Genomic DNA, 114,579 nt, shown 5'->3' with positions numbered 1-114,579 from the left:
CAGGCCGCCGCCGGTGGGCACGTACCGCGCGGCCACCGACATCCCCGGCAGGTCGGGTGCGAGGCGCGGCATCATCGCCCGCTGGAGGCCCTGCGACAGCGCGCGCTCCGTCTCGGCCACCTCGGTGCGGGCCAGCGCCTGCGCCAGCATCCGCGCCACCGTCGTCAGCACCGAGCGCTCGTCGGGCGAGAACACCACCGGGTGCTTGAACGCCGCCATCCACGCGCCGATCGTGCGCCCCGCGACGACGAGCGGCAGATACGCCCAGGATGTGCGGTCCATCGGCCGCACGAACGGCCAGATCTCCGGGTAGCGCCGCGCGTACTCCTCGGGCGAGGAGAGGTAGATGGCGCGGCCCGTGCGCATCACCTCGGCCGGGGCGTAGTTCCCGCCGAGGCCGAGGAACCTGTCGAACTCCTGCGGAGCCCGCATGTCCCCGTGGATCCCGATGATCTTGACCCGGTCGCCGACCGCGCTGAAGACGGCGAGCGCGTCGGGCGAGAAGCCCGGCATCGACAGCGAGGCGGTCACCCGCAGCACGTCCTCCGTGGAGTGCGCCTCCGCCAGCGCGCGCCCCGCGTCCAGCAGGAACGCCTCGCGCGAGCGCCGCCAGTCGCCGGTGACGTACGTGCCGTCCACGGCGGTGCCCGGACGCGGCTCCACGACCTCCTGCACCGTGCCGACCAGGCGGTGCATCCGGCCGAGCCCGCCCAGGTCGGCCCGCGCGCCGTCCCCCGTGGTGTACGCGTACGGCTTCGAGCGCGACCTGAGGGTCCGCAGCACCCGGCCGTGCTCGTCCACGACGCGCAGCCGGATCTCGGCGAGGCTCTCCTCCGCGACGGCGAGGCCGACGATCCCGCCCATCTCGTTCCAGTCGACGGGGTGCACCCGGGCGCGCACGTCGGAGACCGCGACGACGGCCGGCGTGGCCTCGAAGCCGAGCATCCGGGCCGCGTCGGCGTCGAGCGACACCGTGTGCGAGGCGGTGTCCCAGCGCCACAGCCCCGTCGCGATCGCCGACAGAACGTCCTCGGTGCGCATTTTTCCACTGTATGGACACGTTCCGCATCCCTGCCACCGAGCGTCCGCCGGGTGCCCGCCCGCACCCGGGGCTCCCCTGGCGGCCGGCGGGGGCGGGCCCGCGGCCCGGTCCTGCCGCGGAATCGGCCGTATGGGGGCCGTGCGCCGGAGGATAGAGTTGCGGATGGCCGTCCGAACCGTGCCGGCCCGATGCCGTACGGTTCACCACCCGACCCACCCCCGCTTCTCCCACCCGACCCACCCCCGCTTCTCCCACCCGACCCACCCCCGCTTCTCCCACCCGACCCACCCCCGCTTCTCCCACCCGACCCACCCCCGCTTCTCCCACCCGACCCACCCCAGGACTGGATGAACGACGATGCATCGGTACAGGTCCCACACCTGCGGCGAGCTCCGCGCCTCTGACGTCGGCACCGACGTCCGGCTGAGCGGCTGGCTGCACAATCGCCGAGACCTGGGCGGCATCCTCTTCATCGATCTGCGCGACCACCACGGTCTCGTGCAGCTGGTGGCGCGGCCGGGCACCCCGGCCGTGGAGGCGCTGTCGCACCTCACCAAGGAGACCGTCGTACGCGTCGACGGCACGGTCTCGGCGCGCGGCGCGGAGAACGTCAACCCGGAGCTGCCGACAGGCGAGATCGAGATCGAGGTCACCGAGGTCGAGGTGCTGGGCGCCGCGGCCCCGCTGCCCTTCACGATCAACACCGACGACGGCGTGGGCGAGGAGCGCCGCCTCGAGTACCGCTTCCTCGACCTGCGCCGCGAGCGCATGCACCGCAACATCATGCTGCGCACGGCCGTGATCTCCGCGATCCGGCACAAGATGACGGCGCTCGGCTTCAACGAGATGGCCACCCCGATCCTCACCGCGACGTCCCCCGAGGGCGCCCGCGACTTCGTGGTGCCGTCCCGGCTCAACCCCGGCAAGTTCTATGCGCTGCCGCAGGCGCCGCAGCAGTTCAAGCAGCTGCTGATGGTCTCCGGCTTCGACCGGTACTTCCAGATCGCGCCCTGCTTCCGCGACGAGGACGCCCGCGCCGACCGCTCGCCCGGCGAGTTCTACCAGCTCGACCTGGAGATGAGCTTCGTCGAGCAGGAGGACGTGTTCCAGCCGGTCGAGAAGCTGATGACCGAGCTGTTCACGGAGTTCGGGCAGGGCCGCGAGGTCACCTCGCCCTTCCCGCGCATCCCGTTCCGCGAGTCGATGCGCAAGTACGGCAACGACAAGCCCGACCTGCGCGCCAAGCTGGAGCTGCACGACATCTCGGACGTCTTCGCGTCGTCCGAGTTCAAGGCGTTCGCGGGCAAGCACGTGCGCGCGCTGCCGGTGCCGGACACGGCGGGCCGGCCGCGCAAGTTCTTCGACCAGCTCGGCGAGTACGCCGTCGAGCAGGGCGCGAAGGGCCTCGCCTGGGTGCGGGTGGGCGACGAGGGCGCGCTGAGCGGCCCGATCGCGAAGTTCCTCACCGAGGAGGACGTCAAGGTCCTCACCGAGCGCCTCGCGCTCGCCCCCGGCCACGCGGTCTTCTTCGGCGCCGGCGAGTACGACGAGGTCTCGAAGATCATGGGCGCGGTGCGCGTCGAGGCCGCGAAGCGCGCGGGGCACTTCGAGGAGGGCGTCTTCCGCTTCTGCTGGATCGTCGACTTCCCGATGTACGAGAAGGACGAGGAGACCGGCCGGGTCGACTTCTCGCACAACCCCTTCTCGATGCCCCAGGGCGGCCTTGAGGCGCTGGAGACGAAGGACCCGCTGGACATCCTTGCCTGGCAGTACGACATCGTCTGCAACGGCATCGAGCTGTCGTCCGGCGCGATCAGGAACCACGAGCCCGAGATCATGATCAAGGCGTTCGAGATCGCCGGGTACGAGCGCGACGACGTCGAGCGCGACTTCGCGGGCATGCTGCGCGCGCTCCGCTTCGGCGCCCCGCCGCACGGCGGCATCGCGCCGGGCATCGACCGCATGGTGATGCTGCTCGCCGATGAGCCCAACATCCGCGAGACGATCGCCTTCCCGCTCAGCCAGAACGCGCAGGACCTGCTGATGGGCGCGCCGAGCGAGCTGACAGAAGCCCGGCTGCGCGAGCTGCACATCGCGCTGCGCAAGCCGCAGGGGAAGTAGCCCGCACGCACGGCTCCGCCCCGTGACGGTTGCCGTCGCGGGGCGGAGCCGTATGCGGTCCCGGGTGCGGGTGTCTCCCGGTGCGGGTGCCTCCCGCAGCCTGGTCAGGCGTGCGGGACCGGCGCGGTGCCGAGGCGGCCCGCCTGGAAGTCCTCGAAAGCCTGCCGGAGTTCGGCCTGCGTGTTCATCACGAACGGCCCGTAGTGCGCCATCGGCTCGCGGATCGGCTGCCCGCCGAGCAGGACGACCTCCAGGTCGGGCGTGTGCGCGTCCTGCGTCTCGTCGGCGCGCACGGTCAGCGAGGCCCCGGCCCCGAAGACCGCGGTCTGGCCCGTGTGCACGGGGCGCCGGTCGGTGCCCGCGGTGCCGCGCCCGGCCAGCACGTACGCGAGGCCGTTGAAGTCCTCGCGCCAGGGCAGTGTGATCTCGGCACCGGGCCGCAGCGAGGCGTGGATCATGGTGATCGGGGTGTGGGTGATGCCGGGGCCCTGGTGGCCGTCGAGCCCGCCCGCGATCACCCGCAGCAGCGCGCCGCCGTCGGGCGAGGTGAGGAGCTGGACCTGCCCGCTGCGGATGTCCTGGTAGCGGGGGTTCATCATCTTGTCCTTGGCCGGCAGGTTCACCCACAGCTGGAGGCCGTGGAAGAGGCCGCCGGACACCACGAGCGACTCCGGCGGCGCCTCGATGTGCAGCAGCCCGGAGCCTGCCGTCATCCACTGGGTGTCGCCGTTGGTGATGGTGCCGCCGCCCCCGTTGGAGTCCTGGTGGTCGAAGACGCCGTCGATGATGTAGGTGACGGTCTCGAAGCCGCGGTGCGGGTGCCAGGGGGTGCCCTTGGGCTCGCCCGGCGCGTACTCCACCTCGCCCATCTGGTCCATCATGATGAACGGGTCGAGGTACTGGTAGTTGATCCCGGCGAAGGCGCGGCGCACCGGGAAGCCCTCGCCCTCGAAGCCGCCGGGCGCCGTGGTGACGGCGAGGACGGGCCGGGCGACGGCGTCGGCGGGCGCGGCCACGCGCGGCAGGGTCAGCGGGTTTTCCACGGTCACAGCAGGCATGGGAGCCCTCCTCGGTTCGTCGCGCCTCAATTTAGTTGAAGCGTGAACATCCCGCAAGGGTGCCGGTATTCCGGGGGTGCGGGGCGCAGGCGAAAGGGGCGGCGCACCCCCGCGGGTGCGCCGCCCCTTTCGCGGGGTGTGCGCAGGTCAGCCGTACATCCGGCGCATCGCGTAGTCGACCATCTGCTCGACGGCCTTCGCGTCGAAGACCATCCGGTGCTCGCCCTCCATGTCGAGGACGAAGCCGTAGCCCGTGGGCAGCAGGTCGATCACCTCGGCGCCGGTGATCACGAAGTACTTGGAGTCCTTGCCCGCGTACCTGCGCAGCTCCTTGAGCGTGGTGAACATGGGGATCACCGGCTGCTGCGTGTTGTGCAGGGCGAGGAACCCGGGGCCCTCGCCGCGGGGGCAGTACACCTTGGACGTGGCGAAGACCTGCTGGAAGTCCTCGGCCGACAGCACGCCCGTGGTGAACGCCTTGACCGCGTCCGCGAGGGACGGCGGGGACGGCTCCGGGTACAGCGGCTGCTCGCCGTAGCCGCCGCCCATCGGCTGCTGCTGGTGGGGCGGCTGGGCGTACTGCTGCTGGGCGCCAGGCGTCTGCTCGTAGCCGTACATGGCCGCAAGAATACTGAGGGCGGCGCCCCCGTGGGCCCGTGGGGCGGGCCCGTTCCCGGGGGTGCGGGGGAGCCGTGTCACACCTCGCCGCCCGGGGTTGCCCTTATTACTCGCGGGTAGCATCATCGGAGGTGCTGGACCCGACGCTGGAAGCCGGAGCACGCAGAACCGGCATACATGTCTGAGGAGCCCTCCCCACTCCGGGCCTCCTCGTGAGTCTTTACGGAGCCATGGCCATGGGGCACTACAAGTCCAACCTCCGCGACATCGAGTTCAACCTCTTCGAGGTGCTCGGCCGGGAGAAGCTGTACGGCAGCGGTCCCTTCGCCGAGATGGACGTGGAGACCGCGCGGAGCATCCTCTCCGAGGTCACCCGCCTCTCCGAGCACGAGATCGCCGCGTCCTACGCCGACGCCGACCGCACGCCGCCGGTCTACGACCCCGAGAAGGGCACGGCGCCGCTGCCCGCCGCCTTCAAGAAGTCCTACGACGCCTTCATGCGGTCCGAGTACTGGCGGCTCGGCCTGCCCGAGGAGATCGGCGGCACCACCGCGCCGCGCTCTCTGATCTGGGCCTACGCGGAGCTGGTGCTCGGCGCCAACCCGGCCGTGTGGATGTACTCCTCGGGCCCCGCCTTCGCCGGGGTCCTCTTCGAGGAGGGCACCGAGGAGCAGAAGAAGATCGCCGCGCTCGCCGTCGAGAAGCAGTGGGGCTCCACGATGGTGCTGACCGAGCCCGACGCGGGCTCCGACGTCGGCGCCGGCCGCACGAAGGCCGTCGAGCAGGAGGACGGCTCCTGGCACATCGAGGGCGTGAAGCGGTTCATCACGTCCGGTGAGCACGACCTCTCCGACAACATCCTCCACTACGTGCTCGCCCGCCCCGAGGGTGCGGGACCCGGCACCAAGGGCCTCTCCCTCTTCCTCGTGCCGAAGCACCACTTCGACCCGGAGACCGGCGAGCTGGGCGAGCCCAACGGCGTCCGCGCCACCAACGTCGAGCACAAGATGGGCCTCAAGGTCTCCAACACCTGCGAGATGACCTTCGGCGGCGACGTGCCCGCCAAGGGCTGGCTGGTCGGCGGGAAGCACGACGGCATCCGGCAGATGTTCCGCGTCATCGAGTTCGCCCGGATGATGGTCGGCACGAAGGCCATCGCCACCCTCTCCACCGGCTACCTGAACGCGCTGGAGTACGCCAAGGAGCGCGTGCAGGGCCCCGACCTCGCGCAGTTCACCAACAAGGCGGCGCCGAAGGTCACCATCACCCACCACCCCGATGTGCGCCGCTCGCTGATGACGCAGAAGGCGTACGCGGAGGGCATGCGCGCCCTCGTCCTCTACACGGCCGCCGTGCAGGACGAGATCGCGCAGAAGGAGGCCGAGGAGGAGGACGCCACCGCGCTGCACGGCATCAACGACCTGCTGCTCCCCGTCGTCAAGGGCTACGGCTCCGAGAAGTCGTACGAGCAGCTCGCGCAGTCGCTCCAGACCTTCGGCGGCTCCGGCTACCTCCAGGAGTACCCGGTCGAGCAGTACATCAGGGACGCGAAGATCGACACCCTCTACGAGGGCACCACGGCCATCCAGGGCCAGGACTTCTTCTTCCGCAAGATCGTCCGGGACCAGGGCACGGCGCTGAACACGCTGGCCGAGGAGATCAAGCAGTTCCTCGCGGTCTCCACCGGCGGCACCGACCTCGCCACGGCCCGCGAGTCGCTCGCCCGGGCGGCGTCCGACCTGGAGGCCATCGTCGGCACGATGCTCACCGACCTCACCGCGACCGGCGAGGACGTGAAGAACATCTACAAGGTCGGCCTCAACACCACCCGGCTGCTGATGGCCGCGGGCGACGTGATCGTCGGCTACCTGCTGCTGCGCGGCGCCGCGGTCGCCACCGAGAAGCTGGAGACGGCGTCCGCCAAGGACGTGCCCTTCTATCAGGGCAAGATCGCCGCGGCGAAGTTCTTCGCGGCGAACGTCCTGCCGGGCGTCGGCGTGGAGCGGCGCCTCGCGGAGAGCGTCGACCTCGGGCTGATGGAGCTGGACGAGGCGGCGTTCTGACGGTCGCGCCACCGCACCCGCCGCCAGGGGTGCCTCTCCCGCGCAGGGAGGGGCACCCCTGGCGTGCGACCGTTCGGCCCCGCGGTACTCGGGAATATGCAACCTTCCTCTGTATCGCCGTGTTTTGACGGATTCGTCACCCCCTCCGGAAGCTGCACCGCCGCCACATGAAACCGCGAGGGCGGCGGTACGGCCGTCACGCGTCGTTATGGTGAACCACATGAGCACTCCCGCCCACCGCCCGCAGCCCCGGTTCGACCGCGGCCACACCGACGATCTGATGGCCTACCTCGGTGCCTCGCCGTCCCCGTACCACGCGGTGGCGAACGCCGCGGCACGGCTGGAGAAGGCCGGCTTCCGCCAGGTGGCGGAGACCGACGCCTGGGACGCGGCCGCGGGCGGCAGGTACGTGGTGCGCGGCGGCGCGCTCATCGCCTGGTACGTGCCGGAGGGCGCGGGGGCGCACACCCCGTTCCGGATCGTGGGCGCCCACACCGACTCCCCGAACCTGCGGGTCAAACCCCTCCCGGACACCGGCGCGCACGGCTGGCGGCAGGTGGCCGTGGAGATCTACGGCGGCGCGCTGCTCAACACCTGGCTCGACCGCGACCTCGGCCTCTCCGGGCGGATCACCCTGCGCGACGGCAGCACCCGCCTCGTCACCGTCGACCGGCCGCTGCTCCGGGTCCCCCAACTCGCCGTCCACCTCGACAGATCCGTCAACACCGACGGGCTGAAGCTGGACCGCCAGCGCCATATGCAGCCCGTCTGGGGCCTCGGCGAAGCGCACGAGGGCGACCTGATCAGCTTCGTCGCCGACGAACTGGACGTCGACGCCGCCGACATCGTCGGCTGGGACCTGATGCCGCACCCCGTCGAGCCGCCCGCCTACCTGGGCCGCGACCGCGAACTCGTCGCCGGGCCCCGGATGGACAACCTGCTCTCCGTGCACGCGGCGACCGCCGCCCTCGCCTCCGCCGTGACGACGACCGGCAAGGACCTGCCGTACATCCCCGTGCTCGCCGCCTTCGACCACGAGGAGAACGGCTCGCAGTCCGACACCGGCGCGGACGGGCCGCTGCTCGGCACCGTGCTCGAACGCTCCGTGCTGGCCCGCGGCGGCACCTTCGAGGACCGCTCGCGCGCCTTCGCCGGCACGGTCTGCCTCTCCTCCGACACCGGCCACGCCGTCCACCCCAACTACGCCGAGCGGCACGACCCGACGCACCAGCCGCGCGCCAACGGCGGCCCCATCCTCAAGGTCAACGTCAACATGCGCTACGCGACGGACGGTTCGGGCCGCGCCGTCTTCGCCGAGGTGTGCGAGCGCGCCGGCGTGCCCTGGCAGGCCTTCGTCTCCCACAACGCGATGCCCTGCGGCACGACCATCGGCCCGATCACCGCGGCCCGGCACGGCATCACCACCGTCGACATCGGCGTGGCGATCCTCTCGATGCACAGCGCCCGCGAACTGTGCGGCGCCGACGACCCGTTCCACCTGGCCAACGCCCTGACGGCGTTCCTCGAAGGCTGAGTCCGCAGGCCCGCCCGCCGGTGGCGGACGGGGCTGACGCGACGGCAGAGCCCCCCGCCCGCATGCCTGTTCGCCCCCTGGGTACCCGACGTCAAGGCCCTGAAAGGCCACCACTCGGCATCAGGAGGCGGTACTCATGGGCATCGGCGGATGCATCGCACTGATCGCGATCGGCGCGATCCTGACCTTCGCGACCGACTGGCACATGAAGGGTGTCAACCTCGACCTGGTCGGGGTGATCCTCATGGCCGTGGGCGTCATCGGCATCGCCACCTTCACCAGCATCGCGCGCCGCAGGCGCGGGGCCATCGTGGAGGAGACCGTGGTGGACCGCGACCACCACCACGGCCCGATCCTCTGACCCGCGGGCCGCGCGGCGGCTTTTCTCATGCGTCAGGTTTTCTCATGCGTCAGGGCCGCCGCCGGCGGCCCGATCGGCAGGTCCGCCGTCCGCGGTCCCGTCGGGCGCGCTGTCCATCCCGGCGAGCACCAGGCCCAGGCGGCCGGTGCCGCCGGGCACGACGCGGACGGGGACGCCCCAGTCCTGCTGGTGGACGTGGCACGCCGGGTACTCGATGTCCGGCGCGTCGTCGCAGGACGCGGCCATCGCGGACACGTGCAGCACGCCCTCGGTGATCCCCTCGGCGAGCACCAGGTCGCGGGTGAGGTCCGTGCCCGCGCCCTCGCCCTTCGCCAGCAGCTCAGGCGGGGTCGACGAGACCAGCAGCCGGGTCGAGGGGCCGTAGCGGGTGTCCAGCTTCTGGCCCGTCGGCGCGGTGAAGACCACGTCGAGCCGGACCGTGCCGGGCGCCACGTCGGTGGCGGCCCGCCGGGTGCGGTGCGCGACGGACTCGACCCGCACCGCCTCCTCGGGCAGGCGCAGCCGGGTCAGCCGGTGCCTGCCCGACTCGACCACCACGATGTCCGCACCGGCGAGCACCGCGCCCGAGGGCTCCCGCAGGTCCGTGGCGAGCGTGCTGACCTCGCCGGTCGCCGGGTCGTAGCGGCGCACCGCGTGGTTGTACGTGTCGCTGAGCGCGAGCGAGCCGTCCGGCAGCGCGGTGACGCCCAGCGGGTGCTGGAGCAGCGCCTGCACGGCCGGTCCGTCGCGGTGCCCGAAGTCGAACAGGCCGAGCCCGACCGCCGTGCCGACGCGGTACGAGCCGTCCTCGGCGCGCTCCACGTACCGCAGGGCGCTGTTCTCGGAGTCCGCGACCCACAGCCGGTCCCCGGCCACCGCGAGCCCGGACGGCTGGGCGAACAGCGCCTCGTCCGCCGGGCCGTCCACCAGGCCCTCGCCGGTCGTACCCGCCACCGCCTCGACGGTGGCCGTCGCCGGGTCGTACGTCCACAGCTGGTGCACCCCGGCCATCGCGATCCACAGCCGGTCCTGCCACCAGGCGACGTCCCACGGCGACGACAGCGGGACCTCGGTCGCCGGGCCCGAGGTCGGGGACTCGTGCCACCACCACTGCTTGCCGGTGCCCGCGATCGTCGCGACCTCCCCGGTCGCCGGGTCGTACGAGCGCAGCGCGTGGTTCACGGTGTCGGCGACGGCGACCGTGCCGTCCGGCAGCAGCGCGAGACCCTGCGGCTCGCAGAAGGAGCCGGGCCCGAAGCCGCGCTCGCCGCTGCCGACGCGCCGCAGCACGGTCTCGCCGTCCGCCGCCAGCTCGACCAGCTGGTGGCGGGTGGTGTCGGAGACGAGGAAGGTGCCGCTGCCCGGCAGGACCAGGGCCTTGCCGGGGAAGCGCAGATCGGTCGCGACCGGCTCGGGCTCGACATACGGGCCGTCGCCGCGCCGCAGCGTGCCCTTCGCCTCGTGCTCCGCCTCCAGCTCCGCCACCAGCCGCTCGATGGCGTGGGTGTGTCCCTCGCCCGCGTGCTGGGCCACGATGTAGCCCTCGGGGTCGATCACCACGAGCGTGGGCCACGCGTGCACCGCGTACTGCTTCCACGTGACGAGCTCCGGGTCGTCCAGCACGGGGTGGCGCACCTCGTAGCGCTCGACGGCGTCCACCACGGCCGCGTGGTCCGCCTCGTGCACGAACTTCGGCGAGTGCACCCCGACGACCACGACGGTGTCCCTGTGCTTCTCCTCCAGCTCCCGCAGGGCGTCCATGGCGTGCAGGCAGTTCACACAGCAGAACGTCCAGAAGTCGAGGACGACGATGCGCCCCCGCAGGTCGGCGAGGGTGTACGAGACGCCGCCCGTGTTCAGCCAGCCGCCCTTGCCGGTCAGCTCGGGCGCACGCAGACGGGCCCGCCGGGGGGCGGGTGCGGAGGTCGGGTTGTCCATGACGTCAAGGGTGCCATGTCGGCCGGTGCGGCCGGGATCGCGTGCCCTGATGCCCCCAAGGGGCGGGCGGGGCCGGACGTTTCACGTGAAACCGAACCCGGCAGGGTAGCGATGGAGCTATGAAATATCAGGTGAGGGACCGGATCTTCGGGATCGGCGACGACTACTGGATCACGGACGAGCACGGCCGCAAGGCGTTCCTGGTGGACGGCAAGGCGCTGCGGCTGCGCGACACCCTGGAGATCAAGGACGCGTCGGGGCAGGTGCTGATCACGCTCCGGGAGAAGATGTTCAGCCTCCGGGACGCGATGACGATCGAGCGCGACGGAGAGGCGCTGGCGACGATCCGCAGGAAGCGGCTGTCCCTGCTGCGCAACCACTACCGCGTGAGCCTCGTCGAGGGCACGGAGCTGGACGTCAGCGGGAAGATCCTCGACCGCGAGTTCGCCGTCGAGTACGACGGCGAGCTGCTGGTGGAGGTCTCCCGCCGCTGGCTGTCGGTGCGGGAGACGTACGGCGTGAACGTGGTCCGCGAGGACGCGGACCACGCGCTGCTGCTCGCGGTCGCGGTGTGCGTGATCCGCATGGCGGAGAAGGAGCGCGAGGACCACTGAGGAGCGCTGCGGAGGCGCCCCGGCCCTGGCCCGCCGGTCCGATCGGTTCGGTCCCGGCGGCGCCGCGTGCGGTGCCCCGGCCCCGGGGCGCGCCCCGGGGCCGGGGCCGGGCTCAGGGCGCCGTCGAGCCCTCCTGGGCGGGCGCGGGCGCCGCGGCCGCCTCGCCCCCGGCGTGGGCGCGGTCCGGCACGGACGAGGCGACCACCTCGGAGCGGCGCGAGGTGCGGTCCATCAGGCCGCCGGTGAACGCGAGGCCGAGACCGGCCAGCGCGAGGGCGGCGCCGACCAGGGTGGGCGAGGCCCAGCCCCAGCCCGCCGAGATGACGAGGCCGCCGAGCCAGGCGCCGCCCGCGTTGGCGAGGTTGAACGCGGAGTGGTTGGACGCGGCCGCCATGGTCGGGGCCTTGTCCGCCTTGGCCATGAGCAGCATCTGCACGGGCGTGGTGATCAGGGCGCTCAGGGCGCCGACGACGGTGATGGTCACCAGCGCGGGCACCGTGCTGTGGACGGCGAAGTAGAAGGCGATGAGCGCCGCGGCGAGCAGGACGAGCCCCGCGTACAGCGTGGGCCGCAGCGCCCGGTCGGTGAGCGGGCCCGCGACGAGGGTGCCGAGCGTCATGCCGACGCCGAACAGCGCGAGGACCAGTGTGGTGGACGAGTCGGAGATGCCCGTGAGGTGGGTGAGCATCGGCACCAGGTAGCTGTAGACGGCGAAGAAGCCGCCGAAGCCGACGACCGCCGTGAGCAGGCCGATCGCGACCTGCTTGTTGCCCATGGCGCGCAGCTCGTGCCGGATGCCCGAGTGCTGCCCGCGCGGCTGGTGCGGGACGAGGAACGCCAGCGCGGCGAACGCGAGGAGCCCGATGACGGCGACCGCGACATAGGCGTAGCGCCAGCCGAACTGCTGGCCGAGCGCGGTGCCCGCGGGCACGCCGACGATATTGGCGACCGCCAGGCCGAGGAACATGGTGGAGACCGCGCGGGCCGCGCGCTCGGGCGCGACGAGCCGGGAGGCGACGACCGCGCCGACGCCGAACAGCGCGCCGTGCGGCAGCCCCGCGAGGACCCGCGCGGCGAACAGCAGGCCGAAGTTGGGCGCGAGCGCGGAGGCCGTGTTGCCGACGATGAACAGGGCGGACAGGAGCAGCAGCAGCCGCTTGTGGGGGATGCGCGCACCGATGCCGGTCAGCAGCGGTGCGCCGACGACGACGCCGAGCGCGTAGGCGGAGACGAGGTTGCCCGCGTGCGGCACGGAGACGCCGACCCCGTCAGCGATCTGGGGCAGCAGCCCCATCGTGACGAACTCGGTCGTGCCGATGCCGAACGCGACGACAGCCAGGGCCAGCAGAGCCAGTGGCATGGCGCAGGGGAGCCTTCCGGGAGGAGGTGCGGTGGTCGGGTCGGTCCGCGCGCCACGCAGTCGGTGCGCGGGCGGCGGCGCGGGGCGGCGCCGTGGCGCCGCGGTTGTCGTTGTGCGGGGCGGGCGGGGCCTCGTCGCCCGCGCACACCAGAAGGAGGGCCGGCCTGCGGCCCCTGGTGAGTGCAGCGCCTGCGGGCGGCCCGGCATTCCTGCCGTCCGCGGCCGGTCCGAGTGACCTGTGTCGCAGTGCGCCGGGGCGGCCGGGGCGTCAGGCGGAGGCGTTCAGCTCGTGTTCGAGCAGGCCCATGGCCTTGACGAAGGTGGCGCGCTCGTCGGGGCTGAGTTGCTGGAGCGCCCGCATGATGGGTGCCGTGGCCCCCTCGAGCCAGGCCGCCACCAGCGATTCGCTGCCCGGCACGATCCGCAGCAGGGTGCGGCGGCGGTCCGCGGGGTCGGGGGAGCGCTCGGCGAAGCCGACGCGTTCGAGGTCGGCGACGAGGCCGCTGACCGTGGCCGCGCTCAGGTCGAGCGCGGTGGCGAGCGCGCCGGCGGTGACGCCCTTGTTCTCCTGGATCAGCGCGAGCGCGGAGCCGTGGGTGGGGCCGAGGGGCACGCCGTCCAGGACGATCGGCCCCGAGGGCCTGCGGCGCAGACCGCGGGTGATGCGGGGCAGCAGCTGGATGATCTTGCGCATGCCCTCGTGCGCCGAGCAGCCGGTCTGCGCGGGGGCCGGGTCCGCGTCCGGTGCCGTCGCCGCGGGGTGCGTGCCCTGCGCGCGGTTCGCCTTCACCTGGCCGATTGTAGTGAACCTTTTAGTTCGGAGCATCAAACAGTTATGCTGACCGAACTAACCAGCCGGGTTCCGCCCGAAGGAGAAGCCGCCATGCCCCAGTCCCCCCAGACACCTCCCGCGGCGGTGCAGCGCCTCCTCGCGGACGGCGCGGCCGCCGGCGCGTGGCAGCTCGACCCCGCGGCCACCACCGTGCGGATCACCAGCAAGTCCATGTGGGGCCTCGTCACCGCGCACGGGACGTTCGGCGAGGTGGCGGGCGAGGGCACGCTGGGCGCGGACGGCGCGGTCGAGGGCCGGCTGACCCTCGGCGCCGGGTCGCTCGACACCGCGAACGCCAAGCGCGACAAGCACCTGCGGTCGGCCGACTTCTTCGACGTGGACAACCACCCCGAGATCGTGGTGCGGGTGGGCGGCAGCGTGGACGGCGCCACGGCGGACGGGCTGCCGCTGAGCGCGGAGGCCACCGTGAAGGGCGCGACGCGGGTGCTGCCGGTGACGGCCACGGTCACCCCCGAGGGGAGCGGGACCGACGCGGTGCGCCTGACCGTGCGCACGGTCGTGGACCACCGGGAGTTCGGGATCGTGTGGAGTCCGATGGGCATGATGAGGCCGCACACGGACGTGGCGATCGAGGCGCTCTTCCGCCGCGCCTGACGCCCGCCCCGCGCCGGCGCCCCGACCGCCGTGGCGCGGGGGTGCAACCGCGCCGCCGGTGGTGCGGACCGGACGCGCCCGCCACGGCCCGGCGGTCCGGTCCGGACCGGCCCGACTCAGGCCCCCTGCTGCGGGGGCGTGAGGCCGAGACGGCGGTCCTTGAGCGCGGGGAAGCGCTCCCTGGTCCGTGCGACCTCCGTGAGGTCGAGGTCGACCGTGAGGACTTCCTCGTCGGCGCCCGCCTCGGCGAGCACCTCGCCCCAGGGGTCCACGGCGATGCTGTGCCCCGCCTGCGGGACGCCCGCGTGGGTGCCCGCCGTGCCGCAGGCCAGCACGTACGACTGGTTCTCGACGGCACGCGCCCGCGCGAGCAGCGTCCAGTGCGCGCGCCGCCGCTCCGGCCAGCCCGCGGGGACGACCAGCACGTCGGCGCCCGCGTCGACCAGGCCGCGGAACAGCTCGGGGAAGCGGAGGTCGTAGCAGGTCGCGAGGCCGAGCACGGCGCCCGCTGCGGCGACCGTGGTGACCTCGGAGCCCGCGGCCATCAGCGTCGCCTCGCCCTTGTCGAAGCCGAAGCGGTGGATCTTGCGGTACGTGCGCACCAGCCTGCCCTCGGGCGAGATCACCAGCGAGGTGTTGTAGAGCGCTTCGCCCTCAGGGCCCCCGGGCACCCGCTCGACGACGGATCCGCCGTGCAGGAAGACGCCCGCGTCGCGCGCCGCGGGGGCGAGGGCCGCGAGGGTCGGGCCGTCCACCGGCTCGGCCTCGTCGGCAAAAGATTCGTATGCGAATGCGCCCGTGGGCCACAGCTCGGGCAGGACCACGAGGTCGGCGCCGCGCTGCTCCCGTACCAGCGAAGCCACCCTGGCGCGGCGGGAATCGACCGGTTCGTCCGGGTCTGCTGCGATCTGGATGAGGGAGGCGCGCACACTACCACCGTCCTGGCATTCGATCCGTCAACACGGGCCTACGATCGTCACACGAAAGCACTGCCGGGGTGCCTGCGGGCAGCGTAACTTAGGCGCCGAACCTCCCACGCAGCCCGCGCAGCCCGGTGCCAGCCACGTCCGCCACCCGCAAGCAAGACAGCCCGCGAACCGCAGAACCGCCGAGGGGTCCCGTGACCGTCCATCCCAGCCTTCAGAACTACGCAGATGCCTGGACCCACTCCATCGAAGCGATAGCCGCCCTGGTCGGGCCGCTCGCCGAGGGCGACTGGAACAGGCGAACGCCCTGCCCAGGCTGGTCCGTCCGCGACGTGGTCTCGCATGTGATCGGCATGGAGTGCGAGATGCTCGGCGACCCCCGGCCGATCCACACCCTCCCGCGCGACCTGTACCACGTGAAGGACGAGTTCTCCCGCTACATGGAGATGCAGGTGGACGTGCGCCGCCACCACACGTCGCCCGAGATGACGGCCGAGCTCGAGTACACGATCATCCGCCGCAACCGGCAGCTGCGCAACGAGAACCGCGCCCCCGACGCGGTCGTCCGCGCCCCTCTGGGCAAGGAGCAGACCCTCGAAGTGGCGATGCGGATGCGGGCGTTCGACGTCTGGGCGCACGAGCAGGACCTGCGCACGGCGCTCGGCGAGCCAGGCGACCTCGACTCCCTGGGCGCCCAGGTCGCCAGGGACACGCTGCTCGCCGCGCTGCCCAAGGTCGTCGCGAAGAAGGCGGGCGCCCCGCGCAACTCGGCCGTCGTCTTCGACGTGCACGGCCCGGTGGAGTTCATGCGGACGGTGCGGGTCGACGCGGAGGGCCGCGGCACCGTCGACGGCGCGCCCTCGCTCGGGCCCGCCGTCACGCTGGCGCTCGACTGGGAGACCTATGTGCGCCTGGCCTGCGGCAGGGTGCGCGCCGCCGCGGTCGCCGACCGCGTCAAGGTCGACGGGGACCAGGAGCTGGCGGACGCGATCCTGCGCGAGTTCGCGGTCACGCCGTAGCGGCCCCGGGCCTGCCCGCGCCACCGGGCGCGGCGGGCGCGGCGCCAGGGTCCGCGGCGGTGCGGGCGCGTCAGACGGGGACGTGCACCGCCTCCACCTTGCTCGCGACCACGTGGTCGCGCTCGCGCTGCGCCGTACGGGCCCGCAGCCGGAGGATCTGCGTGACGCCCAGGGCTTCGAGGACGAAGACCGAGGCGAACGCGATGCGGTAGTTGTCGCCTGTCGCGTCCAGCAGGACGCCCACGGCGAGCAGCGTCGCCATCGAGGCGGTGAAGCCGCCGATGTTGACGATGCCGGACGCGGTGCCCTGGCGGGCCGGCGGGTTGGCGGGGCGGGCGAAGTCGAAGCCGACCATCGAGGCGGGCCCGCACGCGCCGAGCACCGCGCAGAGCGTGACGAGCAGCCAGGTCGGGTCGTGGGCCCCGGGCCAGGCGATCGCCGCTGCCCACAGCAGCGCCGTGGCGCCCGCGGTGCCGAGCGCGAGCGGCAGCCTCGCCGCGTGGTGGCGAGCGATGACCTGCCCGAAGACCAGGCCGACCACCATGTTCGAGAGCACGACCAGGGTGAGCAGTTCGCCGGCCTCCGCGCGCGAGCGGCCCTGCGCCTCGACCAGGAACGGCAGCCCCCACAGCAGCAGGAAGACCATGCCGGGGAACTGGGTGGTGAAGTGGACCCACATGCCGAGCCGGGTGCCCGGCTCGCGCCAGGTCGCGGCGATCTGCCGCCGCACGTGCCGGATGCCGAGCCCGCCGCGCTCGGTGCGCGGCGGCGGCTCGTGGCCCTCCGGGTGGTCCTTGAGGAACAGCAGCAGCAGGACCAGCACGGCGACCCCGGCGAGCGCGCTGCCCGCGAACGTCGCCGACCAGCCGAGGCCGTGCAGGGTGCGGGCGATCACGACCGTCGAGACGAGGTTGCCCGCCATGCCGAACAGCGCCGCGATCTGCGCGATCATCGGCGCGCGCCGCGCGGGGAACCAGCGGGTGCCGAGCCGCAGCACGCTGATGAACGTCATCGCGTCGCCGCAGCCCAGCAGGGCGCGGGAGGCGAGCGCCGCGGCGTACGAGGGGGAGAAGGCGAAGCCGGCCTGGCCGAGGGTGAACAGCACGGTCCCCAGCACCAGGACCTTCTTCGTGCCGAGGTGGTCGACGAGCAGGCCGACGGGTATCTGCATGCCGGCGTAGACGAGGAGCTGGAGGATCGAGAACGTGGAGAGCGCGGACGCGTCCACGTGGAAGCGCTCCTGCGCGTCGAGCCCGGCGACGCCGAGGCTGGTGCGGAAGATCACCGCGACGAAGTAGACGGCGACGCCGATGCCCCACACCCAGGCGGCGCGGCGGCCGCCCGGCGGGTCGCCCGGCAGGCTGAGCGCGGCGGCCCCGCGGCGCGGCCCCGGCTGCGGAGGCACGGGGGAGGTCGCGGGCGGCTCGCTCACCGGCCCTCCCCGCGCACCAGCGTGGACACCCGGTCGAGATGGCCGCGCACCCGGCTCGCCGCGAGCTCGGCGTCGCCGGATCTGACGGCGTCGAGCAGCTCGGCGTGCTCGGCGATGTTCGCGGCGATCCGGTCGGGGTGCGCCTCAAGCACGGCGACGCCCATCCGCAACTGGCGGTCCCGCAGCCGGTCGTAGAGCTGGGAGAGGATCTCGTTGCCCGCCGTGCGGACGATCTCGGCGTGGAAGGAGCGGTCGGCGGCCGCGGCGGCGGCGAGGTCGCCGGTGACCGCGCACGCGCGCTGCGCGGCGAGGAGCCCTTCGAGCCGGGACACCAGCGCGGCGGGTGCGGGCGCCGCGCCGAGCACCTTGCGCACGGCGAACTCCTCGACCAGCAGCCGGGTCTCCACCACGTCGGAGATCTCCTGTGCCGACACGGCGAGCACGAGGGCGCCCTTCTTCGGGTAGAGCTTGATCAGCCCCTCGACCTCCAGCTTCAGCAGCGCCTCGCGCACGGGCGTGCGGGAGACCCCGACCGCCTCGGCGAGCTCGCCCTCCGTCAGGAGCGTCCCGCCCTCGTAACGGCGCCCGAGCACCCCTTCCTTGACATGGCTGTAGACGCGGTCGGCCGCGGGCGGCCTGCGGACGGACGTGGATGTCATGCGCACACCTTAGATACAACATGGACGCATGCGGTACGGGCGTCCGGGATACGGACGCGTACGCCCCCCGACACACGGCACCGCCGCCCGGGGCAGCCCGGACGGCGGTTGCGGGTGGTGCGGCGGCGCCGCGGCGCGCGGGGGCCTGTGCGGCCCGCGCCGTCAGCTCAGGCCGGCCTTGCCGAGCCACTCCTTGGCGACGGCCAGCGGGTCCGCGTTCTGCGACTGGACCTTGGTGTCCATCTCCAGCAGCGACTGCGTGTCCAGCTTCGCGGAGACCGCGTTGAGCGCGTCGACGCCCTTCTGCGAGAGCTTCGACTTGTAGACGAGCGGCACGACGTTCTCGAAGCCGAACAGGTTCTTCGGGTCCTGGAGGACGACGAACTTGTCCTTCGGGATGCTCGGGTCCGTGGTGAACACGTCGCCCGCCTGGATGTTGTCCGCCTTCAGCGCGGCGATCGTCAGCGGGCCGCCCGCGTCGAGCGCCTTGAAGGACTTGTACGTCTGGCCGTACTCCTGCTTGAGGCCGCTGAGGCCCTGGTGGCGGGTCTGGAACTCGGGCGAGCCGCCGATGACGAGATTCGGCGCCGCCTTGGTGAGGTCGGCGATCGTCGACTTCTTAGTCAGGCCGTACTTCTTCGCGGTCTGCGCATTCAGGACGACGGCGTCCTTGTTCTGCGCGGGCGCCGGCTTCAGCACGGCGAGCTTGGGATCCAGCTTGGCGGTGACGGCCGCCTGCGTGGTCTCGATGGTCTTCGGCGCCGCCTTGGAGTCGAGATAGGCGAGCAGGGCGCCGTTGTACTCCGGGAGGACGGTCAGCGTGCCGTTCTTCATCAGGCCGTACGTGGTCTCGCGGCTGCCGATGTTCGGCTTGTAACTGACCTTGAAGCCCTTGGCCTTGAGCGCCTCGCCGTAGAGGTCGCCGAGGAGGATCGACTCGGCGAAGTTGTTGGAACCGACGACCACGGTGTCGCCGCCTCCCGCGGGCTTCTGGAGCGGGTCGCCTGAGCCCTTGTCGGACGAGGAGGACGAACAGCCCGCCAGCGCTGTGGTGGCGGCGGCCAGGACGGCCGCGGCTGTGAGGGCGCGTCTGCGGCTGTTTCCGATTACGGTCACGTTTGCCAACCTGAGCTTCGGATCGGAGGTGCGGGGAGTGGTGCGTCGGGTGCGGCAGCGGAGCGGGGGAGCACGCCACCCGCACGGGTGCTTGACAACCTCTGCACGCACATGGTGTCGATCCAAGCCAGCGGGCGCCCCGTGCGTCAAGCTTTTCATGTCACTGATTGACATCGGCGGGGGGCGTCAGGCGTCGCCCCGGGAACGGTCGCGGCGCGGGCGCGGGAATGCCTCAGGGGAAGCGATTCCGGGTCCTGTGCGGAACCCGGAGGGAAACCGTCCGGTCGGTCTCGACCGGCTCCGGGGATTCGCGCTCCCATTGACAGGCGCGCAGAGGGAAATTGTTGTCACGCGCAGCCAACTCGGTCTGGTCAATTCTTCCCTGGGGTCGTAGACGCCACCGTGACCCGACTAGATAATCTTCATTCCTCGGACCGGGTCCGCCCTGCGTGGTCCGACTGCGTTAGTTTCCGCCCGCCGATCCGGCCGGAATTTCCGGTCGACGCGCCCTGACCAGTCAGAACGGGCGTACAGCCGAGGAGGCTTGGTGCCCACGCACAGGAGGGCCAAGAAGGACGCCAGGGAGCCCGGGAACCGTTTCGGCGGCCCGGGTGCCCGCGCCGACGAGGCCGCCCGTACGGACACCGCGGAGGGCGCCGCCGGCACCGGGGGCAGGGGCGGGCCCGCCCGCCCGGGCGCCACCGCCGGCAGGGACGGTTCTGCGGGCGCAGGCGCGGCCGGTTTTGCGGGTGGCGCACGGCGCGCGCGGCTGGTGCCGCGGGTGCGGCGCCGCGCCGCGGGCACCCTGGAGCGCTGGCCCTTCCGCCGCAAGTTGAACGCCATGGTCGTCGTGCCCGTCGCCGCGATCGCCGCGATGCTCGCTTACGTCACCTACCAGCAGGTCGACCAGGCGCAGTCGGCCGCCGCGACCTCGCGGCTCGTCCGCAGCAGCCAGGCCGTCGCCGAACTCATCGACGGCCTCCAGAACGAGCACCGCGAGGCGCTCCTGCTCTCCCTGCACTACGAGGCGCGGGTCAGCGGCGACCAGACGCCCGCGACCGCCGGCTACCGGGAGGCGCAGGAGGCCGTGGACGCGCAGGCGCGCGCCGTCTCCTCCGCGTTCGGCGACGACCTGCCGTCCGACGAGGCGGAGGCGCTCAAGGAGATCGGCGGCCTGTCCGCGCTGCGCGAGACCGTCGAGAGCGGGCCGCTGCCCGCCGACAACATCGACCCCGCGTACAGCGCCGCGGTCGACGACCTCATCGACGGACTCGGGCTCGGCGCCTCGGCCAACCAGTCGGCGACGTCGTCGGCGAACGTGCTGGACGCGCTGCTGCGCGCCGACACCGCGCACGCGTCCTTCGAGACCAGCGTGTTCGCGGCCCGCACCGGCGATCCGAACGCCCTCATCGAGTTCACCGGCGCGGTCGGCGAGTACGCCTCATACAGCTATCAGGCCGACCGGTTCACCCGGTATGCGACGACCCGCCAGGGCACGGAGCTCGCCGGCATCGAGCGCAGCGAGCCGCAGAACATCATCGGCCAGCACTACGCGGCGCTCCAGGTCGACCCCGGGTCGCTGGTGGCCGACAAGCCCGCCGACGTCCAGGCCGCCCTGAGCACCGCGCTCGCCTCCGAGCCCGTCTACCTGCGCCAGGCCGACCACCGGCTCCAGATCACCCGCTCGCTGATCGACCAGATCGCGCGCGAGGCGAGCGCCGCTTCCGACGCCGCCTGGTGGCGCGCGGTGGTCCTGGTGGCCGCCGCGCTCGTCGGATTCCTGATCTGGCTCGCGTTCTCCGTGCTGGCGCGGCGCTCCGTGATCCGGCCGGTGCAGGCGCTGACGGCCGCGGCCAAGCGCGTGGCGGGGCTCGCCGAGCGCGAGCTCTCGCGAGTCGCGGACGACGACTCGGTGGACACCGCGCCGCCCCGGCTCGAAGCGGTGCCGGTGCCCGTGCAGGACGAGATCGGCGACCTCGCCTCCGCGTTCAACCAGGTGCAGGCCACGGCGACCGCGCTGCTCGAACGGCAGGTGCTCGGCCGCCGCAACATCGCCGAGATGTTCGGCAACATCGGCCGCCGCGTCTCCAACCTGACGGTGCGACAGCTCACCCTGATCGACGCGATCGAGCGCGGCGAGACCAGCCCCGACGTGCTGGAACGCCTCTACCGCATCGACCACATCGCGGTGCGCCTGCAGCGCAACGCGGAGAGCCTGCTGCTGCTCGCCGGCGTGCGCGACGACAGCCCGGAGACCGGTCCGACCGCGCTCACCGACGTCGTACGGGCCGCGCTCGGCCAGATCGAGGGGTACCAGCGGGTCGCGCCGCGCGCCGAGAACGACGTCAGCGTCATCCCCGACATCGTCGGCGACCTGACGCTGATGCTGGCCGAACTCCTGGAGAACGCGGTGGCGTTCTCGCCGTCCGGCAGCCGCGTCGAGGTCGTGGTGCGCTCGCGCGCCGAGGGCGACGACGAGGACGGCGCGCTGGTCGAGATCGTCGACCACGGCCTGGGGATGAGCCCCGCGCGCCTGGAGGAGGAGAACGCGCGCCTGGTGCGCCGCGAGCGCCTCGACCTGGTGCCGACCAAGGTGCTCGGCCTCTTCGTGGTCGGCGGCCTCTCGCGCCGCTGGGGCGTCCGCGTCACGCTCTCCCGCACGCCGGGCGGCGGCACCACCGCGTCCGTGCTCGTCCCGCCGTCGCTGCTGCTCGCGGGCCCGGTGCCCAAGGTCGGGCCGCGCGCGCTCGCCGCCGTGCCGGACCGCCGCGCCGTGGGCGGCGCCCCGCCGATCGCCATGACGGCCCCGCGCCCGCCCCGGCGCGACGGCGCCGCCGCGCCCGGGGCCACGGCGGCGAACCTCGCCGCGCGCCTCGGCCGGCGCGCGGGCGCACCGGCCCCCGGCGCGTACGCCCCCGGATCCGCGCGCCCGGACGCGGAACGACCCGAGCACGCCGGCGCGCAGCCCCCCGGCGTCCTCCCGCGGCACCCCGACACCCCGCACCCGCACGGGCCCGCCGCGGGCGCACGCCCGGAGCAGCCGCACGGGCCCGGCCCCCGCCAGGACCGGCCGCACGGGCCCGGCCCCGGCGAGCGCCAGGACCGCGCCTACGGCCCCGGCGGCGCCGCCCCCGGTACCGTCCCGGCTGCACGCGGCGGCGCGCCGTACGGCCCCGGTGCGCACCCCGAGCAGCCGTACGGCCCCGGTGGCGGCGCGCGGCCCGGTGAGCCGTACGGACGGGGTACCGGTGGCGGCCCGCGGCCGAGTGAGCCGTACGGGCGCGGGCCCGGCGGCGCGCCTCGTACCGGCGGTGCGCCCCGCGCGCGTGACGGGGCGGCGGGCTCGCCGTTCTCCGCCTTCGGCCGATCGCCGCTGCCGCGCGCAGCACAGGGCCCCGGCGGGCCTGCGGCGCCCGGTGCCGGCGGGCCCGCGGCGCGTGGTCCCGGCGGGCCTGCGGCGCCCGGTGCCGGCGGGTCCGGAGCGTCCGGCGCCGAGCGGTCGGGGGCCGGGGGCGGTGTGCCGCCGCTGCCGCGCCGGGTGCCCCGGCGGGCCGAACCCGATTCCCGACGACCCGCCCCGGACGGCCGTGTGAACCAGCCACCCCACCAGCCACCCTCGGGGCCGCCGCTGCCCCCCGTACGCGCCCAGCTGCCCCAGCAGCCCCAGCCGCCCCGGCGGTACGCCCAGCCCGCGCCCCCGCAGGCGCAGTCGCCCCAGCAGTACGCCCAGCCCCCGCAGGCGCAGCCGCCTCAGGGGTATGGCCCGCAGGCGCAGCCGCCGCAGCGGCCGTATCAGGGGCCGCCCCTTGCGCCCGGGCCCCAGCGCTCCGGGGCCGGGGCGCAAGGGGCGGCCGACGCGCCGCGGCCGCTGCGGCGGCGGGTGCGCGGGGCCACGCTCCAGGGCCGCGGCCCCTACGCCGAGGACCTGCCGCGCCCCGTGCCCAGGGCCTGGCGGCCCGCGGACGCGCAGGCGGCGCGCGACGCCATCGACGAGTTCGAGGCCGGAGTGGAGCGTGCCCACCGCGACAGCGGTCCCGGCGACACCCCCGGCAGACCCGTAGGACCGACAGGTACGACAAGAAAGGCCAGTGACGATGTGGACAGGTGACGCGGGGCAGAATCCGCCGGAGACCAGCGACGTACGTGCCGCAGCGGCGGACTTCACCTGGCTGCTCAACCGGTTCGCGACCGAGACCGCGGGCGTCGTCGACGCGATCGCGGTCTCGTCGGACGGCCTGCTGATCGCGGTGTCGCGCCGCGACGCCCCGGCCGACTCCGAGCGGCTCGCCGCGATCGTCTCCGGCATCACCAGCCTCGCCATGGGCGCGTCGGGCAACTACGGCCTCGGCGGCCTCAACAAGGTGATCATCGACCTGGAGAGCGGGCACGTCCTGGTGTCCTCCATAGGCAACGGCGCCGTGCTCGGCGTGGTCGCGTCGAAGGAGGCCAAGCTCGGCAACATCGCCTACGAGATGACCCTCTTCGCCAACCGGGTCGGCGCGGCACTCAGCCCCCAGCTGGTGCTGGAACTGAAGAACAATGTGGGCGTTTCACCGTCGAGGTGACCGGCCCCCGCCGGTGCCCGCGGGGCCGGGCGGAGCCGGCGGGCCGTACGCACCGGGAAGGATCGCGAAGGTGGCTGGTGACGCAGCGGTCGGAGGGGACGACGAGCTGCCGGAGGCGGCGGACGGCCGCCCGTCCCCCGTGCGGCCCTTCCTGCTGACGGCGGGCCGGGTGGCGGGGACCGCGGGTCCCGGCGCCGGTCCGCCCATTCCGATCGAGACGCAGGTCGTGGCGACGTCCGGCGGCCTCGCCGTCCTGGACAGCTTCGCCTCGGAGCACCGCGACATCATCGCGGCGTGCCGCCGCCCGCAGTCCCTCGCGGAGCTGGCGGCGAAGCTGCGCCTGCATCTGAACGTGGTCCGTGTACTCGCCGACGACCTGCGGGCCCAAGGGCGGCTCCGGGTCTACGTGCCCCGGGCGAACACCGCCCAGGACGCCTCTGTTCTCCGAAGGGTGATCGATGGTCTGCGCACCGTCCCCGACTCCAGGGGGTTCCTCCGTGAAGGCTGACCCGCCGGGCACGGTGGCCGAAGGGGACGACGAGTTCCAGCCGCCGCTGCCCGTGAAGATGGTGATCGCGGGCGGCTTCGGCGTGGGCAAGACCACGACCGTCGCGTCCATCTCCGAGATCGAGCCGCTCACCACGGAGGCCTCCATCACGACGGTCGCCGCGGGGGTGGACGACCTCAGCCACACACCGGAGAAGACGACCACGACCGTCGCCATGGACTTCGGCTGCATCACCATCGACCCGACGCTGAAGCTGTACCTGTTCGGCACGCCGGGGCAGGAGCGGTTCGGCTTCATGTGGGACGACATCGTGGAGGGCGCGCTCGGCGGCCTGGTGATCGTGGACACCCGGCGCCTCGACGACTGCTACGCGGCCGTCGACTACTTCGAGCACCGGGACATCCCCTTCGCCGTCGCGCTCAACGCCTTCGACGGGAAGGTCGAGTACGAACTCGACGAGGTGCGCTGGGCGCTGGACGTCTCCGACCATGTGCCGGTCACGGTCTTCGACGCGCGCGAGCGCGGCTCCGTGCGGGACACGCTGCTCGTGGTGCTCGAACTCGCCCTGGCCCGCGTCGAGGAGGCGGAGGCGCGCGCGGCGACCGAGCCGTGACGCCGCAGGGGCGGGCCTGACCTGGCGGACAGTCCCCGACCGGGCAGACAGCGCAGAGGGCCGGGCCCCGCAAGGGACCCGGCCCTCTCTGGCGCGCGCTCAGGACTGCCGCACGCCCCGCACGCCCCGGGAGACGGCGAACCGCGACACCAGCCAGAACAGGCCGAGCGTGGCGAGCGCGAGCGCGGCGACGAGGGCGGCGCCGCCCACCACCTTCTCGTAGTTGCGCTGGTAGAGGCCGTCCACGATGTAGCGGCCGACCCCGCCGAAGCTCACGTACGCGGCGATGGTCGCCGTGGACACCACCTGGATCGCGGCCGAGCGCAGGCCGCTGAGGATCAGCGGGAGCGCCACCGGCAGCTCCACCTGGAACAGCACCTTCGCGCGGTGCATGCCCATGCCCTTGGCCGCGTCCACCGGCGCAGGGTCGACCGTGCGCACCGCCTCGTACGTGGTGACGAGGATCGGCGGGATCGCCAGCACCACCAGCGGGATCAGCACCGGCAGTTTGCTCAGCCCCATCAGCACGAACAGCAGCACCAGCAGGCCGAAGCTGGGCAGGGCGCGCGCCGCGGTCGCCAGCAGGGCGAGGGCGTTGCCGCCGCGCCCGAAGTGGCCGGTGACGAGGCCGACGGGCAGGCCGACGGCCGCGGCGACGGCGAGGGCGATGAGCGAGTACTCGACGTGCTCGACCAGGCGGGTCGGGATGCCGTCGTAGCCGTGCCAGTGCGCGCTGTCGGAGAAGAACGCGCTCATGAAGTGGAAGATCGTCACAGCGTGCTCCCCGCGGTGGTCCTTGCGTCGGCCGCGCCGCCGGCGACCGGTCCCGCGGCCGAGGCGTCCGCCGCCTCGTCGGCCACCGGTGTCGTCGGCCCGCCGCGGCGCGCCCTGCGGGCGCTCTTGGGCAGCCACGGCGTCAGCAGCATGCGGATGAGGACGAGCGCGGCGTCCGCGAGGATCGCGAGGACGGCGGTCGTGACGACGGAGCTGACCGCGAGGATCGGCCGGTGGTAGAACATCGCGTCGGCGAGGAGGTTGCCGAGGGCGCCCTGGTTGCCGATGAGCGCGCCGACGCTGACCAGGCTGATGCTGGAGACGGTGGCGACCCGCAGGCCCGCGAAGATGGCGGGCACGGCGATCGGCAGCTCGACCGTGAGGTAGCGGCGCACGGGGCCGATGCCCATCGCGACGGCCGCCGCGTTGGTCTCGGGGGACACGGACCGCACGCCGTCCACGATCGCGGGGACGAGCACCACGAGGCTGTAGAGGGCGAGCGGGACGACGACCGTCGTCTCGCTCTGGCCCGTGTAGTCGATGAGGACCACGAAGAACGCGAGCGAGGGGACCGCGTAGAGAATGGTCGTGGCCCACAGCACCGGCGGGTAGAGCCAGGTGAAGCGGACGCAGAGCTGCGCGACGGGCAGGGCGAGCACCAGGCCGATCGCGACCGGCAGCAGCGCCTCCTGGAGGTGGACGCCGATCAACCCCAGATAGCTGTGCTGGAGGTCGCTCGGCATGTCGAAGAAACCGTTCACCGCGCGGCTCCCACGTCGACGGGGGCCGTGCCGCGGCGGGCGTGCGCCTCGCGGACCGCGGCGGCGACCGTCTCCTGGGAGGCGACGCCGACGGCCCGGCCCTCGCCGTCCACGGCGACGGCCCAGCCGGTGGGCGAGAGGACCGCGCAGTCGAGCGCGACGCGCAGCGAGTCCGTGCCCGCGCGGAACGTCTGGCCGTGCGGGAGCAGGCCGGGGGTGTCGCCGCGGCCGCCTGAGGCGCGCAGGGCCCCGGCGTCCGCCCAGCCGAGCGGCCGGCCGTCGACGCCGACGACGAGCAGGTACGGCAGGTGCTCGGGGGCGCGCGCCGCGATCTGCTGGGGCGTCGCGTCGACGGCGACGACGGCGCCGCGCTCCAGGGGCAGGGCGTCCGTGCCGAAGAAGGACAGGCCCCTGATGCCGCGGTCCGCGCCGAGGAAGTCCTCGACGGCCGCGTCCGCGGGTGCCGAGAGCAGTTCGTCAGGCGGCGCGTACTGGGCGAGCTTCCCGCCCGTGCGCAGCACCGCGATCATGTCGCCGACGCGTATCGCCTCGTCGATGTCGTGGGTGACGAACACGATGGTCTTGCCCAGCTCCGCCTGGATGCGCAGCAGCTCCTCCTGGAGGCCGCGCCGCACGACCGGGTCGACGGCAGAGAAGGGCTCGTCCATCAGCAGCACGGGCGGGTCGGCGGCGAGCGCGCGGGCGACGCCGACGCGCTGCTGCTGGCCGCCGGAGAGCTGGTAGGGGTAGCGCTTGGCCATGGCCGGGTCGAGCCCGACGCGCTCCATCAACTCCATGGAGCGCGCGCGGGCCTTCGCCTTCGACCAGCCCAGCATGCGCGGCACGGTGCCGATGTTGTCGACGATGGTGCGGTGCTGGAAGAGGCCCGCGTTCTGGATCACGTACCCCATGGACCTGCGCAGGGCGTTGACCGGCTTCTGCCGGATGTCCTCGCCGTCGATGGCGATGCGCCCGCCGCTCAGTTCGATCATGCGGTTGATCATGCGGAGGGTCGTGGTCTTGCCGCAGCCGGACGGGCCGACGAGCACGGTGATGGATCGGTCGGGTATCTCCAGGGAGAGCCCGTCGACGGCGACGGTGCCGTCGGGATACCTCTTGCTGACAGCTTCGATGGATATCAAGGCACCGATTACCCTTCGGTCCGGAATTCCGGCGGTGTGATGGCGATCATCGGGCGGTCGCTGGGCGATCGCAGGGGGGCAAGTGTAGACACCGCGGTTTTTCGGCCGGAGGCCACGGCCGTACGGCTCCGCGTGCCCCGCGCGGTCGCGCGGGCGGCCGCAGGCGGAGTCGAGGGCTCGGGAGTCCCGGGAATAGCGGGCGGGGTGTCCCCGTTGGAGTGGCTAGTTCAATATTCAACCAACGGCAGGAAGGGTGAGGGCGATGGAGTTCGGGATCTTCACCGTCGGTGACGTCACCGCGGATCCGACCACCGGAAGGACCCCGAGTGAGCACGAGCGGATCAAGGCGATGGTCGCCATCGCGCGGAAGGCCGAGGAGGTCGGGCTCGACGTCTTCGCGACGGGCGAGCACCACAACCCGCCCTTCGTCCCCTCCTCCCCCACCACCCTGCTCGGGTACATCGCGGCGTCGACCGAGCGGCTCGTGCTGTCCACCTCGACCACGCTGATCACGACGAACGACCCGGTGAAGATCGCCGAGGACTTCGCGATGCTCCAGCACCTCGCGGGCGGCCGGGTCGACCTGATGATGGGCCGCGGCAATACGGGCCCCGTCTACCCGTGGTTCGGCAAGGACATCAGGCAGGGCATCCCGCTGGCCGTGGAGAACTATGCGCTCCTGCACAAGCTGTGGCGCGAGGACGTCGTGGACTGGTCGGGGAGGTTCCGCACGCCGCTGCAGGGCTTCACCTCCACGCCGCGCCCGCTGGACGGCGTGCCGCCCTTCGTCTGGCACGGCTCCATCCGCTCGCCCGAGATCGCCGAGCAGGCCGCGTACTACGGCGACGGCTTCTTCGCGAACAACATCTTCTGGCCGAAGGGCCACTTCCAGAAGCTGATCGACCTCTACCGGCGCCGCTACGCCCACTACGGGCACGGCGCGCCCGAGCAGGCCGTCGTCGGCCTCGGCGGCCAGGTTTTCATGCGGGCGAGGTCGCAGGACGCGGTGCGGGAGTTCCGCCCGTACTTCGACAACGCACCCGTCTACGGGCACGGCCCTTCGCTCGAGGAGTTCACCGAGCAGACCCCGCTCACCGTCGGCAGCCCGCAGGAGGTCATCGAGAAGACGCTGGGCTTCCGCGAGACCTTCGGCGACTACCAGCGGCAGCTGTTCCTGATGGACCACGCGGGCCTGCCGCTGAAGACCGTCCTCGAACAGCTCGACCTGCTCGGCGAGGAGGTCGTCCCCGTGCTGCGCAAGGAGTTCGCGGTGGGGCGCCCGGCCCACGTGCCGGACGCGCCGCCCGCGCACCCCGCGATCCCGCGGGTGTGAGGCCCCCGTGGGGACGGAACACAGCACACGGACCACGGGTCACCGAGGACCAGGGCCGGCGGCCGGGGCGCCTGCGGCCCGGGGAAGGACCATCATGGGCGAGCTGAAGCTCGTGGCCGTCACGGCGGGGCTCGGCAAGCCGTCGTCGACGCGGCTGCTCACCGACCGGCTGGTCGCGGGCGTGACCGGGCACCTCGGGGCCGCGGCCCCGGCCCGCGTGCGCGTGGTCGAACTGCGCGACCTCGCCGTCGACATCGCGAACAACCTGGTCTCCGGCTGGCCGTCGAAGGCGCTCGGCGAGGCGCTGGAAGCGGTGTCGGACGCGGACGCGCTGATCGCGGTGACCCCGGTGTTCGCCGGGTCGTACAGCGGGCTGTTCAAGTCCTTCTTCGACCTGCTCGACCCCGAGGCGCTCACTGGCACGCCGGTCCTGCTCGCCGCGACCGGCGGCACCGCGCGCCACTCCCTCGTCGTGGAGCACGCGCTGCGTCCCCTCTTCTCGTACCTGCACGCGCTGACGCTGCCCACCGCCGTGTTCGCCGCCACGGACGACTGGGGCGCGGCCGCCGACACCCACGCGGGCGGCCTCCCGGCCCGGATCGACCGCGCGGGCAGGGAGTTCGCGGCGCTGCTCACCCCGTCGGACCCCGGCGCCCCCGGGCCGACCGCCGGCCCGGGGGCCGAAACGGAACAGCACCACGAAACGGAACCCGGCGCCGAAGCGGAATCCGACCTGGAGGTCATCCCCTTCGAGCGGCTGCTCTCGGGGAGCTGACCGGGGCGGGCCCCGGCACCGCGACCACGTCGGCCACCACGCACCCCGCGTTGTCCGGCGCGCCCGCCGCGTCCACGAGGGCCATCAGGGCGGCCACCGCCGACTCGGGGGAGGGCGCGGACGAGGGCGCGAGGGCCGCCCGTACCGCCTCCTGCGGTACGACCGCCGAAAGGCCGTCCGTGCACAGCAGATAGCGGTCCCCCGGCCGCGCGTCGCGCAGCCCCACGTCGGCGGTGGTGGTGGCGGTGCATGTGCCGGCGCCGGGACCGGCGTCGGATCCCTCGGTGGCCCTGCCGATGAGGGCGCGGACCAGCATCGCGCGCTGGGGGTGCGACGCGGCCTCCGACGGGTCGAGCTCGCCCGCGTCGACCATCGCCTGCACCACCGTGTGGTCGTGCGTGATCAGGAACAACTCGCCGTCGCGCAGCAGGTAGGCGCGGGTGTCCCCGATGTGCACCAGGGCCAGCTGCGAGCCTGTCCAGGCGAGCGCGGTCAGCGTCGTACCCGACTCCTCGAACGGCTCGACCGCCAGGCCCGCGGCCTCCGCGGAACCCGCCAGTGCGTTCAGCAGGTCAGCGCTGCCGAGCACCTCGGGCAGCCGGGCCCGCAGCGCCCCGATCGCCGCCTCGCCCGCCGGGGCGCCGAGCCGTCCGTAGCCGTCGGCGACCGCGAACAGCCGGTCGCCCGCGTACACCGCGTCCTGGTTGGTCTCCCTGACCCGGCCGCGCGCCGTGTGCGACGCGTACCGCACCGCGAGCCGCGGATTCCCGGTGTCCTTCGTGTCCATCGCCGTCACGTCCCTGTCTGGCGCGCCCCTGGGGCCCGCCGTCAGATGTCCGACGAGGAAGGCGGCGAGGTCGCGCCTGGCCGCGGTCTCGGCCTCGACGGCAGCCCAGTAGGACTCGACCTCCCGGCCCGCCGCCACCGGATCGGTGGCGAACAGCTCGCACACCCGGCGGATACGGGAGAGTGGCATGCCGATGCGGCGCAGCCACACGACGAGGCGCGCGTGGTCCGCCTGCGCGGGCTCGTAGTAGCGGTAGCCGCTCAGGGCGTCCACCCGCGCCGGTCTGAGCAGGCCGAGCTCGTCGTAGTGCCGTAGCGCCTTCGCCGACAGGCCGCTCGCCCGCGCGAACGCGCCGATCGTCAGCCGTGCCGTACGCCGACTGCCCTGGCCCTCGCGGCCGTTCTGGCCGTCCTGCCTGCCCTGGCCGTCCTGCCCGTGCTCGCCCCGGGTCCGCTCCACAGCGGCCGCCCCCGTTTCTTCCTCGTGCCGCGCGGTCCTTTCCGCCCGGCACGACCGATGCTGGGGCTTCCCCCAGCGGCAAGGTCAACGGGCGCGCGGGCTCAGGCCGATGTGGTGTCGGACGGCTGCTCGTGGGTGTACCACCAGTAGGAGAGGACCACGGTGACCGCAGCCCCGATCACCAGGCCGAAGCCCACGGACCGGTAGATGCTGAAGTCGCCGAGCCCGCGCAGGAATCCGACGGCGGAGCCCAGGAAGACGCCCCAGAGCGGCGCGCGCTGCTCGCGGCTCAGCCTGTGCTGGGTGAAGAGGATGACGTACATGACGGCGGCGAAGCCGACCCCGGAGGCGACGGCGAGCCACAGCTGCGTGTAGTCGGCGGGGCCGCCGGCGCGGGCCATGAAGGCCGCGTACGCGCCGTAGCCGATTCCCATGAGCATCGGGATGCCCATGGCGAGCGGCGAGTGGCCGCCGTGGAACATGCCGTCGCGTCCCGCTGCGGCCCTGCGTGGAGTCGGTGCTGCGTGAGCGGCCATGTCGGGCAACTCCCTACGTCGTCACGTCGTCGGGCCGGGGCGGCTCGGCGCCCCGGCGGCCCCCTTCCAGGGCACACCCGGCGCAGGGCACCGGCAACCCGGCCGCGACGCCCGCGGCGAGACCGGGTGGAATATAGATGAATATCCCTTTTGTTCATCCGGGCGCACCATGGACTCATGAGCCAGAACACCGCACACACACCTCCTGGCGCCGGCGCCACCGCGGGCCGGGGGCCCGGCGCGGGGCACGGCAGGCACGACGACCACGACCGCGCTGCCGTCTGGGCAGCCGGCGGCGCCCTCTTCGCGGGCACGCTGCTCCTCGTCTCCGGGATCATGGACATCCTCCAGGGGATCGTCGCGATCGCGAAGGACAGCGTGTACGCGCAGGTGAACAACTACGTGTACGCGTTCAACATCACCAGCTGGGGCTGGATCCACCTGGCGCTCGGCGTCCTGACGGCGCTCGTGGGACTCGGCGTCCTCAGGGGCGCGACCTGGGCCAGGCTGACCGGCATCGCGCTGGCCGCGCTGAACGTCTTCGCGCAGTTCATGTTCCTGCCGTACGCGCCGGTCTGGGCGATCCTGGCGCTCGGCGTCTCGGTCTTCGTGATCTGGTCGCTGGCCTGGGACCGCGGGGGACACCGGGCCGGCTGAGCCCCGCGGCCCACCGGGCCGCGAGGGGTAGGGAGGGGGGCGGCGCGGACCCACGCCGCGCCGACCGCACCCCCGCCCGCGTGCCGGGGACCTTGTCCGTCCGCCTGGGAGGCCGGCGTTCCTGGTCAGCGGCGAGTTCGCGGTGCCCGGTTCCCCGATCTGCCGCACACCGACCACCGCGCCCTGCTCGTACGACTCGACCTGCACGGGTGAAGGGACCAGGATCGGTACGTACGCGACCGGCGGGCCGCACCCGCGGCCCGGAACGCCAGAGAGGCAGGCGTGCGATGAGCGCACCCAGCGACGACAAGGGCATCCTCCACACCATCAACGGCCTCGTGGACGAGGAGCACGCCCTGCGCGAGCGCTCCTCGGCCGCCCAGGGGCCGGCGGCCGAGGAACGCGAGCGGCTGCGCGCGGTCGAGATCGAACTCGACCAGTGCTGGGACCTGCTGCGGCAGCGCCGCGCCAAGTCCGAATACGGCGAGGACCCCGCATCCGCAAAGGTCCGCCCGCCCGCCGAGGTGGAGAACTACCAGGGCTGACCCCGGGCCCGCGCCCCGGCCGTCGAGGGCCCGTCGACCGGGTCAGGTGCCGCCCTGGAGGCGGTCGAGTTCGCGGCGGTCGCGCTTGGTGGGGCGGCCGGCGCCGCGGGGACGTACGGAGACCGGGGCGGCGAACTCGCGGGGAGGGGGCGGCGGGCTGTTGTCGACGTAGCACGTCGTGGCCACGGGGGCGCCCACGCGCTTCTTGATCAACTTCGTGACGACCACGCGGCGTTCGCGCCCCGAGTGCCAGACCCGTACCTCGTCGCCCTCCTTCACCGGCTGCGACGGTTTGACGCGTTCGCCGTTCACGCGGACGTGCCCGCCCTTGCAGGCGGACGCCGCCTGGGAGCGCGTCTTGGTCAGGCGTACGGACCAGACCCAGCTGTCCACCCGTACGGACGGGCCGCCGCCCGGCACCTGCGGCGGGGCGGCGGGGGCGGTCTCCGGCCGCGGGTCCTGGTCGGTCGGTTCTTCGGCGGGCATGCGACCGAGCGTAGCGCCGGAGCGGAGCGTGTGGGCGGTGTGTGCGCGGTGGGCGCAAGGGGGCGGCGCGGAGGGGCGGTTCGGTATGCGGCACAGGGCGAGGCTGGGGCCCGGCGGGAGTGGCGGCTAACCTTACGTATCCGCCCTGGCCAGAAATGTGGGGCACCCTGGGCCGCTCCGCGGGCCCTTGGTCGCTCCCCGGCACCCCCAACTCAGCTGAAAGGGCTCCCCATGGGCATTCGGAGCTTGTTGCGCAAGGTGTTCGGACGCGACGGAGCCGACACGCGCGGCCCTGCGGAGCGCAAGGGCGACGAGTCCGCCGCGGCGACGATTCCGTCGCAGGCGGACCGCGCCTCTTCGGCCGCGCGGCCGGCCCCCGAGGAGTCCGCGGCGCAGGCCGCTGCCGCGCCGACCGTTCCCGGGCCGTCCCGCCCCGCCCCCGAGGAGGCGGCCGCCGACCTGGTGGCCGCGGCCTTCGACAACCCGCGTCCCGCGGGGTCCGCTGCGCGGGCCGCGGGGAGTGAGGAGGCCGCGGACCACGGGCCCGCGCCCGTCGAGCCCGCCGCGGAGGCCGCGCCCGCCGCGCCCGCCGAGGACGCGCCCTCCGGGGAGGTCGAGCCGGAGGCGGCCGCCGGGAGCGCGTCTGCGGCTGGGGACGCCGCTGGGGCCGAGTCCGAGCCTGTCGCCGGGGCCGAGCCCGCTGTGGAACCCGAAGCCGGTGGAGAGGCGGCCCTCGCCGCCGAGGAGCCGGCTGCGGAGGACGCACGGCCCGCGGCCGGGAGCGTGACCGCTGCCGAGGCCGAACCGGCCGCGGAGGCCGCGGCCCCCGCCCACGTCGAGCCGGAGGCCGAGGGGGAGTCCGGGCCCGAGCAGGCCGCCGGGAGCGTGGCTGCGTCGGCCGCAGAGGCCGAGGCCGCTGCCGGGGCTGAGCCCGTGGCAGAGGCTGCGCCGGAGCCGGAGCCGGAGCCGGAGCCGGAGCCGGAGCCGGAGCCGGAGCCGGAGCCGGAGCCGGAGCCCGCGGCTGCGGCTGCGGCTGCGGGTGAGGCGTCCGCCGCGGAGCCGGTGCCCGCGGCTGAGGGCGCGGGGGCTGTGCCCGGGGGGTTGGCGGGGGCTTATGGGGCTGCTGGGGCGGCGCTGGACGGGCGGGCGCCGGAGCGGGCCGTGTATCTCGTGCTCGACAGGTCCGGGTCGATGCGGTCGTTCTACAAGGAAGGCAGCGCGCAGCGGCTCGGGGAGCGGGTCCTCGCGCTGGCCGCGCACCTCGGCGGCGAGGACGCCGTCGTGCACACCGTGTTCTTCTCGACCGACATCGACGGCTCCGCCGACCTCTCGCTCGACGCGTACGAGGACGTCATCGACAAGACGCACGCCGGGCTCGGGCGGCTCGGCAGGACCAGCTACCACCGCGCGGTCGAGGAGGTCGTGGAGCACTACGAGAAGTCGCAGGCGGCGTCCGAGGGGCGTCCCGCGCTCGTCGTGTTCCAGACGGACGGCGCACCCGACGCACGGCTCGTCGCGCGCCAGGCGCTGAGCGATGTCGCGGGCAAGTCGCTGGCCTGGGCGTTCGTCGCCTTCGGCCCGTACGAGTCGAAGGCGTTCGACTTCCTGCGCAAGAGCGAGCAGGAGATGGCGCACGTCGGGTTCTTCCACGCGGGCCCCGCGCCGCACACGCTGCCCGACGCCGAGCTGTACGCGGGCATCGTCGCGGCCTGGGACGCGGCGGGCGGCCGCTGAGCGACGGCCCCGAGGCGGGGCGGGGCCGCTCGGGAGCGGAGTCCGGCGGCCCCCGCCCCGCTCACCGTCCGGGCAGCGCAGGCGCGGCCGCCTTCGTGGGCAGGGCGACGGTCACCACGAGGCCGCCGACGCCGCGTCGGCCGGCCACGGCCGAGACGCCCCCGCCGTGTGCCTGGGCGATGGACCGGACGATGGAGAGGCCCAGGCCCGCCCCGGCCCCCGCGCCGAGGCGGTCGCGGCCCTCGCCCCTGCGGAACGGCTCGAACAGGGCGGGGATGTCCGCGGGTGGCACATCGGGCCCGGTGTTGGCGATCCGCAGGGTGCCGTTCTCCACGGCGACCTCGACCGTGCCGCCGGGCACGTTGTACTTCGTGGCGTTGGCCAGCAGGTTCGCCACCAGCCTGGACAGCAGCAGCCGGTTCCCGCGCACCGGGCGGCCCCGCACGCCCTCGGCCGCGTCCTCGCACCGCGGGGCCGCAGGCGGTGCGAGGCCGTGCCGCGCCGCCTCCTCGGCGACCAACTCCCGCAGGTCGACGTCGTCGAGCTCCTCGTCGGCGAGGCCGCGCTCGCTGCGGGCGAGGACGAGCAGCCCCTCGATGAGCTGCTCGCTCCTGCGGTTGTTGTCGAGCAGCATCGCCCGCGTACGGGCCAGCTCGTCGGGGCCCGAAGCCTCGTCGAGGCCCACCTGGATCGCCGCGCGCTGGGTGGCGAGCGGCGTGCGCAGCTCGTGCGAGGCGTTGGCGATGAACCGCCGTTGGCTGTCGAAGGCGCGCTCCAGCCGGGCGAGCAGCGCGTCGAGGGTGTCGCCGAGCTCCTTCAGCTCGTCGTCGGGGCCGCGGGCCGCGATCCGCTCGTACAGGTTGCGCTCCGAGAGGCCCCGCGCCTTCTCGGTCATCGCGCGTACCGGGCGCAGCACCCGGCCGGCGGTCCACCAGCCGACGACGACGGCGAGCAGCGCCATCGCGAGCAGGGCGACCAGCGACCAGAACAGCAGCTCGTTGCGGGCCGCGTCGCTGACGTGGTCGGTGAGCTGGAACAGCGTGACCCGCGCCGGGCGCCCCGCCGTGCGCGCCGCGAACAGCGGCTCCCGCGCCCCCTGCCCGGGAACGGCGCTCCACACCGGGACGACGTCGGCGCGCGCCGCGATCTCGGCGGCCTCCTCGTGGGTGCTCGCGCTGGAGAACAGGTTGACGATCCCGAGCAGGCAGGCGCCGAGCACGACGAAGACCCCGCCGTAGACGAGGGCGATCCGCGTCCTGATCGTCGAGCCGGGGCCGAGCACCGTGGCCCGCCCGCGCCCGCGCCCGCGCCCCTGCCGCGCCCCCGGGCCCGCAGGACCCCTCAGGCCTCCAGCATCCCCCGGGGCCTCCCCGGCCGCCGTCGCGCTCACAGCGTGTACCCCACTCCCTGCACCGTCTTGATCAGCGGCGGTTCGCCGAGCTTGCCGCGCAGCTTGCTCAGGCACACCCGCACGGCCCCGGTGAACGGGTCGGCGTGCGCGTCCCAGGCGCGTTCCAGCAGCTCCTCGGCCGAGACGGGCGCGCCGTCCGCCTCCAGCAGTATCTGGAGCACGGAGAACTCCTTGGGCGACAGGTCGAGCAGCCGCCCGTCGCGGTACGCCTCGCGCCGCACCGAGTCGAGCCGTAGCCCCGCGCGCTCCAGCTGGGGCGGCACGGGTCTCGCGCTGCGGCGGCGCAGCGCCCGCACCCGCGAGACCAGTTCGGGGAACTCGAAGGGCTTGCCCAGGTAGTCGTCGGCCCCCAGGTCGAGCCCCGCGACCCTCTCCTCCATCGACGCGGAAGCGGTCAGCATCAGGATGCGGGTGCGCGACGCGTCGGCGACGAGCTTGCGCGCCACGTCGTCGCCGTGCACGCGCGGCAGGTCGCGGTCGAGGACGACGACGTCGTAGTCGTGCAGGCCGAGGTAGGCGAGCGCGGCGTCGCCGCTGTAGACCGTGTCGACGGCGAAGCCCGCGCGGCGCAGCCCCGTCGCGATCAGCTCGGCCAGGATCTCCTCGTCCTCGGCGACCAGCACCCGCATGCCCGACGTCCCTGCCTCTCGCCCCGTTCCTGCCTGTCCCCGTGCCGCGCCCTCGGGGAGTCGGAGCGGTTTCGCTGGTTTCACCCTGAGTTGTGACGGTCCTGGCAGGCAGTCCTACCGCACCGGGTGTTTCGCAAAGCTCTCCGCGCCGGCGCGGCCGCCGGCTACTCGCCGTCGACCAGCAGCCGTTCGAGCGCGGCGCGCGCCCGCGCGTCCGAGCGCCCGCGGGCCGCGATCGCCTCGGCGAGCCGCCGCGCCCACTCGTCCATCTCCACGGGCGTACGGGACAGCACCACGCCCCGTACGACCTTCATGACCTCGGCGACGAGGCGGCCGCGCGTCATCGTCAGCACGAGCCGCTCGTCGCCCAGAAAGACCTCGGCGCGCTCGACGCGGCCGTCGCGCCCGGCCATCCGGTCCGCCATCGACCGCCTGCGCTCCAGCGCGACGGAGCCCGGCGGCAGCGCCTCGGCGAGGGAGCCGCCGAGCACCTGCGCGTACACGTCGAGGTCGGCGGCGTCCCTGCGCAGCGCCGCGGCGAGCAGCTCGACGGAGGTACCTGGCCCCGTGCCGCCCGTGGCGTCGTCGTTCATCCGCGTCGTCCCTTCCCCTTCTCCGCCCTCGCCCGGCCTTCGGCCGTCGAGGCTGAGCACCGCGGCCGTCAGCCGTCGAGGCTGAGCACCATCGTCGGCCGGGCGATCTCATGGTCGTCGCGCAGCGGCCGCACCGCCGTGCCGATGGAGAAGAACTCCGTGGTGTGGCCGCCCCAGCGGTGGTTGTGCGCGTTCAGCTGGACGCCGACGACGCCTTCCGCGTGCAGCTCCTCGGCCTCCGCCTGCATCCGGGCCATCGCCAGCTCGCGGGCGTCGTACAGGGCCTGGGTGAAGCGCTCGATCTCCACGTTCTTGCCGAAGTTCGACAGCGCGGCGCCCATCCGCTGGTGCGCCACGTGGTACACGCAGGTCCCCATGACCATGCCGAGCGGCGCGTACCCCGCCCTGATCAGCGTCCAGAAGTCCTGGCCCGACAGGTCGGAGGTGAACGGCTGGCCCTTGTTGTTGCGCCAGGACGTGCCGCCGGGCGCGGGCTCGTCCGCCTTCACCGCCGTGCCGATGGCGATGAACTCGGCGATGTCGTTGCCGAAGTCGCGCGCCTCCACGCTGAGGCGCACGCCGACGATGCCGTCGGCGCCGAGCTGCGCCGCCTCCGCCTCCATGCGGGTCATGGCCAGCTCGCGCGCGTGGTACATCGCCTGGCTGAGCGTCTCCAGTTCCTGGTTCTTGCTCCAGCGGCCGATCTGGATGCCGACGTGGTAGATCGAACTGCCGAGCACCAGGCCGATGGGCCGGAAGCCGGCCTCCCTGACCAGCAGGAACTCGTTGACCGACAGGTCGCTCGTGAAGATCGACCCGGCCTTGCCCGGGGTCAGCTCCGCGAGCCGGCGCATGGCGTCGGCGGGAACACCCTCCTGCGCGGCCGAGGGCCCGGCGCCCTGCTCCCCTGCCGCCCCGGATTCCGTACCGCTCACTTCGTCACCCCTGTCGTGTGCGCCTGCCTGGTCCACTCTGTCACCGCTCATCCCCGCTCATCCCTGCTCCCCCAGGTCGCGCAGCTCCCGCACGATCCGCGTCCGCTCCAGCGAGTCCCCGTACGGCGACGACTCGACGGCGGCGAGCCGCGCCCGCAGCCGGTCCCCGCGGCGGCCGAGCGGCAGCACGGCCAGGGTGCGCGGCTCGGCGGGCGCGCGGTGGAACGCCGCGACGGACGTGCCGATCATGGTGGAGTCCGCCACGTGGTCCCGCCGGTCGGGCAGCCGCCAGCAGGAGAACTCCCGCACCACGAGCGAGCCCTGCGCGAGGATCACGCCCTCGGCGCCCCTGGCGCGCGCCTGCCGTTCGAGGCCGCGGCGTGAGGCGGCCCGCGCCTCGGTGACGACCTCGGACCACCCGTCCACCTCGGCGTTGTTCCAGCTCGACGCCTGCACGGTGGTGAGGAAGTTGTCGTGCGTGACGCCCCTGGCCATGCCGACGAGCAGCTCCACGGGGACCCAGCCGTTCGAGACGAGCTTCGCGAAGCCCTGGCCGTCGAGGTGGCAGGTGAAGGGCCGCGGCGGGCGGACCGCGCCGCGCGCCCGCACGGCGGTGCCGATGACCTTGAACTCCAGATAGGAGGGGTCCGTGGGGAACGGCGCGACGGTCAGCTCGGCGGAGACCACGCCGTCGCCGCCGAGGGCCGCGCACTCCGCGGAGAGCCGGCCGAGGGCGGCCCTGCGCGCGCCGTCGTAGCCTTCGAGGCGGTGCAGGACCGTGCGGCTCGGGGCCGAGCGGTTCAGCAGGTCGGTGCCGGAGTAGCCGCAGTCGTAGACGTTCCAGATCTGGTAGACGGCCGAGCCCATGACCTGCCCGACCGGCTCGAAGCCGACCGAGCGCACCGCGGCGAACGCGCCGGTCGAGAGCGCCGACGTCCAGGTGCCGCTCTGCCGCGCGTCCGCGAGCCGCTCGCGGGCGGCCGGCGGCAGCCCCGCGCCGCTCCACGCGCCCGCGCCCTCCGCGCCGCCGACGGCGCCCGCACCGCCCGTGCCACCTGCCACAGGACCGCACCTCCTGCCTTCTGCCGCCTGCCGTGCGGCCCCTGCGCCGCCCGCCGCGCACGCCCTGCCCACGAGGGGGAACGATCGGCCGGGCCCCGAAGATCCCGCCCGCGGCGGCGGCCGGGATCCCGCCCGCCGCGCACGCGTCCCCACCATGGTCGCGCCCGCCCCCGCCCCGGGGGAAACCGTTCGGAGGCACGCGAACGCGGCGGATACCATTTCGTCCATGGCGGCCACAGAACCCGAAGCGCGGGGCGGGAAGACGTACTACGTCTCCACCCCCATCTACTACGTCAACGACGCCCCCCATCTGGGCCACGCCTATACGACCGTCGCAGGCGACGTGCTCACCCGCTGGCACCGCCAGCGCGGCGAGAAGGTGTGGTACCTCACCGGCACGGACGAGCACGGTCAGAAGATCCTGCGCACCGCCGAGGCGCACGGGGTCACCCCGCAGGAGTGGTGCGACAAGCTCGTCGAGGAGTCGTGGCGGCCCCTGTGGACCCACCTCGACGTGGCCAACGACGACTTCATCCGCACCACGGAGAAGCGCCACACGGACCGCGTCCAGGAGTTCGTGCAGGACCTGTACGACAAGGGCGAGATCTACAAGGGCGGCTACGAGGGCCCGTACTGCGTCAGCTGCGAGGAGTACAAGCTCCCCGGCGACCTGATCGAGGCCGAGGACGGCACGCCGCTGTGCGCCATCCACAAGAAGCCGGTGGACATCCTCGAAGAGGAGAACTACTTCTTCAAGCTCAGCGAGTACGGCCCGAAGCTGCTCGCGCACTACGAGGCGAACCCCGGCTTCATCCAGCCGGAGTCCGCGCGCAACGAGGTCGTGAACTTCGTCAAGCAGGGCCTACAGGACCTGTCGATCTCCCGCTCCACCTTCGACTGGGGCGTCCCGGTCCCGTGGGACCCCAAGCACGTGATCTACGTGTGGGTGGACGCGCTGCTCAACTACGCGACGGCCGTCGGCTACGGCTCCGACCAGGCGAAGTTCGATGCGACCTTCCCCGCGGACGTGCACCTGGTGGGCAAGGACATCCTCCGCTTCCACGCGATCATCTGGCCCGCGATGCTGATGGCGAACGGCCTGCCGCTGCCCGGCAAGGTCGCGGCCAACGGCTGGCTGCTCGTCGGCGGCGAGAAGATGTCGAAGTCCAACCTCACCGGCATCAAGCCGCAGGACCTCACCTCGCACTTCGGCGTCGACGCGTACCGCTGGTACTTCCTGCGCGCGATCGCGTTCGGCCAGGACGGCTCGTTCTCCTGGGAGGACCTGAGCGCCCGCTACACCTCCGAGCTGGCCAACGACTACGGCAACCTCGCCTCCCGCGTCGCCGCCATGGTCGGGAAGTACTTCGACGGGAAGCTGCCCGCGGCCGCCGCGGACGGCGAGGCGGAGCGCGCGGTGCACGAGGGCCTCGCGACGGCGGTCGCCGAGGCGGACCGGCGCATCGGCGAGGAGCTGGACTTCGCGGGCGGCATCGCGGCCGTCTTCGACTTCGTGAAGCAGGTCAACGGCTACCTCACCGAGCAGGAGCCCTGGAAGGTCGCCAAGGACGCCTCGGACGAGGGCCGGGCGCGCCTCGCGACGATCCTCTACACGGCGGCCGAGTCGCTGCGCGCTCTCGCGGTCCTGCTGCACCCGGTGATGCCCGCGAGCAGCGAGAAGCTCTGGCAGTCGCTGGGCGCCGCCGAGTCGCTCGGCGCCCTCGCGGACCAGCGCATCGGCGAAGCCGCCCGCTGGGGCCTGCTGCCCGAGGGCACCACGGTCACCAAGGGCGAGGCCCTCTTCCCCCGCCTTGAGGAGCCTGCCACGGCGGTCTGAGGCGGGCTCGCGCCGCCCCCGGAGGCCGGGGCCGTGTCACGGGGACACGGCCCCGGCCTCCGCCGTATCCCGTGACCTGCCCCGGTCTCCTTCGCGTCCCGTGGCCGGTCGGCTCAGCGCTCCGGGCGGCCGAAGCGCACCGCGACGCCCGGCGAGCAGAGGACGCTCGCCGGTGCGCCCGAGGGCGCCGGCAGGCCCGCGGCCTCGACCAGCGTCTCCCGGCAGTCGAGCAGCTCGGCGCGGTGCAGCGGCCAGCGCGCGTGCGTGTTCGGCAGGTGGGCGAGACGGCCCCCGAGCGTCGTGTGGAGCGCCCAGCGCGCGGTCAGGAAGTGTTCGAGCGGGGTCGGCTCCGCGATCGGCCCGCCCGCCCTGACGCTGATCCTGGCCGCGGCGCCGACCGGCCCCGGCCAGCGCCGCCCGCTGGTGTAGGTGAGGACGTCGCCCGCCCGCCGCACCCGCATCCGCGCCCACATGTACGGCAGGCGCAGCGCCGCGCGCGCCACCAGCACCGGCACGAGCCGGGACGCGTCGAGGGAGCGGAAGACGACGGCCCTGCGGCCGCGCGCGTCGACCGAGTACAGCCGCACGTTGGTCTCGGGGAACGTCCCCAGGTACGGCACCCCGGGCAGCCGGAACCAGCCCACCCGCTCCATCCGGAACGCGATGAGCCCCACATACGCGGCGCCCTCGTGCAGGTCGGGCACGGTCCCCGGGGGCAGCAGCGGCGCGACCCGCGCCGGGTCCACCGCCCAGTGCAGCATCGCGAGGTCGCGCCACTCCTGGGTGAGCAGCGGGCGGGGCTGGGCGCGCGGCGGCTCGGGCGCGACCGGCTCGGGACGCCCGTACCCGCCGTGCCCGCCGCCTGTGCCGCCCCTGCCGCAGGTGGGACTCTCCATCCCGCCAGCATCGCAGCCCGGGCCCGCCCGTGCCCGGCGGCGGGCGGGCGCTGAATCAGAGTTGTTGCTGCTTCGCGCCCGGAGGGAGCAGACATGGCGTGAAGACGACCAGATGAAGTTCGTCGGGGCTTCTGTAGCCGGAGACATCGATGGAAAAGTGCTTGTCCTGACTCCTCGCCTCCAGAACGACCGCGGGATCGAGGGACGCGTCGTTGCGGAAACTCATGATCTCCAATCCGCGCTGTTCGAGATCGTCCTTGATCTTTGCGGCAGCACTACCGTGCCGCTGTGCGGCCAGCGGTGCGTGGGCCCGGTAAGTGAGTGTGAAGCGGCCGTCACCGGCCATCTCGTCGTTCCGGCCGACGCAGTCGGAGAACTGGGGCCTGACGCTCTTCGCGTCGACCTCGGCGTTGGCGCTTCGCGCTATGGACTGAGCGAAGTGGGCAGCCCAGGACTGGGCGTCCTCCCGGCTCATCCGCGGCAACGGAGCGTTCTTGTCTGCGTTCTTTGAGGACATGCAGCCTCCCAGGAGCAGGAGTGAGACGAGCGTCAGAACGGGCACCGGCCAATGCGTTCCCCTCATGAGGGGGACACCTGCTTTCGTGTCTCCGGCAGGATCAAGGAACTATGGGGGTCATGGGGTCGTCGTGCGGGGCAGCACGCACGAGACTCGGTGTCTTTCCCGCGATGATCCTCCCCATGTTCTCCAGACCGATGCTGCCGTTGTCGAAGTAACTGCTGTGGCCGCCGGGTTCGACCTCGAAGACGCTGCCGCCGAACCTGTCCGAGGTTGGATTCTCGCCCAGGGAGAGTCCGGAGAGGTACTGGGCGACGGGGTCGTTGGGTGACGCGCCCGCGTACACGTGGTCGCGTGGGATGCCGAACGAATCGCTGTAACCGTTCATGCCGGGACTACCCACGGCCACGATGTCGTCGGCGCCCAGTTGCCCGCCTCGTGCGGCAGTGCCCACCAGAGTCGAGCCGTAACTGTGCCCTATTACCGTGATGTGGTGGTGCATCGCGCCCTGAGCGGCGCGTGTCCCGTCAACGAACCGACGGAGGTCGGCTGCCCCGCTTTCCGCACGCCAGGTTGTCACAACACTGGGGTCGAGCTCCGGGGCGTCGTAGCCCAGCCAGAACACGGTCGAGACAGGCCCCTTCGGACGAGCGTCCTCGGCGGCCTGCTGCAGCAGGCCGATGCGGTTCAGCGATCCCGGCAGGCTGCTCATTGTGGTGGTCGTACCAGGTACGTATACGCCTGTGTCTGTGGCCGTGTCGGGATTGCCCATGGCGATGACCGCCTTCCCGTCGCCCGTCGCGTTGAAATCCAGAAGGTAGAGCTCCTCGCCTTCGGGGGCCCCGGCGTGTGCGTCCAAGGCGTTCTTCAGCTGCATCAATGTCTCGTGACGCGGGTCCAGGACGGCAGAGGTGCCGACCCCGTAGTCGTGACCGGTCAGAAAGTCCGGGTCGTCGAGCTGCTCGTTGAGCGAGAGGCGGTTCGCGCCATCGCGTACTGCCGCCGGAAGTCCGTCGACGCCCCCGATGAACTGCGGGTAGAACAGCATGTAATCGCGTCGCTGATCAGCGGTGAGTCCGCTCCACCAGCGGGCTGCGGCTTCAGGATCCTTCGGCGGCTTAGGCTCGTTGATGCCGAGGAGTTGCATGGCGGCCTGTGCGTCGGAACCCGCCTCGTTGTACGCGTGCTGCCGGTACTGGCCCATGACATCGCCGTGGAGCAGGGACAACGCCCTCTTCCCGTCCTCGGACGCCTGGTGCGCCTCGGTGAGAGCGGAGTCCATCCGCCGACGATAGCCGTTGAGTGTGCCGGCGGCTTCTTCTGCCTCGTAACGGGAAGGAAAACGCGGCGGGTTGACTGTGCCGCTGTCGTCCACCGAGTAGCCGGCGGCCTCCGCGTCTCTGACCACGTTCTTGAGGTCGTTCCTGGCCCTCTCCATGCGCTCATGGACCGTGGTGAGGACCGTGCCGATTGCCTCTGCCTCCACCCGCCCGATGTCCAGACGGTTCTCGACGCCAGTGAGGAACGCGAAGGCGGAGGTGGCGGCCTCGCCTGCCCAGCCTGCCTTACGCAGCGGGACGGTCACCTGCCGCTGGTATCGGGTGTGCGCGCTCTCCAGCTCTTCTGAGAGGTCGCGCCACTTCTTGGCCGCATCCGAGATGCTGGTCAAGTCGAGACGCCAGAGGAGTTCGAAGGGGGACGGCATTCGCTAGACACCCTCGAAATCGCGAACGGTGAGTGTTTCGTTCCACTCGTGGGACGCGGCGCACCCGCGGAGAGCTTCGGCGGCAGCCGACAGACGCTCCTGGAGCCCCTTCAGAGCGGGGCGCCAGCTGTCAGAGAGGTCGTGGATCTCGGCAGCGACCGACCAGCCTTCCAGCGAGGCTGCGGCCGCCCCCATGCAGCTGAGTGCCCCGTCGATCCGGTCTGCCATGATCGCGCCGTTGATGGCGTCCACGCCGTGTGCAGACGCTCTCAACTCGTCTGGTGCCACGTTCAGATCAGTCACTATCGCCCCCGAAAGCGCGCTCTCCGTGACCGGCACTCTACAGAAAATGACGGTGAGAGCGCGTTGGCCCTCGGCCCGCGCCCGGTCCACGGCGGCCCCGGCGGCGGGCGGATCAGCGGTTGCGCAGGCGCCAGCCGTGGGCGCGCTCGTAGCTGCCGAAGAGGTCGGCATAGCGGCCGCCCGCCGCGAGGAGGGCCGTGTGGGTGCCGTGTTCGACCACGCGGCCGCCTTCGAGCACGGCGATGGCGTCCGCGTCGGCGATGGTGGCCGGCTGGTGGGCGATGATCAGGAGGGTGCGGCCGCGGGCCAGCTCGCGCAGGGCCTCGTGGACGGCGACCTCGTTCTCCGCGTCGAGCGCCGAGGTGGCCTCGTCGAGGAGGACGACCGGGGTGTCCTTGAGGAGGGTGCGGGCGATCGCGACGCGCTGGCGCTCGCCGCCCGAGAGCAGGGAGCCGCCCTCGCCGACCGGGCTCGCCCAGCCCGCGGGCAGCCGCTCCACGATCCGGTCGACCCGGGCGCGCCGCGCGGCCTCGCGCACCTCGGCGCCGGTGGCGTCGGGGCGGCCCATGCGGATGTTCTCCTCGATGGTGCCGTCCACCAGCCGCACGTCCTGGAAGACCAGCGAGACGGTGTCCATCAGGTCGGCGGTCGCCGCCTGCCGCACGTCGACGCCGCCGACCCGCACCGTTCCCGCGTCCACGTCGTGGAAGCGCGCGACGAGCTTCGTCACCGTCGTCTTGCCCGAGCCCGAGGCGCCGACGAGGGCCACCGTGCGGCCCGCGGGGATGGTGAGCGAGAAGCCGTCGAGCACGGGCGCGGGGGCGCCGTCGGGCCCGGGCCCGTAGCCGAAGACCACCTCGTCGAGTGCGACGTCCGGCGGCCCGTCGTCGGGGGAGACCCGCAGCGGGCGCGGGTGCGGCGGCTCCGGCAGCGGCTCGGTGCGCAGCAGCGCGTCGATCCTGCCGATGGCCGCCCGCACGGTGGTCAGCCCGGCGGCCGCGCCCGCGACGACGGCGAACGGCTGGAGGAAGTGCGTGCCGAGCACCAGCAGCGCGATGATCCGCGGCGCGTCCACGCCGCCGTGCGTGGCGAGCAGGAGGCCCACCACCAGCAGGGCGGTGAAGGCGAGTTGGGTGACGAGTTCGCCGAGGTGGAGGCCGGGCAGCGCGCCGAACACCTGGCGGCGCGCCGCCTCGTGCTGCCCGTCGAGCGCCGCGTCGAGCTCCCTGCGCCCGCTGCGGGCGCCGCCCGCGGCCCGCAGCACGGGCTGGGCGCCTGCGAACTCGACAAGACGGGCGCTGGCTTCGGCCGCCGCCGCGTCGTGCGCCGCGTCGGTGCGCTCGGTCGTCCGGCGGGCGACCGAGAACACCGCGAGCACGACGGGCACCGCCACCAGCACGGCGAGCGCGAGCCACGCGTCGTAGCAGAGCAGGAAGACCAGCACGGTCGCGGGCCGCACCGCGGCGGTCACCAGGGTCTGCGTCAGGGAGACGCCGCGCACCGCGGTGTTGACGCCGCGGCCGAGCAGCCGCTCCAGCTGCGCCGTGCGCGTCTCGTCGAACCAGCCGAGCGGCAGCCGTACGACATGGTCGCCGAGCCGCTCGTACAGCGCCCTGCGCCAGGCGGAGGAGAGGGCGAGCGCGGCCGTCTCCATCACGTAGTGCGCGGCCCAGCCGACCGCGACAGCGGCGGCGAGCGGCGCGAGCCAATGCGCGGCCCGGCCGGTGTGCCCGCCGAGCAGCGCGGTGAGCAGCGGTACGAGCAGGCCGAACGCGACGCCCTCGCAGACCGCGTTGGCGACGGTCGCCAGCAGGTGCCTGACCAGCAGCGGGCGGCCCGCGCCCCCGGTGATGCGCAGCAGTCCCGTGATCACGCCGTACCCTTTCCGCGCGCGGCCGCGCTCTCGCTGTTCACGGCGGGCTCAGCGGTCCTACCGGCCGCACCGGCCTCAGCGCTCCCACCGGCCGCACCGGCCCCACCGGACTCGCCCTGCTGGGCCCGCCACAGCCGGGCGTACGCGCCGTCCGCGGCCAGCAGTTCCGGGTGCGTGCCGCGCTCCACGACGCGCCCCTCGTCGAGGACGAGGATCTGGTCGGCCTCCACGACGGTGCGCAGCCGGTGCGCGACGACCAGGAGGGTGCGGCCCGCGGTGAGTTCGGCGAGTGCGTCCTGCACGGCGGCCTCCGACTCCGGGTCGGCGGCCGCCGTCGCCTCGTCGAGCACGAGCACGGGCGTGTCCGCGATCAGGGTGCGGGCGATGGCGACGCGCTGCGCCTCGCCGCCGGAGAACCGGGCGTCGACACCCACCACCGTGTCGTAGCCCTGCGGGAGTTCGGTGATCCGGTCGTGGATCGCCGCGGCCAGCGCCGCGGCGCGCACCGTCTCGAAGGGCGCGTCGGGGTCGGGCAGCGCGATGTTGTCGCGCACGGAGCGCCGCAGCAGCACGGTGTCCTGGAAGAGGAAGCCGATGTGCCGGTACAGCTCGGCGCGGTCCAGGTCACGCAGGTCGGTGCCGCCGAGCGTGATGGCGCCCGCGGTCGGGTCGTAGAAGCGGGCGAGCAGCATGCCGAGCGTCGACTTGCCCGCACCCGAGGGGCCGACGAGCGCGGTGACCGTGCCGGGCCGCAGGGTCGCGGTGACGTCCTGGAGCACGGGCCGCTCGCCGTCGTACGAGAAGCCGACGCCGCGCAGTTCGAGCGGCAGCGGGGTGCCGGGCGGCGTGGCCGGCAGCGCGGCGGACGCAGGGCCCGCGCCCCCCTGGCCCCCCTGGTCCTTCCGGTCCTTACGGTCTTCCCGGTCCTTCTGGTCTTCCCGGTCCTCCCGCAGCAGCGCGCCGACCCGCGCGGCCGCGTCGCGTGCCGTACGCGCCTGGTCGCGCGCCGAGTAGACCGGTGTCAGCAGGTCGAAGAGGCCGAGCCCGAGCAGCACGAAGGCGACCAGGTCGACCGGGTCGCTCCAGCCGAGCGCGGCGAACCAGGTCCCGAAGGCGACCGTCACCAGCAGCACCGTCGCGGGCGCGACCGTGGAGCGGGTGAGGCTGCGCTTGCGCACGAAGGCGCGCTGCGCGGCGTCGCTCGCGTCGGCGTAGGCGGCCGCCGCGGCCCTGAACCGGGCGGGCGCGCCGCCCCCGGCGCCGCCGAACGCCTTGGCGACCGTGATGCCGCGGACCAACTCGATGGAGGCGGCGGAGAGTTCGGTGGTGGCCTCGGCGATGCGCCGCACGTCGCCTCCGGCCCGGCCCGCGATCCGCATCCGCACCGTCTGCCCGCCCGCGATCAGCGCGAGGGTGATCAGGGCGAGCCGCCAGTCGGCCCACAGCAGGTAGGCGGCGATGACGGCGGGTCCCGCGACGGCGGCCGCCAGGTCGCCGCGCGCGTGCGCGACGGCGTGGTGCAGCCGGCCCACGTCGTCCTGCACGGTGGTCTTGACGCGCGCCGACACCCCGCCCGCGTACCAGCGCAGCGGCAGCGCGGCGAGCTGGTCGGCGAGCCGGTGGCGCAGCGAGCCCGCGAGGGTGACGTCGGCGAGGTGGCTGAGCACGCCGGACGCCAGGTGCAGGGCGAGGCGCAGCGCGAGCACGCCCACGGCGGCCCAGGCGATGGCCCACACGTGCGCGGTGTCGTGGTGCAGCAGCCTGCGGCCGATCTCGACGATGGCGACCATCGGCGCGCAGGACAGCGCCGCCGCGATCCCCTCGAACACGGCGGCGAGCGTCACCTGGCCGACGACGGGCGCCTGGAGCGCGGCGAGGTCGTCGGCCGGTGCGGGGGCCGCGGGCGTCGCCGTGCCTGAAGCAGCGGCGGCGCCCGCCGCCCTGGCGGCCTCAGCCAAGCTTCGCCACCGCCGTGGTCAGCTTCGGGAGCATCAGGTCGAGCCCGTAGGGGATCGAGAGGACGGAAGGGAAGGCGAGGGAGAGCGCGGTGGGCAGGTCGATCGCGATGTACGCGCCGCGCTTGACCGCCGACAACCCCTTGAACAGCGGCTTCGCCTCGAACTTCGCCCGGGTCTTGTCGTCGGGGTAGGCGAGGATCAGCACGTCGGCGTCGAGCAGGTCGAGGCGTTCCGCCGCGATCTGGGAGCGGTTGGGCGTGCTGGACTGCGGCAGGGAGGTGACCTTGGGGGAGAGGTGGAAGCCGAGCCGCGAGAAGAACTGCGCGGACGCGTCCGCCTCCCGGCTGATGGTGAAGACCGAGCCGTCGGAGCCCGCGGGCCCGAACGTGTAGGTGCGGCCCTTGAACTGGGGGTGCGAGGCGACGGCCTTGGCGACCTTGTCCTGCACGCCCTTGATGAGCTTCTCCGCCTCGTCGGCGCGGCCGAGTGCCTTGCCCGCGCGGCGGATCATCACGTCCCACTGGTCGCTGCCGGGGCCGTCCTGGTAGCCGAGGGTCGGCGCGATCCTGCTGAGCTTGGGGAAGTCGTCCTTGATGGAGTAGTCGTCGCTCGCGAGGATCAGGTCGGGCGCGGCGGCCGCGACCTTCTCGACCGGGATGCCGGAGGTCTGGTCGATGAGCTGGACCTTGCCCGTGGGCTTCTGCCAGGGCGCGAGGCCGCTCGTGAACGCCGAATTGGACGTGGCGGCGACGAGGGGGGCGCCGAGGGCGACCGCGAGGTCGACGTCGCGCAGGTAGCCGCAGGCGGCGACGCGCTTGGGCGCCGACTTCACCGTCGTGCTGCCCGGCTTGCCCGGCACGGTGACGGGGAAGGCCGCCGCGTCGGTGCCAGAGCCGCCGGCCGCTGCCGTGCCGCTCTTGCCGGGGCTCTTGTCCGAGCCGCCGTCCGAGCCGCAGGCGGTGAGGAGCGCGGCGCCCGCCGCGGCACCGGTGCCGAGCAGGAAGCCCCGGCGGGACAGGGATCTGGGACGTGGGCTCACTGGGTCGCACTCCTCGTTCCGAAGGTGCGCACAGATTAGCGAGGGTTAGGTAAGCCTAGCCATACTTTGTTCGTGAGAAGTGTTACAGATCACGTCGGAAGGGATGAGTCGCGTCCGCCCGGGGCAGGGCGCGGGGCTGACGGCGCGTCAACCCGCGAGCGTCCTGGCGTCGCCCATCACCACGACGGGGTGGCTCGCCGGGTCCAGCATCCGCAGCAGCTGCCTGATGTGGTCCTTCGCGATGGAGACGCAGCCCTGCGTGGGGCCGCCGTGGTCGACGTGGATCCAGATGCCGCCGCCGCGCGCGGGGCCGAGCGGCTTGCGCTGGTCGAGCGGGGTGCTCCCGGCGTCGCGGTTGTAGTTGATGGCCACGACGTAGTCGAAGGCGCCCGCGAGCGGCTCGCCGTCGAAGCCCTGCCCGTACGCGGTGAAGTGGTAGCTGTGGTCGTACGGCATCCGCGTGCCGGGGTCGGCGTCCTTGCCGCCCGCGTCCGTGAGCGAGAACACCCCGATCGGTGAGCGCCGGTCGTCCACCATGTGGTGCGTCGTCCAGCCGCGCAGGGCGTTGTGCGCGGGCCACACGTCGGTGGCGGGGCGCCACGGCGAGCCGCTGTCGGCGCGCTCGTAGAGGCGGAAGGTCGCCGTGTTCGTGTCCCGGTCGGCGCCCGTGACCACCACGGCCTGCCGGGTCGAGGAAGGGATCTGCGCCGTCATCGCGGGCCCCACGCCCGGCAGCGTCGGCGAGGACTGGTCGGGGATGCGGGCGCTGAGCGCCGAGCGCGTCTCCGAGCGGTTCGCCTTGCCGTCGTCCTGCGTGCCCTGCGCCCCCGCCGCCTGGTGGTCGGGCGCGCCCGCGGCCGGGTCGCCCGCGGCTTCGCGGTGCTCGCCCGCCGTGGCCGCCGTGCCGCAGCCGGTGAGGAGCAGCCCGCCGACGAGCAGCGCTGCGGCCGGCCGGTGCCCGCGGCGCAGCGCGCGCAGCAGGCCGGGGCGTACGGACGGGAGAGACATGGCGGAACCCTTCGCGGTACGAGGCCGCCCCCGGCCCCGTGCGGATCGCGTACGGGCCCTGCGGCGGCGCCTGTTGGTGCGGTGGTGCGCGGCATTCGGCCGATCCAGTGTCCCCCCGCACCCGATCGGCCGCATGACGCGGCGGTTGAACATTCGGTGCGCTTGTCCCGCGCGCGGCGGTCGCCGCCGGGAGGGCGACGCGTCGGCACTGGCACAGGATAACCGCCCGCACACACCGGGTGATGACCGGCCACCAACCGTCACCGTAAGCCAATCCGACAATCGGTCCTGCCGGCCCGGCCGCTCCCGCGCCCCCGGCCGCACCGGCGCGCGCACCGCGGCGGCGCGGCGCCGGGGGGCGCGCGCCACAAAGATCGCCTGTGCTGTTTCCGTCGCCCCGCGCGGCCTGCGACGATGGACGCCGATGTCCACGGTCCGCACGGGCCCGGGTGGGAGGGGCGACCGCACGTGCCAGAAGTCTTCTTGCGTCACCTGAGCAGGTGGCAGGCCGAGCAGCAGCAGGAGGCTCTCGCCGACGAGTTCGTGGAGACCTACCACCGGGCGCACGGCGTGGAGTACGAGGACCGCCAGTCGTTCCTCAAGGCGTTCAACCGGGCCTTCAGCCGCCCGGGGTTCGACATGGTGGTGGCGGGATCCGGCGGCAGGACGGCGGGCCACGCGTACGGTTACCTCATCGACAGGTCGGGCGACTGGTGGCGCGGTCTTGGCGCGGACGCGCCCTGGGATGTGGAGGAACTCACCGTGTCCGGGCAGGTGTTCGCGCTCGCCGAGCTGACCGTGCGGCCGCCGTACCGGCGCATCGGCGTGGCCGGGCGGCTGCTCGAAGCGCTCCTCGCCCGCACGGACGCGGCCCTCGCCGTCACCCGGGTCGACCCGGCCAACGCGGGCGCGGCCGCCTCGCTCACCTCCTGGGGCTGGCTGCGGCTCGGCACGTCGGGCGCGGACGACGCGCACGTGCCGTCCGTGGGCACGGGCCCCGCCACCGAGGTCTGGGGCAGGGCGCTGCGCGACTGACGCCCCATCACATGTGGCTGAGTACCCGTCAGGCCCTGGACCCTTCGGCGCAATAGGGCGCGGCGCCCCGCCGAGCGGTCTTCGTAGACTCCCTGGTGACTTCCCGCCGCCGCGGCTTCGGCCCCGGACCTCCCGGGGCCGGGACCGCGGCCGCGGCACGACCGGCAGCGCCGCCGGGGTCAGGGGAGCGACGGCAGCGCCGTACGGGGACGCGACCGCGACCGTGCCCGTGTGCGGGTTTCGCCGTTCTCCACCCCCTCCCAGGAGGAGATCCGCATGGCAGAACACCTCGTCCACGACCTCGTCGGGGTCGGCATCGGCCCGTTCAACCTCTCGCTCGCCGCCCTCGCCGACCGGACGCCGGGGCTCCGCTCCCTCTTCCTCGACGCGAAAGAGTCCTTCGTCTGGCACCCGGGGCTGCTGCTCGACGGCACGGTCCTCCAAGTGCCCTTCCTCGCCGACCTGGTGACGCTCGCCGATCCCACGAACCGCTGGTCGTACCTGAACTACCTGCGGCACCACGACCGGATGTTCCCGTTCTTCTTCTCCGAGCGGTTCCACATACCGCGCCGCGAGTACGACCACTACTGCCGCTGGGTGGCCGAGTCCCTGCCGTCCTGCCGCTTCGACGCGCGCGTCACGGACATCACGCTCGACGAGGGCGCAGGGGCGTTCGCCGTCACCTACAGCGGCGGCGACGGCGCCACGGTCCGCGTCCTCGCCCGGCAGGTGGTGCTCGGCGTGGGCACGGAGCCGGTCGTGCCGCAGCCGCTGCGGCCGTACGTCCGCGCGGCCGCGCACACCGGCCGCGTCCTGCACAGCGCGGACTACCGCACGCACCGCGACGCGCTGGCGGGGCTCGCGGACGTGACGGTCGTCGGCGGCGGCCAGTCGGGCGCCGAGGTCGTCCTCGACCTGCTGCGGCACCACGGCGACGGCGGCGCGGAAGGACCGCGCGTGCGGTGGGTCGCCCGCACGCCCGCCTTCGCGCCCATGGAGTACTCCAAGATCGGGCTCGAACACTTCACGCCCGACTACGTGCGCTACTTCCGCGGGCTGCCCGAGGACCGCCGCGACCAGCTCGTCGAGCAGCAGTGGCAGCTCTACAAGGGCGTCAGCGCCGAGACCCTCGCCGACATCCACGACCTGCTGTACGAGCGCACGATCGGCGGCGCTCCCCCGCCGGCCGACCTGCACCCCGGCGTCTCGGTGACCGGCATCGAGGCCGCGGCGGGCGGCGGCTACACGCTGGCCTGCCGCCACCTCGACCAGGGCGCCGCCTTCGCGGTGCGCACCGACGCCGTGGTCTCGGCCACCGGGTACGCGGCCGTGCGGCCGCCGTTCCTCGACGGCGTGGCGAAGCTCATCGACTGGGACGCCAGGGGCCGCTACCGGGTGGACGGCTCCTACCGGGTCGCGCTCGCCCCCGGCGTGCCCGGCACGCTGTACGTGCAGAACGCGGAGCTGCACACGCACGGCGTGGGCGCGCCCGACCTGACGCTCGGCGCGTGGCGCGCCGCGACGATCCTCAACGCCGTGGCGGGCCGCGAGGTGCTGCGGGTGCCCGAGCGCTCGGCGTGGACGACGTTCGGCGCGCCGCCCGCCGCGGCGCCGGCGCGGCCCCGGCCGGGCGCGCGCCGCGGCGAGGGCCCTCAGGAGCCGGCCGCGCCCCTGTAGCCGGCCTGGATCCGGCGGAGGATCCGCCCGGCGCCCGTGGAGCCGGCCCGGACCGGCCCCGCGCGGGCGCGCGCTGTCGGCCGCGCACGCCCGCACGTGGCACGAAGCGGAACCGGAACATGGTCCGGCCCTCTGGGGAGCCCTCGCCGTGCAGCACCCAGGGCGATCAGAACACCCTTGCGCCAGTGCCCCGTTGGGGCCGACAGCCGTATGGGCGCGGGTGGCGATCCGGGGCATGCGGAGGCCGGTCGCACGGCAGGCCCTTCGGGTTCCGCGAGCACGCGGCCTGCCGGCCCCTGCGAGTACTCGGGCCCGCGCCGGGCCCCAAGGGCCGCGCCGGGCCCCAAGGGCCGCGGGCGGGGCCGGAGCGCTCAGGGTCGGCGCGGGCTCAGCGCAGGAGCGCTCAGGTCCTGCGCGGGCTCAGCGCGGCCGTGGGGCCGTTCTGCGGGCGAGGTGGACGGCGCCGGCCACCGGGGCGGTGTCCAGGACCGTCAGGGGCAGGCCGTGGCGGGTGCGCAGGCCGTGGGCGACCCGCTCGGCGAGCGCGGGTCTGCCCGCGATGACGCTGCCGCCCGCGACCACGCGGCGCACCTCGGCGCCGCGCGCGGCCAGGTCGCCGACGAGCGCGACCAGTTCCGCGGCGCCGGTGCGCAGTGCGGCGAGCCCCGCGGCCGAGCCGGACTCCGCCGCGTCGAAGACGACAGGCGCCCAGCCGGCCCACCGCTGCGCGGGCGTGCGCTGCATCAGCCCGACCACCTCCCGCAGGGAGCGTGTCCCCGACGCGGCGAGGAGCGCGGGCAGCAGCGGGTCGCCGCCCGCGCCGCCCGTGCGGTTCTCCGCCTCGGCCAGCGCCCGCACCGCGTCGCGCACGGTGCCCCACGCCGAGCCGGGGTCGCCGACAAGCCAGCCCCAGCCGCCCGCGTACAGGGAGGTGCCGTCACCGCGCCGCGCCACCGCGATGGAGCCGGTGCCGACGACGAGGCCCGCGCAGGGGCCGCCGTCGGGCGCCGCCTCGCAGAGCAGGAACGCGTCGTTCACCACGGCGACCGGCACGCCGAGTTCGGCCTCGGCCGCGCGCCGCAGCTCGGCGCACTCCGCGTCCGAGTCGCAGCCGTGCGCGCCGATGCCGACGGCCGCGGGCGGTGCCGCGTCCACTTCCCTGATGCGCGCGGCGACCAGCCGCGCCTTGCCCCGCGCGTCCGCGTTGGTCCAGTCGCCCGCGGGGCGGGTGACGTCCTTGACGGTGGCGCCGTCCCGGTCCGCGAAGCGCAGCCTGGTCTTCGAGCCGCCCGCGTCCACGCCGACGATGTACTTGGTTTCCACGTGTGTCCGCACGCTTCCGTGACGTCCGTTGTTCCGGGCCGTCCCGCTGCTCACCGGCCGCGCCGCGCCGCCTCGTAGAAGTCGAGGCAGGTGGCGAGCGTCTCGCGGGCCGTGCGCACGGTGGAGCGCGGGGCCACGCCGTCGCGTACGGCCCCGACCAGCACGTCCAGTGTGTCGAACGTGTCGGAGGGCAGCGCGGAGAACGTCCACTCGCCGCCCTCCGCGGCGAAGCCGAAGGTGCCGGTCGCGGTGGAGTGGAAGACGGCGCCCCGGGAACCGACGAGGTGCGCCCGGGTGCTCGAAGCGCCCGCGGGTGCGATCCAGGTGTCCTCCACGGTCACCACCGCGCCGCTCTCCAGGGTGAACACGGCGTGCCCGTAGTCCTCGACGGGCAGTCCGGGGTGCGCGATGTTCGCCACGGTGCCGCGCACCTCCGCGACGGGCGAGCCGAACAGGGCGCGCATGCGGTCCAGTTGGTAGACGGCGTGGTCGATCCAGCCGCCGCCTGCCGTCCGCGCGGGGTCGGCCCACCACCCGGGCCCCGCGGTGGATCCCGGCCAGGCCGTCGGCAGCCCGCTGTGCATGGCGAAGGTGCCGCCGCGCAGCTCTCCGAGCCTGCCGGACTCCAGCAGCCCCGTCAGCCTCTTCGCCAGCGGCGAGGTGTGCCGGGACTCGCTCGGCACGAAGACGACGCCCGAGCGTTCCACGGCCTCGACCACCCGGTCGGCCTCCGCGAGCGTCCTGGCGAGGGGCTTCACCGAGACGATGTGCTTGCCCGCGCGGGCCGCCGCCACGCACAGCTCGGGGCTCTGGTCGACGCTGGTGAAGCAGGCGACGGCGTCCACGTCCGGGTCGTCGAGCACGGACGCCGGGTCCGTGGAGGTGCGGGCGCAGCCGGTGAGCCCCGCGACGTGCGCCACCCGTCCGGGGTCGCGGTCCACGAGCGCGTGCAGGGAGACGGACTCCTCCGTGGCGACCCTGCGGGCGAAGGGGATACCCGCGTACCAGTGGTCGAAGCCGATGATGCCGATGCGGATGGACGTGGTCATGGTGCTGGTTCCCCTGGTTCTGTCGGGTGCGCGGCGCGCCCTCGTGGCGGGGCCGCGGGCGGTGGGGGCGGGGCGCCGTCGTCAGAAGGTGGTGGTGAGGTCGACGAAGCGCTGCTCGCGGGCGGAGACCTCGACGCCGATCATGATCTCCAGCGCGTGTCGCGCGTGCTCTGCGGTGAGCACGGGGGCCGCGCCGTCGAGCACCACGTCGGCGAGGTGGCCCACGAGCAGCGCCCTGCCGTAGGTGGCCCTGCGGTCGTTGCGGGCGAGCGGGGCGGCCGGCTCGACCCAGCCGTCGACGCCTTCCGCGATGCCGGCCCGGTAGAACTCCAGGTCGGGCCCGTCGGGGCGGAGGATGTTGAGGACGCCGGCCCGGCCGAAGATCTCCACCTTGGGGCTCTTGGCCGCGTGGACGTTGAACGTGCCGTCGACGACGGCGTACGTGGACTCGCCGAAGTCGAGCATGAACAGGCAGTTGTCCGGCGCGGTCACCGGCATTTCGAGGCCGCGGAACGGCCCGCCGCGCACCGTGCGGGTCTCCTCGGTGATCCCGGCGAACGCGACGACGCGCCGCGCGGGGCCGAGGATGCCGGTGATCTCGTGGATGCCGTAGACACCCATGTCGAGCAGCGGTCCCGAGCCGGCGCGGTAGAACCAACTGGGGTCGGAGAGCCAGCCGTTGGGCCCGCCTCCGGGGCCCGCGTGCGAGCTGCGGACGCGGGCGAAGGCCACCTTGCCCACGGCGCCCTCGCGCACCAGCCCGGCGGCGGTCTCGTAGGGCTCGTAGAGCAGGTCGGGCGGCGCGCAGACGATCACTCGGCCGCGCTCGCGGGCCAGCGCGATCAACTCGTCGGCCTCGGCGAGGGTGGCGGCGAGCGGCTTCTCGCTCGCGAGGTGCTTGCCGCTCTCCAGGATGCGCCGTGAGGTCTCGGCGTGCACCGGGATCGGGGTGAGGTTGACGACCGCGTCGAGCTCGGTGCCTTCGAGCATCGCGTCGAGTGAGCCGTAGGCGGCGGGGATCGAGAACCGGTCGGCGACCGCGCGCGCCTGCTCCTCGGCGACGTCGGCGATCGCGGTGACCGCGACACGCCCCGCGTAGTGGTGGATGTTCGGCAGGACCCCGTACGGCGCGGTGGCGATGCCGCCGCTGCCGAGGATGCCGACCCGCAGGACGTCCGTCATCTCACCCTCCATTACTGGCAACTTTGTTTTCGGATACTAGGCAGGCGGGGCCCCGGTGCGCCAGGGGGAGCGGAATGTTGCCCTGATTGCCCGCTATGGGCTCCTGGTTGCGGGGGATTCGACGGGATGCCCCGGCCTTCGGTAACGAAAACATCTCGTTGTGGACGGCCCCTTTCTATAAAGAAAGTTTCTGGTACGTTCCTGGCAACCAACCCGCAGGGGGAGAGAGCGCTCATGGCCGTCAGAGGAACCCCGTCCTGGCTCGGGGACCAGAACGCCGCCACGGCGCTGCGCCTGCTGCTCGGCCACGGCCCCCTCAGCAGGAACGGCATCGGCGAGCGCAGCGGCCTCTCCAAGCCGACCGCGGCCCAGATGATCGCCCGCCTCGAAGAGAAGGGGCTCATCGAGGTCGTCGGCGAGGAGTCCATCGGCCGGGGCCCGAGCGCCGCGCTGTACGGCGTGCGCAACGACCTCGCGTACGGAGTCGCCGTCAACGTCGACCAGGACGGCGTGCGTTCCACGCTCGTCGACCTGAAAGGCACCGCCCACCCCGTCGCGAGCCGGGCCGCGTCCGGCATGCCGGCCGACCGCAGCGCGGCGCGCGACGTCGCGGGCGCGGTGCTCGGCGCCTGCGAGTCGGCGGGCGTGGACCTCGCCGCCATCCGGCACGTCTGCGTCGGCGTCCCGAGCAGCGTGGACCCGCGCTCGGACGAACTCAGCTCCGTGCAGGCGCTGCCCGGCTGGTCGCGCAAGAGCATCAGGCACCAGATCGAGGAGGCCCTCGGCTGCGAGGTGCAGGTCGACAACGACGTGAATCTCGCCGCCGTCGCGGAGCGCAGGGCGGCCGACTTCGCGCCCGGCGCCACCGTCGCCCTGCTCTGGGTCGGCTACGGCATCGGCCTCGCGGTCGACGTCGCAGGCACGGTCCTGCGCGGCGCGTCGGGCGGCGCGGGCGAGATCGGCAACCTGCCCGTGCCGCGCGGGGTGTTCGACCCCGACTCCGACGCGCCCGACCTCGAAGGGCTGCTCGGGGCCGCGGCACTCGACCGGATCGGCCGCGAGGCCGGCTGGTCCGACCACACCTTCGAGCAGGTGCTCGCAGGCGAGACCCTGCCGCAGCGCGTGCTGGAGGTGTACGCCCCGAGACTCGCGCAGAGCGTCATCCCCGTGCTCGGCGTGCTCGACCCCGACCTCGTGGTCTTCGGCGGCCCGGTGGGCCGGTCGGGCGGCACGCTGCTCGCCGAGCTGACCCGTACGGCCATCCGCAACCACACCCGCTGGGACCCGGCGGTCCGCACCACCCGCGTCGCGGGCGACGCCGTGCTCGACGGGGCGCGCGCCGTGCTCGGCGACCGGCTCCGCGAGGCGCTCGTCGCCCGTGCCGCGGGCACCGTCTCCGAGGACGACAGATCGCGGATCATCGCGGCCAGGCTCCGCGGCATCAGCTGATCCGGGGCGGCCGCCCCGCCCCTCGCCCCGACACCCCGTCAGCGCCGCTCACCCCGCGGCGCCGCCGGGCGGCCCGGCGCGCCCGCGGCCGTCCGCGCCCACTCCACCGACCCGCGCCCGTATCGAAGGAGCGCACTCGACGACACGTCGCGCACCCCAGCAGGAAGGCTCCGCGATGAAAACGGTGAACACACCACGCCCGGCACGGCGGCGCAGCCGCGCGGGCACCGCCCTCGCCGCCTGTGCCACCGCCGCGGCCCTCGCCCTCGCCGGCTGCTCGGCCGGCGGCGACGACCACGTGGCGGCCACCGCGCCCACCCACCTCTCCGGCACCGTCCAGCTCTGGCACCACTACTCGGGCCGCGAGGCCGAGGTGATCCAGTCCGTCGTGGACGACTTCGAGAAGAAGTACCCGGACGTCCACGTCGACGTCCACAGCGGCCAGCAGGACACCAAGATCACTCAGGTGGTCTCGTCGGGCGGCGACGTCGACGCGATGATCACCAACGTCAACTCCACGCTCGGCACGGCCTGCAAGACCATGGCCGACCTCGCGCCCTACATGCGGCGCGACGGCGTGCGCACCACCGACTTCCAGGGCATCTTCGCCGAGGCAACCGCCTTCGGCGGGCGCCGCTGCTCCCTGCCCACCACCTCGGACGTGTACGGGCTCTACTACAACACCGACCTGCTCAGGAAGGCCGGGTACACCGAGCCCCCGCGCACCCTGTCCCAACTGGAGGACATGGCGCTCAGACTCACCACCTACAACAAGGACGGCTCCCTCAGGACGCTCGGGTTCGACCCGCTGGTGGGCTTCCAGCAGAACACCTCGGCCACCCTCGGCGGCACGGCCGACGTGACCTGGATGAAGCACGGCGACTCCGCAGTCGCCTCCTCCCGGCAGTGGCACCGGCTCATCGCCTGGCAGCGGGCGTTCGTGCAGAAGATCGGCTACGACAGGCTCAAGACGTTCACCGCAGGGCTCGGCGACGAGTGGTCGGCCGAAAACCCCTTCCAGACGGGCCGCATCGCCATGGCGCTCGACGGCGAGTGGCGGGTCGCCTTCATCGAGGACCAGGCGCCCCACCTGCACTACGGCACCGCGCCCTTCCCCGTGCTCGACGGCAGCGGCCAGCGCTACGGCGGCGGCTTCGTCTCCGCGGCCGACATCGGCATCGACAACCGCTCCGAGCACAAGGAGGCGGCCTGGGCGCTGGTGAAGTACCTCGCCACCGACACCGGCGCGGCCGTGAAGCTCGCCAACGGCGTGAAGAACATCCCCGCGCTCAAGAGCGCCGCAGCCTCCCCCGGCCTCCAGGCGCCCGCCCCGTATCAGACGTTCATCGACGCATCCCGCAGTCCGGCGAGCGCCACCAGCCCGGTCACCGAGATCGGCGCCACGCTCACCGCGACCATGGACGACTTCTGGACCGGCTACCAGGAGGGCTCGGGCCCCGGCCTCACCAGCGGCCTGAAGAAGGTCGACACCGACATCGACAACGCACTCGGCTTGCGACGGGCGAAGTGACCCATGAGTGATGTGAAGACCCTCGGCACCGGCGCCCCCGCGCGCCGCCCCGCCGACCGTGCCTCCCGAACCCCCCGCGCCGCTGCGCGGGGGCGCGCACTGCGCGGCAGGATCCCCGTCTGGTCGATGATGGCGCTCGCCACCGTCGGGCTCGTGGTGTTCTTCGCCTACCCGCTCTGCGCCAACCTCTACTTCTCGTTCACCAACTACGACCTCGCGAGCTCGCCGAAGTGGATCGGGCTGCGCAACTACACCTACCTCTTCACGCAGGACCCGCGGGTGGGCAGGGCGGCCCTCAACACCCTCTGGTTCGTGGTGATCCTGGTGCCCGTGCGGATGGCCTGCTCGCTGGGTATCGCCGTCCTGCTCACCCGCCGCAAGCGGGCCGCGGGACTGTGGCGCACCCTGTTCTACGTCCCGGCCCTGGTGCCGCCCGTGGCGTCTGTCGTCGGCTTCGTGTTCCTCTTCAACCCCGGGACGGGACCGGTCAACACCCTGCTGAGGACCTTCGGCGTCAAGGGCCCGCTCTGGTTCAACGACCCCTCGCTCTCCAAGCCCTCACTCCTGCTGCTCGGCGTGTGGATGATGGGCGACATCATGGTGATCTTCCTCGCCGCGCTGCTCGACGTGCCGAAGGACCAGTACGAGGCGGCCGATCTGGACGGCGCGGGCGGCGGCAAGAAGTTCTGGTACATCACCCTGCCCAACATCTCGCCCGTGGTGCTGTTCTCCGCCGTCACCGGGGTGATCGCCGCGCTCCAGTACTTCACCGAGGCGGCCGTCGCCTCCAGCGTCGCCAACGGCAAGACCGGCATCGACGCGGGTCCCGACCAACTGCTCGGCTACCCCGACGACTCGCTGCTCACCTACACCCAGTGGATGTACGTCCAGGGCTTCAGCAGCTTCCAGCTCGGCTACGCGGCCGCCATGGCCGTCGTGCTGTTCGCCGTCGCGGCGGCCGTCATGGCGGTCCTGCTGCGCAGGGCCGGACTCTTCCGGCAGAAGGGGGCGTGAGAGCCGTGCCCGTCAGGAGAATACTCGCCTACGTCGCCGAGCATGCGCTGCTCATCGCGCTCGCCCTCGTCTTCCTCGTGCCCGTCGTCTTCGTCGCGCTCACCTCCTTCATGGGCGGGCACCAGACCCTGACCGGCGCACTGTGGCCGCACCCGTGGCAGTGGTCGAACTACGCCAAGGCGTTCCACACCGCGCCGCTGCTGCGCTGGTTCGGCAACTCCCTGCTGTACGCGGGCGCCTCGACCGTCTTCATGCTGATCTCGTCGGTGCCCATGGCGTACGTGCTCGCCAAGGTCCGTATCCGCTTCGCCGGAGCGATCTTCTTCGTCGTGATCATCGCGATGCTGCTGCCGCCGCAGGTCACGCAGGTGCCGATCTACGTGATGTGGGCGCAGCTGCGGGTCGTCGGCACGATCTGGCCGCTGATCCTGCCGCACCTGTTCGGCAATGCCTTCTCCATCTTCCTGCTGCGGCAGTTCTTCGTCTCCATACCGACCGAGTACATCGACGCGGCGCGGATGGACGGCAACGGCGAGTGGGGCATCCTCACCCGCGTCATGGTGCCGATGGCGAAGCCCGGCATCGCGGCGGCCTCGATCTTCATGTTCTTCCAGTGCTGGAACGACTACTACGGGCCGCTGCTGTACACCTCGGAGAACCCCGACCGCTGGCCCATCGCGTACGGCCTCGCCTCCTTCCACGGCTCCCACACCACCGACTGGGGCGTGATCATGGCCGTGACCACCCTCGCGACCCTCCCGGTGGTCCTCGTCTTCTTCTTCGCCCAGCGCACCTTCGTCGAGGGCATCACGCTCACCGGCGTGAAGGGATGAGCGCGGGCGCCGTGCCCCCTTCCGCCACCGCAAGGAACAACGCATGAAGGACAGTTCATGAACGGAAAGCCCCTCGGGATCGGCATCGTCGGTTCCGGCTTCATCGCCCACTTCCACGTCAGGTCCTGGCAGGCGATCCGCGGCTCCGACATCGTCGCCACCCAGTCGCGCAGCCTGGATCGGGCTCGCGAACTCGCTTCGTACGCAGAGGAATTGAAGGTCGGCGAGGAGGTCACACCGTACGACGACATCGCCGCGCTCGTGCGTGACGAGCGGGTCGAGGCGGTGTGGGTGCTCACCCCCAACCACACCCGCGTCGAGGTCGTGCGGGCCATCTGCGAGGAGGTTTCCGCCGGCCGCGCGACGCTGCGCGGCATCGCCGTGGAGAAGCCCCTCGGCCGCAACCTCGCCGAGGCGCGTGAGGTCGCGGAGCTGGTGCGCGCCGCCGGCATCCCGCACGCCTACCTGGAGAACCAGGTCTACTCGCCGCGCCTGACCCGCACCCGCGACCTGATGTGGGCGCGCGGCGCGCAGCGCTCGGGCACCCCCTACCTCGCCCGCTGCACCGAGGAGCACTCCGGGCCGCACTCCGCGTGGTTCTGGGACAGCGAGGCACAGGGCGGCGGCGTGCTCAACGACCTGATGTGCCACTCGGTGGAGGCCGGCCGCTTCCTGCTCACCCCGCCCGGCAAGGACCCGGCGCAGTGGCTGCGCCCGGTGTCCGTGACGGCGACCGTCGCCTCGCTGCGGTGGAGCCGCGACCGGTACGCGGCGCAGCTCGCCGCGGCCTACCCGGGCGTGCAGGACTACCGCGACACCCCGTCCGAGGACTACGCCAGCGCGACGTTCACCTTCGTCAACGGCGACGGCGAGCCTGTCGTCGTGGAGGCCATGACGTCCTGGGGATACGTCGGCGCGGGCATGCGGCTCTCCTTCGAACTGCTCGGCCCCGAGTACTCCATGAACGCCAACTCCCTGACGGGCGACGCCAACGTGTTCTTCTCCCGGGCGCTGGAACAGGCCGCGGGCGAGGACATGCTGGAGAAGCAGAACGCCGAGCAGGGCCTGATGCCGGTGATCGCCGACGAGCCGGCCGCGTACGGCTACACCGCGGAGAACACGCAGATCACCCGCGCCTTCGCGGAAGGCGGGCAGCCCCTGGAATCGCTGGAGAGCGGCGTCGCCGTGACCGAACTGCTGATGGCCGCGTACTACGCGGCCGAGACGGAGACCGTGGTGCGCTTCCCCGTCGACCTCGGCGACTACGTCCCCGCGATCGCGCGACGCGCCTGGCGCCCGCGCGCAGGGCAGGAGGCCCGCGCATGACCGCAGAGGACACGGGACCGGTGTACGGGAGGACGTACGACGAGGGGCGGGCGGCCGAGGCCGCGGCGCTGCGCGCGGCCGTGGCCGACCTGCCCGCGCGGCTCGCGGACGGGCTCTGGCGGCCCGGCTGGCGGCGCGTGCTGTTCGCCGGGATCGGCGCGAGCTGCGCGGCGCTCGCCTCGCCCGTGTACGCGCTGCGCGCCTCGGGGGTGGACGCGGCCCGCACGGACTGCTCGGACTACCCGGCGGCCGCGGGAAGGCCCGACGTGGTCGTGGCGCTCTCGCAGAGCGGCCGGAGCCGGGAGACGGCCGATCTGGTGACGCGGTTCCGCGAGGCCGGCGTGGACACGCTCGCGGTGACCAACGCCGAGGAGAGCCCGCTCGGGGAGGCCGCCGACGCGGCGCTCACCCTCGGTGGACAGCCGGACAGCCGGGTCTCCACCGTCGGCTTCACGGTCACCTACGCGGCGCTCGGCATGCTCGCCGACGTCGTGGCCACCGGCGCGGTGGACGACCGCTGGCGCCGGCTGCCCGACCTGATGGAGGAGTGCGCCGCGGGCAACGCGGCGGCGCTTGCCGGCTTCGCGGCGGGCCCGCTCGCCCGCGGCTCGGCCGACGTGGTGGCTTCGGCGCCGCAGCTGACCACCGCGGAGGCGGTCGCGCTGCTGCTGCGCGAGGGCCCGCTCGTGCCGTCCGCCGCCTACGGCACCCGCGGCTATCTGCACGGCCCGATGGACTGCGCGAGCGAGCACACCAGCCATGTGGTGGTGGGCGGCGAGCGGGAGATCGGCCTCGCCAGGCAGCTCACGCAGAAGCCCACCGGCGTCCTCGCGGTGACCGAGGGCGATGCGCCCGTCCCGCCGGGCGTGGCGGCGGTGACGGTCCCCTCGGGCCTCACGTCCGTGCAGCGCGCCCTGGTGGAGGTGCGGGTGCTCCAGGACCTGGTCGCCGAGACCGCGGCGGTGCGCGGCAACCCGGTGGACGAGGTGGCGTTCACCCGCGAGGACACCAAGATCGCGGCGCTGGCCGAGCTGTAGCGCCGGGCGGGCGGGCCCGTCGGCCTCGCCCGGATTTTCCTCGGGGCCACCTGCAACCCCCGCGGTCCCCGCACGTCTGTCGTGGTGGAGGCGCCTTCCACCGACCGCATTCCGGTACGACCGACCGATCTGAGGAAACCGCATGTCAGCTCAGCAGCCCACCGCAGACCACCGCACACCGCGGGCCAGACTGCGCCGCGTCGCGGGTGTCTGCGCCGCGGCCGCGGCCGTCGCGCTCGGCGGCACGGCGCTCGCCTTCGCCGCGGGCCCTTCGACCCCGGCGCCCCACGCGGCCCCGCTCGCCCCGGCCCCCGCGCACAGCGCGCCCGCGGCCGCCTCGGCGCCGCGGCCCGTGCCCTCGGTCCCGGGCTCGGCCCGGCCGAGGCCCGTGCCGTCGGCGCCCGGCGACGCCACCCCGCGGCCCGTGCCCTCCACCCCGGGGAACGCCGAGCCGAGCCCGGTGCCCTCGGTGCCGGGGCAGGCCGTCCCGAGGCCGGTGCCCTCGGTCCCGGGCACGGCGACCCCGCGGCCCGTGCCCTCGGCCCCGGGGAAGGCCCAGCCGCGGCCGGTGCCGTCCGTGCCGGGGAAGGCCCGGCCAAGGCCGGTGCCTTCCGTGGCCGCCGGGCGCTGAGTGTCGGCGTCCGCCGCGTACCGGCAGGTCCCCGCACGCCCCCTCTTCCGGGGCGTGCGGGGCCTGCTGCTGCGCAGCCTCTCAGGACGGCGCGAGCCCGCGCCCGCGCCCCTCGCGGACACCGGCATCGACGCCCTGTACCACCACCGCAGGCTGCACCTCGTGCGGCTTGCGCTGCTGCTCGTGGACGACCTGCCGACGGCGGAGGACGTGGTGCAGGACGCGTTCGCCGCGCTCTACCGGCGCCACGGCGACCGGCTCGCCGGGCTCGACGACCCGGAGGCGTACGTCAGGCGCAGCGTCGTCAACGGCGCCAGGTCCGTGCTGCGCCGCCGCCGCACCGTACGGGCCTACGTGCCGGAGCGCGCGGGACTCGCGCCGCCGCCCGACGAGGACGTCCTGCTGCGCGAGGAGCACCGCGAAGTCCTCGGCGCGCTGCGGCTGCTGACCCGGCGTCAGCGCGAGGTGCTCGTGCTGCGCTACTGGTCGAATCTGACCGAGGCGCAGATCGCCGGCACCCTCGGCCTGTCGCGCGGCGCCGTGAAGTCCACCGCGAGCCGCGCCCTCGACGCGCTGGCCCGCCGACTGGAGGCACCGCGATGACCGGCACGCGAAGCACCGCCACGGAGGACAGGCTGCGCGCGGCGCTCGCCGCGAAGGCCGCCACCGTGGACCGCTGCGACCTGCGCCGCGCCGTGCCGCCGCCGGCCGGGCAGCGCACCGCCCGCAGGGCCCGTACGGCCGCGCTGTGCGCACTCGCCGCCGTCGTGGCGGGCGTGGCACTCGCCCTGCCGGGCGCCCTCGCCCACCACCAGGACAGGGAGCCGGCGACGCGCCCGCGGCACACCAGCACGCCCGCCCCCGAGCCCTCGGGGCCGCGCGGCCGCTCGCCGCTGCCCGTCCAGCCGGTGCCCGGCACCCCGGGCGGCCCGGTAAGCGGCGCGGCCGGGAGCAGTGCACCGGGGAGCGGGACACCGGAGAGCGGTGGCGCCCCCTCGCCCCGGTGAGCGCAGGCTCAGATCACCGGCGGGCGGCCGAGCGCCGTCATCCTGCGCACCGTGCTCCACCGCATCGGGCGGCGCGTGCCGCACGCCGTGCGCACGCCCTCGCCGAACCCGGCGAACCAGGCGCGCAGCCCCTTCACCGAGCGGGTGCGCGCGACGGTCAGCAGGATCCACGTGCCCAGGTAGAGGGGGACGAGCAGCGCGGGCAGGTTGCGCCTGGCCAGCCAGACGCGGTTGCGCGCGGTCATCCGGTAGTACACCTCGTGCCGTGCGGGCGAGGTGCGCGGGTGCTGGAGCACCAGCTCGGGCTCGTAGCGGATCTTCCACCCCGCGTCGAGGGCGCGCCAGGCGAGGTCGGTCTCCTCGTGGGTGAAGAAGAACGCGTCGGGCCAGCCGCCGATCTCCTCCAGCATCGCCATCGACAGCGAGTGCCCGCCGCCGAGGAACGTGGTGACCTCGCCGCCGCGCATCGGGTCGTCGGCGCGCAGCCGCGGCACGTGCCGCCGCGCGGTGAAGCCCGTCTCGTCCGCGATGCGGAAGCTCACGACGCCCAGCCTCGGGTGCGCCTCGTAGAGGTCGGCGACCCGGGAGACCACGTCGGCGTCGATCAGCAGGCCGTCGTCGTCGAGGTCCACGAGGACGTCCACGTCGCCCGCCTTGCGCAGCTCCTCGATGGCCACGTTGCGCCCGCCTGCGACGCCCAGGTTCTCCGGGAGCTCCACGCCGACGACGCCCTCGGGCAGCTCGGGCAGCGGCGCGCCGTTGCTGACGACGACGGTCCGCCGTGCGGGCTCGCTCTGCTTGGCCACGGAGTCAAGCAGGGCCCGCAGCTCCACGGGCCTGGTCCCCATGGTCAGGACGGCCACCCCCACACGTGGTCGCGTCACGCCGCATCACTCCGCTCTGTTCCGACTACGGGCCCGGTCCTTCGAGCTTATCGGGCCGCCTCCACCGCGAGGTCACTGGAAGGTACCGTCCGCGACGCCGGAGGTTCACCTTTCCCGCCGCGTACCGCTTGCCTTCCGTCACACCGCGACCGGCACGGGAAGGCCGCGTGCCGACAAGCGGAACAATGCGCACCGGGCAGCTCTCCCCCTGGACCCGCTGTGTCAGACTGCCCAGGTGGTGGCCGAGGGCGGAGTTGGGGTGGGGACATGAGCGAACCGCGTTCTGCGCCGACGATCGGCCAACTGGTCATCAGCAGACAGCTGCGGGCCCTGCGGGAGGGCGCCGAGTTCACCCGCGAGGAGGCCGCGAAGCTGCTGCATGTGACGGTCGCCACGATCCGCCGCATGGAGTCCGCCGAGGTCGCGCTGAAGATCCCGTACCTCCAGGTGCTGCTGCCCGCCTACGGTGTGCCGCCCGAGGACGTCGCCGCGTACGTCGAGCTGACCGAGGAGGCCAACAAGCCCGGCTGGTGGCAGCGGTTCCACGACGTCCTGCCCGGCTGGTTCGGCGGCTACGTGAGCCTTGAGGAGTCCGCCAAGACGATCCGCGAGTACGAGCCGCACTTCGTGCCCGGCGTCCTCCAGACCGAGGCGTACACCCGGGAGATCCTCACCACCACCGCGGTCGGCCAGCCCGACCCCGGCAGGGTCGAGCGGCAGGTCGCGCTGCGCATGCGCAGGCAGTCCCTGCTGACCAGACAGGAGAACCCGCCGAACTTCTGGGCCGTCATCGACGAGACGGTGCTGCGCAGGCCCGTCGGCGGCGCCGCGCTCATGGCCGAGCAGGTCGAGCGGCTGCTGGAGATCACCCAGCTGCCCAACGTCACGCTCCAGGTGGCTGCGCTCGCCTCCGGCCACCACCCCGGCACGTACAGCCCCTTCGTGCTGTTCCGCTTCGACGTCCCCGAGATCCCCGACATGGTCTACATCGAGTACCTGACCGGGGCGCTCTACCTGGACGAGGAGAACGAGGTCGCCGAGCACATGGAGGCCATGGACCGCATGGTCGCCATCGCCGAGTCCGCGACCCGCACCCGCCGGCTGCTCTCCGACTTCCTCAAGGACCTGCGCCGGATGGTGTGACGCGGTCGCCCGGGTCCCGCGGGCCACGCCCGGCCTACGCGGCCGTGGCCGTGGCGGGGCGGTGCTCCCGGCCCACCGCCGCCTCCGCGCGCCCCGCCCCCGGGCCGCTGCTGCGGCCGGCGCCCGGCCCGCGCCGCCGCCAGCGCCGGTTCAGCGGCCGCTCGAGAAGGTAGTACGAGGCGGTCGCCGCGGCCATCGACGCGGCGAGCGTCGCCACCAGGTGCCCGCGCTGCACGCCCAGGTCGGCGAGGAGCCGGCCCAGCGGGTAGTGCCACAGGTACAGCCCGTAGCTCAGATTCCTGCCCACCCAGGCGACCGGGGTGAGCGAGAGCAGCCGGGACAGCGCGGAGCGCGACCGCAGTTCGAGCGCGGCGACCACCGTCGCCGACAGCAGCGCCGTCGCGAGGAAGCCGACCGTGTACCAGCTCTCGGTCCACGGGCTGTCCTCCGTCACCGGGACCTGCCAGACGATCAGCCCGAGCACGCCGAGCGCGGGCCACGCGAGCCGCCCCGACCAGCGCCGCAGCGCAGCGAGCCGCGGGTCGTCCGCGCGCAGCCGCGCCACCGCGATCGCCAGCAGCGCCCCGGCGAGCAGCTGGTCGGCGCGGGTGTCGGTGCCGTTGTAGATGCGGTGCGCCTGGGTGGGGTCCCACAGCAGCCAGCGCCAGACCACCGGCAGGAAGCACAGCACACCGGCCCAGATCAGCACCGTGCGCGGCCGCACCCGGCGCAGCAGGACCCGCAGCAGCGGCGGCCACAGCAGGTAGAACTGCTCCTCGACGCCGAGGGACCAGTTCTGCGCGAGCAGCGCCGTGCCGTCCGAGTACGGCCCCGGCTGGGCCGCCCGCACGATGTTCACCAGGAACGTCACCGAGAGCAGCACCGACGTCCAGGCCCCGTCGAAGCCCGGCAGGCTGGTGGCGCCCGCGAGCACCGCCGCCACGGCGCACACCGTCAGCAGCGCGGGCACGAGGCGCAGCCACCGCCGCCAGTAGAAGCCGCCCATCGCGATGTCCCCGGTGCGCGCGTACTCGGCGACCAGCAGCCGGGTGATGACGAACCCGCTGATGGTGAAGAAGATGTCCACGCCGATCGAGCCGCCGGGCAGCAGCCCGGGCTCCAGGTGGTAGACCATCACGATGCCGACGGCGAGCGTGCGCAGACCGTCCACGCCCTGCACCCGGCCGGTGCGCCGGACCGCGGAGGGAAAGCCCCGCGTGCCGCCGGGCGCGGACGCCGCCAGCTTCGGGTGGACGGGCATGCCGTGGTGCGAGCCGCCGGCGTCCGAGCCGTCGGGCGCGTGCGCCGCGGGCGCGCTCCAGCGCGCGGGGAGCGTCTCGGGAGCGCGCCCCGGTCGTCTGCCGCCGGTGGCCGCTGCCTCGGTCGTACCGGCCGCCGCTCTCGTCTCGGTTCCAGGGGAGAGGTCCACGAGGTGCCCGTGCCCGGAATGCTCGGTCCCACACGGCGGGCGCGAGCCATTAACTCAAAACTCAGATTGGGTAATCCGGTTGCCGTAGGGCTCGCCGTGCGGGCCCTACGCAAGGCCTCACGCCTGCGGTGTGACGACGGTCATCCCCGGCGACGGCGCCCCGGTGCGCCGCCCCATCGCGGCCAGTGCGGCGGGCGCGGCTTCGAGGCCGATCACGGAGGTGACCAGCAGATCGGGGCGGAGCGCACCCGCCGCGACCTGCCGCATCAGCTCGGGATAGGCGTACGCGGCCATGCCGTGCGAGCCCAGCACGTCGATCTCGTGGGCCACGACGCGGTCCATCGGCAGCGGGGTGCCGTCGCCCGGCAGCAGCCCCACCTGCACATGCCGGCCGCGGCGGCGCAGACACCGCACGGAGGCCGCGGCCGTCGCGGCCGAGCCGAGCGCGTCGATCGAGACCTGGGCGCCGCCGCCCGTCGCGTCGCGCACCGCCGCCGCGGTGTCCGCGACCGCGCCCGCGTCGACGGTCGCCGCAGCGCCGAAGGACCGGGCCAACTCCAGGGCGCGGGGCGCCACATCGACCGCCACGACCCGCGCGCCCGCCGCCGCGGCGATCATCACGGCGGACAGTCCCACCCCGCCGCAGCCGTGCACGGCGAGCCACTCGCCCGGCCGCACCCGCGCGCGCTCCACGACCGCGCGGAACGCGGTCGCGAAGCGGCAGCCGAGCGACGCGGCCGTCAGGAACGACATGGCGTCCGGCACGGCGACGAGGTTGGTGTCCGCGTGGTGCAGCGGCACCAGCTCGGCGAACGACCCCCAGTGTGTGAAGCCGGGCTGCTCCTGCCGCTCGCACACCTGCTGCTCGCCGGCCGCGCACGCGGCGCAGCGGCCGCAGGCGCAGACGAACGGCACCGTGACCCGGTCGCCCGGGCGCCAGTTGGCGACCTGCGCGCCCACCGCCTCGATCCGGCCCGCCAGTTCGTGGCCCGGCACGTGCGGCAGCGCGATGCCGTCGTCGTGGCCCATCCAGCCGTGCCAGTCGCTGCGGCACAGGCCGCTCGCCTCGACCCGTACGACGACCCCGTCGGGCGCAGGCGCCGGGTCGGGCACCTCCCGCACCGCGGGGGCCGCCCCGAACTCCTCGAAGACCACGGCGCGCATCGCCGTCACGCCCCTTTCCGCCGGTCCTGCCCCCGTGCCGACCGCGCCGCGGGGCCGGGATGGCCGCCCACCCTAGTACGGGCCCGGCGGCCCGACCGCCGGATCCCCTGCCCGCGGGCGTCAGCCGGCCGCCATCCGCACGTCGGCGAGGGTGAGCCCGGCGGGCGGCACGATGCCGAACTCCTCGTCGAGCACGCGGCGCAGCGCGCCGTCGGTCCGCACGTCCGCCGTCCTGACGACCGCGCCCGCGCGGGTCTCCGTGAGCCGCCCGTCGGCGAGCGCGCGGTGGACGCCGCCCGGCAGGGCGCGCTGCACGAACAGCCGCCGGGAGAACGGGGAGCGCGGGTTGGTCGCGATGTTCCAGTTGATGCCGTCGAAGTCCACCCGCTCGAACGGCTCGCAGGTGAACGCGTACTGCCGCGCCCAGCCGCCGTCACCGTGCGCCTCGAGGACCCACAGTGGCGCGGGACCCTCGTGCGGGACCCGCACCAGCCGGTGGCGGCGGTGCTCGGCCGCCTGCTCGGCGTCCGCGACGAGCGGCAGCGGCTCGATCAGCGCGCCGGGCGCGCCGAAGCCGACGTCCGCGAGGTACGGCACGCTGCCTTCCGCCTCCGGGGTGCGGACGAGCAGCGCCATGTGCGTACGGGGCCTCGACGCGATGGTGTCGGCGCCGACCAGGACCCGCGCGGTCAGCAGTGTCACACCGAAGCCGAGCGCGGTGAGCGCGTCGGCGAAGAGGATGTTGTGCTCGTAGCAGTAGCCGCCGCGCCCGCCGTGCACCAGCTTCGCCTCCAGGTCTGCGGCGGCCAGGGAGGGCACGGTGCCGCGCACGGGGTCGATGTTCTCGAACGGCAGCGCGTAGCTGTGCGCCCGCTGGACGGCCGCGAGGCCGGCGGCGTCCGCCGCGAGTCCTCCGGCGCCCGGCAGCCCGACCCTGCGGAGGTAGCCGTCGAGCAGGTCGGAGGCGGGCGCGGGGGAGGGGCGGTCGGCGTTCATCCCCTCACCGTAGGCGGCGCTGTGCGCCGCGTACTCCGTCCGAAGGCCCGGTCCGCCTGGTCCCCCGGTCCTGGTCCCCGGCTCCCCCGTACGCGGTTCTGCGGTACGCGGTCCCGCCGGACGCGGCCCGGGCGTGCGCGATGCCGGCGGCACGCGTCCGTGCCGCCGGCTGTCGGGGAACCACCGCACGCGAGGGCGCCGTCAGCGCCGTCGCGCCCCGCCGGCGCCCATGGCCGCTGTCACCAGCGCGAGGCACACCATCACACCGCCGACGACGCAGTTGCTCCAGATCGTGCGGGTCGTGTCGAAGCCCCCTCGCACCACCCATGGCGCGATGATCGTGAACACGCCGACGCCGAGTGCGGCCCAGCTCATGCCGTGCGTGCGCTCGTAGGCGGAGTTGACGAACCCCATGGTGAACAGGACGAAGGCGATCCCGAGGATCAGATTGGTGATCGTCAGGGCCGTGAAGCCGCTGAACCCGGTGATCCAGGCGGACGCTGCCAGATAGAGGCCCGCCAGCAGGGCCAGGCCCTCCACCATCTGCGCCATCGGCGTGGACGTCCTGCGCTCCGAGTGGGCGCGCAGGGCCACGATGTCCGGGTGCTCGTCGATGCTCTGCGTATGCGACGTATTCGACGTATGCGTGTTCGGTGACGTGCCGGGTGACGTGTGTGCCGCCATCTCGGCCACCTCCTTCGATGTGGCGTGTGACCGCAATCGAGTCACCTGCCCGCACCGCCTCAATCAGGGCAGAGGGGAATTTTCAGGCGATTAATGCATTTGTGACCCGGCCTCTTCGCGCGGGGTGCCCCGAGGTGCCCCGGGGCACCCCGAGGCGCTCCGGGGCCCCGGGCGCCCGGCGCACCCGGCGCGCCGTTCCGCCGGCCGGAGTAATCGGGCGCCGCCCCGCGCCGGGCTCCTTGTATCGCGCAGCGACCTGACGATCTGATCGTCACACCGCACATGTGCGCGTGTGCACGCCGTGCACGGAGCACCGCACGCCGCGCGCCACACACCGCACCGACCCGCTCGACGCGAGGAGCGCCCATGCACAGAGTCCTCAGGGTCCTCAGGGCCAGGCCGAGGACGAGAGCCGCGGCCCTGGCGGCGGCCCTCGCCGCCCTCGTCGCCTGCGCCCTCGCCCCGGGCGCGGCGGCCCGCGGCCCCCTGGCCCGCGCCGCCGCGCTCCCGCCGCCCGTGCCCGCCGTCGCCGGACACCAGGTCGTGCGCGGCGCGAGCGGCCCGCTCACCACCGCGCAGTGCGAGGACCGCTACGGCATCGCCTGCTACACGCCGACCCAGTACCGGCGGGCGTACGACCTGGCCCCCCTCTACCGCAGGGGCGTCACGGGCAAGGGCCGCACCATCGTCGTCGTGGACTCCTTCGGCTCCCCGACCGTCCAGCACGACCTCGACGTCTACAGCAGGCAGTTCGGCATCAGGAGCACCCATGTCGACGTGGTCGAGTGGGGCAAGGTGCCCGCGTTCGACCCCGCCGACGAGACCATGGCGGGCTGGGCGGGCGAGACCAGCCTCGACGTGCAGATGGCGCATGCGATCGCGCCCGACGCGCACCTCGTCCTCGTCGAGACCGGCGTCGCCGAGACCGAGGGCACCACAGGACTGCCCGAGATGATGGACGCCGAGCGCGACCTCGTGGACCGCGGCGTCGGCGACGTCGTCACCCAGAGCTTCGGCGCCACCGAGGACACCTTCCCCGGCTTCGCCAAGGGCGACTTCTCCAGCATCGAGAACCTGCGGTACGCCTTCCGCGACGCCGAGCGCCACGGCGTGACCCTGCTCGCCTCCTCGGGCGACGGCGGCGCCACCGACTCCACGGCGGACGGCGTCGGGCACTACGACCACCAGGTCAACTCCTGGCCCTCGGCCGACCCGCTGGTCACCTCGGTCGGCGGCACCCAGCTGCACCTGGACGGGCAGGGCCGCCGCACCGCGCCCGACAGCGTCTACAACGACAACGGCGCGAGCGGCGGCGGCAGGTCCCATGTCTTCCCGCGCCCCGCGTACCAGGACACCGTGTGGCGCACCGTCGGCGCGCGGCGCGGCACGCCCGACGTCTCCATGTCGGCGGCGGTGGACGGCGGCGCCTGGACGTACACCAGCTACGACCCGAAGGAGGCCGGCTGGAGCGTCTCGGGCGGCACCAGCGAGGCGAGCCCCCTGTTCTCCGGCATCGTCGCGCTCGCCGACCAGCAGGCGGGGCACCGGCTCGGCGACATCCACCAGGCGCTGTACACCCTGTCGGCCGAGGCGCCGTGGAACCCGCTCACGGGCATCGTCGACGTACGGGACGGCACCGACAACTCGTACCAGGGCGTGACCGGTTACCGGGCCGTGCGCGGCTACGACATGGCGACGGGCGTCGGCACGGTCGACGCGGCCAGGTTCGTGCCCGCGCTCGCCGCCGCCGGCTGACGGCGCGCCCCGGGCGGCGGGGCGCGGGCCCCGCCGCCCGCGTACGCGGGAGCCTCCCCGGCCCCTCACTCCTCGTCGGAGCCGCCGCCTTCGCTGTTCATGTGCTGATGTCCGGGGTGGCGCACCCGCATCCACACGTCGCGCGCCTGGCGGCTCGCCTCCGTACGGCTGCGCGCCACCAGGCTGCGCGCCTGCTCCTCGGTCTCCACCATCGGGCCGGAGCCGCGCAGCGGCTTGCCCGCCGTCTCGTGCAGGAAGAACGTCGAGATCAGGCCGATGAGCCCGGCGATCATGAGGTAGTAGGCGGGAACCATCTTGTCGCCCGTGCTCTCCACGATCGCCGAGGCGATCAGCGGCGTCGTGCCGCCGAAGAGGGACACCGAGACGTTGAAGGCGATCGACAGCGCGCCATAGCGGATGCGGGTCGGGAACAGCGCGGGCAGTGTCGAGGCCGACGTACCGGCGAAGCAGACCAGCAGCAGACCGAGGATCAGGCAGCCGAACGCGGGCATCAGGATGCCCCCCTGCCGGATCAGCAGGATCGCCGGGATGGCCAGTACCACCATCGCGATGCTGCCCGCCATGAACATCGGGCGCCGCCCCCACCGGTCGGAGGAGCGGCCGACCGTCGTGATGGTCAGCGCCACCACGACCATCGTCCCGAGGATCAGCAGCTGCGCGGTGACGTCGCCCTGGTGCAGGGTCTCCGTCATGAATGTCGGCAGGTACGACGTGACCATGTAGTTGGTGACGTTGTAGAGCAGCACGAGGCCCATGCAGATCAGCACGGCCTCCCAGTGCCGGGTGAAGATCTCCTTGAGCCGGCCCTTGCCCGACTGCCGGGCGCCGCTCGCCAGCTCGTCGTCGGCGCGCGCCGCCTCCGCCGCGCCGTACCCGCTCTCCTGCGCCTCGGCGGCGTCCGCCTCCTGCTCCCGCAGGAACGCCGGCGTCTCTTCGAGGCGCAGCCGCATGTAGAGGCCGACGAGGCCGAGCGGCCCCGCGACGAAGAACGGCACGCGCCAGCCCCAGTCGACCATCCCCTGGCTGCCGAGGACGGCCGTCAGCAGCGTGACGATGCCCGAGCCGAAGGCGTAGCCGACGAAGGTGCCGAAGTCGAGCCAGCTGCCGAGGAAGCCGCGCCGCTTGTCGGGGGCGTACTCGGCGATGTACGTGGTGGCGCCCGCGTACTCGCCGCCGGTGGAGAAGCCCTGCACCAGACGGCAGATCAGCAGCAGGATCGGCGCGGCGAAGCCGATGGCGGAGAAGCCGGGCAGGAAGCCCACGGCGAAGGTGCTGATCGCCATCATGATCATGGTGATGGCGAGCACCCGCTTGCGGCCGATGCGGTCGCCGAGCGGCCCGAAGACCAGCCCGCCGAGCGGCCGTACGAAGAAGGCGGCGGCGAACGTCGCGAAGGTCGAGACGACCTGGGCGCCCGGCGAGCTCGACGGGAAGAACACCTTTCCGAGCGTGCTCGCCAGATAGGCGTACACGCCGAAGTCGAACCACTCCATCATGTTGCCGAGCGCCGCGGCCGAGACCGCCCTGTGGACCTCTGCCTTGTCCGTGACGGTGACGTCCGCCTCGGTGAGCGCCTGTTTCCGCCGCCGCAGGAGCGAGCGGAGGAGCCGGTCGTTGAGCGAACGGTCGGGGCTCTGCGCCATGCGGCCCTGTCGCGCGGGAGTCGATCGACGGGGGCGGCCGATATTCATTGCGTCCTGTCCGTAGGCGTCGGATTTCGCCCATTATCACCACCCGGGTCCCCGCCGGAGCGAAGCCGGCGACCGGCCCCGCGTGGCGCCGATGAGCCATGCGCGCATACCCCGTGCGGCAGCGTCCGATGCGGGTGTCCTCCACCACGCCCCGGGTGTTGCCGCCACCACCCGGGATCCGGGCCCCAGACCCGGCGACGCGGCGCCCCGCGCCCGGCAGCATTTCCCCTGCGGGCGGCGGGCAGGACCGGCGCCCGCGGCCGCCCCGCGCACGCCGCGGGCGGGGCGCCCGCGGGGTGAACGCGCCCCGGACGGCGGCCCGGCGGGCTCGACGCCCCGGGCGCCGCAACTGCCCCGACCGCCAGGGGAAACCGCCAGGAAACAACGTCAACGGAAAGTTGAAGCGCACCCCTTGCGCCGCGCCCGCGACCTCGCGTACACCTACGCGTCCTCGCCGGCGCGGCGCGCCCGTACGCCGTGCACCCTCTGCCCTCTCCCCGCCATCTCCCGGAGGCCGACGTGCCACCCAAGCCCACGGCGACAGCCGAGCCACCCGCGCCCGTCGCGGCCCAGGACACGGTCGACACCAGGCCGCCGCTGCCCCGGCTCGGCCTGCTCGGGCTCCAGCACGTCCTGGTGATGTACACCGGATGCGTCACCGTGCCCCTGGTGTTCGGCGCTGCGGCGAAGCTCGACACCTCCACCGTGGGCCTGCTGATCAACGCGGACCTGCTGGTGTCCGGGCTGATCACCCTGGTCCAGTCGCTCGGCGTGGCCCGGGTGCTCGGGGTGCGGCTGCCGGTGGTGGCGGGCGCGACGTTCACCGCGGTGACCCCGATGATCCTCATCGCCGGCCAGTACGGACTGACCGCGGTGTACGGCTCGATGATCGCCGCGGGCGTCTTCGGACTGCTGGCGGCCGTGCCGTTCGCCCGCGCCGTACGGTTCTTCCCGCCGCTGGTCAGCGGCATCGTCATCACCGTCATCGGCCTCTCGCTCATCGGCGTGGCCGCGGGCCTGATCGCGGGCGACGACCCGGCGGCCGGGGACTACGCGGCGCCCTCCCATCTGGCGCTCGCGGCCGGGATCGTGGCGCTGATCGTCCTGTTCGGCCGGTTCACCCGCGGGTTCCTGTCGCAGATCGGGGTGCTGGCCGGCCTGGTCGCGGGCACCGGGGCCGCGGCCCTGATGGGCCTCACCGACTTCTCGTCCGTGGGCGGCGCGCGCTGGCTCGGCGTCAGCGCGCCCTTCCACTTCGGGACGCCGACGTTCCCGGTCGCGGCCGTCACGTCGATGTGCGTGGTGATGCTCGTGACGTTCACCGAGTCCACCGCCGACATGCTCGCCGTGGGGGAGATGACGGGCCGCCGCCCCACGCCCTCGGCGCTGGCGCGCGGCCTCGCGGCCGACGGCGTCTCCAGCGTGCTCGGCGGCGTGTTCAACGCCTTCCCCGACACCGTCTTCGCCCAGAACGTCGGCCTCGTCGAGATGAGCAGGGTCCGCAGCCGGTACGTGGCCGCCTGCGCGGGCGCCCTGCTCCTGCTGCTCGGGCTGGTACCCAAGCTCGGCGAGGTCGTCGCCTCGCTGCCGGGACCCGTGGTCGGCGCGGCGGGCCTGGTGATGTTCGCGACGGTGACCGCGGTCGGCATCAGGACCCTGCGCGCCGTCGAGTTCGAGGGCACGAACAACCTGCTCGTCGTCGCGGTGTCGATCGGTGTGGGCATGCTGCCGGTGGTCGCACCCACCATCTACCACGCGTTCCCCGCCTGGGTGCAGGTCATCGGCGGCAGCGCGATCACCAGCGCCACACTGACCGCGTTCGCCCTGAACCTCGTCTTCCACCACACGCGCAGGCGTGTCCCGGCACAGCCGGGGCAGAAGAAGACCCCCGGCCCCACGGCCCGTTCCTGAACCCCAGGGGAGTGTGCGATGGAGAAGAAGATCCTGGCCAGGTTCGCCGCAGGCGCACCGCGCGGCGCCTGGCCCGCCGAGGAGTACGCCGCCCGCACCCGGGGCGAGGGCACTCCCGCGACGGTCGTCATGGACCTCGAAGACGACGCCTTCCTGGTCGTCACCCCCACCGACCAGGACCCCCTCCAGAACTGACCGCCCGGGGCCCCGCCCGGTCAGGAGGACTGCTCGCCGAGAGCTGACCGGCGACGCGTGCTCCAGGGACGCCGCCCCACCACGTCCCCGCGTCACGGCAGGTGGGCGGGGGTGGGGTGGGTGAGAATGGCGGTGCCGGTGGCGGGCGCCGCGTGCCGGCTCCGTGCGGTCCGCGAGGGGCCGGTGCGGGTGGCCGCGGCGCGGAGGCGGCATGAGGAGCGGGCGGCGATGAGCGGGGAAGGCTCGACCGGGGCCTCCGGGCCCGGGGCTGCTGGAACCGGGGCCGGTGGGAGCGGTGTTGGTGCGCGCGGCGGGGCCGGCGCGTCCGAGCCTGGTACGTCTCGTGGTGCCGGCGCCCCCCGGGCCGGCGCGCCCGGCGGTGGCGGTGTGCCCGGAGCCAGTGCCCCCGGGGCCGGTGCGTCCCGTGGGGCCGGCGCGCTCCGGGGCGATGCGTATGTGCGTGTGCGCGGTGCGCGCGAGCACAATCTGCGGGGCGTCGACACGGAGATTCCGCGCGACGCGCTGACCGTGTTCACCGGTGTGTCGGGCTCGGGCAAGTCCTCCCTCGCGTTCGGGACGCTCTACGCCGAGGCCCAGCGCCGCTACTTCGAGTCGGTCGCGCCGTACGCCAGGCGGCTGATCCAGCAGGTCGGCGCGCCCAAGGTCACCGAGATCACCGGGCTGCCGCCCGCCGTCGCGCTCCAGCAGCGCCGCGGCACGCCCGGCTCGCGGTCGTCCGTCGGCACCGTCACCACGCTCTCGAACCTCCTGCGGATGCTGTTCTCGCGCGCCGGCTCGTACCCGGAGGGCACCGCGGAACGGCTGGACTCCGACGCCTTCTCGCCGAACACCGTGACCGGCGCCTGCCCGGAGTGCCACGGCCTCGGCCGGGTCCACCGGGTCACCGAGTCCTCGCTGGTGCCCGACCCCTCGCTGAGCATCCGCGACCACGCGGTCGCCGCCTGGCCCGGCGCCTGGCAGGGCAAGAACCTCCGCGACGTCGTCCAGGCACTCGGCTACGACATCGACCGGCCCTGGCGCGAACTCCCGCAGGCCGACCGCGACTTCATCCTCTTCAGCGACGAGCGGCCGGTGGTCACCGTCGACCCCGTGCGCGAGGCGGGCCGTATCCAACGGCCGTACCAGGGCACGTTCATGAGCGCCGAGCGCTATGTGATGCGCGCGTTCTCGGAGTCGAAGAGCCCGGCGACCAGGCGGCGCGTCGCCCGGTATCTGGAGAGCGCCGAGTGCCCGGTGTGCGGGGGCAGGCGGCTGCGGCCCGAGGCCCTCGCCGTCACCTTCGCCGGGTACGACATCGCGGCGCTGACCGCCATGCCGCTGAACGCGCTCGCCGATGTGCTGCGCGCCACCGCGCGCCTCACCGACCCGGACGCCACCGTGCCGGCGTCGGACTCGGGCGAGACGACCGAGGCGGCGGTGGCGATCGCCCGCGACCTCGGCGCCCGCATCGACGTGCTCACCGGCCTCGGCCTCGGCTACCTCAGCATGGACCGCACCGCGCCCACGCTCTCCCCTGGCGAGCTCCAGCGGCTGCGGCTCGCGACCCAGCTGCGCTCCGGCCTGTTCGGCGTGGTGTACGTGCTCGACGAGCCCTCGGCGGGCCTCCACCCCGCCGACACCGAGCCCCTGCTCGGCGTTCTGGAGAAGCTGCGCGCCGAGGGCAACACGCTGTTCGTCGTCGAGCACGACATGGACGTGGTGCGCAGGGCCGACTGGGTGGTCGACGTGGGCCCGGGCGCGGGCCGTTACGGCGGGCGGGTCCTCTACAGCGGCCCGGTCCCCGGTCTCGCCGCTGTGGCGGAGTCGGCGACCCGCCCGTACCTGTTCCCGGGGCAGTTTCCGAGTTCGTCCCCGAGTTCGTCTCCGAGTTCGGAGGGCGCGGGCGGCCCGGCCGTACCGCGCGGGCCGGGCGCCGCCGCGCGGCCCCCGCGCGCCCCCGGCGCCTGGCTGCGGCTGCGCGGGGTGACCCGGCACAATCTGCGGGACCTCGACGTGGACGTGCCGCTCGGCGTGCTCACCGCGGTCACCGGGGTGTCGGGCTCCGGCAAGTCGACCCTGGTGGGCCAGGTGCTCGCCGAGGCCGTCGCGGCCCACCTCGGCACCGGCCAGGAGGCCCCGCCCGCGGACGCTGAACACGAGCCGGGCGAAGGCGAGTCGGGCCCGGTGGCCGAGGCCGTACCGGCCGCAGAGGCCGCCGAGGACACCGGCACCGGCTCCGGGGCGCGGGCGGTGGAGGGTCTCGACGCGGTGCACCGCCTCGTCCGCGTCGACCAGAGGCCCATCGGCCGTACGCCGCGCTCCAACCTCGCCACGTACACCGGCCTTTTCGACACCGTACGGTCCCTCTTCGCGGCCACGGACGAGGCGCGCAGGCGGGGTTACGCGCCCGGCAGGTTCTCCTTCAACGTCGCGTCAGGGCGGTGCGAGACCTGCCAGGGCGAGGGGTTCGTCGCCGTCGAACTCCTCTTCCTGCCCGGTACGTACGCGCCCTGCCCGACCTGCCACGGCGCCCGGTACAACCCCGAGACGCTGGAGGTCGCCTACCGGGACCGCAGCATCGCGGACGTGCTGGCGCTCTCCGTGGACCAGGCAGCCGCGTTCTTCGCCGACGTGCCCGCCGCCGCGCGCGCCCTGCGCACCCTCCAGGACGTGGGCCTCGGCTACCTCCACCTCGGCCGGCCCGCCACCGAGTTGTCCGGTGGCGAGGCCCAACGCATCAAGCTGGCATCCGAGTTGCAGCGGGCCCGGCGCGGCCACACGCTCTACCTCCTGGACGAGCCCACCACGGGCCTGCACCCCGCGGACACCGACCTGCTGATGCGGCAGCTGCACGGACTCGTCGACGCGGGCAACACGGTGGTCCTCGTCGAGCACGACATGGCCGTGGTCGCCTCCGCCGACTGGGTCCTCGACCTCGGCCCCGGCGCAGGCGACGAGGGCGGCCGCGTGGTGGCCGCGGGCCCGCCCGCGCGGGTCGCCCGCACGCCGGGCAGCAGGACCGCCCCGTACCTCGCGCGCCGCCTGCCCGAAGCGCCCCGCGGTGACGCCTGAACCGGCCCCCGCCGCTGCCCGGAGCGCACCGGCTCGCCACGATCACAGAGACACCAGCAGAGCGCCGTAAAGAGCCATAAAGCGCCGAAAAGGTCGACTTTCCCCCTGCGGGGTAGCGGTGCCATTGTCCGTACACCGACAATGCATCGACCGTTCTCCACCCCCGGCGCCGGTCGGTTCGCGGACCGACCCGAGAGGATCGACCCCCATGCGCAAGCCTCTCCTGCTCACCCTCACCACACTCGCCCTCGGCGCTGCCGCCCTGGCCGGCACCACGGGCACGGCGTCCGCCCTCCCGACGGCGCCCGCCGCAGCGGGCCAGCCGGCCCATGCCCCCGCCGCCGCGCCGGCCACCGCCCGCCAGGCGGCCGCGACCGCGACGGAACCCGCCGCCCCCAGAGCGACCTCCTTCGCCGGTACCGTCGCGCTCAGCAACTGCTCCGGCTCCCTGATCCGCCTGCCCGACTCCCGGCCCACGGACCCCGGCCTCGTCCTCACCAACGGCCACTGCATCGAGTCGGGCTTCCCCAGCGCGGGCGAGGTCATCACCGACCAGGCGTCCACCCGCAGCTTCACGCTCCTCAACGCCTCGGCCGGCACGGCCGGCACGCTCAAGGCCAACAAGGTCGTCTACTCGACGATGACCGACACCGACGTCACGATCTACCAACTCACCCAGAACTACAGCCAGATACAGAAGTCCACCGGCATCGCCCCGCTCACCCTCTCCGCGAGCCACCCGGTGCAGGGCCATGCGATCGACGTCGTCTCCGGCTTCTGGAAGCAGGTCTACTCCTGCTCGATCGACGGCTTCGCCTACCGCGTCAAGGAAGACCAGTGGGCCTGGAAGGACTCGGTGCGCTACACCCCCGAGTGCCAGGTCATCGGCGGCACTTCGGGCTCCCCGGTCGTCGACACCACCACCGGCCAGGTCACGGCCGTCAACAACACCACCAACGAGAGCGGCGAACGCTGCACCCTCGACAACCCCTGCGAGGTCGACAAGCAGGGCGCCGTCACCATCCACAAGGGCACCGGCTACGCCGAGGAGACCTACACCATCCCCGCCTGCTTCACCACGGGCAACAAGCTCGACCTCGCGGCCTCCGCCTGCACCCTCCCCAAGCCGTAACACCGCACCCGCCGCACAAAGGCCCCGTACGGACACCCCCGCACAGGGCCTTTGTGCGTCCCGGCACAGCGGCTCGTCACCGCCGCCGCCGCAGTGCGCGGGTGACCAGGGCGCTCGCGCCCGCGAGGCTGATCAGGCCGCAGACCAGGTGGGTGGCGGTGTGGGGGCCGCCGTACGAGGCGATCGCGTTGGTCGCGACGCTGACGACGACCACGGTCCACAGCAGGACGCGGAGGACCGCGTCGCGCGTGACGGGCCCGGTAGGGGCGTCCGCGGTGTGCGCGGTGGTGTCCAGCGGGCGGGAGCCGGTGTGCGCCATGGTGGTTCCTCCTGGGGATCGCCGGTGGGTGCTGCCTGTGGTCACGACGCTAGGCGCGGGCGCAGGGCCCGGACGATCCCGTGCGCTCCCGGGTGCGAGGTACAGCAGGCTGTACTTCTCGCCGCCGGAGGGGCCGCGGGAGGGGCCGCGGCCCTAGGGTTGTCGAAGGGCCCGGGCGGACCGGACCGGACCGGACCGGAGCAGACCGGGGCAGAGCCGGCCGGTGATGCGGGCTCCGGAAGGACAGACGCAGGCTCCGGCCGGGCGCGAAGGGGCGAGGGAGGCCGATGGCGGTGTGGCAGAGGACCCGTGACGTGGCGGACCCGGCGGCCGCGCTCGCACCGTCCGCCCCCGGTGCGACGGCGGCGGGAGCGAGCGACGGCCCGCACGCGCCGCACGACTCGCGCGCCCCCGTCGCCCCGCACGCCTCCATCGCCCCGCACGCCCCCGAGACGTCCGTCGGCACCGGGCTTGGGGAGGCGGCCGGCCGCACCCTGCGCGCCTCGGGCAACGCCACCGGCCGACTCGCGGGCGGATTCACGACCGCGGCGAGCGCCCTCGCCCTGCTGGCCGTGCTCGCGGTGACGGCCGCCACCGCGGTGGCCGGGGTCGGGCTGCTCATGGCGCCGCTCGCGCTGCGCGCCCTGCACGCGCTGGCCCGGCGGGAGCGCGAACGGCTCGGCCGTACGGGCGCCGAGGTCATCGCCCCCGAGCCGCCGCCCACCCGGCCGCGGGCCGCGCTCGCGGACCCCACCACCCGGCGGGAGCTGCGCTGGCTGTGCCGGCACGCCACGGTGGGGCTGCTGCTCGGCCTCGTCGGTGTGTGGCTGCCGATCCTCGCCGTGCGCGACACGGCTTTCCCGCTCTACTGGCGGTTCATGCCGCAGAACGCCTCGGCCACCTCCCTCGGCTTCGGCACGGCGCACTCCTGGCCCGACGCCCTCGCTGTGGCCCTGCTCGGCGTGGGCTGGATCATCCTCGTCCTGGGCCTCACGCCCGGCATGGCGAGGCTCCAGGAACGCCCGGGGCGGCGCCTGCTCGCGGCCGGGCCCGACGTCGATCTCTCCCTGCGCGTCGCGGAGTTGACCGCCACCAGGGCAGCGGCCCTGGACGCGCACGCCGTCGAGCTGCGCCGCATCGAACGCGCACTGCACGACGGCACCCAGAACCGGCTGGTGTCGGTCAGTGTGCTGCTCGGCGCCGCGCGGCGGCAGGTGGCGCGCGACCCGTCACGCGCCGACGAGATCCTCGAACGCGCCCAGGCCGCCGCCGAGCAGGCGCTCGCCGAGCTGCGCGGGGTCTCCCGCAGCATCCTGCCGCCCGTGCTCGACGACCGGGGTCTCGCGGGCGCCCTCTCGGGGCTCGCCGCCCACTGCGCGGTGCCCTGCGCCCTCGATGTCGACGCGCCGCGCCGCTGTGCCGCCGCCGTCGAGGCGACCGTCTACTTCGCGGCCGCCGAGGCGTTGACGAACATCGCCAAACACAGCGGCGCCGCCCACGCGGCCGTCGCGGTCCGCGTGCGCGACGGGCGGTTGCACCTCGCCGTCACCGACGACGGGCGGGGCGGCGCCGAGGAAGCGGGCGGCTCGGGACTCGCCGGCATCCGCCGCAGGGTCGCGGCCCTTGACGGTACGCTCCGACTCGCCAGCCCGCCCGGCGGCCCGACAACGCTCGAAGTGGACCTCCCCTGTGGAACGTGACCTGCGGACGGAACCCGCCCCGCGTACGGAAAGCACGCCGCCCGCCCCGCGCACGGAACCCGCCCCGCAGAGCGAAGACACACCACCCGCCCTGCGCATCGTCATCGCCGAGGACGACCCCCTGCTGCGCGAGGGCCTCGCGCTGCTGCTGCGCGCGGAGTCCCTCGACGTGGTGGCCACCACCGGCACCGCGGACGGCGTGCTCGACGCCATCGACACCCACGCCCCCGACATCGCCGTGCTCGACGTGCGCATGCCGCCGACGCACACCGACGAGGGCATCCGGGCCGCCGTGGAGGCCAGGCGCCGCAGCCCGGGGCTCGCCGTCCTCGTGCTGTCCGCGTATGTCGAGCAGAGCTTCGCGACGGAGCTGCTCACCGGCGGCGTCGGCGGCATCGGCTACCTGCTCAAGGAACGGGTGGGCCGCGTCGAGGAGTTCCTCGACGCGCTGCACCGGGTCGCTGCGGGCGGCACCGCCATCGACCCGGAGGTCGTGGCGCAGCTGTTGACCCGCTCCCGCGAGGACACCAGGCTGGAGCGGCTCAGCCCCCGCGAGCGCGACGTACTCGCCCTGATGGCCGAGGGGTTGGGCAACAGGGCCATCGCGGAACGGCTGTTCGTCACCGACGGCGCCGTCCACAAGCACATCCGCAGCATCTTCGCCAAGCTGGACCTCGCCCCGGCCGACCGGGTGGACCGCCGGGTGGCCGCGGTCCTCCACTGCCTCCAGGACGCCAGACGGCGCGGCTAGGCCGTGTTCCGGAACCGGGGTCCGTGTCTCGCCTCGTGCCGTGATGACGATGATCTCGATGCGGAGCGAGGGGATCTTTCCGATGGCCGATGGAGGAAGCTGCAACTGACCTCCGAACCGAGGGCTTCGAGGTCTGCGGCCGGGACGCTGCCCGCCTCTTCCCTATCGTGCATCACCACTTCGACCTGCTGGGCAGGCAATTCTTCTCGTTTCCGGAGCCGCGTGGCGCCATGCGTCCCCCGCACGGAACGCGAGGCGCGTGAGCAGGTGGCGAGGCAGCCGGGCGCCTGCGGCAGGGCTGGGGCGCGGACACATGGCCCGTAGTCCGCGGGACGTGCCGCGGGCCCCGCTACGCTCGGCCGGCCCCGGCGGTCAGTCCTTCGGGGCCGACTCGCAGTCGCGGAGGTAGGTCTCCATGGCGGTGCGGAGATTGTCGGCGGCGCGGGTGATGAGGGTGAGCTGTTCCGCGGTGAACTCACCCAGCGCCTGACCGAGCTGCAGATGCAGCGGTTCGAAGAAAGCGTCGGCAGCGGCGTGGATCGTCGTGGTCGAGCGCAGGGTCACGAGCCGCCGGTCGGAGCCCTCCCGTGCTCGCTCGACATGCCCTGCTTTCTCCAGGCGTCCGAGAAGGATCGAGGTCGCACCCGGCGAGAGGCCCACGCGTTCGGCGAGGCGCGCCGGTGTCAGCGGCCGGCCGCGCTCTTCCGCCTCGATGATCAGCACGATGGCGTCGGCGTCGGTGGTGTGCAACCGCGCGCTGCGGGCGAAGGCCCGTGCCAGTTCCTTCTGGGTGGCGGTGAAGGCCGTGAGGCTTCCCAGTACCTGCTCGTACTCATCACCCGGCTGAGCTTCTGACATGACCCGCCTTTCACCGCCCCCGGTACCTTACGGCACCCCCGTGTAGTTATGTGGCACAATAATTATGCAACATAAGGACTGAGGCGGGGCCAACCGAGTCACCGACTCACCCGGACCAGCAGTCGCCCGAGGCCAAGAACTCAAGGAGCCATCACAGTGAACGGATCGATCACCATAGCCGGAGCCGGACTGGCCGGACTCGCCCTCGCCCGCGTCCTGCACGTCAACGGCATCACCTCGACCGTCTACGAGGCGGAGGCGTCTCCCAGCGGACGCACCCAGGGCGGCCAGCTCGACATCCACGACGTCAACGGCCAGGTCGCCCTCCAGCAGTGCCAGCTCATGGACGAGTTCCGCTCGATCGTCAACATGGGCGCCGAGGCGATGCGATTCCTCAGCCCCGAAGGAGAACTCGTCGGCGAGATCCCTGACGACGGGGAACTGAGCAACCCCGAGGTCCTGCGCGGCGAACTGCGCAGGATCCTGATCGAGTCGCTGCCCCACGGTACGATCCAGTGGGGCCACAAAATCGCCTCGGTCACCCCCGGAGACGGCCACCGATCGCACGTGATCAACTTCGCCGACGGCTCCTCAGTGTCAACCGAGGTGCTGATCGGCGCCGACGGGGCCTGGTCGCGGGTCCGGGGCGCCCTCAACGGGGCCATGCCCGAGTACCTGGGAACCCTGTGGGTCGAAACGTTCCTCCACGACGTCGGCACGAACCACCCCCAGAGCGCCGCACTGGTCGGCAACGGCGCGATGCTGGCGATGAAGCCCGGCCGGGGAATCTTCGGACACCGCGAGGCGAACGACGTGATCCACACCTACGTCGTACTGAAGAAGCCACTTGAGTGGATGCAGTCGGTCGACTTCTCTGACCGCGAGCGCGCGCTGGCGCTCGTCGCCGAGCAACTGGGGCAGGGCTGGGCACCTGAGATGCTCGAACTGGTCACCCGAGGCGAGACCACGCCGGTCGCACGCCCCATCTGGGGACTGCCGCTGGAACACACCTGGGACCGCGTCCCGGGCATCATGCTCATCGGCGACGCCGCCCACCTCACCCCGCCCGACGGCGACGGCGCGAACTGGGCCCTCTACGACGGCGCCCAGCTCGCACAGGCCATCGCCACCACACCGGCCGACATCGACACGGCGTTCGACACCTTCGCCGAGCAGATGCTGCCCCGCAGCGCCGCGTCCTCGACCGAGGGCTACCAGTCCTTCGAGCAGACGTTCGGCTACAACGCACCCGCGAACCTGCGCGACATGATGAACCGCACCAAGACCTACGGTCACCAGCACCAGTGAGCACCCGGTATCTGCCCACCGCATCGTGAATCACCCGCCCTCGCCGCGCCCGGCGGGGGCATCTCACTGCCCACAGACCGTCCAGCGGCATCCCGGCAGGCCATGAGAAGCCAACACCGCCACCGAGCCGCGCATATGGTCGAAACACCTCACCTCACCTCACCTTCACGATCCGAAACCAGAACAGTTCCTGAATGCCGCACCCGACCGCGTGCCGGGCCTGGTAGTCCTCACGGTCGAAAGCCGGAGGCCGTCCACCGACCGTGCCCCGGCGCCTGCGGTGGCCGGCCTGGTCGGCAGGTTCCGGAGTCGTGCAGCGGATTCCGCGCCGACGCGGGTGGGCACGGTTCGCGCGTGACGAGTACGCCGTGTCGCCACGGACCCGCACCGGACGGACTCGTGACCGGCCCAGGCCCAGGGGCGGCCGCCAGGACCGGGTACAGCAGGCTGTACCCCGAGGTGGGGCGTGCGCGGCAATGATCTCCTGAGGCCGCGCTGGTGTGCTGGGGGCATCACATCAGCCCCCGTCCGAAAGGACCCCGCGGTGAGCATCCACCCGCCCGCAGGCATCGAAACCCACCCGCTGGACACACCGGGGAAGCCGGCGCAGGGGCGCTCCGCCGGACTGCGAGGAGCCCTCCGGCGTACGCCTCTGACCTGGTTCTTCGTGCTGACGTACGGGCTCAGCTGGCTCGCCTGGACGCCGTACGTGCTGTCGGAGAACGGCCTCGGCGTCTGGCACTTCTCGTTCCCCGTCATCGGCGGCAGCACCCAGCTGCTCGGTGTGCTGCCCGGCGCCTACCTCGGCCCGATCACCTCGGCGCTCCTGGTGACCGGTGGGACCGAGGGCCGCGCCGGACTGCGGGTCTGGCGACGCAGGATGACCAACTTCCGTGCGGGCGTGGGCTGGTACGCCCTCGTCCTGCTCGCGGTGCCCGCCGTGCTGACGGCCGCGTCCGCCGGCCTCACCGGCCGCGCCCCGCTGGCGCCCTCCGTGACCGTGCTTGCGGCCTATCTGCCGAGCCTGCTGCTCCAGATGGTCACCACGGGCCTCGCGGAGGAGCCGGGCTGGCGGGAGTTCGCGATGCCGCGCATGCAGCGCCGGTACAGCCCGGCGAAGGCGAGCCTGGTCGTGGGCGCCCTGTGGGGCGTCTGGCACCTGCCGCTCTTCCTGACCGAGTGGGGCGGCCGGCCGCACGTCGATGCGACGAGGCCGCTGGAGTTCGTCGCCACCACGATCGCCTTCAGCTACGTCATGACGTGGGTGTTCAACCGCTCCGGCGAGAGCATGCCGCTGGTCATGCTGCTGCACACGGGAGTCAACAACTTCTTCTCCCTGGCGGGCCCGCAGATGTTCCCCTCCCTCTCGCTCTCCGCGACCACGCACGCCTTCCTGATCGCCTCTGTGGCGGCGGCCCTGGTCCTGCTGCTCGCCACCCGCGGCAGGCTCGGCAAGCCCGCGCCCGCGCCCGCACTCGCCGGTCCGTGACCGGGCCCGCGGCCGTACCCGCCGGTCCGTGACCGGCCCCGCGCGGCGCGCCCCCTCGGTACCGCGGCGGGACAATGGCCGGGTGAACGACTTCGAGCGGGCGTACCGGAAGACCCTCGGCGCGGACACCGGGGAGGCCGAGACGGACACGGCCGCCTCGGTGCTCGCCGCGCTGGGCGAGAGGTGGGCGGCGGCCGCCGAGGAGACAGCGGGCCGCGTCGTGCGGGAGTGCGAGAGCCGCGGCTGGGCCCCCGCCGACCTGGTGCGGGTGGCGGGCCGCGAGCTCACCGCGCGCCACCACCGCCTCGCCGCCGCGCTCGCGGACGGCGTGGGCGCCGCGGACTTCGCGGGCGCCGAGCGGCTCGACCGGTTCAGCGCGGCCACCGCGGTCGTCGAACTCCTGCGGCTGTACGGCAGGTTGCCCCGTATCCCGGCCGTCGTCCCACCGGCTGCCGCACCGGCGGGGGAGGCGGGCAAGGTGCTCGGCCGGGTACGGGCCCTGCTGGCGAAGGCCGAGTCGACGGGCTTCCCCGAGGAGGCCGAGGCACTGACGGCCAAGGCGCAGCAGCTGATGGCGCGGTACCAGGTCGACGCGGCACTGCTGCGCCCCGACGGCGCGGGTACGGGCGACGGCCCCGGCTTCCGCAGGATCGGTGTCGACCGCCCGTACGAGGACGCCAAGGCGCTGCTCCTTGACGCGGTCGCCGCCGCCAACCGCTGCGAGGCGGTGTGGTCGGCCGACTTCGGCTTCTCCACGGTCGTCGGCCACGAGAGCGACCTGGAGGCCGTCGAACTCCTCTACACCTCGCTGCTCGTGCAGGCCGACCTGGCCCTGACCCGCGGCCCGTCGAGGCGCCGCGACTACCGGCTGTCGTTCCTGATCGCCTACGCCTCCCGGATCCGCCGGCGCCTCGCCACCGCGGCGGAGGACGAGGTGGCCGCCCGGCGGGAGAGCCCGGGCCTGCTGCCCGCGCTCGCCGCCCGCGACCTGGCGGTCCGCACCGCCACCCGCCGCCTCTTCCCGCACACCACCTCGGCCCGCCTCAAGGGCCGCGACGCCGAGGGGTGGCGCGAGGGCGAGTCGGCCGCCGACGACGCCCGGCTGTGACGCGGCAACGGCCAGCCCCCGCGCCGGGGCGCGCACACCCCCGCAGGTCACCGCACGTGCACGGTGACCTTCACCGTCTTCAGCACCGCGGGCAGCCTGGCGGTGTCGACCTTGAGGATCTCGCCGTTGTCGGTCTGCCCCGTCGACGGCAGTGTCTTCTGGTGGACGGTCCACTTCCCGTCGGGGTCGACGGCGATGGTGTCGATGCCGAAGTCGTCGTCGTTGGACAGGTACAGCGTTCTGCCCGCGTCCGCCGTCGCCACGCCCTCGACCTTGTCGTGCGGGAAGAACCCGCCGGTCGGGTCGAGTTGGCTGACCAGCGAGCCGACGTCGAGGTACGGCTGCTTCTGCGCGACCTGGACGCCCGCGCCCGTGAGGGCCGCGAGCGCCTTGTCGGTGCCGTCCTCGCCCACCAGCGCCTCGGGCGACGTGCCGTCAATCTTCAGGCCGCTGACGTCCGTCGCGCCGTTGGTGTCGACCTCGTACAGCGTCTTCTTCGCGAACGGCTCGAAGCCGCCGTCCCGTTCGTCCACCAGGAACCTCGTCGCCGACAGCGCGGTGATCTCGCTGTTCGCGTCGCCCGTCGACGCCGGGTCGTCCAGCAGGTACAGGTACTGCTTGGTGCGGTACGTGCGCAGGTCGACGGTGACGATCCGGGTCGCCGCCACCTTGCTCGCCTTGGTGCTGCCGAGGTCGGGCATCTGGAGCGCCGACTGCATGACACCGACCAGCGTCTTCCCGTCCGGTGTGACCGTGAGGCCCTCCATGCCCTTGTTCTTCACCCGGTGGGCGAGCTCCGCCGGCAGGTGGCCCACGACCGTGTGGTGCGCGTTGTCCGCGCTGTCGCGGTACGGGGTGAGCCGGCCGATCTCGTACCCGCGCGCGTCGAAGTGCGTGATGTAGGGGCCGTACTCGTCCGACACCCAGAACGTGCCGTCGGGCAGCGCGACGAGGCCCTCGGAGTCGTAGCCGTCCGGGTCGGGGGCGACCGGCACGGGCGCGCCGCCGTGCGCGTTCGTCGCGGCGACGTCGTCGATCACCTCGTCCGTGTCGTGCGGCGGCCGCCCGCTGTACGGCGTGCCGCCGAGCCGCTTCGGACCCTTCAGCGTGACCTTCCCCACCAGTTCCGCCTTGCCGCCGACGAGCTTGAACTCGCCTATCTCCGGCGTGAATCCGGGCACCATCTCGGACTTGTTGCCGTCGGGCGCGTCGGCGTTCGGGCCGCGGTCGGTGAGCCCGTAGAAGCGGCCGGGCCTGCCGGGCACGGGCGCGAGCGACGAGCCGAAGCCCTCGCCGGACAGCTGCGTGGTGGTGCCGCCGGGCCCCGCGACCGTGCCGAGCGGCGGCAGCGGCTTCCCGTTCGATGCGGCGTCCTTGAAGAGCCGCACCGCGTCGGTCGCCGTGTACGTGAAGGTGTCCGTGCCGTGGAAGCCCGGCTTCGGCGTGTAGGTGAACGTACCGTCGGCGCCGACGTCCGCCGTGCCGTGCGAGGGCGCGGTGTGCCGCACGACGGCGGTCGCACCGGTGTCGTTGCGCAGTACGTCGCCGGTCACCCTGCCGTGGCCCGCGTACGAGTCGGCCGCCGCGCGGAAGTCGTGCGACGGCGCGGAGAGCCAGCCGGCGGCCTGCGCGCCCGCGGTACCCGCGCCCACCGCGGCGAGCGAGGCGGCGACCGCCACGGCGATCCGGACACGCTTACGAGAAAGGGGTCTTGAAGCCATGCCCCCGAACCTGTCGCCCCCCGGTGAACACCACCCCACCCCCCGGTGAACACCACCCCCGAAAACCCCGAATCCCCGCACCCCGCGGCCCTCGTGGCGGCGCGCCCCGGTCCCGGGGGCGCCCCTGACCAGCACGGCACCCCTCGCGCGAGGGGCCGGCTAGCCGCGCTCCTCCCAGATCCCCGTGTCCCAGTCCAGGAGCCGGGCCAGGGCGTCGTCGCCGGGGCGGGCGGGTGGCGGGGTGGCCCGGTCGCGCCGGGGGCCGGGGGGCGTGGCCCCGGGAGCCGGCGGGGGGCCGCCGCGGGACGCCTGGCCGCTCGCGGTGATGTTGTGCTCGGCGCGTGGCCGGCGCAGCGCCTCGTAGAGCTCCAGCGCGCGGTCCGGGTCCGGCGCGTCCCGCAGGGACTTGGCGAGGACGACGGCGTCCTCAAGCGCCATCGAGGCGCCCTGCCCGGTCGCCGGGGACGCGGCGTGCGCGGCGTCGCCGACGAGCAGCGCCCGGCCCGCGCGCCAGGCCATGCCGAGCGGCATCTCCGTGGAGTTGGTGACCATGATGCGGCCGCCGGTGGCGGCGACGAGGCCGGCGGCCGGTGTCGCGTCCGCCCGCAGCAGCGGCACGAGCAGCTCGCGCCACCGCTCAGGCGTGCCCTCCGCCACCTCGCCGGCGGTCAGCGGCTCCCCGCCCACCCGGGCGAACCAGTACGCCTCCCCGCCGGGCGACACCGCGTACCCGAAGGCGGCCGCGCTGCCGCGCACCATCGTGATGCACCCCGGGTCGCCCGCAGGGGCCGTGCCCGCCGGGGCGTACCCGTAGAACACCTTCTGCCCCGCGTAGCCGGGCTCGGCGCCCGGCGCGATCACGCGCCGCACCGTGGAGCGCAGCCCGTCGGCGCCGACGAGCAGGTCGCAGGTGGCGACGGCACCGTCGGCGAACCGCGCGGTGACACCGCCGTCCGCGCCCTCCTCGAACGACACCAGCCGCGCGCCGCGCCGTACGGGGATGCCCCTGCGCACCACCTCGGACTGGAGCGCCGCATTCAGCTCGCCGCGCCGCAGACACCTGAACCGCAGCAGCGGATCACCGGCCTCGCCGAGTGGCCGGTGCGCCAACTCCGCGCCGGAGGCGTCCAGTACGCGCATCGTGGTGAGCGGGAAGCCGATCCGGGCCACCGCTTCGGACGCGTCGACCTGCGCCAGCGCCCGCATGCCGTTGCTCGCGAGCGTGAGGAAGGCCCCGATGTCCTCGGCCCCGTCCTCGTACGCCTCGTACAACTCCACACCGAACCCGGCCTTGTGCAGCGCAAGCGCGGCCCCCGCACCCGCGATCCCGCCCCCGACGACAACGATCCGCCGCACCACCGCACCCACCCGTCCCCGCTCGACCCGACACCACCGCACCACCATCCCCCAGAACGACCAGCCGCCCCCCGACGTTCCGTCCGGCCCTCAGGAACCGCCCGGAACCCTACGATCCGCCCGCGCCCGACGCCCACTGCTCGGCCGTCATGCGCCAGATCACGCGGATGCCGGTCTCGCCGGGGGCCTCGGGACCTTCGGGGGCGGGGGCCCGGGACACCTCGGTGAGGCCGAGACGGCGGGCGACGGCGCCGCTCGCGGGGTTGGCCGCGTCGTGGTGGATCTCGACGCGCTCGGTGCCCGCGAGCGCGAACGCCTCGCGGACGAGCGCGCCGGCGGCCATGGTGGCGAGGCCCTGGCCGGTCCATCGGGGGTGGAGCCAGTAGCCGATCTCCAGGCCGCCGGGGCCGATCCTGCGCACGAGCCCGCAGCTGCCGACGACGGCGGAGGCCGCCGTGATCGCGTAGCCGAAGCCCTCGCCCGACTGCCACTCGACCTGGTTGCGGGCGAGGAACTCCGCGGTCTGCTGCCTGTCGTGGCTCGCGGCCCAGGGCATCCAGGGGATCAGGTGCTCCAGCGACTCGGCGGTCGCCCGCGCCAGCTCGGCGAGGTCGGCCGTACGCCATCGCCGCAGCTCAACCCGGTCGCAGGAGAGGATTTCCGCAGGCTTGTCCATGGGCCGATGCTTCCGCAGCGTGGCGGGAGGCCACAAACGCATTACCGGCGCCCGGGCGGCGGGACCCCGGCGGTCCGAGGCGGTCTCGGCGGCCCGCGGCGGTCCGCGGCGGTCCGAGGCGCTCCCCCACCGCCCCACCGCCCCCCGCCTCAGAACACGTACCGCAGCCTCAGAACGCGTACCGCACCCGCAGCCACGGCGCGTGCGCCGCGATCAACTCCCGCAGCCGGGCCAGGGCTTCGCGCTTGACACCGCGGGTGTAGCGGACGTTGAGCGCGCCGTTCTCCGAGCGCTTGGACTCCTGGGCGTCCGGCTGCCACAGCACGTCCTCGGCCCGCGGATGCCATCCGAGGTTGACCTCGTGCAGCCGCTGGTTGTGGGTGAGCATGATCACCTCGGCGCCCGCCTGCTCCTTCACCCGGCCGGGCAGCACGTCGTCGAGGTGGGTGAGCAGCTCGGCCCAGTCCCGCTGCCAGCCGGGCCGCAGCACGACGGGGGAGAGGTTGAAGTGGACCTCGTACCCCGCGTCGAGGAAGTCCGCCGCGGCCGCGATGCGCTCGGTAACCGGGCTCGTACGCAGGTCGAGCAGGCGCGAGTCGTCGGGCGGCATCACCGAGAAGCGCACCCGGGTACGGCCCAGCGGATCCAGCGCGAGCAGGTCGGGGTTGACGAACTTCGTCGCGAACGACGCCTTGGCCGTGGGCAGTTCGCGGAAGGCAGCGACCAGGTCGGCCGTGTTGTCGCAGACCAGCGCATCCACCGAGCAGTCGCCGTTCTCGCCGATGTCGTACACCCACGCCTCGGGATCACACTGGTTCGGCTCGCGCTTGGGCCCCTGCGCCCGCACATGCGCCCGCACACGGGCGACGATCGCCTCGATGTTGGTGAAGAGTGTGATCGGGTTGGCATAGCCCTTGCGGCGCGGTACGTAGCAGTACGCGCAGGCCATCGCGCACCCGTTGGACGCGCCTGGCGCGATCCAGTCGGCCGACCTGCCGTTGGGCCGGGTCGCCAGGGACTGCCTGACGCCCAGCACCAGCGTCTCGGTCTTGATCCTGGTCCACCGGCCGATGTTGCCCTCGTTGCCGTGCAGCGAGGGGATCCGCCAGTGGCTCGCCACCTCGGTGACCGGCACCCCGGGCAGCCCCGCGAGGATCTGCCGGCCGCGCGGCGAGGCGAGCGCCGCGGGCTCCGCGTACACCTCACGGACGTCCAGCATCCGCCGCGCCCGCGGGCTGTCCCGGAAGCCGCCGCCCGGCGGCGGCCCGCCCTCCCACTCGAACAGCGGCGGCTGCTCGGGCGCGTCCGGGGGCCGGTCGCCGGGACGTTCGTGCACGCCACCACTCCTGTCGTACGCCCCCGTGGCCCAGGAACCCGACCCTAAGGCCCCCGGCCGGGCGCACGGCGCAGGCGCGGCCGGAGCGTCGCCGTGCGCCCGCGCGTCCCGGCTGACACCATCGCGCGTGCGGCCGCCGTCCGGCCCGCGGCACAGTGCGACGCAAACACAGCACAACACAACACAGCGCAACACAACGCCACCCGGCACACACCCCCCACGCCCCGAGAGGCGGACCAGGCCCATGGCACCGCGCCCCCACTGGATCTTCGGGGACCAACTCGGTCCGCACTTCATCGACCCGCGCCACGGCGGCCCCGACGCCCACGCCCCCCTGATCATGATCGAGGCGCGTTCGGTGCTGCGCAGGCGCCGCTTCCACCGCGCCAAGGCGCATCTCGTCCTCTCGGCGATGCGGCACCGCGCCGCCGAACTCGGCGACCGGGTCACCTACGTACGGGCCGAGACGTACGCCGAGGGCCTTGAGCGCGCCCTCGGCCGCCCAACCCACCGCGCCAAAGCCGCAGATGAGGGCGCTCGCCTCACCGTCCACCACCCCACCTCGCGCCGGGCCCGGGACTTCGCCGCCGCGCTGGACGGCGTGGAGGTCCTGCCGGCGCGCGGTTTCCTCGTGCCGCACGCCGAGTTCGCCGAGTGGGCGGGCCGCCACGGCGGCACGTCCCTCCGGCTCGAAGGCTTCTACCGCTGGGTGCGTGAGCGCCGCGGCCTGCTGATGGACGGCGAAGAACCGGCCGGCGGCCGGTGGAACCTGGACCACGACAACCGCGAACCCCCGCCCCGCGACCGGGACACCCTCGACATCAAGGGGCCCTGGCGGCCACGCGAGGACGCCATCGACGAGGAGGTGCGCCACGACCTGGACCGGTGGGAGCGCGCAGGCGACGTCTCCTTCGTCGGCCGCGACGGCCCGCGCCGCTTCCCCGCGACCCGGCGCGAGGCGCTGGCGGCGCTGCGCCACTTCGTCACCCACCGCCTCCCCGGCTTCGGCGGCCAGGAGGACGCGATGCTCGCGGCCGACCCGGTGATGAGCCACAGCCTGCTCTCCGCGCCCCTCAACCTCGGCCTGCTCGACCCGGCCGAGTGCGTGGAGCGCGCGGAACGCGCCTACCGGGCGGGCGACGCGCCCCTCAACAGCGTCGAGGGGTTCGTCCGGCAGATCGCCGGCTGGCGCGAGTACGTGTGGCACCTGTACTGGCACTTCGGCGAGGACTACCGCCACCGCAACGCGCTGCGGCACACCGCACCGCTGCCCGACTGGTTCCTCGAACTCGACGCAGGGGCCGTCACCGCCAACTGCCTCTCCACCGTGCTCGCGCAGGTACGGGACACCGGCTGGACCCACCACATCCCCCGGCTGATGGTGCTCGGCAGCCGGGCCCTCCAGGACGGCTGGGACCCCGAGGCCGTCACGGACTGGTTCCACCGCTGCTTCGTCGACGGCTACGACTGGGTGATGCTGCCGAACGTCGTCGGGATGTCGCAGTACGCCGACGGCGGCCTGATGACCACCAAGCCGTACACCTCGGGCGGCGCGTACATCCACCGCATGAGCGATCTGTGCGGGCCCTGCGCGTACCGCCCCACCGACCGCACGGGCGAGCGCGCCTGCCCCTTCACCGCGGGCTACTGGGCCTTCCTGCACCGGCACCGCGACCGGCTCGCCGCCAACCACCGCACGGCGCGCGCCGTCCACGGCCTCGACCGCCTAACAGACCTCGGCGAGCTCCTCGACGAGACGGCACGGCGCGGCGACGCGGCGCCCTGAGCGCGGGCCGGGCGGCCTGCGCATGCCGTCGGCGCCCCGCCCGCCGGCCCCCTGCCCCGTCCTCGACGCCCCGGATGTCCCGGCGGTGTCCCGGCCGCGGATACGCCGTTGACTCCACCCGAACGGCAGTGCAACGTGGAGGCAGCGCTCCGCTCGGGAGCACGGGGAACTGGAGGCAGGCTGCCGTGACCTTCGGACATGACGACTCCCGACCGGCCGTACCGCGCGCCCTCACGCCGGACCAGATCGAGGCGTACGAGAAGGACTTCGCGGCCCGCCCGGCCAACCAGCTGATGCAGAACGCCGTCACGCGGACCCCCGTCGACGACGTCGCCCTCGACCGTCGCGTCCTCACCGGCATCGACCACTCGGTCTCCCACCACCTGGACGACTGGAAGGCCACCAACCAGAAGCAGAGCGGCCGCTGCTGGATGTTCGCGGGGCTCAACCTGCTGCGGGTCGGCGCCGCCCGCAAACTCGGCGTGAAGGACTTCGAGTTCTCCCAGAACTACCTGCTGTGGTGGGACAAGTTCGAGCGGGCCAACCACTTTCTCGAAGCGGTGATCGAGACCTCGGACCGCGACGTGGACGACCGCACCATCGCGCACCTGCTCACCGACCCGATCGGCGACGGCGGGCAGTGGAACATGTTCGTGGCGCTCGTCGCCAAGCACGGCCTCGTACCCAAGTCGGCCATGCCGGAGACCGACAGCTCCTCCGCGACCCGCGCGATGAACCGGGCCCTCCAGACCCTGCTGCGGCAGGGCGCGTCCGAACTGCGCGCCCTGGCGCCCGCGGACGCCGAGGCGCAGCGTGAGCACAAGCGCGAGATCCTGGGCGCCGTGCACCGGGTGCTCAGCATCCACCTCGGCACCCCGCCGCGGCGCTTCCTGTGGCAGTGGGAGGACAAGGACAAGGAGTTTCACCGCGACGGCTGGCTCACCCCCGCCGAGTTCGCCGCCTCGTACGTGGAACTCCCGCTCGACGAGTACGTCTGCCTGGTGCACGACCCGCGCGAGTCGAGCCCGGTCGGCCGCACCTTCACCGTCGAGTACCTGGGCAACATCGTGGACGTCCCGCCGGTCGTCTACCTCAACGCCGGGATGGACCTGCTGAAGCGGCTGGCCGCCGAGACGGTCGTCGGCGGCGAGCCGGTCTGGTTCGGCTGCGACGTGGCCAAGATGATGCACAGCGAGACCGGCGTCTGGGACGCCCGCCTCTTCGACTACGCCGCCGTCTACGACGCGCCGTTCACCATGGACAAGGCCGACAGGCTGCTGCACCACGACACGCAGATGACCCACGCGATGCTGTTCACGGGCGTCGACATGGTGGACGGCAGCCCGCGCCGCTGGCGGGTGGAGAACAGCTGGGGCGAGCAGAAGGCCGACAAGGGCTTCTGGACCATGAACGACTCCTGGTTCGGCGAGCACGTCTTCGAGATCGCCGTCCGCCGCTCCGCCCTCCCACCCGATCTGGCCGCCGCCCTCGACCACCCCCCGATCCCCCTCCCCGCCTGGGACCCCATGGGCGCCCTCGCACGCTGACGCCGGGTCCGACGCCATGTGCGGCGGAGTCGGCTGGGTCCCGGACGAGGGGGCGAGGGCGGCGCCGAGGGGCAAGGTCATCGAGCTACAGATCGAGGGCCTGCTCACCAACGGCGATCCGTGCGACCGCGCGGCGGCCGAGAACTTCCGCGTCAAAACGCGGGCCGCGGGCAACGGAACCCTGATGCGCCTCGACCGCCGCGGCCCACTTCGCCGCACGCGGGAGGCGGGCGACGCCGGACGCCGCCCGCCGGATCGCGGCCCTCACTCACGGCGACTGGGCGGCCTGGGAAGGCATCGCTGTCCTCCACGGAGGACGCGCTCCGGGCCGCAGTCGACCTGGGCGGCGACACGGACACCGTGACGGCTGACCACATCGCACGCGGGAACGGCGGCGGCACACCCCGCCCAAGAATGGCGTCGCGATTTCCTGATGTACCGTCAATAAACCGACGAAGCACGTTCCTCTGCGCCGAGAGGCGGGGGAGGAGAAGGGGGACGGCGAGCGATGGACTCTCGGAGCAGATCCCGCCAACGGCACGAGCGGATCGACATCATCACCGCGTGGAGCCGCTCAGGGGTCCTGGCAGAGCGCCCCAGGCTGCCCATCGAGGAGCAGTTCGCTGAGCGTGTGACACGGATGGGCTCCCGGTTCTTCGTCCCGCTCCCGCCGGCCTACTCGGACGACCTCCGGTACAACACGCAGGTCTCCTTCCTGCTGGAAGCCCTCGACGCCCTGCCCCGCCGCCCGGACATCGCCTTCGACTCGGTGTGGAAGGTGCTGGAGAGGACCGCCGTCGCCACATATCTGCCCGCTCCTCAAGTGAACCGGCGGCCCAACGTCATGGACGCGCTGAAGATCCTCAGCGCCGACCCGCGGATGTCCGGTCCGGTCACAGAGGCGCTGCTCGCCAACGTCCCGAGCCAGACCTGCGGATATCTCTTCAAACGCCTCATCACGCGGGAGCCCGAGGAGAGCAGCCGTGAGGTCCACAGACGGCTGTCGTCGGGATACGGCGCCGGAGACCCGCTGCCCGCCGAGATAGACACCTTCCGCACCCTCGTGGAGGGACAGTACGCCGCCCCCGACGCGGACACCGCCCGTCGCGGTGCCTTCCTCCTGCGCCGAGCCCTCGCGGGGGAGAACCTGGACATCGACGGGACCCGGGTCGCCCTCTCGCCCCCCGCCCGGCTCCGTGTCCTGCTCTGCGGGATCCTCTACACCGCCCGGAACGAGCGCTACCACGGTGAGTCCTTCTCCCCGTTCTACAGCAGCGCAGCGAGCATCAGGACCTACACCCACCCGCACTACCTGTTCCTCGCGGCCTACGCCCTCGTGCACCTCGCCTGGGCGCACGGCAACGCCCCCTACGCCCCGACGCCGGCCGCCGTCCACGACAACACCGCCCTCAACCTCCACGAGGCCCGCACCCTTTACGCCCGCCACTGGACGGCCTGACCCCCGCACGCGCTGCGGCTGTGGGACGGACGAATGCCTGCTCCCCGCAGCGGTCGCAAGCAGAAGCCGATGGCCGACCAGACCGAAGCGATCACGTGAAGTCGCGCCGTACCACCCGGTAGTCGTCATCCTCGACCAATACCGCACACAGGTGGTGTCCTTACCCGCCAGTGACTCCCCGCTGGTGGAACGCGTCAGCGCATTCACCCGGGGAAGGACCGGCGAGGACGGCGGCAAACACGGATTTCTCCAGCCTCTCGACGCGCGACGCGTCTCCGAGCCGCCGACTCGCACGGAGAAAACCTCTACCCGCACCTCTCCTTGGCTGCAATTCCTGGAAGACCTCGGAAGAAGTCGCCCTACGTTCTCCTCGACGAGCGACACGACAGCGCCGCGCCCGGCCTCTCAGTGTCACGCCCCCCGAAAACCCGGCCGCGGAATTGAGCGCAAGTCCGCGCAACAACCTGGGGCCCGGCTGGAGAAAGCCAGCGGCACACTGGCGCAGAAGGGCCGTTAGCCGAACCCGCGGGTGCCGGGGCGGAGTGGTCCGGACTCCGCGGCAGAGGTCGCAGACACGCTCATGGAGGTCGATACCGAGCGCGGTGCCGACCTCATGATGTACCTCGCAGGGGGCGATCTCGGCATGTCCGGTCGGCTTCGTCGCCGACGTGAGCGCGCACGCCTGGCCGTGCGGCGCATAGTGCGATCGTCGGGCAACCTTCGACGGCGTCGTGGGCGGAGCCGGCGCCGCCGCGTCCGACTCGAAGATCTACAGAAAACGCTATTGAGTCACGCAGCATCTGCATTCCCTTCTCCATCTACCGTGAAGGGGCGTCCTATCGAATTGAGACAGCCGCCCTCGCGAATGCGCCTCTTTTCGAGCCACCGGGCCGTAACCGTGTCTCACTCCGTGACGATGGACTGTCCCGACCCGCCGTATCCAGGAGAAGGCATGGGGTATCAAGTCAAGTGTGGATCAACGAGAACCAAGACCGGTAAGCCTTGCCAGAGGCCGGCCATGATCGGCTACTCTCGCTGCCAAACACACCGAGGTGACTGGACTCCGAAGCAGAAAAGGAAGACGAAGAAGCGCTGAGCGGCCAGAGGAGGCGCCCCTGTGCGATGCGGAGTTGGGCAGGCGTACCCGCCGACACTATGCCCTAAATGTCGCTTCCTCTGCAGTTGGTTCAAAACAGCTCACCCCTCCAGAAAACCCGCAGGTCACTGAGCCTGCTCCCCGCACCCGCGGGGATGGACCGGCGCGGACTGCGGTCGGCCTGCCGGACACATTCCGCTTCTACGACCTGCGGCACACAGGGCACACCCTGGCCACTCGTTCGGGCGCCACCCTGAAGGACACGATGGTTCGCGCCGGGCAGTCCTCTGAGCGGGCCGCGCTCATGTATCAGCATTCGGACATGGAGCGGCAGCAGGAAGTTGCGGCCGGGCTGGACGAGCTGGTGCAGCGGCAGCGAAAAGCTGCACGGGAGAAGCAGGGCGGCCAACCTGGCACGGATCTGGCACGCGACGCTTAGAGAGGTCTAGACAACACGAAAGCCCCGGGCCGCCGGCCTGGGGCTTTTCTTTGGAGCGGGTGACGAGAATCGAACTCGCGCTCTGAGCTTGGGAAGCTCATGTTCTACCATTAAACTACACCCGCATGATGGGCGCCGATGGTCCGTGGCGGGCCTCGGCGTCGTGTCGTCTGTACTGTACCCCATCCGCTGTGGGGTGGCGCGGGGTCGCTGCGTGGCGGGTGGACGCGGGTGTGGTGGGCGGGAGTTGGGGGCGTAGCGTGGGTGCCGGAGCGGCGGCGCGGTGTTGTCCTGGTCATCCCCTAATGTGGCGTTCGTCCGCGTTCTGGGGAAGGGACCTGATGGATTTGATGGAGCGCACCCTCGTCCGCTGTGCCGAAGGCCATGTGTTCAGCACGGCGTCGTTCCCGATGCAGCATCTCGACGCCGGGAGGATCGGTCCCGGCCGGCTCATCCGGTGTCCCCGGTGCGCGCGGCTGCGCAGTGCGGTGCCGGTGGCCCTGGGGCATCAGCAGCAGCGCTAGGCCGTCTCCGCACGGTCGCGTCCGGCTCTCGACCCCCGGTGCGCTCGCGAGGCGGCCGGGGGCGCCCCCGGCCGCCTCACGGGTCCACGCGCCCGCCGCCGGGAGCCGGCGTCCGCGGGTGCGCGGGGCGGCCGGTTCCTGGCGGCCCGCGCACTCTGCGTATCCTCGGGGCGTGCTTCTCTCCGACAAGGACATCCGCGCCGAGCTCGATTCCGGCAGCGTCCGCATCGAACCGTACGACCCCTCGATGGTGCAGCCCTCCAGCATCGACGTGCGGCTCGACCGGTATTTCCGGGTCTTCGAGAACCACCTGTACCCGCACATCGACCCCGCCGTGGAGCAGTCGGGGCTCACCCGGCTCGTGGAGCCGGAGGGCGACGACGCGTTCATCCTGCACCCGGGGGAGTTCGTGCTCGCCTCGACGTACGAGGTGATCTCCCTGCCCGACGGCATCGCCTCTCGGCTGGAGGGCAAGTCGAGCCTGGGGCGGCTCGGGCTGGTGACGCACTCGACGGCCGGGTTCATCGACCCGGGGTTCTCCGGGCACGTCACGCTTGAGCTGTCGAACATGGCGACGCTGCCCATCAAGCTCTGGCCCGGCATGAAGATCGGGCAGCTGTGCCTGTTCCGGCTGAGCTCGCCCGCCGAGTTCCCCTACGGGTCGAAGCGCGCCGGGTCGCGCTACCAGGGGCAGCGGGGGCCGACGGCCTCGCGGTCCTATCTGAATTTCCACCGGACCGATGTCTGACGGTCCGCTGTCCGAGGCGGGAGCGGTTGTGAGTGCGTCGCGTGAGGAACTGTCGTACGAGCAGTTCGGTGTGGCCGTGCGGGAGCTGGCGCAGAGCGTCGCCGACGACGGGTACGAGCCCGACATAGTCCTCAGCATCGCCCGCGGCGGCGTCTTCGTCGCCGGTGGCCTCGCGTACGCGCTGGACTGCAAGAACATCCACCTGGTCAACGTGGAGTTCTACACGGGCGTGGGGACCACCCTCGCGATGCCCGTCATGCTGGCGCCCGTGCCGAACGTCGTGGACTTCGGCAACAAGCGCGTCCTGATCGCCGACGACGTCGCCGACAGCGGCAAGACGCTGAAGCTGGTGCGCGACTTCTGCGTGGAGCACGTCGCCGAGGTCCGCAGCGCCGTCATCTACGAGAAGTCGCAGTCGCTGGTGAAGTGCGAGTACGTGTGGAAGCGCACCGACCAGTGGATCAATTTCCCGTGGAGCGTTCAGCCGCCCGTGGTGCGGCGCTCCGGGCAGGTGCTCGACGCCTGAGGCTCCCTGGAGCCCCTGGAGCCCCTGGAACGCCTGGAGGCCCCTGGCACGCCGGGGGCCTCAGGCGTCCAGCACCTGCCTCAGGTCCTCAGAACGTCCCCAGCTTCACCAGCGAGAGCAGCGCGAGCAGCTCGATCGCACAGGCGCCGAGCGCCTTCGGCCAGGGGAGGTCGTGGGACTTGCGCACCATCGACGTCATCAGGAAGCCGGCGGCGAGCCAGGTGAGCCAGCCGAGCACCTGCACGAAGCCGTTGTCGCCGCCGAGGAAGGCCGCGAAGACCAGGCGGGGCGCGTCGGTCAGCGACATGATCAGCATGGAGAGGCCGACCGTGGGCTGCCAGGAGCCGTCGCCGCCGAGCTGGCGGGCGAGGGTGTGGGTGACCGCGCCGAGGATGAGCCCGCCGATCACGAACGCGACGCCCGTGATCAGCACGTACGGGACCGCCGTCGACAGCGTGGAGCCTATGACGTCGTCCCTGGCGTCGTCGAAGCCGAACAGCGCGAGCATGCCGTAGATCAGCGTGACGACCAGCGCGGGGCCCCAGACGGGGTAGTCGCGCATCTGGAGGAACGTCTGCGCGGGCCGCAGCACGATCCCGGCGAGCAGCTCGCGCCAGGGCAGCCGCGGGCCGCTGGGCGCGGGCGCGGCCCCCGCGCGGTAGGTCGCGCCGTCGCCGTACGGGTCGTCGACGCGGAACGCCTGGGTGAAGCCGGGGTTGTTCGCGTCGGGGTGCGGGTCGGCCGAGGGGATGCCGCCGCCCGCGGGGCCCTGCGGGTGGTACGGGTCGCCCTGCGGCCGCTGCTGGTACGGGTGGGGCGCGGCGTTCTGCGGCGGCGCGTAATACGGGTGCTGCTGCGGGTGCTGCGGCGGCTCCCCGAAGTACTCCGGCTCGCCGCTGTACGGCCCCTGAGCCGCCGGTGCGCCCGCCGGCGGCCACTGCGCCTGCTGCTGCCGCACGTGCGGGTTCTGCGGTTGCTGTCGCGGGTCGCGGTTGTCCCGGCCGCGTCCGTTCCTGAATCCAGCCACGCTCCCGAACGTACCCGCTCGCGGCGGGCCCGGCGGCCGAGGGCGGCGGACGGGCACGTCATTGCGTCCGTCCTGTGACATCCCCCAGGGGGTTTCCCTGACGCCCCGCGCCGCCGTGCGTCGCGCTGGGTGAGCGTTCGCATACGTTGGGTCCCTGGTGTATCCGTTCCCCGCAACCTGGAGGTCCCATGTCGTCGTCCGTACGGCCCGCCGTCGCCTCCGCGCTGGCCGCGCCGCTCCTGCTCCTGACCGCCTCCGCCGTGCCCGCCGCCGCCCAGGGCGGCACGGCCGAGGACGGTACGTACTACGTGAAGGAAGCCGCCACCGGCCGGTGCCTCGCCGGTGCGCGGCTCGCCACCTGCGGATCCGAGGGCACCGTGTGGACCGTGCGCAACCACGGCGACGGCACGGTGCAGTTCCTCCAGGCGGGCACGGAGCGGCGCTGCCTCGCGCTGCCCGCGACGACCGCCTATCCGGCCGCCGTCCGGATGGATGCCTGCGACGCCGCGCCCGGGGCGCCGGCCTCGCCCGCGACGCCCGTCACGCTGCCGGCGCCCGTGGGCACGCCCACCGCGTCCGCGTCGCCCGCCGCGGCGCCGAGCCCCTCGGCGGCGCCGGGCGCGCCGACCGCCGCCGGCCCCTCGCAGGCGGGGGCGTCCGCGTCCCCGTCGCAGGCCGGGGCGTCCGCCGCTGCCGACCCCGCGGACCGGTGGCGGATCGAGGGGTGGGCCGACGGGCCCGCGACGATCGCGCACGCGTACCCGCCCGCCGGGCGGCTCGCGGTGCAGGGCTCGGTGGTGCGGGTCAGCAACAACAGCTCGGCCATGTGGGTGCTCGAACCCGTACGGAAGTGACGCGGGCGCGCCCGCACGCATGAGGGCCCGGGGCGCAGCGCCCCGGGCCCTCACTGTCCGTCAGGGGGCTACTTCACCGGCTCGGGCTCCGGCGCGTCGGCGGCCTCGGGCGTTCCCGCCGGGTCGGCGGGGGTCTTCACCGAGTCGAGCAGCAGCTGCGCCACGTCCACGACCTGGAGCGACTCCTTCGCCTTGCCGTCGCCCTTCTTGCCGTTGACCGAGTCGGTCAGCATGACGAGGCAGAACGGGCAGGCCGTCGAGACGATGTCCGGGTCGAGCGAGAGCGCCTCGTCGACGCGCTCGTTGTTGATGCGCTTGCCGATGCGCTCCTCCATCCACATGCGCGCGCCGCCCGCGCCGCAGCAGAAGCCGCGCTCCTTGTGGCGGTGCATCTCCTCGTTGCGCAGCCCCGGCACCTTGGCGATGATCTCGCGCGGCGGCGTGTAGACCTTGTTGTGGCGGCCCAGGTAGCAGGGGTCGTGGTACGTGATCAGGCCCTCGACCGGCGTGACGGGGGTGAGCCTGCCCTCGTCCACCAGGTGCTGGAGCAGCTGGGTGTGGTGGATGACCTCGTACTCGCCGCCGAGCTGCGGGTACTCGTTGGCGATGGTGTTGAAGCAGTGCGGGCAGGTCGCGACGATCCTCTTGGCCGACCGGGGTTTCCTCCCGGCCGCCGCGGCGCCTGCGGCGTCGTCACCGTCGGCCGCACCGGCCGCGGCGTCGGCTTCGTCGGCGTCCGGCTCGCCGAACGCCATGTTCAGCATCGCCACGTTCTCCTGGCCGAGCTGCTGGAACAGCGGCTCGTTGCCGAGGCGGCGTGCGGAGTCGCCGGTGCACTTCTCGTCGCCGCCCATGATCGCGAACTTCACGCCCGCGATGTGCAGCAGCTCGGCGAAGGCCTTGGTGGTCTTCTTGGCGCGGTCCTCCAGGGCGCCCGCGCAGCCGACCCAGTAGAGGTAGTCGACCTCGGAGAGGTCCTCGATGTCCTTGCCGACGACCGGGACGTCGAAGTCCACTTCCTTGATCCACTCAAGGCGCTGCTTCTTCGCGAGGCCCCACGGGTTGCCGCGCTTCTCCAGGTTCTTCAGCATCGTGCCCGCCTCGCTCGGGAACGCGCTCTCGATCATCACCTGGTAGCGGCGCATGTCGACGATGTGGTCGACGTGCTCGATGTCGACGGGGCACTGCTCGACGCAGGCGCCGCAGGTGGTGCAGGACCACAGCACGTCCGGGTCGATGACGCCGCCCTCTTCGAGCGTCCCGATCAGCGGCCGCTCGGCCTCGGCGAGCGCCTCCGCGGGCACCCCGGCCAGCTGCTCCGGGGTGGCCTTCTCGGCGCCCTCCGCGTCCTTGCCGCCGCCCGCGAGGAGGTAGGGCGCCTTGGCGTGCGCGTGGTCGCGCAGCGACATGATCAGGAGCTTCGGCGAGAGGGGCTTGCCGGTGTTCCAGGCGGGGCACTGCGACTGGCAGCGCCCGCACTCGGTGCAGGTGGAGAAGTCGAGGAGGCCCTTCCAGGAGAAGTGCTCGACCTGCGAGACGCCGAAGACGGTCTCCGCGGCGTCCTCAGCCTCCCCTTCGTCTTCGTCGAAGACCGTCTCGAAGTCGATGACCTTGCCCCCGCTGGCCATCGGCTGGAGCTCGCCGAGCGCGGTCGCGCCGTCCGCGCGCCGCTTGAACCAGATGTTCGGGAAGGCGAGGAAGCGGTGCCAGGCGACGCCCATGTCGGTCTTGAGCGCCACGGTGATCATCCAGATGAACGAGGCGCCGAGCTTGATCATCGCGAACAGGTAGACGAGGTTCTGCTGGGTGCCGGTGCCCAGCCCGCGGAAGGCGGCGACCAGCGGGTACGAGAGGAGGTACGAGACGGTGTACGACTCCTCGTGGTGCAGCGAGCCCTCCAGGCCGCGCAGCGCCAGGATGCACAGGCCGATGATGAGGATGACGGCCTCGACGAAGTACGCCTGGCCGAAGTTGGAGCCCGCGAAGCGGGACTTGCGCTCCGCGCGGCCCGGCTTGGAGAGCTGCCTGATGACGATGAGCACCAGGATGCCGAGGGTGGTCAGCACGCCGATGAGGTCGACGAAGATCTCGTACGGCGCCCAGTCGCCGATGACCGGGAGCAGCCAGTCCGCGCGGAACAGCTGGCCGAAGGCGTTGACCAGGGTGAGGATCAGCGAGAAGAAGCCGACGGCGACGAACCAGTGGGCCACGCCGATGACGCCCCACCGGTTCATCCGGGTGTGGCCGAGGAACTCTCTCGCCACGGTCAGGGTGCGGGCGCCGGGTTCGTCGGTGCGCGTGCCGGCGGGGACGGACTGGCCGAGCCGCAGGTAGGCGACGATCTGCGCGACGGCGCGGCAGAACAGCGCCACACCGACGACGGCGAGCACCAGCGACACGATGATCGCGGCGAGTTGCATGGAGGGCTCCTCGGGCCTGCGAGGTGGGGAGGTTTCGCGGGCTTTCCGCGCGCTGCGACCGCTCGGCGCGGCCGTACTAAGCGGTAACTTAATCTGTTCCGACTGAGCGTACCCACTTATGGGGCTGCAATGTAGCGCTGCCGCCGGTGATCTGTGTCGCTCACCGTGACATGTCCGCGCACCACAAGCGAACCCGGCCGCCGGGCCGCGCGGGCGGGGCGCAGGGCCCCGGCCAGGGCGGCGCAGGAGCGGGCGAGCAGCGCCAGGTCGCCGCCGAGCCAGTGGTCCTCGACGTACGCCTGGTCGAGCAGCGCAGGCTCGTCCCAGGGCATCCGCGAGCCGCGCCGCAGCTGTGCGGGCCCCGTAAGGCCCGGCCGTACGGTGCCCCGCCAGGCGGCGCGGGTGCGCGGGTGGCCCACGGGCAGCGGCGCGGGGCCGACGAGCGACAGCCGGCCGCGCACCACCTCGGGCAGCCGGGACAGCAGGTCGAGCCGGAGGTGACGGGTGTTCAGGGAGCGCAGGGTGAAGGGCAGTCCGCCACGTCCGGCGACGTCCTGCCGGACGAGGACGCGGCCCTCGCGCAGGGCGAGCGCGGCGGCCGCCGCGGCGAGCAGGGGCGCGGCGAGCACGAGCAGGGCCGCGCCCAGGAGGGCGTCGAGGGCACGTTTGGGCCCGGGCAGGCGTTCCACCAGGAGGAGGGCGGCGCCGGCCGGTCTTCGCGCGGGCGCCCTTTGCCGGTCGGCGGGGGCGGTCGGGGGGCCGGGGCGCCGGGTGAACCGCATGGGCGGCCGTCCGTTCTTTGGGGGCTCTGGTCTCTCGGGGCTCTGGGGCTCTGGGGGCTCTCGGGGATGCTGTCTGAAAAATTATGTTCGTTCCTCTTTGCCGGATTCTGCGGGATTCTGCGGGGTTGCTGGTGTTGCCGTGCCCTCCGGGAGTCGGGCCGGAGGCGGAGCCGGGGCGTGTGTCGGCGCTCGCTGCGGGGTCGGCGGTGTGCCGTTCCCGCAGCTCGGCGGCGGGTCTCCGGAGGCGACCGCACAATAGTTGAGTCCGATCGACTCAGGTCTGTTGACTCCTCGGGATTCGTGTTGCATCCTTGAGCCTGTTGCACTCAAGTCAGCTGGAGGAATTGAAATGGCACGTGCGGTCGGCATCGACCTGGGCACGACTAACTCCGTCGTCAGCGTTCTCGAAGGCGGCGAGCCCACCGTCATCACCAACGCCGAGGGCGCCAGGACCACGCCGTCCGTCGTCGCCTTCGCCAAGAACGGCGAAGTGCTCGTCGGCGAGGTCGCGAAGCGCCAGGCGGTCACCAACGTCGACAGGACCATCCGGTCGGTCAAGCGCCACATGGGCACCGACTGGAAGATCAACCTCGACAACAAGGACTTCAACCCGCAGCAGATCTCGGCCTTCGTGCTGCAGAAGCTGAAGCGGGACGCCGAGGCGTACCTGGGCGAGAAGGTCGCCGACGCGGTGATCACCGTCCCGGCCTACTTCAACGACTCCGAGCGCCAGGCGACGAAGGAGGCCGGCGAGATCGCGGGCCTCAACGTCCTGCGCATCGTCAACGAGCCGACGGCCGCCGCCCTCGCGTACGGGCTGGAGAAGGACGACCAGACCATCCTGGTCTTCGACCTCGGCGGCGGCACGTTCGACGTCTCGCTGCTGGAGATCGGCGACGGCGTCGTCGAGGTGAAGGCCACCAACGGCGACAACCACCTCGGCGGTGACGACTGGGACCAGCGCGTCGTCGACTACCTGGTCAAGCAGTTCTCCAATGCCCACGGCGTGGACCTGGCGAAGGACAAGATGGCCCTCCAGCGCCTCCGCGAGGCCGCTGAGAAGGCGAAGATCGAGCTGTCCTCCTCCTCGGAGACCACGATCAACCTGCCCTACATCACGGCGTCCGCCGAGGGCCCGCTGCACCTGGACGAGAAGCTCACGCGCGCCCAGTTCCAGCAGCTCACCTCGGACCTGCTGGAGCGCTGCAAGGTCCCGTTCCACAACGTCATCAAGGACGCGGGCATCCAGCTCAGCGAGATCGACCACGTCGTCCTCGTCGGCGGCTCGACCCGTATGCCGGCCGTCGCCGAGCTCGTCAAGGAGCTGACCGGCGGCAAGGACGCCAACAAGGGCGTCAACCCGGACGAGGTCGTCGCCATCGGCGCCGCGCTCCAGGCCGGTGTCCTCAAGGGCGAGGTCAAGGACGTCCTGCTCCTCGACGTGACCCCGCTGTCCCTCGGCATCGAGACCAAGGGCGGCATCATGACCAAGCTGATCGAGCGCAACACCACGATCCCGACGAAGCGCTCCGAGATCTTCACGACGGCCGAGGACAACCAGCCGTCCGTGCAGATCCAGGTCTACCAGGGCGAGCGCGAGATCGCGGCGTACAACAAGAAGCTCGGGATGTTCGAGCTGAGCGGCCTGCCGCCGGCCCCGCGCGGCGTCCCGCAGGTCGAGGTGTCCTTCGACATCGACGCCAACGGCATCATGCACGTGACCGCGAAGGACCTGGGCACGGGCAAGGAGCAGAAGATGACCGTCACCGGCGGCTCCTCGCTGCCGAAGGACGAGGTCGACCGGATGCGCCAGGAGGCCGAGCAGTACGCGGACGAGGACCACAAGCGCCGCGAGGCCGCCGAGACCCGCAACCAGGGCGAGCAGCTCGTCTACCAGACCGAGAAGTTCCTCAAGGACAACGAGGACAAGGTCCCCGGTGACGTGAAGACCGAGGTCGAGACCGCCGTCGGCGAGCTGAAGGAGAAGCTCAAGGGCGAGGACACGGCCGAGATCCGCACCGCCACCGAGAAGGTCGCCGCGGTCTCCCAGAAGCTGGGCCAGGCCATGTACGCGAACGCGCAGGGCGACGCCGCTGCCGCGGGTGCTGCCGGTGCCCCCGGCGCCGAGCAGGCGGCGGACGGCCAGGACGACGTCGTGGACGCCGAGATCGTCGACGACGAGCGTGACAGCAAGGGTGGTGCCGCGTGACGGAGGAGACCCCGGGCTTCGAGGAGGAGCCCGACGTCCCCTCCGGCGCCGACCCCGAGGACGCGCCGAAGGGCGCGGGGCCGGGCTCCGCAGCGGAGTCCGGCCCGGCCGCCCAGGCCGGGGACGTACACGAGAAGACCGCGCTGACGGCGCAGCTGGACCAGGTGCGCACCGCTCTCGGTGAGCGGACCGCGGACCTCCAGCGCCTTCAGGCGGAGTACCAGAACTACCGCAGGCGGGTGGAGCGCGACCGGGTGACCGTGCGCGAGATCGCCGTGGCGAACCTGCTCACCGAGCTGCTTCCGGTGCTCGACGACATCGGCAGGGCGCGGGAGCACGACGAGCTGGTCGGCGGCTTCAAGTCGGTGGGCGAGTCACTGGAGTCGGTCGCCGCCAAGCTGGGCCTCCAGCAGTTCGGCGAGGAGGGCGAGCCCTTCGACCCGACGATCCACGAGGCCCTGATGCACTCGTACGCGCCGGACGTCACCGAGACGACCTGCGTGGCGATCCTCCAGCCCGGGTATCGGTTCGGCGAGCGGACGATCAGGCCCGCCCGGGTCGCCGTGGCCGAGCCCCAGCCGGGGGCGCAGCCCAAGGCGTCCGACGAGGACGCGGCGGGCGAGGGCTCCGGGTCCTCGGCCGAGGACGGGAAGCCCGCGAAGGAGAACGGTGGCCCGGACGAGGGCTGACATGACGGCCGGTGCCGCCGGTGCCGTCGCCACGGCGGCGGCACCGGCCGGCGGCGGCCGGTATCCGGTTCGGGAGGAGGGACGTCGGGAGTGAGCACCAAGGACTTCGTCGAGAAGGACTACTACAAGGTCCTCGGCGTCCCCAAGGACGCCACAGAGGCCGAGATCAAGAAGGCGTACCGGAAGCTCGCGCGCGAGTTCCACCCGGACGCCAACAAGGGCGACACGAAGGCCGAGGAGCGCTTCAAGGAGATCTCCGAGGCGAACGACATCCTCGGCGACCCGAAGCGGCGCAAGGAGTACGACGAGGCCCGCAGCCTGTTCGGGAACGGCGGCTTCCGCCCGGGTCCGGGCGCGGGCGGCGGCGGCACGTTCAACTTCGACCTGGGCGACCTCTTCGGCGGGGGGCCCCAGGGCGGCGGCGCCCCGCAGGGCGGCTTCGGCGGCGGCCTCGGGGACGTGTTCGGCGGGCTGTTCAACCGCGGCGGTGGCGGCACGCGCACGCAGCCGCGGCGCGGCCAGGACATCGAGTCCGAGGTGACGCTGAGCTTCACCGAGGCGGTGGACGGGGCGACCGTGCCGCTGCGGATGTCCAGCCAGGCGCCCTGCAAGGCGTGTTCCGGCACCGGCGACAAGAACGGCACGCCCCGCGTCTGCCCGACCTGCGTCGGCACCGGGCAGGTCTCGCGCGGCACCGGCGGCGGGTTCTCGCTGACCGATCCGTGCGTCGACTGCAAGGGCCGCGGGCTGATCGCCCAGGACCCCTGCGACGTGTGCAAGGGCAGCGGGCGCGCCAAGTCGTCGCGCTCCATCCAGGTCCGCATCCCCGCGGGCGTCTCCGACGGGCAGCGGATCAGGCTGCGCGGCAAGGGCACGCCAGGCGAGCGGGGCGGCCCCGCGGGCGACCTTTACGTGGTCGTCCATGTGGGCAGCCATCCGGTGTTCGGCCGCAAGGGCGACAACCTCACGGTGACCGTGCCCGTCACGTTCGCGGAGGCCGCGCTCGGCGGCGAGGTGAAGGTGCCCACCCTCGGCGGGCCGCCGGTGACGCTGAAACTGCCGCCGGGCACGCCGGCCGGGCGCACGATGCGTGCGCGCGGCAAGGGGGCCGTCCGCAAGGACGGGACCCGCGGGGACCTGCTCGTCACGGTCGAGGTGGCCGTGCCGAAGGACCTCGGGACCGATGCGCGCGACGCGCTGGAGGCGTACCGCAAGGCGACCGCGGGTGAGGACCCGAGGGCGGAGTTGTTCCAGGCAGCGAAGGGAGCATGACGTCATGGACAGGGACGGCGGCGGCGCCAGGCGCCGCGCCCCGGCCGGTTTCGGCGGGGCGTACGAGCTGACGGAGGAGACCCCGGTCTACGTCATCTCGGTGGCGGCCCAGCTGTCCGGGCTGCACCCGCAGACGCTGCGCCAGTACGACCGCCTCGGGCTCGTCTCGCCCGACCGCACGGCGGGGCGCGGCAGGCGCTACTCGGCGCGCGACATCGAGCTGCTCCGCCAGGTGCAGCAGCTGTCGCAGGACGAGGGCATCAACCTGGCGGGGATCAAGCGGATCATCGAGCTGGAGAACCAGGTAGCCGCGCTCCAGTCGCGGGTGGCCGAGCTGTCGGCCGCGCTGGACGGCGCGGCGGCGGCGATGCGGCAGCGCGAGGCGCAGGTGCACGCGTCGTACCGGCGGGATCTGGTGCCCTACGAGGATGTGCGGCAGGCGAGCGCGCTGGTCGTGTGGCGGCCGAAGCGGCCGGAGTGACACGGCCGGGGCGCGGAGGTTGCGCAGCAGGTCTGGGAGGTGGGGCGGGGCGCCGTGGCGGGCGTCCCGCCCCGCGCCGGTTCTGCTCCGGCGTGCGGGGGGTGGCGGCGGTGCGGTGTGCGCCGGTGTCAGCCCTCGTGGCCGTCGCCCAGGATGCCCGAGCGCGCGATGAGGAAGCCGAGCTGTGCCCTGCTGCCGCTGCCGAGTGCGGCGGCGAGCTTGGCGATGTGGGCGCGGCAGGTGCGGACGTTCATGCCGAGGCGCCGCGCGATGGCCTCGTCGACGAGCCCCTCGACGAGGAGTTTGGCGATGGAGCGCTGCACCTCGGTGACGCCCTCGGAGTCCGGTCCTGAGGGCAGCGGCTGGACCAGCGGGGTGGCGCGCTGCCAGAGGTGCTCGAAGACCTTGGTGAGGTAGGCGACGAGGCCGGGGTGGCGCAGTTCGAGCGCCGCGCTGTCGTCGTCGCGCGCCGGGATGAAGGCGACCACGTCGTCGCAGATGATCAGCCGCTCGATGAGCTGTTCGAGGGTTCTTATCTCCATCTTCGCGCCGGCCAGGTGGTCGATGTAGGCGAAGGTGTTCTGGCTGTAGCGCACGGTGTGCTGGTAGAGCGTGCGCATGCTGATGCCCCGGTCGATGAGGGGCTTGCTGCGGGTGATGGCCTGGCTCAGCAGGTGTTCCGGGCGGCCGCCGCCGGGCTGGACGGTGAGCACTTCCTTCTTCAGCGCGGCGGTGGCGACGTCGAGGGCGGCGTTGATGCGGTGGGAGCCTTCGAGCACGGTGATGGCGTGGATACTGGGCGGCGCCTGGGCGCTGATGGCCATGAACTCGTCGAAGGACTCGGTCAGGTCGACGGTGTGCTGCCTGCGCTCCTGTATCTCCCGTTCGAGGGGGTGCAGGCGCTGGGCGAGGGCTATGGAGGGCGCCACCGGACGCAGCCAGTCCGGATCGTCCGGGTCCGGGTGGAGAAGGGCGAAGTCGATCAGGCACGGAGCGCTCGCCACCTCGCGCCTGGTGATGCGGCCGGCTTGGAGGGCGGCGGCATAGAGACGCTTACCTTCGGCACACAGATCGGTTAGAGAGTGCCGATGCGCCCTGTCTGTACCATTCATGCTCATTTATCCACCCCTCAGGTTGCTGAACCTGCAGGAACATGATGCCTCGGTGTTGTGGCGCGGAGATCCTGGTGTGAGCCATTGTCGTTTTTGACGGGGGAGAGATTCCATCAAGTGAGGACGAAGCTGGCGATGAAGAAGAGATTGCTTCGCTCGACGCTTGCCGCGGCGTTCGCGATCCCGTTGGCGTTCGCAACTGTCGTTGCCTCGGGCGTCGGGTCCGGGAACTCTCCGGAGTCCGTGCACAGCACGTCGGTGGGGGCCGGCCCCGGCAGTCATGAGGCCGTCGCCGCGGACCTCAGTTGGCCCGCTTCGCACGCGGGCACCCCGCAGGTGCGTCCGGCCGACATCAGCTGGCCCCTCGCACCCGCGGACATCAGCTGGCCCGTGGAGCCCGCCGACATCAGCTGGCCCGCTGCCGCCCCCGCGGTCAGCCCGGCTGACATCAGCTGGCCCGCGGCGGCTCACGGCGCCACCCCGGCCGCGAGCCAGGGAGACATCAGCTGGCCCGCGGCAGCCGCGGGGCAGCAGGCGGTCTTCGGCGCATGACGACGCCCGCGGACGACAGGAGTCTTCGGCGCGAGATGGCCGCGGCCTACCGGTCCGGATGGCACGTGGTCGACCTCGTCTCCGCGATTCCGCGGCGCGGGGACTCGGTCCGGGTCACCCTGCTCGGAGAGCCCGTGCTCGTCGTGCGCGAGGAGGACGACGACGTCCGTGCGTACCGTTGTCTGCGCCGCCCCCGTGGTGCTCCGCAGCGGGTCCGATGCTGCATCAGGTATGACATGATTTTTGTTAATCTTGATCGGCGTGACCACGAGCTCGTAGGACCACAACCCCATACAGCCACCCCCCGCAGTGCCTGAGCGATTCCCCCGTCGTAACAAGTCGCTCAGGCGCTTCCCCCACACAACGGCGCCATCGTGGACCTGAAACGCGATGGCGCCGTTGTGCTGCCCGGACGCGTGCGCGAGCGCGGCCCTGGGCCGCGGCACCGGCGAGAGCGCCGCGCTGTACGGCTCCGGCTACCCGAAGCCGTCCGAGTACCCCTCGGGCCTCACGC

100 protein-coding genes, 1 tRNA gene and 3 pseudogenes (1 of these 104 only partly in view) are annotated in these 114,579 nt (G+C 73.1%); 53 read left to right on the top strand and 51 right to left on the bottom strand.

Annotated elements, in window-relative coordinates; genetic code table 11:
- On the bottom strand, nt 1–1,041 hold the 5' portion of the coding sequence (locus tag AB0910_RS15135; RefSeq protein WP_366745038.1) for a SpoIIE family protein phosphatase. Its footprint begins 1,176 nt before the window's first position; only the first 1,041 of its 2,217 coding nucleotides appear in the window; it begins with the start codon at nt 1,039–1,041; the stop codon falls past the left edge of the window.
- 358 nt (nt 1,042–1,399) lie between these two features.
- Here AB0910_RS15135 and aspS point away from each other — a divergent pair, with 358 nt between their 5' ends.
- Nucleotides 1,400–3,163, top strand: a complete 1,764-nt coding sequence (gene aspS, locus AB0910_RS15130) for an aspartate--tRNA ligase (protein ID WP_366745037.1) — start codon at nt 1,400–1,402, stop codon at nt 3,161–3,163.
- 104 nt (nt 3,164–3,267) lie between these two features.
- Here the strand turns inward: aspS and AB0910_RS15125 are convergent, their stop codons facing one another.
- The gene (locus AB0910_RS15125; RefSeq protein WP_366745036.1) at nt 3,268–4,221 is read right to left on the bottom strand and encodes a pirin family protein; all 954 of its coding nucleotides are present in this window, start codon (nt 4,219–4,221) and stop codon (nt 3,268–3,270) included.
- 147 nt (nt 4,222–4,368) lie between these two features.
- Complete coding sequence (locus tag AB0910_RS15120; RefSeq protein WP_366745035.1) at nt 4,369–4,839, bottom strand: SseB family protein; 471 nt, start codon at nt 4,837–4,839, stop codon at nt 4,369–4,371.
- 236 nt (nt 4,840–5,075) lie between these two features.
- Here AB0910_RS15120 and AB0910_RS15115 point away from each other — a divergent pair, with 236 nt between their 5' ends.
- The 3 genes from AB0910_RS15115 (at nt 5,076) to AB0910_RS15105 (ending at nt 8,797) form a co-directional block, all read left to right on the top strand.
- A complete protein-coding gene (locus AB0910_RS15115) occupies nt 5,076–6,902 on the top strand; it encodes an acyl-CoA dehydrogenase (protein WP_366745034.1) in 1,827 nt (608 codons plus the stop codon).
- 220 nt (nt 6,903–7,122) lie between these two features.
- Nucleotides 7,123–8,436, top strand: a complete 1,314-nt coding sequence (locus AB0910_RS15110) for a M18 family aminopeptidase (RefSeq protein WP_366745033.1) — start codon at nt 7,123–7,125, stop codon at nt 8,434–8,436.
- A gap of 136 nt (nt 8,437–8,572) precedes the next feature.
- Nucleotides 8,573–8,797 carry a DUF6458 family protein gene (locus AB0910_RS15105; RefSeq protein ID WP_345644555.1) on the top strand — a complete coding sequence of 75 codons (225 nt, stop codon included), beginning with the start codon at nt 8,573–8,575 and terminating at the stop codon, nt 8,795–8,797.
- A 42-nt stretch (nt 8,798–8,839) separates the two neighbouring features.
- On the opposite strand, the gene AB0910_RS15100 is transcribed toward AB0910_RS15105, so the two are convergent.
- Nucleotides 8,840–10,735: an NHL domain-containing thioredoxin family protein gene (locus AB0910_RS15100; protein ID WP_366745032.1), complete on the bottom strand. Its 1,896-nt coding sequence runs from the start codon at nt 10,733–10,735 to the stop codon at nt 8,840–8,842.
- Between the two features lie 119 nt (nt 10,736–10,854).
- Here AB0910_RS15100 and AB0910_RS15095 point away from each other — a divergent pair, with 119 nt between their 5' ends.
- The gene (locus tag AB0910_RS15095) at nt 10,855–11,349 is read left to right on the top strand and encodes an LURP-one-related family protein (protein WP_366745031.1); all 495 of its coding nucleotides are present in this window, start codon (nt 10,855–10,857) and stop codon (nt 11,347–11,349) included.
- A 112-nt stretch (nt 11,350–11,461) separates the two neighbouring features.
- On the opposite strand, the gene AB0910_RS15090 is transcribed toward AB0910_RS15095, so the two are convergent.
- Together AB0910_RS15090 and AB0910_RS15085 are read right to left on the bottom strand one after the other, a co-directional pair.
- Nucleotides 11,462–12,709, bottom strand: a complete 1,248-nt coding sequence (locus tag AB0910_RS15090; protein WP_366745030.1) for an MFS transporter — start codon at nt 12,707–12,709, stop codon at nt 11,462–11,464.
- A gap of 268 nt (nt 12,710–12,977) precedes the next feature.
- Complete coding sequence (locus AB0910_RS15085) at nt 12,978–13,499, bottom strand: MarR family transcriptional regulator (protein ID WP_366745029.1); 522 nt, start codon at nt 13,497–13,499, stop codon at nt 12,978–12,980.
- A gap of 93 nt (nt 13,500–13,592) precedes the next feature.
- On the opposite strand from AB0910_RS15085, the gene AB0910_RS15080 reads away from it, so the two are divergent.
- Complete coding sequence (locus AB0910_RS15080; RefSeq protein WP_366745028.1) at nt 13,593–14,156, top strand: YceI family protein; 564 nt, start codon at nt 13,593–13,595, stop codon at nt 14,154–14,156.
- A gap of 116 nt (nt 14,157–14,272) precedes the next feature.
- Here AB0910_RS15080 and AB0910_RS15075 read toward each other — a convergent pair whose 3' ends face one another.
- Entirely contained in the window at nt 14,273–15,085 is an 813-nt protein-coding gene (locus tag AB0910_RS15075) for a carbon-nitrogen family hydrolase (protein WP_366745027.1), read from the bottom strand.
- A gap of 191 nt (nt 15,086–15,276) precedes the next feature.
- Between AB0910_RS15075 and AB0910_RS15070 the strand changes: the two genes are divergently transcribed.
- Nucleotides 15,277–16,101, top strand: coding sequence for a maleylpyruvate isomerase family mycothiol-dependent enzyme (locus AB0910_RS15070; RefSeq protein ID WP_366745026.1), 825 nt, complete (start codon nt 15,277–15,279; stop codon nt 16,099–16,101).
- Between the two features lie 70 nt (nt 16,102–16,171).
- On the opposite strand, the gene AB0910_RS15065 is transcribed toward AB0910_RS15070, so the two are convergent.
- The 3 genes from AB0910_RS15065 to AB0910_RS15055 form a co-directional block, all read right to left on the bottom strand.
- Nucleotides 16,172–17,506, bottom strand: a complete 1,335-nt coding sequence (locus AB0910_RS15065) for an MFS transporter (protein WP_366745088.1) — start codon at nt 17,504–17,506, stop codon at nt 16,172–16,174.
- 23 nt (nt 17,507–17,529) lie between these two features.
- Nucleotides 17,530–18,192, bottom strand: coding sequence for a GntR family transcriptional regulator (locus AB0910_RS15060; protein ID WP_366745025.1), 663 nt, complete (start codon nt 18,190–18,192; stop codon nt 17,530–17,532).
- A 162-nt stretch (nt 18,193–18,354) separates the two neighbouring features.
- Entirely contained in the window at nt 18,355–19,308 is a 954-nt protein-coding gene (locus AB0910_RS15055; RefSeq protein ID WP_366745024.1) for an ABC transporter substrate-binding protein, read from the bottom strand.
- Nucleotides 19,309–20,149: 841 nt separating this feature from the next.
- On the opposite strand from AB0910_RS15055, the gene AB0910_RS15050 reads away from it, so the two are divergent.
- The 4 genes from AB0910_RS15050 to AB0910_RS15035 all read left to right on the top strand — a co-directional run bounded on the left by AB0910_RS15050 (nt 20,150) and on the right by AB0910_RS15035 (nt 24,994).
- Nucleotides 20,150–23,416, top strand: coding sequence for an ATP-binding protein (locus tag AB0910_RS15050; protein WP_366745087.1), 3,267 nt, complete (start codon nt 20,150–20,152; stop codon nt 23,414–23,416).
- Entirely contained in the window at nt 23,403–23,873 is a 471-nt protein-coding gene (locus tag AB0910_RS15045) for a roadblock/LC7 domain-containing protein (protein WP_366745086.1), read from the top strand. Before AB0910_RS15050 ends, AB0910_RS15045 begins: the two co-directional genes overlap by 14 nt.
- A gap of 106 nt (nt 23,874–23,979) precedes the next feature.
- A complete protein-coding gene (locus AB0910_RS15040; protein WP_366745085.1) occupies nt 23,980–24,381 on the top strand; it encodes a DUF742 domain-containing protein in 402 nt (133 codons plus the stop codon).
- Nucleotides 24,332–24,994, top strand: coding sequence for an ATP/GTP-binding protein (locus AB0910_RS15035; protein ID WP_366745023.1), 663 nt, complete (start codon nt 24,332–24,334; stop codon nt 24,992–24,994). Before AB0910_RS15040 ends, AB0910_RS15035 begins: the two co-directional genes overlap by 50 nt.
- Nucleotides 24,995–25,093: 99 nt before the next feature.
- Here AB0910_RS15035 and AB0910_RS15030 read toward each other — a convergent pair whose 3' ends face one another.
- The 3 genes from AB0910_RS15030 to AB0910_RS15020 are packed head-to-tail and all read right to left on the bottom strand — an operon-like array spanning nt 25,094 to nt 27,671.
- On the bottom strand, nt 25,094–25,768 hold the full coding sequence (locus AB0910_RS15030; protein WP_366745022.1) for an ABC transporter permease subunit: 675 nt from the start codon (nt 25,766–25,768) through the stop codon (nt 25,094–25,096).
- The gene (locus tag AB0910_RS15025; RefSeq protein WP_366745021.1) at nt 25,765–26,529 is read right to left on the bottom strand and encodes an ABC transporter permease subunit; all 765 of its coding nucleotides are present in this window, start codon (nt 26,527–26,529) and stop codon (nt 25,765–25,767) included. Before AB0910_RS15025 ends, AB0910_RS15030 begins: the two co-directional genes overlap by 4 nt.
- A complete protein-coding gene (locus tag AB0910_RS15020) occupies nt 26,526–27,671 on the bottom strand; it encodes an ABC transporter ATP-binding protein (protein WP_366745020.1) in 1,146 nt (381 codons plus the stop codon). Before AB0910_RS15020 ends, AB0910_RS15025 begins: the two co-directional genes overlap by 4 nt.
- Before the next feature lie 262 nt (nt 27,672–27,933).
- Here AB0910_RS15020 and AB0910_RS15015 point away from each other — a divergent pair, with 262 nt between their 5' ends.
- Together AB0910_RS15015 and AB0910_RS15010 are read left to right on the top strand one after the other, a co-directional pair.
- Nucleotides 27,934–29,004, top strand: coding sequence for an LLM class flavin-dependent oxidoreductase (locus AB0910_RS15015; RefSeq protein ID WP_366745019.1), 1,071 nt, complete (start codon nt 27,934–27,936; stop codon nt 29,002–29,004).
- A gap of 94 nt (nt 29,005–29,098) precedes the next feature.
- Nucleotides 29,099–29,779, top strand: coding sequence for an FMN reductase (locus AB0910_RS15010; protein WP_366745018.1), 681 nt, complete (start codon nt 29,099–29,101; stop codon nt 29,777–29,779).
- Here AB0910_RS15010 and AB0910_RS15005 read toward each other — a convergent pair.
- Together AB0910_RS15005 and AB0910_RS15000 are read right to left on the bottom strand one after the other, a co-directional pair.
- Complete coding sequence (locus AB0910_RS15005; RefSeq protein WP_366745084.1) at nt 29,745–30,929, bottom strand: MerR family transcriptional regulator; 1,185 nt, start codon at nt 30,927–30,929, stop codon at nt 29,745–29,747. The genes AB0910_RS15010 and AB0910_RS15005 overlap by 35 nt on opposite strands.
- Before the next feature lie 197 nt (nt 30,930–31,126).
- On the bottom strand, nt 31,127–31,561 hold the full coding sequence (locus AB0910_RS15000; RefSeq protein WP_366745017.1) for a hypothetical protein: 435 nt from the start codon (nt 31,559–31,561) through the stop codon (nt 31,127–31,129).
- A 177-nt stretch (nt 31,562–31,738) separates the two neighbouring features.
- Here AB0910_RS15000 and AB0910_RS14995 point away from each other — a divergent pair, with 177 nt between their 5' ends.
- Nucleotides 31,739–32,218 carry a hypothetical protein gene (locus AB0910_RS14995; RefSeq protein WP_366745016.1) on the top strand — a complete coding sequence of 160 codons (480 nt, stop codon included), beginning with the start codon at nt 31,739–31,741 and terminating at the stop codon, nt 32,216–32,218.
- A gap of 287 nt (nt 32,219–32,505) precedes the next feature.
- Entirely contained in the window at nt 32,506–32,763 is a 258-nt protein-coding gene (locus tag AB0910_RS14990) for a DUF2630 family protein (protein ID WP_366745015.1), read from the top strand.
- A gap of 42 nt (nt 32,764–32,805) precedes the next feature.
- Here the strand turns inward: AB0910_RS14990 and AB0910_RS14985 are convergent, their stop codons facing one another.
- A complete protein-coding gene (locus tag AB0910_RS14985) occupies nt 32,806–33,249 on the bottom strand; it encodes an RNA-binding S4 domain-containing protein (RefSeq protein WP_366745014.1) in 444 nt (147 codons plus the stop codon).
- Nucleotides 33,250–33,480: 231 nt separating this feature from the next.
- On the opposite strand from AB0910_RS14985, the gene AB0910_RS14980 reads away from it, so the two are divergent.
- Nucleotides 33,481–34,983, top strand: a complete 1,503-nt coding sequence (locus AB0910_RS14980; protein ID WP_366745013.1) for a VWA domain-containing protein — start codon at nt 33,481–33,483, stop codon at nt 34,981–34,983.
- 61 nt (nt 34,984–35,044) lie between these two features.
- On the opposite strand, the gene AB0910_RS14975 is transcribed toward AB0910_RS14980, so the two are convergent.
- The 5 genes from AB0910_RS14975 to AB0910_RS14955 form a co-directional block, all read right to left on the bottom strand.
- Nucleotides 35,045–36,265, bottom strand: coding sequence for an ATP-binding protein (locus AB0910_RS14975; protein WP_366745012.1), 1,221 nt, complete (start codon nt 36,263–36,265; stop codon nt 35,045–35,047).
- Nucleotides 36,266–36,369: 104 nt separating this feature from the next.
- Nucleotides 36,370–37,023 carry a response regulator transcription factor gene (locus tag AB0910_RS14970; protein WP_366745011.1) on the bottom strand — a complete coding sequence of 218 codons (654 nt, stop codon included), beginning with the start codon at nt 37,021–37,023 and terminating at the stop codon, nt 36,370–36,372.
- 164 nt (nt 37,024–37,187) lie between these two features.
- Nucleotides 37,188–37,616 (bottom strand): hypothetical protein, encoded by a 429-nt coding sequence (locus AB0910_RS14965; protein ID WP_366745010.1) that lies wholly within the window; start codon nt 37,614–37,616, stop codon nt 37,188–37,190.
- A 68-nt stretch (nt 37,617–37,684) separates the two neighbouring features.
- Entirely contained in the window at nt 37,685–38,551 is an 867-nt protein-coding gene (locus AB0910_RS14960; protein ID WP_366745009.1) for a heavy metal-binding domain-containing protein, read from the bottom strand.
- A 57-nt stretch (nt 38,552–38,608) separates the two neighbouring features.
- Complete coding sequence (locus AB0910_RS14955; protein ID WP_366745008.1) at nt 38,609–39,613, bottom strand: hypothetical protein; 1,005 nt, start codon at nt 39,611–39,613, stop codon at nt 38,609–38,611.
- 226 nt (nt 39,614–39,839) lie between these two features.
- On the opposite strand from AB0910_RS14955, the gene metG reads away from it, so the two are divergent.
- Nucleotides 39,840–41,450 (top strand): methionine--tRNA ligase, encoded by a 1,611-nt coding sequence (gene metG, locus AB0910_RS14950; protein WP_366745007.1) that lies wholly within the window; start codon nt 39,840–39,842, stop codon nt 41,448–41,450.
- A gap of 113 nt (nt 41,451–41,563) precedes the next feature.
- Here the strand turns inward: metG and AB0910_RS14945 are convergent, their stop codons facing one another.
- From AB0910_RS14945 to AB0910_RS14910, 8 genes are all read right to left on the bottom strand, one after another.
- Nucleotides 41,564–42,346 carry a DUF2071 domain-containing protein gene (locus tag AB0910_RS14945; protein ID WP_366745006.1) on the bottom strand — a complete coding sequence of 261 codons (783 nt, stop codon included), beginning with the start codon at nt 42,344–42,346 and terminating at the stop codon, nt 41,564–41,566.
- 55 nt (nt 42,347–42,401) lie between these two features.
- Entirely contained in the window at nt 42,402–42,863 is a 462-nt protein-coding gene (locus AB0910_RS14940) for a hypothetical protein (protein WP_366745005.1), read from the bottom strand.
- Nucleotides 42,864–42,963: 100 nt separating this feature from the next.
- Nucleotides 42,964–44,568: an alpha/beta hydrolase gene (locus AB0910_RS14935; RefSeq protein WP_366745004.1), complete on the bottom strand. Its 1,605-nt coding sequence runs from the start codon at nt 44,566–44,568 to the stop codon at nt 42,964–42,966.
- A 3-nt stretch (nt 44,569–44,571) separates the two neighbouring features.
- The gene (locus tag AB0910_RS14930) at nt 44,572–44,820 is read right to left on the bottom strand and encodes a hypothetical protein (protein ID WP_366745003.1); all 249 of its coding nucleotides are present in this window, start codon (nt 44,818–44,820) and stop codon (nt 44,572–44,574) included.
- Between the two features lie 163 nt (nt 44,821–44,983).
- The gene (locus AB0910_RS14925; protein ID WP_366745002.1) at nt 44,984–46,744 is read right to left on the bottom strand and encodes an ABC transporter ATP-binding protein; all 1,761 of its coding nucleotides are present in this window, start codon (nt 46,742–46,744) and stop codon (nt 44,984–44,986) included.
- Nucleotides 46,741–48,702, bottom strand: coding sequence for an ABC transporter ATP-binding protein (locus AB0910_RS14920; RefSeq protein WP_366745001.1), 1,962 nt, complete (start codon nt 48,700–48,702; stop codon nt 46,741–46,743). The genes AB0910_RS14925 and AB0910_RS14920 overlap by 4 nt, the downstream gene beginning before the upstream one ends.
- Nucleotides 48,695–49,741 (bottom strand): iron-siderophore ABC transporter substrate-binding protein, encoded by a 1,047-nt coding sequence (locus AB0910_RS14915; protein WP_366745000.1) that lies wholly within the window; start codon nt 49,739–49,741, stop codon nt 48,695–48,697. Before AB0910_RS14915 ends, AB0910_RS14920 begins: the two co-directional genes overlap by 8 nt.
- Nucleotides 49,742–49,888: 147 nt before the next feature.
- Complete coding sequence (locus AB0910_RS14910) at nt 49,889–50,749, bottom strand: L,D-transpeptidase family protein (protein ID WP_366744999.1); 861 nt, start codon at nt 50,747–50,749, stop codon at nt 49,889–49,891.
- A 483-nt stretch (nt 50,750–51,232) separates the two neighbouring features.
- On the opposite strand from AB0910_RS14910, the gene AB0910_RS14905 reads away from it, so the two are divergent.
- The gene (locus AB0910_RS14905) at nt 51,233–51,784 is read left to right on the top strand and encodes a GNAT family N-acetyltransferase (protein WP_366744998.1); all 552 of its coding nucleotides are present in this window, start codon (nt 51,233–51,235) and stop codon (nt 51,782–51,784) included.
- 276 nt (nt 51,785–52,060) lie between these two features.
- Entirely contained in the window at nt 52,061–53,461 is a 1,401-nt protein-coding gene (locus tag AB0910_RS14900) for a SidA/IucD/PvdA family monooxygenase (protein ID WP_366744997.1), read from the top strand.
- Nucleotides 53,462–53,881: 420 nt separating this feature from the next.
- Here AB0910_RS14900 and AB0910_RS14895 read toward each other — a convergent pair whose 3' ends face one another.
- From AB0910_RS14895 to AB0910_RS14885, 3 genes are all read right to left on the bottom strand, one after another.
- Complete coding sequence (locus tag AB0910_RS14895) at nt 53,882–54,784, bottom strand: ATPase (RefSeq protein WP_366744996.1); 903 nt, start codon at nt 54,782–54,784, stop codon at nt 53,882–53,884.
- A gap of 50 nt (nt 54,785–54,834) precedes the next feature.
- Nucleotides 54,835–55,833 (bottom strand): Gfo/Idh/MocA family oxidoreductase, encoded by a 999-nt coding sequence (locus tag AB0910_RS14890; protein WP_366744995.1) that lies wholly within the window; start codon nt 55,831–55,833, stop codon nt 54,835–54,837.
- A gap of 81 nt (nt 55,834–55,914) precedes the next feature.
- Nucleotides 55,915–57,015 carry a Gfo/Idh/MocA family oxidoreductase gene (locus AB0910_RS14885; protein WP_366744994.1) on the bottom strand — a complete coding sequence of 367 codons (1,101 nt, stop codon included), beginning with the start codon at nt 57,013–57,015 and terminating at the stop codon, nt 55,915–55,917.
- Between the two features lie 234 nt (nt 57,016–57,249).
- On the opposite strand from AB0910_RS14885, the gene AB0910_RS14880 reads away from it, so the two are divergent.
- The 6 genes from AB0910_RS14880 (at nt 57,250) to AB0910_RS14855 (ending at nt 64,205) form a co-directional block, all read left to right on the top strand.
- Nucleotides 57,250–58,464, top strand: coding sequence for an ROK family transcriptional regulator (locus tag AB0910_RS14880; protein ID WP_366744993.1), 1,215 nt, complete (start codon nt 57,250–57,252; stop codon nt 58,462–58,464).
- A 175-nt stretch (nt 58,465–58,639) separates the two neighbouring features.
- Complete coding sequence (locus tag AB0910_RS14875; RefSeq protein WP_366744992.1) at nt 58,640–59,995, top strand: extracellular solute-binding protein; 1,356 nt, start codon at nt 58,640–58,642, stop codon at nt 59,993–59,995.
- A 3-nt stretch (nt 59,996–59,998) separates the two neighbouring features.
- Nucleotides 59,999–61,009, top strand: a complete 1,011-nt coding sequence (locus tag AB0910_RS14870) for a sugar ABC transporter permease (RefSeq protein ID WP_366744991.1) — start codon at nt 59,999–60,001, stop codon at nt 61,007–61,009.
- Entirely contained in the window at nt 61,006–61,842 is an 837-nt protein-coding gene (locus AB0910_RS14865) for a carbohydrate ABC transporter permease (RefSeq protein ID WP_366744990.1), read from the top strand. Before AB0910_RS14870 ends, AB0910_RS14865 begins: the two co-directional genes overlap by 4 nt.
- A 57-nt stretch (nt 61,843–61,899) precedes the next feature.
- On the top strand, nt 61,900–63,168 hold the full coding sequence (locus AB0910_RS14860) for a Gfo/Idh/MocA family oxidoreductase (RefSeq protein WP_366744989.1): 1,269 nt from the start codon (nt 61,900–61,902) through the stop codon (nt 63,166–63,168).
- Nucleotides 63,165–64,205: an SIS domain-containing protein gene (locus AB0910_RS14855; RefSeq protein ID WP_366744988.1), complete on the top strand. Its 1,041-nt coding sequence runs from the start codon at nt 63,165–63,167 to the stop codon at nt 64,203–64,205. Before AB0910_RS14860 ends, AB0910_RS14855 begins: the two co-directional genes overlap by 4 nt.
- Nucleotides 64,206–64,355: 150 nt before the next feature.
- Here the strand turns inward: AB0910_RS14855 and AB0910_RS14850 are convergent, their stop codons facing one another.
- Complete coding sequence (locus AB0910_RS14850) at nt 64,356–64,721, bottom strand: hypothetical protein (protein WP_366744987.1); 366 nt, start codon at nt 64,719–64,721, stop codon at nt 64,356–64,358.
- Between the two features lie 184 nt (nt 64,722–64,905).
- On the opposite strand from AB0910_RS14850, the gene AB0910_RS14845 reads away from it, so the two are divergent.
- Together AB0910_RS14845 and AB0910_RS14840 are read left to right on the top strand one after the other, a co-directional pair.
- The gene (locus AB0910_RS14845; protein WP_366745083.1) at nt 64,906–65,439 is read left to right on the top strand and encodes a sigma-70 family RNA polymerase sigma factor; all 534 of its coding nucleotides are present in this window, start codon (nt 64,906–64,908) and stop codon (nt 65,437–65,439) included.
- On the top strand, nt 65,436–65,843 hold the full coding sequence (locus AB0910_RS14840; RefSeq protein ID WP_366744986.1) for a hypothetical protein: 408 nt from the start codon (nt 65,436–65,438) through the stop codon (nt 65,841–65,843). The genes AB0910_RS14845 and AB0910_RS14840 overlap by 4 nt, the downstream gene beginning before the upstream one ends.
- An 8-nt stretch (nt 65,844–65,851) precedes the next feature.
- Here AB0910_RS14840 and AB0910_RS14835 read toward each other — a convergent pair whose 3' ends face one another.
- Nucleotides 65,852–66,727: a glycosyltransferase family 2 protein gene (locus AB0910_RS14835; protein WP_366744985.1), complete on the bottom strand. Its 876-nt coding sequence runs from the start codon at nt 66,725–66,727 to the stop codon at nt 65,852–65,854.
- A 267-nt stretch (nt 66,728–66,994) separates the two neighbouring features.
- Here AB0910_RS14835 and AB0910_RS14830 point away from each other — a divergent pair, with 267 nt between their 5' ends.
- On the top strand, nt 66,995–67,870 hold the full coding sequence (locus tag AB0910_RS14830) for a helix-turn-helix transcriptional regulator (RefSeq protein WP_366744984.1): 876 nt from the start codon (nt 66,995–66,997) through the stop codon (nt 67,868–67,870).
- A gap of 34 nt (nt 67,871–67,904) precedes the next feature.
- On the opposite strand, the gene AB0910_RS14825 is transcribed toward AB0910_RS14830, so the two are convergent.
- The 4 genes from AB0910_RS14825 to AB0910_RS14810 form a co-directional block, all read right to left on the bottom strand.
- Nucleotides 67,905–69,299, bottom strand: a complete 1,395-nt coding sequence (locus AB0910_RS14825; protein WP_366744983.1) for an acyltransferase — start codon at nt 69,297–69,299, stop codon at nt 67,905–67,907.
- Nucleotides 69,300–69,416: 117 nt separating this feature from the next.
- Nucleotides 69,417–70,463 (bottom strand): zinc-binding dehydrogenase, encoded by a 1,047-nt coding sequence (locus tag AB0910_RS14820; protein WP_366745082.1) that lies wholly within the window; start codon nt 70,461–70,463, stop codon nt 69,417–69,419.
- Between the two features lie 120 nt (nt 70,464–70,583).
- A complete protein-coding gene (locus AB0910_RS14815; protein ID WP_366744982.1) occupies nt 70,584–71,459 on the bottom strand; it encodes an arylamine N-acetyltransferase in 876 nt (291 codons plus the stop codon).
- A 201-nt stretch (nt 71,460–71,660) separates the two neighbouring features.
- Nucleotides 71,661–72,143 carry an SPW repeat protein gene (locus AB0910_RS14810; protein ID WP_366744981.1) on the bottom strand — a complete coding sequence of 161 codons (483 nt, stop codon included), beginning with the start codon at nt 72,141–72,143 and terminating at the stop codon, nt 71,661–71,663.
- 366 nt (nt 72,144–72,509) lie between these two features.
- On the opposite strand from AB0910_RS14810, the gene AB0910_RS14805 reads away from it, so the two are divergent.
- Nucleotides 72,510–73,898, top strand: coding sequence for a S53 family peptidase (locus tag AB0910_RS14805; RefSeq protein WP_366744980.1), 1,389 nt, complete (start codon nt 72,510–72,512; stop codon nt 73,896–73,898).
- A 65-nt stretch (nt 73,899–73,963) separates the two neighbouring features.
- Here AB0910_RS14805 and proP read toward each other — a convergent pair whose 3' ends face one another.
- Complete coding sequence (proP, locus tag AB0910_RS14800; protein WP_366744979.1) at nt 73,964–75,562, bottom strand: glycine betaine/L-proline transporter ProP; 1,599 nt, start codon at nt 75,560–75,562, stop codon at nt 73,964–73,966.
- Nucleotides 75,563–76,129: 567 nt separating this feature from the next.
- Here proP and AB0910_RS14795 point away from each other — a divergent pair.
- The 4 genes from AB0910_RS14795 (at nt 76,130) to AB0910_RS14780 (ending at nt 81,920) form a co-directional block, all read left to right on the top strand.
- Nucleotides 76,130–77,521 carry a nucleobase:cation symporter-2 family protein gene (locus tag AB0910_RS14795; RefSeq protein ID WP_366744978.1) on the top strand — a complete coding sequence of 464 codons (1,392 nt, stop codon included), beginning with the start codon at nt 76,130–76,132 and terminating at the stop codon, nt 77,519–77,521.
- A gap of 18 nt (nt 77,522–77,539) precedes the next feature.
- Nucleotides 77,540–77,716, top strand: a complete 177-nt coding sequence (locus tag AB0910_RS14790) for a hypothetical protein (RefSeq protein WP_366744977.1) — start codon at nt 77,540–77,542, stop codon at nt 77,714–77,716.
- 456 nt (nt 77,717–78,172) lie between these two features.
- Nucleotides 78,173–80,788, top strand: coding sequence for an excinuclease ABC subunit UvrA (locus tag AB0910_RS14785; RefSeq protein ID WP_366744976.1), 2,616 nt, complete (start codon nt 78,173–78,175; stop codon nt 80,786–80,788).
- A 208-nt stretch (nt 80,789–80,996) separates the two neighbouring features.
- A complete protein-coding gene (locus AB0910_RS14780) occupies nt 80,997–81,920 on the top strand; it encodes a serine protease (protein ID WP_366744975.1) in 924 nt (307 codons plus the stop codon).
- 76 nt (nt 81,921–81,996) lie between these two features.
- Here AB0910_RS14780 and AB0910_RS14775 read toward each other — a convergent pair whose 3' ends face one another.
- A complete protein-coding gene (locus AB0910_RS14775) occupies nt 81,997–82,239 on the bottom strand; it encodes a hypothetical protein (RefSeq protein ID WP_366744974.1) in 243 nt (80 codons plus the stop codon).
- A gap of 287 nt (nt 82,240–82,526) precedes the next feature.
- Between AB0910_RS14775 and AB0910_RS14770 the strand changes: the two genes are divergently transcribed.
- A complete protein-coding gene (locus AB0910_RS14770; protein ID WP_366744973.1) occupies nt 82,527–83,939 on the top strand; it encodes a sensor domain-containing protein in 1,413 nt (470 codons plus the stop codon).
- 91 nt (nt 83,940–84,030) lie between these two features.
- Nucleotides 84,031–84,690 (top strand): response regulator transcription factor, encoded by a 660-nt coding sequence (locus AB0910_RS14765; protein ID WP_366745081.1) that lies wholly within the window; start codon nt 84,031–84,033, stop codon nt 84,688–84,690.
- 372 nt (nt 84,691–85,062) lie between these two features.
- Here the strand turns inward: AB0910_RS14765 and AB0910_RS14760 are convergent, their stop codons facing one another.
- On the bottom strand, nt 85,063–85,548 hold the full coding sequence (locus AB0910_RS14760) for a MarR family transcriptional regulator (RefSeq protein ID WP_366744972.1): 486 nt from the start codon (nt 85,546–85,548) through the stop codon (nt 85,063–85,065).
- A 156-nt stretch (nt 85,549–85,704) separates the two neighbouring features.
- Between AB0910_RS14760 and AB0910_RS14755 the strand changes: the two genes are divergently transcribed.
- Complete coding sequence (locus AB0910_RS14755) at nt 85,705–86,856, top strand: NAD(P)/FAD-dependent oxidoreductase (RefSeq protein ID WP_366744971.1); 1,152 nt, start codon at nt 85,705–85,707, stop codon at nt 86,854–86,856.
- A 205-nt stretch (nt 86,857–87,061) separates the two neighbouring features.
- On the opposite strand, the pseudogene AB0910_RS14750 reads toward AB0910_RS14755, so the two are convergent.
- Nucleotides 87,062–87,271: pseudogene (locus tag AB0910_RS14750) on the bottom strand (IS5/IS1182 family transposase); the annotation flags it as partial.
- Between the two features lie 129 nt (nt 87,272–87,400).
- On the opposite strand from AB0910_RS14750, the gene AB0910_RS14745 reads away from it, so the two are divergent.
- Together AB0910_RS14745 and AB0910_RS14740 are read left to right on the top strand one after the other, a co-directional pair.
- A complete protein-coding gene (locus AB0910_RS14745; protein WP_366744970.1) occupies nt 87,401–88,345 on the top strand; it encodes a type II CAAX endopeptidase family protein in 945 nt (314 codons plus the stop codon).
- An 82-nt stretch (nt 88,346–88,427) separates the two neighbouring features.
- Complete coding sequence (locus AB0910_RS14740; RefSeq protein ID WP_366744969.1) at nt 88,428–89,453, top strand: DUF2786 domain-containing protein; 1,026 nt, start codon at nt 88,428–88,430, stop codon at nt 89,451–89,453.
- Nucleotides 89,454–89,500: 47 nt separating this feature from the next.
- Here AB0910_RS14740 and AB0910_RS14735 read toward each other — a convergent pair whose 3' ends face one another.
- The 4 genes from AB0910_RS14735 to AB0910_RS14720 all read right to left on the bottom strand — a co-directional run bounded on the left by AB0910_RS14735 (nt 89,501) and on the right by AB0910_RS14720 (nt 94,491).
- Complete coding sequence (locus AB0910_RS14735; RefSeq protein WP_366744968.1) at nt 89,501–91,174, bottom strand: esterase-like activity of phytase family protein; 1,674 nt, start codon at nt 91,172–91,174, stop codon at nt 89,501–89,503.
- A 159-nt stretch (nt 91,175–91,333) separates the two neighbouring features.
- A complete protein-coding gene (locus AB0910_RS14730) occupies nt 91,334–92,530 on the bottom strand; it encodes an FAD-dependent monooxygenase (protein WP_366744967.1) in 1,197 nt (398 codons plus the stop codon).
- Nucleotides 92,531–92,639: 109 nt separating this feature from the next.
- A complete protein-coding gene (locus tag AB0910_RS14725) occupies nt 92,640–93,206 on the bottom strand; it encodes a GNAT family N-acetyltransferase (protein WP_366744966.1) in 567 nt (188 codons plus the stop codon).
- 169 nt (nt 93,207–93,375) lie between these two features.
- Nucleotides 93,376–94,491 carry a spore photoproduct lyase family protein gene (locus AB0910_RS14720; protein WP_366745080.1) on the bottom strand — a complete coding sequence of 372 codons (1,116 nt, stop codon included), beginning with the start codon at nt 94,489–94,491 and terminating at the stop codon, nt 93,376–93,378.
- 295 nt (nt 94,492–94,786) lie between these two features.
- Here AB0910_RS14720 and AB0910_RS14715 point away from each other — a divergent pair, with 295 nt between their 5' ends.
- From AB0910_RS14715 to AB0910_RS14695, 5 genes and pseudogenes are all read left to right on the top strand, one after another.
- Entirely contained in the window at nt 94,787–96,328 is a 1,542-nt protein-coding gene (locus tag AB0910_RS14715; RefSeq protein ID WP_366744965.1) for a cryptochrome/photolyase family protein, read from the top strand.
- A gap of 185 nt (nt 96,329–96,513) precedes the next feature.
- A complete protein-coding gene (locus AB0910_RS14710; protein WP_366744964.1) occupies nt 96,514–97,875 on the top strand; it encodes a C1 family peptidase in 1,362 nt (453 codons plus the stop codon).
- 73 nt (nt 97,876–97,948) lie between these two features.
- Nucleotides 97,949–98,186, top strand: a pseudogene (locus AB0910_RS14705) (ADP-ribosylglycohydrolase family protein); the annotation flags it as partial.
- A 197-nt stretch (nt 98,187–98,383) separates the two neighbouring features.
- Nucleotides 98,384–99,334, top strand: a complete 951-nt coding sequence (locus tag AB0910_RS14700) for a hypothetical protein (protein ID WP_366744963.1) — start codon at nt 98,384–98,386, stop codon at nt 99,332–99,334.
- Nucleotides 99,335–100,605: 1,271 nt separating this feature from the next.
- Nucleotides 100,606–100,869, top strand: a pseudogene (locus AB0910_RS14695) (site-specific integrase); the annotation flags it as partial.
- Nucleotides 100,870–100,920: 51 nt separating this feature from the next.
- Here AB0910_RS14695 and AB0910_RS14690 read toward each other — a convergent pair.
- Nucleotides 100,921–100,994: transfer RNA gene (locus AB0910_RS14690), tRNA-Gly, on the bottom strand.
- A gap of 216 nt (nt 100,995–101,210) precedes the next feature.
- Between AB0910_RS14690 and AB0910_RS14685 the strand changes: the two genes are divergently transcribed.
- The 3 genes from AB0910_RS14685 (at nt 101,211) to AB0910_RS14675 (ending at nt 102,667) form a co-directional block, all read left to right on the top strand.
- A complete protein-coding gene (locus AB0910_RS14685) occupies nt 101,211–101,393 on the top strand; it encodes a hypothetical protein (RefSeq protein ID WP_366744962.1) in 183 nt (60 codons plus the stop codon).
- A 172-nt stretch (nt 101,394–101,565) separates the two neighbouring features.
- Nucleotides 101,566–102,141 (top strand): dCTP deaminase, encoded by a 576-nt coding sequence (dcd, locus tag AB0910_RS14680; RefSeq protein WP_366744961.1) that lies wholly within the window; start codon nt 101,566–101,568, stop codon nt 102,139–102,141.
- Nucleotides 102,134–102,667: a phosphoribosyltransferase gene (locus AB0910_RS14675; RefSeq protein ID WP_366744960.1), complete on the top strand. Its 534-nt coding sequence runs from the start codon at nt 102,134–102,136 to the stop codon at nt 102,665–102,667. Before dcd ends, AB0910_RS14675 begins: the two co-directional genes overlap by 8 nt.
- 88 nt (nt 102,668–102,755) lie before the next feature.
- On the opposite strand, the gene AB0910_RS14670 is transcribed toward AB0910_RS14675, so the two are convergent.
- On the bottom strand, nt 102,756–103,694 hold the full coding sequence (locus AB0910_RS14670; protein ID WP_366744959.1) for a YIP1 family protein: 939 nt from the start codon (nt 103,692–103,694) through the stop codon (nt 102,756–102,758).
- Between the two features lie 188 nt (nt 103,695–103,882).
- On the opposite strand from AB0910_RS14670, the gene AB0910_RS14665 reads away from it, so the two are divergent.
- Nucleotides 103,883–104,548, top strand: a complete 666-nt coding sequence (locus AB0910_RS14665) for a hypothetical protein (RefSeq protein WP_366744958.1) — start codon at nt 103,883–103,885, stop codon at nt 104,546–104,548.
- A gap of 68 nt (nt 104,549–104,616) precedes the next feature.
- On the opposite strand, the gene AB0910_RS14660 is transcribed toward AB0910_RS14665, so the two are convergent.
- The gene (locus AB0910_RS14660) at nt 104,617–106,968 is read right to left on the bottom strand and encodes a (Fe-S)-binding protein (RefSeq protein ID WP_366744957.1); all 2,352 of its coding nucleotides are present in this window, start codon (nt 106,966–106,968) and stop codon (nt 104,617–104,619) included.
- Between the two features lie 116 nt (nt 106,969–107,084).
- Nucleotides 107,085–107,657 (bottom strand): sugar transferase, encoded by a 573-nt coding sequence (locus tag AB0910_RS14655; protein WP_366744956.1) that lies wholly within the window; start codon nt 107,655–107,657, stop codon nt 107,085–107,087.
- 442 nt (nt 107,658–108,099) lie between these two features.
- Here AB0910_RS14655 and dnaK point away from each other — a divergent pair, with 442 nt between their 5' ends.
- The 4 genes from dnaK (at nt 108,100) to AB0910_RS14635 (ending at nt 112,401) form a co-directional block, all read left to right on the top strand.
- Complete coding sequence (gene dnaK, locus AB0910_RS14650; protein WP_366744955.1) at nt 108,100–109,959, top strand: molecular chaperone DnaK; 1,860 nt, start codon at nt 108,100–108,102, stop codon at nt 109,957–109,959.
- A complete protein-coding gene (gene grpE / locus AB0910_RS14645) occupies nt 109,956–110,648 on the top strand; it encodes a nucleotide exchange factor GrpE (RefSeq protein ID WP_366744954.1) in 693 nt (230 codons plus the stop codon). The genes dnaK and grpE overlap by 4 nt, the downstream gene beginning before the upstream one ends.
- A 90-nt stretch (nt 110,649–110,738) precedes the next feature.
- Nucleotides 110,739–111,920 (top strand): molecular chaperone DnaJ, encoded by a 1,182-nt coding sequence (gene dnaJ / locus AB0910_RS14640; protein ID WP_366744953.1) that lies wholly within the window; start codon nt 110,739–110,741, stop codon nt 111,918–111,920.
- A 4-nt stretch (nt 111,921–111,924) separates the two neighbouring features.
- Complete coding sequence (locus tag AB0910_RS14635; protein WP_366744952.1) at nt 111,925–112,401, top strand: helix-turn-helix domain-containing protein; 477 nt, start codon at nt 111,925–111,927, stop codon at nt 112,399–112,401.
- A 128-nt stretch (nt 112,402–112,529) separates the two neighbouring features.
- On the opposite strand, the gene AB0910_RS14630 is transcribed toward AB0910_RS14635, so the two are convergent.
- Complete coding sequence (locus AB0910_RS14630) at nt 112,530–113,519, bottom strand: helix-turn-helix transcriptional regulator (RefSeq protein ID WP_366744951.1); 990 nt, start codon at nt 113,517–113,519, stop codon at nt 112,530–112,532.
- A 237-nt stretch (nt 113,520–113,756) separates the two neighbouring features.
- On the opposite strand from AB0910_RS14630, the gene AB0910_RS14625 reads away from it, so the two are divergent.
- Nucleotides 113,757–114,065: a hypothetical protein gene (locus tag AB0910_RS14625; RefSeq protein ID WP_366744950.1), complete on the top strand. Its 309-nt coding sequence runs from the start codon at nt 113,757–113,759 to the stop codon at nt 114,063–114,065.
- On the top strand, nt 114,062–114,382 hold the full coding sequence (locus AB0910_RS14620; protein WP_366744949.1) for a (2Fe-2S)-binding protein: 321 nt from the start codon (nt 114,062–114,064) through the stop codon (nt 114,380–114,382). The genes AB0910_RS14625 and AB0910_RS14620 overlap by 4 nt, the downstream gene beginning before the upstream one ends.
- The last annotated feature ends 197 nt before the right edge of the window (nt 114,383–114,579 follow it).

Source organism: Streptomyces sp. NPDC047002, from assembly GCF_040704505.1.
Taxonomy (GTDB): domain Bacteria; phylum Actinomycetota; class Actinomycetes; order Streptomycetales; family Streptomycetaceae; genus Streptomyces.
The sequence above is the reverse complement of the archived record's forward strand: the minus strand, read 5'-3'. Positions and strand labels throughout refer to the sequence as shown.

Coding starts and splice junctions, on each gene's coding strand:
- AB0910_RS14900 (WP_366744997.1), top strand. CDS start 52,061: ATGGCAGAACACCTCGTCCACGACCTCGTCGGGGTCGGCATCGGCCCG.
- AB0910_RS14715 (WP_366744965.1), top strand. CDS start 94,787: ATGGCACCGCGCCCCCACTGGATCTTCGGGGACCAACTCGGTCCGCAC.
- AB0910_RS14945 (WP_366745006.1), bottom strand. CDS start 42,346: ATGGAGAGTCCCACCTGCGGCAGGGGCGGCACAGGCGGCGGGCACGGC.
- proP (WP_366744979.1), bottom strand. CDS start 75,562: ATGGCGCAGAGCCCCGACCGTTCGCTCAACGACCGGCTCCTCCGCTCG.
- AB0910_RS14940 (WP_366745005.1), bottom strand. CDS start 42,863: ATGTCCTCAAAGAACGCAGACAAGAACGCTCCGTTGCCGCGGATGAGC.
- AB0910_RS14830 (WP_366744984.1), top strand. CDS start 66,995: ATGAGCGAACCGCGTTCTGCGCCGACGATCGGCCAACTGGTCATCAGC.
- AB0910_RS14725 (WP_366744966.1), bottom strand. CDS start 93,206: ATGGACAAGCCTGCGGAAATCCTCTCCTGCGACCGGGTTGAGCTGCGG.
- AB0910_RS14840 (WP_366744986.1), top strand. CDS start 65,436: ATGACCGGCACGCGAAGCACCGCCACGGAGGACAGGCTGCGCGCGGCG.
- AB0910_RS15095 (WP_366745031.1), top strand. CDS start 10,855: ATGAAATATCAGGTGAGGGACCGGATCTTCGGGATCGGCGACGACTAC.
- metG (WP_366745007.1), top strand. CDS start 39,840: ATGGCGGCCACAGAACCCGAAGCGCGGGGCGGGAAGACGTACTACGTC.
- aspS (WP_366745037.1), top strand. CDS start 1,400: ATGCATCGGTACAGGTCCCACACCTGCGGCGAGCTCCGCGCCTCTGAC.
- AB0910_RS14910 (WP_366744999.1), bottom strand. CDS start 50,749: ATGTCTCTCCCGTCCGTACGCCCCGGCCTGCTGCGCGCGCTGCGCCGC.
- AB0910_RS15060 (WP_366745025.1), bottom strand. CDS start 18,192: ATGACATCCACGTCCGTCCGCAGGCCGCCCGCGGCCGACCGCGTCTAC.
- AB0910_RS15125 (WP_366745036.1), bottom strand. CDS start 4,221: ATGCCTGCTGTGACCGTGGAAAACCCGCTGACCCTGCCGCGCGTGGCC.
- AB0910_RS14820 (WP_366745082.1), bottom strand. CDS start 70,463: ATGCGCGCCGTGGTCTTCGAGGAGTTCGGGGCGGCCCCCGCGGTGCGG.
- AB0910_RS14805 (WP_366744980.1), top strand. CDS start 72,510: ATGCACAGAGTCCTCAGGGTCCTCAGGGCCAGGCCGAGGACGAGAGCC.
- AB0910_RS15080 (WP_366745028.1), top strand. CDS start 13,593: ATGCCCCAGTCCCCCCAGACACCTCCCGCGGCGGTGCAGCGCCTCCTC.
- AB0910_RS14775 (WP_366744974.1), bottom strand. CDS start 82,239: ATGGCGCACACCGGCTCCCGCCCGCTGGACACCACCGCGCACACCGCG.
- AB0910_RS14980 (WP_366745013.1), top strand. CDS start 33,481: ATGGGCATTCGGAGCTTGTTGCGCAAGGTGTTCGGACGCGACGGAGCC.
- AB0910_RS14780 (WP_366744975.1), top strand. CDS start 80,997: ATGCGCAAGCCTCTCCTGCTCACCCTCACCACACTCGCCCTCGGCGCT.
- AB0910_RS15110 (WP_366745033.1), top strand. CDS start 7,123: ATGAGCACTCCCGCCCACCGCCCGCAGCCCCGGTTCGACCGCGGCCAC.
- AB0910_RS14860 (WP_366744989.1), top strand. CDS start 61,900: ATGAACGGAAAGCCCCTCGGGATCGGCATCGTCGGTTCCGGCTTCATC.
- AB0910_RS14885 (WP_366744994.1), bottom strand. CDS start 57,015: ATGACGGACGTCCTGCGGGTCGGCATCCTCGGCAGCGGCGGCATCGCC.
- AB0910_RS15090 (WP_366745030.1), bottom strand. CDS start 12,709: ATGCCACTGGCTCTGCTGGCCCTGGCTGTCGTCGCGTTCGGCATCGGC.
- AB0910_RS14700 (WP_366744963.1), top strand. CDS start 98,384: ATGGACTCTCGGAGCAGATCCCGCCAACGGCACGAGCGGATCGACATC.
- AB0910_RS14965 (WP_366745010.1), bottom strand. CDS start 37,616: ATGAACGACGACGCCACGGGCGGCACGGGGCCAGGTACCTCCGTCGAG.
- AB0910_RS14620 (WP_366744949.1), top strand. CDS start 114,062: ATGACGACGCCCGCGGACGACAGGAGTCTTCGGCGCGAGATGGCCGCG.
- AB0910_RS14935 (WP_366745004.1), bottom strand. CDS start 44,568: ATGCCGTCCCCCTTCGAACTCCTCTGGCGTCTCGACTTGACCAGCATC.
- AB0910_RS14985 (WP_366745014.1), bottom strand. CDS start 33,249: ATGCCCGCCGAAGAACCGACCGACCAGGACCCGCGGCCGGAGACCGCC.
- AB0910_RS14990 (WP_366745015.1), top strand. CDS start 32,506: ATGAGCGCACCCAGCGACGACAAGGGCATCCTCCACACCATCAACGGC.
- AB0910_RS14630 (WP_366744951.1), bottom strand. CDS start 113,519: ATGAGCATGAATGGTACAGACAGGGCGCATCGGCACTCTCTAACCGAT.
- AB0910_RS14890 (WP_366744995.1), bottom strand. CDS start 55,833: ATGACCACGTCCATCCGCATCGGCATCATCGGCTTCGACCACTGGTAC.
- AB0910_RS15100 (WP_366745032.1), bottom strand. CDS start 10,735: ATGGACAACCCGACCTCCGCACCCGCCCCCCGGCGGGCCCGTCTGCGT.
- AB0910_RS14635 (WP_366744952.1), top strand. CDS start 111,925: ATGGACAGGGACGGCGGCGGCGCCAGGCGCCGCGCCCCGGCCGGTTTC.
- AB0910_RS15010 (WP_366745018.1), top strand. CDS start 29,099: ATGGGCGAGCTGAAGCTCGTGGCCGTCACGGCGGGGCTCGGCAAGCCG.
- AB0910_RS14810 (WP_366744981.1), bottom strand. CDS start 72,143: ATGGCGGCACACACGTCACCCGGCACGTCACCGAACACGCATACGTCG.
- AB0910_RS14790 (WP_366744977.1), top strand. CDS start 77,540: ATGGAGAAGAAGATCCTGGCCAGGTTCGCCGCAGGCGCACCGCGCGGC.
- dnaK (WP_366744955.1), top strand. CDS start 108,100: ATGGCACGTGCGGTCGGCATCGACCTGGGCACGACTAACTCCGTCGTC.
- AB0910_RS14770 (WP_366744973.1), top strand. CDS start 82,527: ATGGCGGTGTGGCAGAGGACCCGTGACGTGGCGGACCCGGCGGCCGCG.
- AB0910_RS14665 (WP_366744958.1), top strand. CDS start 103,883: ATGTCGTCGTCCGTACGGCCCGCCGTCGCCTCCGCGCTGGCCGCGCCG.
- AB0910_RS14995 (WP_366745016.1), top strand. CDS start 31,739: ATGAGCCAGAACACCGCACACACACCTCCTGGCGCCGGCGCCACCGCG.
- AB0910_RS15105 (WP_345644555.1), top strand. CDS start 8,573: ATGGGCATCGGCGGATGCATCGCACTGATCGCGATCGGCGCGATCCTG.
- AB0910_RS15035 (WP_366745023.1), top strand. CDS start 24,332: ATGGTCTGCGCACCGTCCCCGACTCCAGGGGGTTCCTCCGTGAAGGCT.
- AB0910_RS15045 (WP_366745086.1), top strand. CDS start 23,403: ATGTGGACAGGTGACGCGGGGCAGAATCCGCCGGAGACCAGCGACGTA.
- AB0910_RS14970 (WP_366745011.1), bottom strand. CDS start 37,023: ATGCGGGTGCTGGTCGCCGAGGACGAGGAGATCCTGGCCGAGCTGATC.
- AB0910_RS14880 (WP_366744993.1), top strand. CDS start 57,250: ATGGCCGTCAGAGGAACCCCGTCCTGGCTCGGGGACCAGAACGCCGCC.
- AB0910_RS14760 (WP_366744972.1), bottom strand. CDS start 85,548: ATGTCAGAAGCTCAGCCGGGTGATGAGTACGAGCAGGTACTGGGAAGC.
- AB0910_RS14735 (WP_366744968.1), bottom strand. CDS start 91,174: ATGGCTTCAAGACCCCTTTCTCGTAAGCGTGTCCGGATCGCCGTGGCG.
- AB0910_RS14870 (WP_366744991.1), top strand. CDS start 59,999: ATGAGTGATGTGAAGACCCTCGGCACCGGCGCCCCCGCGCGCCGCCCC.
- AB0910_RS14685 (WP_366744962.1), top strand. CDS start 101,211: ATGGATTTGATGGAGCGCACCCTCGTCCGCTGTGCCGAAGGCCATGTG.
- AB0910_RS15000 (WP_366745017.1), bottom strand. CDS start 31,561: ATGGCCGCTCACGCAGCACCGACTCCACGCAGGGCCGCAGCGGGACGC.
- AB0910_RS15115 (WP_366745034.1), top strand. CDS start 5,076: ATGGGGCACTACAAGTCCAACCTCCGCGACATCGAGTTCAACCTCTTC.
- AB0910_RS15015 (WP_366745019.1), top strand. CDS start 27,934: ATGGAGTTCGGGATCTTCACCGTCGGTGACGTCACCGCGGATCCGACC.
- AB0910_RS14875 (WP_366744992.1), top strand. CDS start 58,640: ATGAAAACGGTGAACACACCACGCCCGGCACGGCGGCGCAGCCGCGCG.
- AB0910_RS14855 (WP_366744988.1), top strand. CDS start 63,165: ATGACCGCAGAGGACACGGGACCGGTGTACGGGAGGACGTACGACGAG.
- AB0910_RS14660 (WP_366744957.1), bottom strand. CDS start 106,968: ATGCAACTCGCCGCGATCATCGTGTCGCTGGTGCTCGCCGTCGTCGGT.
- AB0910_RS15120 (WP_366745035.1), bottom strand. CDS start 4,839: ATGTACGGCTACGAGCAGACGCCTGGCGCCCAGCAGCAGTACGCCCAG.
- AB0910_RS14675 (WP_366744960.1), top strand. CDS start 102,134: ATGTCTGACGGTCCGCTGTCCGAGGCGGGAGCGGTTGTGAGTGCGTCG.
- AB0910_RS14815 (WP_366744982.1), bottom strand. CDS start 71,459: ATGAACGCCGACCGCCCCTCCCCCGCGCCCGCCTCCGACCTGCTCGAC.
- AB0910_RS15050 (WP_366745087.1), top strand. CDS start 20,150: ATGGTCGTCGTGCCCGTCGCCGCGATCGCCGCGATGCTCGCTTACGTC.